Below are 112567 nucleotides of genomic sequence, written 5' to 3' on the forward strand. Positions count from 1 at the left end.
TGGCCAGCACCAGCATGTCGTAGGCCAGCGTCTCGCCATCCCCGAGTACCACCTGTTTGGCCTCGCGGTCGATGCCGCCGACCCGCGTGCTCAGCCGCAGATCGATATCGAGGCGCTCGGTCTCATCCGCTTCAAAGACATGGGCGTCGCTCAGCCGGGTCCGCCCCAGCAGCAGGTCCTTGGACAGGGGCGGGCGTTCATAAGGCGGATGCGCCTCTTCGCCCAGCATCACGATGGGGCCGCCAAAGCCATGCCGCCGCGCGGCGCGGGCCGTTTCGGCCCCGGCCTGCCCGGCACCGACAATCACCATGCGGCGGAAATCCTTCGGTGCGGTCGACACCCCGGCCCTTTGCGGGGTGGCATCGATGACCGGCGCGCGGGCCTCGGTGTCGATCCAGACGATGCCGTCCTCGACCTTGACCGCATAGGTGGGAATGTCGCGGGCCACCGGCGGCCCCATGGCCTTGCCGGAGCGGATGTCGAACAGCCCCTGGTGCAGCGGGCATTCGATGCAGCCGTCAACCACATGCCCGTCGGTCAGGATCGCAAAGGCATGCGTGCAGATATTGCCGTTGCAGAAGATCTCTCCGTCGAGCGCATAGAGCCCGAGCCGGAGACCGTCCACCTCGACGCCGACAGCGCCCTTGGCATGTACCTCTTCGGCCGGAATGGAGGCGTGCCAGCTCATGCCGTTGCCTCCGCGCTCTCGGCCAGTTGCGGCAGGCCAAGCAGCGCCGCGGCGTTGTCGTGGCACAGCTTGCGGCGCGTGGCCGCGTCGACCGGCGCGGTCTCGATGAATGCGACCGCCGTGTCGGAATCCTCGTAGGGGTAGTCGACCGAGAACATCACCCCGTCCTCGCCCATCTCGCCCAGTGGCCCCGGCAAGCGCGGCATGCGAGCAGACCCCCGAGGTGGTCATCACGATGTTGCGGGTGAAATAGGCCGACGGGGCCAGCTCCAGCTGCGTTCCCATCGGATAGGCCCCGAAGCGCAGAATCGTAGCGCCAGCGCAGAAAGGGCAGCGCCTCGCCCATGTGGCCCAGCACGATCTTCACCTTGGGGAACCGGTCGAACACGCCCGAGAACAGCAGGCGCAGCGCATGGCTGCCGGTCTCGACGCCCCAGCCCCAGACCGCGCCGTGCAGGACCGGTTGGCCCTCCAGCACATAGGGTGTGGCATAGGCGTTGGTCGGATGCAGGTAGAAGGGCACGTTCAGACGCTGAAGCTCGGCCCAGAAGGCATCGTATTTCGGGTCATCGTAATAGACGCCCTGAGTATGGCCGTTCACCGGGCAGCCCAGAAAGCCCAGATCGGCAACCGCGCGGTGCAGCTCTTCTGCCGCAATCTCCGGGTCGTGCATCGGCAGCGCCGCAAGGCCCGACAGGCGGTCGGGGCGCTGCGCGACCTTTTCGGCCAGAAAGTCGTTGGCCCGCTGTGCGGCCTCGGTCGCGGTGGCGGGCGCTTCGCCCTGCGCGCCCGGTCCGGTCAGCGACAGCACGCTGCGCACGATATTGCCGCGATCCATGGTCTCGATCCGTTCGCCGTCGAAGTCGCCCAACCTGCGGGTCAGGATCTCGGCCTGGTCGCGCGGGATCAGCTTCAGGAAGGCTTCCGAATGCCGCTCGAACCCGGGCGCCATGAAATGCTCTTCGAAAGTGATCTTGGGGGTCATGTTTCTCCTCCTGTCGCGGGTGCGATCCGTTATTTATGCAGTATGCTGTACATTTGTTTAAGGCAAGCCCGATCTGCGCTTTTTCCTAGAGCAGAAGGTCGGGAATGAGCGTCGAGAGCCCCGGCACATAGGTGATCAGCAGAAGCACCACGAGGTTGACGACCAGGAAGGGCCAGACGCCCGCGATGATCTCGGTCACCGGTTTCTGCAAGGTCGACGAGGCCACGAAAAGATCCAGCCCGAAGGGCGGCGTGACCATGCCAAGCGCGATGTTGACCGCCACGATCATCCCGAAATGCACCGGGTCGAGACCCAGATGCATGGCCACCGGATAAAGCGCCGGGACCAGCATCAGCTGGATCGAGTTCGGGTCGATGAACATCCCGGCGATGATGAAGGCGACGTTCACGATCATCAGGAAGACCACCGGCCCGACCTGCATCTCTTCGAGAAAGCCGATGAGGGTGGCGGGGATCTGGGCCAGCGTGATGAAGTAGGACAGGGCCGTGCCGATGGCCAGCAACAGGAAGATCACCGCATTCTGGACAATCGCCTGTTCGGCCACCCTCGCCAGCGTCTTCAGGTCAAGGCTGCGATAGATGAGCATCTCGACGAAGATCGCGTAGACCACGCTCATGACCGCCGCCTCGGTGGGCGTGAACAGGCCGCTGTAGATTCCGCCGAGGATCAGCACCGGCATCCCCAGCGCCCAGCCCGCACGCCGAATGGTCGAGGCGATCTCGGCCAGCCCGGCGCGGGGATCGCCGCGAACGCCCGAGCGCCGCGCCTCGATCATGGTCAGCACGGCGCAGGCCAGCCCAAGGATGACGCCTACGCCCACCCCCGCGGCAAACAGCGCGGCAATCGAGGTGCCGGTGATCCAGCCATAGACAATCAGGGTAATCGACGGCGGTATCAGCAAGGCGGTTTCCGCCGAGGACACGATCAGCCCCAGCGCGAAGCGGTCGCGGAATCCGACCCGCCTGAGCTCGGGGTAGAGGATCTTGCCCATGGCGGCGACGGTGGCAGGGGCCGAGCCCGAGACAGAGCCGAACCCCATGGCCCCGCCGATGGTGGTATAGCCGATCCCGCCCCGCAGATGCCCGACAAGCGCCCGGACCACGTCGGTCAGGCGGGTCGCGATCTGCCCCTGCCCCATCAGCTGGGCCGCGAACAGGAAGAAGGGGATCGCCAGCAGCAGTGTCTGGTTGATGCCCGCGGTCATGCGCTGCGGCAGGATCAGGCCGGGCAGGTTGGCGAAGAAGCCCGCCTTGACGGCCAGCGCGGGAATGCCCAGCACCATGAACATCTCGAACCCGGCGATCAGCAGGACGGCGGCCAGAACGCCGATGGCGGCGACAAGGATCATTCGCCCGCCTCCCCGGTTCCGTCGAAGCGCTGGATCGCCCCCACGAGGCTCGCGCCATAGCGCAGCGCCAGCAGCCCGAAGCCCGCACAGGGCGCGACATAAAGCCAGCCCGTCGAGATCCCCAGCGTTGCGCTGACCTGTCCCGAGCCGAAGACAAAGGCTGCCATCCCTCCGCTGATCCAGGCCATGTAGAGACAGAAGACGATGCCAACCGCGTCCAGGATGCGCCGCAGGGGAAGCCCGCTGCGGCGCGCGATCCGGTCGCGCCATGTATCGACGGCGACCTGCTTGCCACGCTCCAGCGCCAGCCCTGCCGCAAGGAACACCAGGAAGATGTTCAGGCTGCGCACCACCTCGTCGATCCAGCCGAACGAGGCCGCCAGCGGGCCGCCGACCTGGCGGATCAGGACGCTGAAGGCAAACAGCACCGTCATTGTCAGAAGGAGCGTCACGACGCTGATCCTTTCGATCAGCCGGACCCCTGAAAGCAATCGTTGCATCGCGGCTTTCCCCTTTGGATACGGGTCCCGGCCCGGCGTCAGTTCATGACCTTGTCATAGGCCGCCCGGTAGACTTCGAAGATCGCCCGGCCCTTGTCGCCGGCGCGCTCGAGGTAGGCATCGCGACCGGCCGGGAACATCACCGCCCGGAACTGCGCCAGCTCGTCCTCGGACAGCTCGTGCACCGTCAGCCCGGCCTCGCGGATCTTCCGCAGCGAGGCCTCTCCCGCGGCGGCCTTGTGGGCGATCATTTCGGGGATGGTCTCGTCCAGGGCGGCGGTGATGGCGGCCCGGTGGTTGTCCTCGAGCCCCGACCAGACCGCGGGGTTGAACAGGATCACGTTCTCGATGGCCCCGTGCCAGGACAGGGTCAGATGCTCCTGCACCTCGAAGAACTTCATGTTGTAAATCGTGTCGAGGGGGTTTTCCTCGCCGTCGACGATGCCGGTCTGAAGCGCGGTGTAGAGCTCGCCGAAGGGGATCGGCACGGCGGTGACGCCGAGCGACCGGAAGGCCTCGACCAGCACCATGGATTCCATCACCCGGAAAGTCTGTCCCGAAAACTCTTCCGGTCGGGCGATCGGCGCGTTCGAGGTGAACTGCTTGGTCCCGTTGGGATAAAGGCCGATGCAGGTCACGCCCAGCTCGTTGAAGCTCTCGCAGAAGGCATCGGCGAAACCGGCGTCGCGGATCGCCTGCGCCTTCTCCGCATCCGCCGGATAGAGGAAGGGAATATCCATGATCGAGGCCACCGGGTTGAACCCGCCCATGAAGGCGACCGGTCCGGCGGTGGCATCCAGCGCACCGAACTGCACCGCTTCGGTCATCTCGCGCTGGCCGCCAAGCTGGCTCTGCGGAAAGATCTGCAGCGCCAGCGTGCCATCGGTCCCGGCCGCCACCGCCTCTGCCATGGCCTCCAGCATGACATGGGTGGTGGACTGCGGGGTCTCTACATGGCCGATGCGCAGGGTCACTTCCTGCGCCTGGGCGATGCCGGTGCCGAGCAGGCACAGCGCCGCTCCGGTCACGATCCTGTCAAGAAATGCCATCGGTCTCCTCCGTTCCATCTGGCGGGCGGCCCCCTCCCGGGGGCCGGGGGATCACGCCAGGCTTTCAAGCCGGGCGAGGATGTCGTCTGCGTCCGTGACGTCGCCGTATTTCTGGTCGATGTCATAGAGGGCGGCGTCGTGTGGGGGGCGGGCTCGGTCGGCGCAGCAATCCGCCGGGACCAGCACGGTGAAGCCCGATTGCACCGCATCCACCGCGGTGGCGCGCACGCAGCCCGAGGTGGTGGCGCCGGTGACCACCACCGTGTCCACCCCGGCGCCGGTCAACAGGCCCGCAAGATTGGTGCCGTGAAAGGCCGAGGCGCCGTGCTTGACGATCACCGGGTCGTCCGGGCGGATGCCCGTGGCGGCGTCGATCTCGACCAGCCGCGACCCGACCGTCAGGGCGGCCATGCCCGTGGCCTTCTTCAGCCAGGGCAGCGTCGCAAGCTCCAGTGGCTGGAAGGCGATGACCGTATAGATCACCGGGAAACCCGCGGCGCGGGCGGCCTCGGTCAACCGGCGGGTCGCCGCGATCTGGGCCGACATGTCGGCGGCGGTCGGGTATTGGGTGTCGGTGAATCCGTAGGAGAAATCCACCACCACGATGGCCGGGCGGCTGCCGCGCGGCACCGGCACGTACCGAAACCGGCCTCGGCATAGACCTGTTGCTGGGACATGTCCTGTCCTCCGTAAATGGGGCGCCCGCCCCGCCGGACCCCGGGCCCGGACAGAGGCGGCGCTGGCTTTGGGGGGGCCGCGCTCAGCGGCGCGCGATCTGCATCTCCTTGACGACAAGATCGCCGTCGATGACGATCGGCTCGTCATCGAGGAACAGCGAGCAGCCGCGCATCGGGATATCGAGGTGGCAGGCGGTGTCGTTGGGCCCGCCCAGCTCGTTGTTGGGGCCGGTCGAGAACATCACGTTGCCGTAGAAGCTGCGCGGCTCCATGCCCATGCCGCCGGGGAATTCGCCCGGGGTCATGCCATGCCAATGCGCGTCGCGGTTCATGCCCCAGCCGACGTGGCTCATGCCCAGGCCGCGCGGATCGTTGAAGCCCTCCATGTAGGATTTGACCAGTTCCGCATCCAGCCCGCCGCGGATGTCGGTGATCCAGCCCTTCTCGATCGTGTAGGTGATCGGGTCGCGCACATACATGTTCTGCGGCAGCAGCACGTCGCCCGGCGCCACCACGATCTGCCCGTCCACCCCGTCGTCGTCGCCGCCGGTGAAGACGAAGCCCGAGGGCCAGTGGTCCCAGCGCCCGGGCTCGTCGGTGCAGGCGTATTCGGCCACGGTGGGATAGGTGTTCAGCTTGTAGGTCACATCGGTGCCATGCGGCGAGGTGATGCGCATGACCTTGGCCCGTGCCAGGTAGTCGGCCCCGATCTCGACCTTCTCGCGCAGCTCCTGGCTGGGCAGCATCCGCGCCAGCAGCTCCGGCGGCTCGACCGCGGTCAGGATGCGCGTCCCGGCGGCCTGGATGGCGAACTGTTCGGGGCTGAACAGCAGGAACACGCAGTCGATCAGCATGTCGCAGTTCTTCAGCGCCTCGACCGCCTCGGGCATCGCCGCGAGGCCGGTCTGACCCACCGCCCAGGACCCGACGACGGGCGGCGCGGGCAGCCGCATGTGGTACATGTTGGCGCCCAGAATGCGGCCCGCCGCCATGAAGGCATCGGCATAGTCCAGCCGGTCATTGCCCTGGGTCAGAACGATCAGGCGCTCGTCCTTGCGCACCCCGGACATCTTCAGCTGGTGCAGGCAGATGTCGGTAAAGCTTGCATGATCCATGACGGATCCTCCCTATTCCCGGTTTATTGAAGGTCGAAGTCCATGACCGCCCCGAGGAAGCCCTCGAGGTTGTCCCAGGGGATCATGTGGCCGGCACCGGCCACGATGCGCTGTTCGATGGCCGGGTTCAGCTGCGCGACCTCGGCCTGGTCTACCGCGTCGACCACCGTGGCGCCCCCCGCGATGACCAGCCGCGCGGGCTTGGCGATCCCGGGGATGTCCTGATGGATGTCGTCGGTGTGGAACCCGTCGAAGGCGATGCGGATCGCGCCCCAGTGGCAGGTATGCAGCCATTCCGCGCGCAGGGCGACCTGTTCGTCGCTCCAGGTCGGACAGAAGGCCCGCATCTCCTCGGTCGAACAGCCGCGCGCCGCCATCACGATGCTGTCGCCGTACCAGGGCCATTGCGACGGATAGGCGCGGCGGCCCGGCCCGGACATCGGCGGGTCGACCAGCAGGAAACCGGCAAAGGGTTCGGGGTCGCGGGCATTGGCGCGAATGGCGATCCGGGCGCCCATGGAATGGCCCATCACCACGGGACGGTCCATGGTCCCGGCGATGGCGATGGCGTCATCGGCCAGCGCATCCAGCGTGTAATCCAGGTCGCCCGTCTCCGACAGGCCGCGCCCGCGCACGTCCAGCACATGCACCTCGAAGCGCTCGGCCAGCCGTTCGGCGACGAAGCCCCAGGTGATCGCGGGCGAGGTGATCCCCGGGATCAGCAGCAGTTGCGGCGCGCCCTCCGGCCCGTCCCAGCGGATCAGGTGCTGGCGGATGCCATTGGCGTGGATATTGTACCCGAAGCTCATGCCACCCTCCTCAGTAGGCGCCCGAGAGCAGCGTGCCGCCGCCCGGAACCCGCGTGTCGAGATCCAGCGCCCGGAGCATCTGCCAGGTCGTGGCGATGGCGGCGGTCAGCACCGGCTTGCCGACCTGCGCCTCCACCGTCGAAACCGCAGGCAGCGAGGGCATCTGCACGCAGGCCGAGAGCACCACCGCATCGACCTCCGAGGTGTCCATCTCCGCGACGATGCCGGGCAGGTTCATCGGGTCATGCGCCGCCACCGCCAGGTTGTCCTGGATCTCCAGCGCGCGCCAGGTCACCACCTCGATGCCCTCGTTGCGGATGTAGTCCACCACCATCTCGGTCAGCGGCTTCATGTAGGGCGCCACCACCGCGACCTTCCTTGCACCGATCGCCTTGATGCCCTCGACCAGAGCCCCGGCGGAGGTCACAACCGGCGCCTCCGCGTCATTGTCGCGGGTCACGCCCTGCAGCCGCTCCTGCGAGGTGCAGTGATAGCCATGCCCCATCGACATGATCGCAACCAGGCAGGCATAGCCCATCACGTCCACCCCGGCGTCCGACAGCTCCAGCGCGCAGCGGTCGCTGTCCGCATCCATCTTCGCCAGCTCTTCCCGCGTCACATGCTTCATCCGCATCCGCGACGAATGAAACGTGAAACGCTCCGGCGCTACCGCCTCTCGCGCACGCAAAAGCGCCGGAATCTCCGTCTCCATCGTGATGTTGGAAGACGGCACAATCTGGCCGATCCGATACTTGGTCATGTCTTTCTCCTTTGTGCCGCCGTGACGGGCACTGCCCGATCGGACGCGTATTTGTGCAGTATACTTCTTTTTTATCCGGACAGGGTCCTGCCCCTCCCGGCCTGGTCTGGCCCGCCCGGCGTCCCGGGCGGGCCGCGAGGCTCAGTCGAAGGGGCTGGCCGATCCGTAATCCGCGCCGCCCACGCTGATCTCGACACTGGCCGGATCGACATCGTCGAAATGCGCGGCTTTGTAGTGCGTCACCATCTGCGGAAACATCAGCACCAGGATCACCATGGCCAGCTGGATACAGATGAAGGGGATCGAGCCGCGATAGATTTGCCCGGTGGTCACCCCGGCGACACTCTGGCCGGTCACCTTGTCGGCATAATCCCGGGATGGCGCCACCGAGCGCAGGTAGAACAGCGCAAGGCCGAAGGGCGGATGCATGAACGAGGTCTGCATGTTCACCGCGATCAGGACGCCGAACCAGACCATGTCGATCCCGAAGGTCTCGGCAACCGGGCCGATCAGCGGAATGACGATGAACGCCAGCTCGAAGAAATCGAGGAAGAAGGCCGCGATGAAAACGAAGACCGACACGAAGATCAGAAATCCCAGCTCTCCCCCCGGCAGGTTCAGCAGCAGGTGTTCGACCCAGAGGTCGCCATTCACCGCCCGGAAGGTGAGCGCGAAGACAGTGGAACCCACCAGGATGAAGATCGCGAAGCTGGTCAGGCGCATCGTCGCCTCCATCGCCTGGTAGAACCGCGCGAGGCTGAGCCGCTTCTTGGCCAGCGCAAGCACCAGCGCGCCCAAGGCGCCCATTGCGCCGCCTTCGGTCGGGGTGGCGACGCCGATGAAGATCGTGCCGAGCACGAGGAAGATCAGGGTCAGCGGCGGAACCATGGCAAAGATCGTGCGCTGCGCGATCTGCGACAGCAAGTTCAACGACAGAAGCCGGTCGATACAGGCAATGGCAAAGACCACGAGGCTCCAGCCGGACAGGGCCAGCACGGTCCGCGCGCCGCGCGTTGCTTCCGGGTCGACCAGCAGGGACATGCCGAGCCAGGTTGCCACGCCACCGACGGCGAAGGCGACCAACAGCGACAGTGCGCCCGAGCGCCCCTTCTCCGTGCGCCCGGCCATCACCTCGGCGGGCAGCGAGGGCGTCTTGCGGGGCCGGAACAGCGCAATGTAGGCCACATAAAGCATGTAGGCGCCGGTCAGCACGAGGCCCGGGATGATCGCGCCCTGATACATGTCCCCGACCGGACGGCCCAGCTGGTCGGCCAGGATGATCAGGGTGAGCGAGGGCGGAATGATCTGCGAAAGCGTGCCCGAGGCCGCGATCACGCCGGTGGCGACGCTGCGGTCATAGCCGTAGCGCAACATGATCGGCAGCGAGATCAGCCCCATCGAGATCACCGAGGCCGACACCACGCCGGTGGTGGCGGCCAGCAGCGCGCCGACCGCGATCACCGCGAAAGCCAGCCCGCCGCGGACCGGCCCGAAAAGCTGGCCGACCGTCTCCAGCAGATCCTCGGCCATGCCGGAGCGTTCCAGCAGAAGCCCCATGAAGGTGAAGAATGGCAGCGCCAGCAGCACGTCGTTCATCATGATGCCGAAGACGCGCTGCGGCAGGACCTGAAGCAGTGAGGACGACAGAAGCCCCAGCTCGATGCCGACGAAGGCGAAGATGATGCCGCAGGCGGCCAGCGAGAAGGCCACCGGGAAGCCCAGGAGCATCAGCACGATCAGGCTGAAGAACATGATCGGCGCGATGTTTTCGATCAGAAAAGCGGTCATTTGTCGCCCCGTCCCTCGTCGTCGGCCTTGTCCAGCTCGGCCTTCAGTTCCTGCATCAATTCCTCTTCCTCGCTCGGACCGGCAGGCTGCATCGGATCCGGGCACCGGCCCATCAGGAACCCGAGGCATTTGATCAGGTGAGACAGCCCCGCCAACAGCAGAAATCCGAAGCCGAGCGGCACCAGAAGCTTGGCCGGCCAGCGGATAAGCCCCCCGGCATTGGGCGATGTTTCACCGCTTTCGAAAGACGCCAGAAAATTGGGAATGCCGTACCAGACGATCAGCAGAACCGCCGGAAACATCAGGAACACGACCCCAAGGATCTCGATCCAAAGCTGAACGCGCCGCGGAAGTTTCGAGGCCAGGATATCGACCCTGACATGGCCGTTTTTCAAAAGCGTGTATCCGGTACAGCAGCAGAAAGATCACGCCGAAGAGATAAAGCTGGGCTTCCAGCCAGGCGTTCGAGCTGACCTGAAAAAACTTGCGGCTCAGCGCGTTGCCCGCGCTGACCAGGACGGCGATGATGACGGCCCAGGGCAGGATACGCCCCAGAACCAGGCTCATGCCGTCAATGGCGCGCGAGAAATGGAGTAATGCGGTCATTGGCTTCCTTTCGGACACGGGGCAGCGCCCCGGCGCCGCGGGCGGCGGCGCCGGATCATCGTGTCGAAACTGGCTGGAGTTACTGGTTGCGGGTCACGGCGCCGGTGGTGAAGCCGTCCAGGGCGTTCTCGGCGATACGGAACCAGGCCGCCTCGTCCTGCTGGAATTTCTTCCACTGCGGATAGATCTCGGCGAAGCGCGGGCTTTCGTCGGAAAGTTCCTGCCAGACCTCCTGCGCCGCCGCATAGGCCGCTTCCATGACCTCGCGCGGGAAATAGGCCACTTTCGCGCCTTCCGCGATCAGCTTGCGGATGGCGATCGGGTTCAGCGCGTCATACCGCGCCAGCATGTCGCGCGACTGCTCGGCACAGGCGGTCGCGAAGACTGCCTGAAGATCGGCAGGCAGGTTGGCCCAGGCCTCTTGCCCGACAAGACAAGTAATCGCGGCACTGCCTTCCCACCAGCCCGGCGAATAGTAGTAGGGCGCGACCCGGTGCAGACCGAGGCGGTAATCGTCATGCGGGCCGATCCATTCGGCGGCGTCGATCGCGCCCTTCTCCAGCGACGGATAGATGTCGCCGGGGGCGATCTGCTGCGGCACGGCGCCCAGTTTCGACAGCACCTTGCCGCCAATACCGCCGATCCGCATGGTCAGGCCCTTGACGTCTTCGAGCGAGTTGATCTCCTTGCGGAACCAGCCGCCCATCTGCACGCCGGTGTTGCCGACGTTGAAGTTCACCACATTGAAGTCGCTGTAGAGCTTGCGCAGCAGTTCCTGACCGCCGCCCTGCACCAGCCAGGCCAGCTGCTGGCGGGCATTGAGACCGAAGGCCATACCGGCATCGAAGGCAAACGCCGGCTCGCGGTCGACGTGGAACGAGGCCAGCGTGTGGCAGCACTCGACAGAGCCCTGCCCGACCGCCTCGAGGTTCTGCGGAGCGGGCACGATCTCGCCGCCCGGGAAGACCCGGATCTCGAACCGGTACCGCCGGACAGTTCCTTGACCCGTTCGCACAGAAGTTCGGCAGAGCCGTACATCACGTCCGGGGTGTTCGGCCAGCTGGTCGACATGCGCCAGCGGACGACATCCTGGGCGCGGGAAACAGAGGGGGCGGCCATCAGGCCGGCCCCGGTTGCCGCCGCCGTGGCTGTCAGGAAATTGCGTCTTTTCATTCGGTATCCTCCCTTTGGCCGCAGGCTCCTCAACCTGCGATACAATGTATGCTGTACAAATAACATGCAGTACACTGAACGATGTGTCAAGAATACATGTTCAGGAATAAATCGTTTATTTTCAACTTATTGAATGCTCGACAGGAAAAGGAACCGGCCAGAATGTCGCACCGGCAATGCGGCAAACCGCATCGTCATCACGCTGAACCGGCAGAGCCGGAATCGGTGGGGCCGGGCAACATGGCGACCGATTCCGGCGGGCCTTCCGCGCGGTCTAGATCCGCTGGCTCATCGGCGCGCGGGAGGCATCGTTATTCGCGTCGATCATCTTGCGCAAAGCGCGCATGAAGACCTTGTACTCCTCGGGAGTCAGCGGCGACACCATCCGGTCCTGGGCATCTTCCATCAGCGGCTGCACCTCGCGTACCATTCGGCGGCCCGCCTCGGTGATATGCACGATCAGCGCCCGCCGATCCTGCTTGGACCGCTCCCGCGAGGCAAGACCGCGATTGACCAGCCGCTTAATGACATCAGCGCCGCTGGTCCGGTCGATGCCGACGATCTTGGAGATCGACAGCTGATCCATCTCGGCATCCGAGCACAGCACCGAAAGCACCGCAAACTGCACGGCGGTCAGGTCCAGCCCCTCGCAGGCCTGGGTGAACAGGCCGATGTGAATCTGATGCAGACGCCGCACGAGATAACCGGGCCGGTCCCAAAGATCCGCGTATTTCTCGGCGTTCTTGTTCTCGATGGCGGCCTGCTCGTTCACCACGTTGTTCTTCATCACGGTTTAACCTTCTCTACTGGGCCAGGCGCGTCACGCCGGATGGCTGGCGCACTGCCCTTGTAACAATTTCATTGCCTGACGCAAATTAAGGGGTATACTGATCATTGTTGTCAAGGTACTAGACCCACACCTTCCACAACTATCACACGTCGGTCTAGCGCAGCAGGGAATGGAGGCGAGATTGGGCACAGGCATCGGAGCGCGCGTGGCGCGCAAAGAGGACAGTCGGCATCTGAAGGGCAAGGCAGAGTTCGTCGGCGACATCAAGCTTCCGGGCCTGTGGGAGGCGGCCTTCGTCCGCAGCCCGCTGGCCCATGCGACGCTTGGCCGGATCACCAAGCCTGCGGGCGCGGAAGGCCGCGTGTTCACCGCCGAGGACATGAGCGACCTGGCGCCTATTCGCACTGTCTCGACCCTGCCCGGCTACAAGCTTTCGGATTACCCGGCGCTGGCCCGCGACAAGGTGCGCTACGTGGGCGAATGCATTGCCATCTGCATCGCCCCCACCCGCGCCGAGGCCGAAGACCTCGCCGAAGCCGTCGAGGTCGACCTGACGCCCCTGCGTCCGGTGACCGACGTGGTGACCGCGCTTAAGGACGACGCGCCGCTGCTGCACGAGGACTGGGGCGACAATCTTTTCCTGACCACCGCATATGACAGCGACCTGAGCGAGGCCAAGGCCAAGGCGACCGTCGTACTGGAACGCGAGTTCAAAACCGCCCGCCAGGCGATGAACCCGATGGAGGGCAAGGGCGTGCTGGCGCATTGGGACCACAAGGCCGACCAGCTTCAGGTCCATACCTCGACCCAGGTGCCGCATGTGATCCGCACCGGCATCGCCGAATGCCTCGGGCTGGATCAGGCCAATGTTCGGGTGATCGCGCCCGACGTGGGCGGCGGCTTCGGCTACAAATGCGTCCTTCAACCCGAAGAGCTCTCGGTCTCCTGGGTTGCCCGCAAGACCGACCGCCCGATCCGCTGGACCGAGGACCGGCGCGAACACCTGACTGCCGGGGCCAACACCCGCGAACACAGCTACAAGGTCACCGCCTATGCCGACGACAGCGGGCGGCTTCTGGGGCTGGATGCGGATATCTGGGTAGACGTCGGCGCCTATTCGGTCTGGCCCTTCACGGCCTGCCTCGAAGCGGCACAGGCCGGTGGCAACCTGCCCGGCCCCTACGACCTTCCGGCCTATGCCTGCCGGACCTACTCTGTGGCCACCAACAAGCCCGCCTTCACGCCCTACCGCGGGGTGGCGCGCCCCGGGGTCTGCTTCGTGATCGAGCTGATCATGGATGCCATCGCCCGCGCGGTCGACCGCGACCCGCTGGACGTGCGCTGTCTCAACCTCGTGCAGGGCAGCGCGATGCCCTATACCAACATCACCGGCAAGTTCTACGACTCCGGCGATTATCCCGCCGCCGCCCGCGAGGCCGCGCGGATGATCGACGCGGACCAGTTCCGCGAGCGCCAGCGCGCCGCCGCGGCCGAGGGCCGGTTCATCGGCCTTGGCTTTGCCAGCTTCACCGAGCAATCCGCCCATGGGGCCAAGGTTTTCGGGTCATGGGGGCTGTCGGTGGTGCCGGGATACGAACAGGCCACCGTCAAGCTGAACCCCTCGGGCGCGGTCGAGGTGCTGTCGGGCAACCACTCCTTCGGCCAGGGGCTGGAGACCACGATCGCGCAGGTTGCCTGCGAATGGCTGAACGTCGACATCTCGCGCGTGCGCGTGCTGATGGGCGACACCGGGCGGACGCCGAACTCTTTCGGGGCCTTCGCCTCGCGCGGGATGGTGATGGCCGGCGGCGCCGTGTCCAAGGCCGCCGAGGAACTGGCGCGCCGCATTCGGCTGCATGCCGCACATCTGCTGCAATGCCAGCCCGAGGGGGTGGTCCTGCGCGACGGCGCCGCCTGGAACGATCAGGCCTCGGTCAGCTTTGCCGAGATCGCCCGCACCTGGTATCTGCGCCCTGACCTGCTGCCCGAGACCGTCGAAACCACCGGGCTGGAAGTCACCGAGGGCTACAAGCCCGATATCGACACCGGCGTGTTCACCTATGCCACCCATGCGGCCATCGTCGAGGTCGACCCGGACACCGAGCCGCACCGAGATCCTCGATTACGTCATTTTCGAGGATTGCGGGCGCCGGGTGAACCCGCTGATCCTGGACGGGCAATCCTATGGCGGCGCGGCGCAGGGGATCGGCACCGCGCTGTTCGAGGAAACCCTTTACGACGGCGCAGGCCAGCCGGTGACCTCGACCCCGGCCGACTACATCATGCCGGGGCCTGCCGAGCTGCCGCATTTCCGGCTGGGGCACAGCGAAACCCTGTCCCCCTATTCGAGACACGGGATCAAGGGCGTCGGGGAAGGCGCGGCCATTGCGCCCGCGGGCGCCATTGTCAACGCGATCAACAATGCCCTGGCCCCGCTCGGGGTCGAGCTGAACCAGGTGCCCGCAACCCCGCACCGCGTCCTTTCGGCGATCTTCGCCGCGCAATCCAGGAAAGAGGCCGCACAATGAAACCCGTCGCATTCTCGCATCTGCGCGCCGACACCGCCGAGGCCGCAGCCAAGGCACTGGGCCAGGGCGCCAAGATCCTCGCCGGAGGCCAGTCGCTTGGCCCCATGCTGAACCTCAGGCTGGCCCGCCCCGAGGCGCTTGTCGGCGTCTCGCGCCTGCCCGGACTGTCCGAGATCCGCGAGGCCGGGGACCGTATCGTCATCGGGGCGGGCGTCACCCATGCCCGGATCGAGGATGGCGCCGCCGCCATCGCGCTGCCGCCGATGATGCGCCACGTGGCACGCGGCATCGCCTATCGCGCGGTGCGCAACAAGGGCACCATCGGCGGGTCGCTGGCCCATGCGGACCCCGCCGCCGACTGGCTGAGCTGCCTGACCGCGCTGGATGCGGGGCTGGTCCTTCAGGACGCGACCGGCAAGGACCGGCGGGTGCCGATCGCGGGCTTCATGCTGGGGGCCTATCGCACCGTTCTGGCCCCCGAGGACATCCTGACCGGCATCGAAATCCACCCCCGGATGCGCGACGCGCTCTGGGGCTACGACAAGGTCTGCCGCAAGGTGGGTGAATTTGCCGATGCCATCGGCGCCCTCGTGGTCCATCCCGACAGCGGCTTCATCCGGCTTGTCGCCGGGGCCACCGGCGGCCCGCCGCTGATCCTGACCGAGCTTGGCGCGGAGATCGCCGCCAGTGCCACGCATCCCGGTCGCGACACGGTGCGCGCCGCGCTTTCCGCCCGACTGACCGATGCCGATGACGTGAAGCTGCATCTGCTGACCACGGCCCTGTGCCGCGCGATCGAAAAGGTACTGCCCGCATGACCATGCACACCACCGACCTCGCCACGCAACAAACCGTGCCCGAACCGCTGGACATCCGCCTGACCGTGAACGGCAGCGACAGCGCCGTGCGGGTCGCCCCGCGCACCCAACTGGCCGAGATCCTGCGCGACGAACTGAACCTGACCGCCACGCATCTGGCCTGTGAACAGGGGGTCTGCGGCGCCTGCACGGTGATGGTGGACGGTCGCCCGGTCCGCGCCTGCCTGACCTTCGCCCGCGATTGCGACGGCAGCCGGGTCGATACCCTGGAAGGCTGGCAGGGCGACCAGTTGATGGACCGGCTGCGCGATGCCTTCCAGCGCAACCACGCGCTGCAATGCGGCTTCTGCACGCCGGGCATGATGACCACCGCCCGCGACCTCGTAGAGCGGCTGGACAATGCCGATGAGACTCGCATCCGCAACGAGCTGTCCGGCAACCTGTGCCGCTGCACCGGCTATGTCGGCATTGTGGGCGCGATCCGCGAGGTGATCGAGGAACGCGACGCCGCAGGCATTCCCGCCCGCCCGACGGCGCCGATGGCACCACGCCAGGCACCCGGTTTCGCCCCCTTCACCGCCCGCCCGGACACGACCGCCGAGGTCACCCCGGCGATGTCCGGCGAAAGCCGGGTCGAGGACGGCTGGACCGTCGTGCGCCGCAAGGTGGTGCTGGACCATCCCCCCGAAGCGGTCTGGGCGCATTTCCGCGATCTGCCCGCAGTGGCGCGATGCCTGCCCGGCGCAGACCTGTCTGAAACCGACGGCGAACGGTTCTCCGGTCATGTCGGCGTGCGCTTCGGCCCGATCTCGGCCCGCTTCGAGGGCGAGGGCCGCTTTGCCGCCGACGATGCCACCCGCGAAGGCAAGGTCAGCGAGCCGCGGCAAGGATCGCGGCGGCCAGTCGGGTGTCGAGGGCGAACTGAGCTTCACGGTCAATCAAGGCGAGATGGCCACGAAATCGACAGTCGACGTGGCCTTTCGCTTTCGCATCGAGGGCGTTCTCGGCCAGTTCAACCGCCCCGAACTGGTCAATGGCCTCGTGGACTACATCCTTGGGGAATTCGTGGCCAACTGCAACGCGGTCCTGTCCGGCGGCGCGGTGCGCGAGAGCCGGGGCGTCAGCTTCATGGCCGTGGCCCTGTCGGTCCTCAAGGGGCTGTTCCGGCGCCGCGGCTAATGGGTCCACCGGCCTTCGGGCCGGTCACGCGAAAGCGCGGGGGCCTGAAGCCCCCCTGTTCGGTCCCGGGGCGTGGGCGACACGCCGGTCGCCCTGCCCCTCTCCGCCAGTTTCCCCACCGGGTTGGAGCCTCCGCGCCACCGCTGAGGGGCCCGCCGCGCGTGCGGATCACCGGCCAACTCCGGCCCGGCGCAGCGGCCAAAGCCGGGATCGCCCCGGGATCGGACAGCGCCAGCACAGATCGGGCCCGGGCCGCGCATCGGCACAGCCCTCGACCGCAATAAACGCCTCGGGCGCCGCAAGCCCCGGCTCCGGGCGCCCCGGCTTCGCCTGACGCGCGATCAGACCGCCGCCGGGTCAGGCCGACGCGCCGACAGCCTCTCTGCCCGGTCAGACCGCGCGGCAAGGACGAGCCGCGTTCGGCCTTGCGCCCGACCGTCCCGCCGATCCGATCCCGGACATGCGGCGATGCGGTTCGCGACCCCCGGGACCGGGCAGCCTGACAAGGACCCCCCGACGCCATTCCGACTGGACTATGGGTGCAGGGAATGTACTGATGCCGACGCTTGGGCCGGGAAGTCTGGCCGAGGCACAAGATCACTACCTCGTGGGAGTAAACATGGACCGTCGTACATTCATTCGCCGTGGCGCCCTGGCGGGCGCCGGCGCCGCCGCTCTGGCCAGCCCTGCCGTTGCCCAGGAGCGCATCACCTGGCGCATGGTCACCACCTGGCCCAAGAATTTCCCCGGTCTGGGTGTGGGCGCGCAACGCCTGGCCGACCGGATCACCACCGCCTCGGGCGGCCGACTGACCGTGCAGGTCTATGCCGCCGGCGAAATGGTGCCGCCGCTGCAATCGCTGGATGCCGTGATCGACGGCACCGCCGAGATGAGCCACGGGGCCGCATACTACTGGCAGAACAAGTCCACCGCGCTGAACTTCTTCACCGGCGTGCCCTACGGCATGACCTCGCAGGAGCTGGCGGCCTGGGTCGTGCACATGGGCGGCCAGGAGCTGTGGGACGAGGTCTATGACCAGTTCGGCGTTCAGGGCTTCCTGTCGGGCAACACCGGCGTGCAGGCGGGCGGCTGGTTCCGCGACGAACTGACCGGCCTCGACAGCCTGAAGGGCCTGCGCTTCCGCACCCCCGGCCTCGGCGGTCGCGTGTGGGAGAAGATGGGCGCCACCGTGACCAACCTGGCCGCGGGCGAGATCTTCCAGGCGCTGCAATCGGGCGCGCTGGACGCTGCCGAGTTTGTCGGCCCCTACAACGACCTCGCGCTTGGCTTCTACCAGGTGGCGAAGAACTACTACACGCCCTCCTTTACCGAGCCGGGCCTGGCGACCGAACTGGTGGTCGACAAGGCGAAGTTCCAGGAACTGCCCGCCGACCTGCAGGAAATCGTGCGCGCGGTCTGCCAGTCCGAGTACGACACCGTCACCGCAGACTTCATGGCCAACGACCCGCGCGCGCTGCAGACCCTGGTCAACGACCACGGCGTTCAGGTCCGCGCCTTCCCCGAAGAGATCGTCGAGGCCGGCGCCAAGGCGGCGATGGAAGTGATCGCCGAGCTGCGCGATGGCGGCGACGAAATGACCAAGAAGGTCACCGAGCATTTCATCAGCGCGCTGAACCTGATGCGCACCCGCTCGGAAGGCAACGAACGGGGCTACCTGCAGGCGCGGAGCCAGTACTTCACGCTCTGATTTTTCCGTCATCAGAGATGCGAAAGGCCCGGACAGTCGTCCGGGCCTTTTTCGTTTCCGCCGGGCTTCCGGGCCGCCCGGGCCTCTGGCAGGAGGCTTTCAGGCCAGCGGATGAACAGGGCCCCGCACCCCTTGGCAAGACATCTCACCGGGGGAACCCGCCGCAGGCGGGCGGGGGCAGCGCCCCGCTTTTTCCGCCAACCCTCCCCGTCAGCCCGCGATCACCGAGGGCAGCCAGGTGACGACGCCCGGGAAGGCGAAAAGCAGCGCGATGGCCAGGATCTGCAGCACCACGAAGGGCAGGATGCCCCGATAGATGGCCGAGGTCGGCACGCTGTCGGGGGCCACGCCGCGCAGGTAGAACAGCGCGAAGCCGAAGGGCGGCGTCAGGAAGGAGGTCTGCAGGTTCACCCCCACCATGACCCCCAGCCAGACCGGGCTGATGTCCATGGCCAGCAGGACCGGCGCGGTGATCGGGATGACGATGAAGATGATCTCGAAGGTATCGAGGATGAAGCCCAGCACGAACATGATCGCCATGACCACCGCGACCGCCATCAGCGGGCCGCCGGGCAGGCCGGTCAGGAACTCATGCACCAGATTGTCGCCGCCCATCATCCGGAACACCACCGAGAAGACCGCGGCGCCGAAGAGGATGATGAAGACCATGCTGGTGATGGTGGCGGTCTGCACCGCCGTCTCGTGCAGGATCCTGCCCGACAGCTTCCAGCGGAAGGCGGCCAGCAGCGTGGCACCCACGGCACCGACCGAGGCCGCCTCGGTGGGCGTGGCGATGCCACCCAGGATCGAGCCCAGAACCGCCAGGATCAGCAGCAGCGGCGGCAGCAGCGCGGTGAAGACCTCGCGCTTCAGATGAGCCTTTTCCTCGGGCGGGACGGGGGTGGCGGGGCAGCTTTCGGGGTCGGTGATCGCCTTGAAGATCACCCAGCCGATGTAAAGCAGCACCAGCATCACGCCCGGCAGCATTGCGCCCGCGAAGAGGTCGCCCACGGACACCGGGGTGGGGGCGAAATTGCCCTTGGCCATCTGCACCTGAGCGTTGATGCCCGACAGCATGTCGCCCATGAAGATCAGCACCGTCGAGGGCGGAATGATCTGGCCCAGCGTGCCCGAGGCGCAGATCACACCGGTCGCCAGCGTCGGCTTGTAGCCCGCCCGCATCATCGCGGGCAGCGAGATCAGCCCCATGGTGACCACCGTGGCGCCCACGACGCCGGTCGAGGCGGCCAGCATGGCGCCCACGATGACGACCGAGATCGCCAGGCCGCCGCGCATGTTGCCAAACAGCTTACCCATGGTCAGCAGCAGCTGCTCGGCGATCTGCGAGCGCTCCAGCATCACCCCCATGAAGACGAAAAGCGGCACCGCCACCAGCACCTCGTTGGTCATGTAGCCTATGTAGCGGTTCGGCAGAGAGCCGAAGTTCGAGGGGTCGAAGACGCCGTAGTACATGCCCACCGCACCGAAGAGCAGCGAGGTGCCCGCGAGGGTGAAGGCCACCGGGAAGCCCAGCAGCAGGAAGGCGATGATGCCGAAGAACATCAGGCCGGCGAGGATTTCTCCGATGAGGACGGGATCCATCAGACGGCCTCCGTGGGGTGGGTGGGATCTTCGGCGCGGGAATAGCGCAGCCGTTCGGGGACCAGGTCTTCGCGGCCCGCCAGCATCAGGACCGAGCGCAGCACCATGGCCAGCCCCTGCAGGGCGATCAGCAGGGCGAAGGCCAGGATGAAGGTCTTCAGCACGTAAAGGCCGGGCATGCCGCCGACATTGGCCGAGCCCTCGCCGTAGCGCCAGGACCGCTGCACGAAGGGCAGCGCATAGATCCAGACCACATACATCGACGGCATCAGGAAAAGCAGCACGCCCATCAGGTCGATCACCGCCTTTTTCCGCAGCGAGGCCGGGCGGTAGAAGATGTCGACGCGGACATGGTTGTCACGCAGCAGAGCAAAACCCGCGACGCCGGTGAACATGGCCCCGTTGAGCCAGATGTAGAGATCCTGCATCCAGACGTGGCTGACGGCAAAGAAATAGCGCTGCACCACCACGGTGAAGCAGACAAGCACGATGCCGACCGAGAGCCAGGACAGGATTGTCCCGAGCACGGTGTTGATCGTGCAGATGACGGCGGCGAGCCGCCCGAGGATCTTCATGGTGCTTCCTCCCTCTGCGGGCCACGCCCGGCCTTGCGGTTGCGTGTTCTATGCCTTCAGAGCGCAGGGAGTCCAAGTGGCTTTGTCACGTTGCCCGGCCCCGAGCGCCGCGCCCCGCATCGCCGGTTACGGGCGATCTGAACGGCGGCCTGGGCGGTCGCAAGGCCAAACGCCTTCGCCCTTTCAGGCCGGTCCGATCGGGCAGAGCGGCCCTGGCGCGCCGCGCGGACCATGCGCACGGTCCGATCCTGCGCCGAGAGAAACCGGGGGAACCGGACCCGCAGAGCCGCCCTGCCCGCCTCAGGCGGACCTGTTCTGACAGGACCGGTCGGACGGACCCCGGACAGAAGCGCTCGTACCGCAGTATCATGTCCGCAGCCTTTTCGGCGATCATGACCACCGGAGAAGCGGTGTTGCCGGAAACGATCCTGGGCATGATCGACGCGTCGATCACGCGCAGACCCTCCAGTCCGCGCACGCGCAGCGCCGGGTCGACAACCGCATCAGGATCGTTGCCCATCCGGCAAGTTCCGACGGGATGGAAAATCGTCGTGGCAATGTCACCCACCACGCGAAGCAGGTCCTGCTCGTCCGAGCAGGGGGCACCGGGCAGCAGTTCCTCGGGCTGGTAGGGCGCCAGGGCACGCGCCGACATGATCTTTCGGGCCTGGCGGATGGACTGGACCGCGATGCGGCGGTCGCTCTCGGCGGACAGGTAGTTCAGCCGGATCTCGGACTGCCTGTCGACGTCCGGCGAAGCGATATGAGTCGCACCGACGCTGTCGGGTCGCAGGTTGCAGACCGACAGGGTGATCGCCGGAAAGGGGTGCAGCGGATCGCCCAGCCGGTCCGTCGACAGCGGCTGCACATGGTATTCGAGGTCCGGGGTGATCCGGGAAGGATCCGACCGCGTGAACATGCCGAACTGGCTGGGGGCCATCGACATCGGACCCGACCGCGCCAGCCCGTATTGCAGCGCGATCCGGGCCTTCCCGGCAAGGCTGTTTGCCATCGTGTTCAGCGTCTGCGCGTTGCGAACCTTGAACACCGTGCGGATTTGCAGATGATCCTGCAGGTTTTCGCCCACGCCCGGCATCTCGTGCAGCACGTCGATGCCATGGGCCGACAGCACATCGGGCCGTCCGATCCCCGACAGCTCCAGCACCACGGGCGAATTGATCGCCCCTGCCGCCAGCAGGACCTCGGCGCGGGCGCGCGCCTCGAAGACCCGCCCCTTGCAGCGATACCGGACGCCCTGCACCCGGCGGCCCTCCATGATCAGCCGGTCGCTGCACGCGCCGGTCAGCACCCGCAGGTTCGGTCGTTTCATGGCCGGGCGCAGGAACCCCTTCGCCGTGTTCCAGCGCACACCGTTCTTCTGGTTGACCTCGAAGAAGCCGGACCCCTCGTTGTTGCCATCGTTGAAATCGGCGCGCGGCATGATGCCGAATTCCTTGGCACCCTCCTGCACCGCTTCGAGAATGTCCCAACTCAGCCGCTGTTTCGAAACCTTCCAGGGCCCGCCGCTGCGATGCAGGGCGCTGTCGCCGCCGTGATGATCCTCGGATTTCAGGAAATAGGGCAGGACGTCGTCCCAACCCCAGCCGGTATTGCCTAGCTGACGCCAGTGATCGTAATCCGCCGCCTGCCCGCGCATGTAGATCATGCCGTTGACCGACGAGCAGCCGCCCAGCACCTTGCCGCGCGGATAGACAAGGCTGCGCCCGTTCAGCCCCGGCTCGGGCGCCGTCTTCATCATCCAGTCGGTGCGCGGATTTCCGATGCAATAGAGATAGCCGACCGGGATATGCACCCAGTGGTAATTGTCGCTGCCGCCCGCTTCGAGCAGCAGGACGCGCGTCTTCGGATCGGCGCTCAGACGGTTGGCCAGCACGCATCCCGCGGTGCCGCCGCCGACGATGATGTAATCGTATTCCCCGTCAGGACGGGCCGGGTCGGTCATGATCGTTCCCTTTCGCGGTCAATGTCGGGCACTGGCCCGTGCCGCATGCTGCCTCTGCCAGAAAGAGCGCATCGCCTCGGCAAGCGCCTGGTAGGCCCGGTATCGCTCGGCGTAATGCGCTGTCATTTCGATGCGCGGCTCGTAGCCCTGGCGGATCCGCGTCATCCGCGCCACGCCTTCTTCGTAGCTGCCCACCCTGCCGGTCGCCAGGGCCGCGCCGATCGCCGCACCAAGCGCGCCGGTCTCGCGCGCTTCGGCGACCGAGATCGGCACGCCCAGCACGTCCGCGAAGATCTGCGGCCAATGCGGACTGCGCGACCCGCCGCCCGACAGGACCGCATTGCCGAACGCGACCCCGGCTGCACGCAAGACTTCGATGTGGCGCAGATGCTCGAAGGTGACACCCTCGAAAAGCGCCCGAAGCAGATGGCCTTCGCCGTGCCAGCCCGCCAGCCCGAAGAAACCGGCCCGGTAATCCGCCCCCTGCCCCGATCCGTAGAGGAAGGGGTGAAAGAAGGGATCGTCCCGCGCGGGCGTCACCGAGCCCAGCCGATCGTTGCAGAGCCCGAAGGGGTCGTCGTGATGCCCGCCCCGCTCCACCAGTTCGCGCACATACCATTCCGAGGTTGGCCGCCGAGGTGGCGCTGGATTCGATATTGACGAAGCGGCCCGGCCCGAACCCGGCAACCATGAAGACGCTGTCGTCCACCACCGGGGTTTCGGAAAAGACCTGGTTGATGCTCCAGGTTCCGGCGATGATCGAGGCCTCGCCCGGCGCCACCACGCCCGAGCCCATCGCGCTGGACACCACGTCGAAATAGCCGCCGATGACCGGCGTGCCCGCGGCCAGCCCGGTGACGGCGGCGGCCTCGGGCGTGATCCGCCCGGCAATCTCGGCCGGGTCGATCAGCCGGGGCAGCAGCGGGCGCGCGTCCTCCAACCCGTAGAGCGCCAGAAGCGCGTCGTCATAGGCGCAGTCCGGCATCCGCGTCAGCCCGCAGCCCGACATGTCCGAATACTCGCTGACCCGTTCTCCGGTCAGCTTGTAGGTCAGGACATCCTTGCACAGCAAAAGGGTCTTGGCGCGGTCATAGATATCGGGGCGATGCCGCTTGATCCAGGCCAGCAGAACCGGCGTCTGCGACGGCCAGGGTTTCTGAAGGCACAAAGCGTGCAGCGCATCGCCCGAGGTGGCGGCCAGTTCCGCAGCCAGATCCGCCGCCCGGCTGTCGAGCGACTGGATGCCCACCAGCGGCGCGCCCCCGGCGTCCAGAAGATAAAGCCCGTTGCCATGGCCCGCGCAGCCGACGGCGACAATCTGGCCCGGGTCGATCCCCGCGCGCGCGATACAGGTCGAGATCGCGGTGCCCGCGTTGCGCCACAGCTCGTCGAGGTCGCGTTCCACATGCCCCGGCGCGGGGGTGGCGGATTGCCCGTCGAGCGCGTGCATCGCCACCTGGCGGCCTTCGAGGTCGAAGAGCACTGCCTTGATGATCGTATTGCCCGCGTCCAACCCCAAAAGGTATTCGCCCGCCTCAGCCGCCATTGTAGATCTCCCAGGCTTCTTCGCCGCTGGCGCCTTGGTGGATCTGCGCCATCAGCGCGGCAACCACGGCCCCGGGGTTGTCGTGCTGATAGATGTTGCGGCCATAGACCATCCCCTTGGCCCCCTGGGCCATCAGCGCCGCGGATTTCTCCAGCACCGCCTTCAGATCGGCCTTGCCCCCGCCGCGCACCAGCACCGGCACGCGGGCGGCCTCGACGACACGGTGGAAGTCTTCCGCGTCGTCGGTCGGGTCTGCCTTGATGATATCGGCGCCCATTTCCGAGGCCAGTCGCGTCAGCGTCACGATCTTCTCGGCGTCGCCGTCGACCTGGTAGCCGCCGCGCACGTCGTTGGGCAGCATGACAAGCGGTTCGATCATCAGCGGCATCCCGTACTTGCTGCAGGCTGCGCGCACGCGCGAGATGTTCTCGACGCATTGGCGGAACAGCTCCGGCTCGTCGGGCAGCATGAACAGGTTCACGACGACGCAGGCCGCATCCATTTCCAGCGCGCCGATGATGGGTTCGTCGGCGTTCTGCAGCATCGACCACATCACGCGGTGGCGCTGATCGTTGTAGGGGTTGCCCATGTCGATGCGCATCACCAGCGCGGGCTTGTCCTTTTCGGGACGCGATTGCAGCAGGTCCGCCTGACCGTAGGCGCATTGGATGGCATCCGGGCGCGCCGCGATCAGCGCGTCCATCACCCTGGGCATGTCCTCCAGCCCGTTGAGGAAACTGGGTTCGTTGCAGACACCGTGATCGATGGCCACATCGAGGCAGCCGCCATTGGTAAACATCCGGTTCATTCTGGCTTTGGGGCTCAGGCGCATTTGTCTCTCCGTTCGTGATTGCGGTGTTTCAGGACTTCCGGCGTGACGCCGTGATAGTCGGACAGGGTTTCGATAAGTGCGGCGGTCTGCCGGGCGATCTGCTCCGCCGTCAGGCCGCGGGCCTTCGCCAGCCTTTCGGCAATATGCGCGATGATATCGGCACTGATCCTGCCGGTGATCGCCAGCGAGGTGCGGCGCAGGACGATATCGGACAGGGTTTCCACGAATTCGTTGGCGATCAGCCAGTCGACCTCGGCGGTGCTGTGCGGCAAATCGCGGGCCAGCGGCGCATCGTCGCCCTGCGCGGCACAGAAGGCCATCACATCGAAGGCCTGGCAGCCGTAGTGGTCGGCAAGGTGGGCCGCGCGGGGCGCGTCTATTGCGAACCGCTTTGTCAGCTGGTTCGCGACGTCGACCGCCGTGGCGGGGAACTCTACGCCGCCGCCGATCTTGCACCCGGCGGTGTCGCACAGTCTCGGGCGGCCAAGCTCGGCCAGCACCGCATCGGCGGTCTGCTCTGCAAAGGCGCGGAAGGTCGTCCACTTGCCGCCCACCATGCAGAATTGCGGCGACGTCCCCGGCAGCCGCCGGACGAAATGCCCCCGCGAGATCCGCCCGGTAAAATCGTGATCGCTTTTCGGCAGCGGGCGGATGCCGCTGTAGCTGAAGACCACCTCTTCGGCGGTGACGGCAATCTCGGGAAAGACCAGCCGCAGCGAGGCCAGGATATAGTCGCGCTCGGCATCTTCGCAGCGGACCTTCGTGGTTTCAGCGACCCGGATGTCGGTGGAACCCGCCAAGACCTGCCCCAGGTAGGGAAAGACGATGCAGATGCGCCCGTCGGCGTTCTCAAAATAGACGAGATGACCGTCCAGCGCGGCATGGAGCGCCGCGTTGTCGAGGATCAGATGCGACCCCTTGGTGCCCGAGACCATCCGTTCGCCCGCAGGCTTGCCGAGGCTTTCGGCGGTGGCGTCAAGCCAGGCGCCGGTGGCATTGACGATGGCGCGGGCCTGCACCGGGCGGCGGGCACCGGTTCGGGTGCACCTGAGCTCGAAGCCGCTGCCCGTGCTGGCGATTTCGGCATAGTTCAGCGCCACCGCCTGCGAATGATCCCGCGCCACATCCCTCAGCATCTCGACGCAGAGCCGTTCGGGATGGCTGATCCAGGCGTCGTAATAGACAGCCGAGAAGCGCGCCTCGGGTGTCAGGTCCGGCCAGCGCTGGCGCGTTCCGCGCCCGGAGTTGAACCTGTGGCGCGGCATGATGCGCCGCTTGCGCGTCACCCAGTCGTACAGGGAAAGCCCCAGCTTGATCGGCAGGGCACCGCGGTTCGCCGGTTTTCCAGACCGGCCCAGAAAGCTTGCCGCGCCGTTGAGCAACCCGGAAAAGACCGAGGAAATGGGGATCAGCGTCGGCAGTGGGCGCACCATGTGCGGAGCGTTGGCCAACAGCAGATCGCGCTCGCGCAACGACTCGCGCACCAGGTCGAACTCGCCGTTCTCCAGGTAGCGCAAGCCGCCGTGGATCATCCGCGAAGGCGCCGCGCTGCACCCCGAGGCGAAATCCTCGCGCTCGACCAGAAGCACGCGCAGCCCCTGCATCGCCAGATCGCGGTACACGCCGATGCCGTTGACGCCACCGCCGACGACCAGCACGTCGAACGCGCTGTCGCTTTCCACCCCGGACCATTGCTCGGACCGCCTTGCGGACATGGCTTCCCCTTTCGCCGGCGGCAGGGCCGGCGTTCACGCGTTTCGGATGTGGCTGAGGTCAGCCGTCTAGGTTGGTCAGGTGGGTGTCCACCGCGCCGCTGATGCAGGCCAGTTCGTCCTGCGACAGCCGGATTCGGCCCGCCGCAGCGTTCTCCGCTGCCTGCCTTTCGTCACGCGCCCCGCAGAGCGAGAAGGTGATCCCCGGCTGGTGCAGGGTCCAGGCGATGACGATCTGGGCCCGCGTCGCGCCATGCGTTTCGGCGACGGGGTCGATCTGGGCCATCAGGCGCGCAACCTTTTCGCGGTTCACCTGCGAGAAGCGCGGGTTGTTCCTGCGCAGGTCGTCGCCCTCGAAGACGCGGTCCGGCCCCATCTTGCCGCTGAGCAGCCCGAGCGCGAGCGAGGAATAGCTGAGCACCGATACCCCGTGGTCGCGGCACAGCGGCAGGTGGCTTTGCTCGATGTCGCGCTTTACCATCGAGTATTCCTCCTGCACCGCATCCAGCTGACCCGCGGCGACATAGGCGCGAATGTCCTCGGGCGCGGTATTGCTGGCCCCGATGGAGCGGATCTTGCCAGCCGCCCTGAGGCTCTCCAGCGCCTCCATGGTTTCGTCGATCGGCGTTGTCGGATCCTGCCAATGCGTGATGTAGTGGTCGATGACATCGGTGCCGAGGCGTTTCAGGCTTTGTTCCACCTCGTAGATGATCGCATCCCTGCCAAGGTAGCGATGCACCGGCGTGTCGCCAGTATCGAAGAAATGGTTGCCCTTCCGCGTGTGCCAGACAAGCCCGCATTTGGTGGCCAGAACGACCTTGTCGCGCCGCCCCTTGAGCGCCTTGCCGACGATTTCCTCGGCAACGCCCGAGCCATACATCGGCGCGGTGTCGATCAGCGTGATGCCGGCATCGATCGAGGCCTGCACGGCGCGGATCGAACGGGACTCATCGGTGCCGCCCCACATCCAGCCGCCGATGGCCCAGGTTCCCAGCCCGACAGCCGAGGCCCGGATGCCCGATTTTCCGATCTCGCGGGTGATCTGGTCTACATTGGTTTCAAGCAATTTTCTGAACCTCCTGGTCAAGGATCGCGGCGGCGGTGTCTTCGTCCGTCACGAGGTAATTGAGATATCCGCCATTCAGCGCCGCGGTGACCGGCTCGACCTTGTCGGGGCCGGTGGCGGTGCCGATGCGGACGGGGATCTTGGCAAGCTCGTCGGGCGGCAGGGCCACCAGGCGCGAATTCAGCGCATTGTCCGAAAGCTGGCCCGCGCGGTCGATCAGGTGACCCAGAAGCTCGCCGCGCACGCCCTGGTCGTACAACCTCGCCCGTTCGTCCGGGCTGACGGGGTGGGCGTCGTAATAGGTCGAATCCGTGCCGATTACGGCGCCCAGCCCGAATACCGCCACATCGGCGACGCGCACGATTTCCATCACGTCGCGCACCGATCTCATCGCCATGATCAGCGCGCGCTCCTCTGGCGTTTCGGCGTGCAGCGGCGCGTGGATCAGCGTGGCATGGCCAGACAGGCGGTTGGCAAGCTCGGTGGCGATGTGGTTGACGTCGGTATAGTGGTGGCCCTGCACGCAGCCGGTCATCGGCACCACCTCGACATCGAAGTCATGATCGCCGGTGAGGTTCTGGATCAGCGCGCTCAGCGTTTTGCCGCCGGATATGGCGATCGTGTCGCTGTCGCGCAGCGTGTCGGTCAGCAGCCGCGCCACCGCCGCCCCCACCTGGTCGAGCGTCATGCCCGGGTTGCCGTCCACGGTCGGGACCACGATGGCCTTCTTCAGGCTCCATTTCTCGCACAGGGCGCGTTCCAGTTCGATCTGGTGCAGGAACGGGCTTTCGATGGTGATCTTGATCATGCCAAGCGCGCGGCCGCGCTTGATCAGACGGTTCACCTTGGCCGAGGACAGGCCCAGCTGATTTGCGATTTCGGATTGCGGCAGATCGTCCTTGTAATGCAGCGTCAAGACCTGGGCGATCAGCCGGTACAGCTCGGGATCGGCGTTGGGAACGGTCATGCCATGCCCTCCTTGCGGCTGATAAGGTGATTGGATGCCGCCGCCGCCAAGAGCGCGGCGCCGATCACCAGCGTCTGGTAATAGGCCGGCACCAGGGTCAGCATTCCGACGGTCAAGGCCATGATGATAAGCGCCCCCACGAAAGACCGCAGCACGCGCCCCTCCCCGCCGCTGAAGGCGGTTCCGCCGATCAGCACCACAAGGATGGCGCTCAGTTCCATCCCGTCGCCGGAAAGCGGATCGCCAAGCGACATGAAGCTGGACCGGGCGATACCGGCAAGGGCTGCGGTACTGCACCGACCAGCATGTAAAGGCCAAAGACCACGCGGCTGGTGTTGATCCCCGATAGCCTGGCCGCCACCGGGTTGCCGCCGGTCGCCGCGGCATACTTGCCCAGAAGCGTCCTGTTCTGCGCGAAGATCAGCGCCAGCGTCACGCCGACCGCCACCCAGAAGGCCATCGGCAGGCCAAGCAGCACCGCATCGCGGCTCGTAGTCGTTGAACCAGCCGGGCATGCGCTGCTCTCCGATCGACTTGATCGCGGAGACCCCGTCCTGCACCAGCAGCAGCGCGATACCCTTGAACAGGCTCAGCGTGATCAGCGTGGCGATCACCGGCGTTATCTTCAGCCGCACGACGAGGAAACCGTTCACCGCGCCCAGCCCGATGCCGGCAAGCACTGTCAGGCCGAAACACGCCAGGAAGGGCACACCGTTGATCGCCAGAAGCGCATAGACCACCGCGCTCAGGCTCATGGTGCTGCCGACCGACAGGTCGATATAGCCCGAGACCATCAGCAGCGTGAAGGCCCCGGCAAGCATCAGCAGCGGCGCCGAAACGCGCAGGATGTTGAAGATATTGCGCTTGTTGAGGAAGTTGCCCCGTTCGAACAGCGCGAACTGATCGAGATTGGCAAGGCTCAGCACTGCGACCACGGCCACCAGAACGAAGTAGATGTAATAGGTGCGCAGGAACCCGGAAAACCCTGCGCGTAGCGGGCGCGACGAAGGCGGATGGTTGGAAAGATCTGTCATCTGCTTCACTTGTTCCTGCGGGCCAGGGCCCATGACTGCGCGACGATGGCCAGAAAGACCGCCAGCGCCTTGAGAATGAACTGCCAGTCCGGCGACAGCACCAGCCCGGTCGCGGCAGAGGTGACGATGGCCAGGATGATGGCCCCGAAGAACATGCCGATCACCGATCCGAACCCGCCAGCGATGGCGACCCCGCCCAGAAGGGCGATAACCAGCGCGTCGAACTCCATCAGCAGGCCGCGGTTGGAAAAGCCCGACTTGAATTCCGAGGCGAGCAGGATGCCCACGATCCCCGCGACACCGGCGCTGAGCAGGTAAAGCAGGGTCACGTGCCGTGCCCGGTCGATCCCCGACAGGCGCGCGGCCACGGGATTGGCTCCGGTCCAGAAGGTCAGCCGGCCGAAGACCGTGCGCCGCTCGATGAAGATCGCCACCAGAAGCAGGACCGCCATGACCACCACCGGAAGCTTGACCGAGTTTCCGATCACCGAAAGATTGCCCAGAAACCCGAAATCCGCCGGCAGGTTGGTATTGCGCTGAGAGCCCTGGGTGATGACCTGGGCGATCCCCCGCGCCAGCATCATCGTGCCCAGCGTGACGATGATGGAGGGGATGCGCAGGCGCACCACGAAAAGCGCGTTCAGCGCGCCGATCGACAGGGCGCCCAACAGCGCGCAGCCCATCGCCAGCCAGGTCGGCATCCCCCACCCGGACGAAAGCGCATTGCCGCCCTCGGTACCGATTGCGCGAACCAGACCGCCAGTACACCGGACAGCGCCACGATGCCGCCGACCGACAGGTCGAAGTTGCCCGACACCAGCAGGAAGGTGACGCCGATGCCCGGGGAAATCACCGGCCAGTTGTTGGTGACAAGGTTGAGCACGTTGAGCGGCTGGTGGAAATTCGGCACCAGCAGCGCGGCCAGCACGAAGAGCACCGCGGCGGCGCAGGCCACCATGGAGGTAATCAGGGCCTCGTCGCTCAGCGGCCTTCGCGCACGGGGCTGCGTCCCGCCGTCGCCACCTGTCGAGATCTTTGCCATTGTCATTGCACCGCTCCTTCCTGCCCGCCGGTCACGACATTGAGAATATGCGCGACATCGACCTCTGGCCCGTTGACGATTTCGTCCTGCACGGCGCCGTCGAACAACAGGAAGACCCGGTCGCAAAGCCCCAGCACCTCTTCGAGTTCCGAGGAGAAGACCGCCACCGCATTGCCCGCGTCGGCGAGGTCGCGGATGATGTCATAGATCTCGGATTTGGCGCCGACATCGACGCCGCGCGTCGGTTCGTCCAGCAGCAGAAGCTCGGCATCGGCGAAAAGGCACTTGGCAAAGACCACCTTCTGCTGGTTGCCGCCCGAGAGTTTCTCGACATGCTTCTCGATGGAATGCGTCGCGATCCTGAGCCGGTCGACGTATTCCTCGGCTGCCGCGCGTTCGACCTGCGGCTGGAACACGCCGCCTTTCGACAGCTTGCCCAGGTTCATCACCGAGACGTTTTCGCGGATCGTCAGCGCAGTGAACAAGCCCTGGGTGCGCCGCTCTTCGGGCACCAGGGCGACCCCCGCCGCAATCGCCTTTTTCGGTGACCCGCCGATCTCGCGGCCCTTGAAGCAGACCCGGCCACTGAACTTGTCAGCCCCGAAGAGTGCGCGCGCGATCTCGGTCTTTCCGGCACCCACAAGACCGTAGAACCCGACGATCTCGCCTTTCTTCACGTCGAAAGAGACGTTCTTGAGCAACCTGTTGTTCAGCCCCTCGGCGACAAGGATCGGCTCCTGCCCGACCGTGTCCCGGGGATGGTAGTCGTGCAGCACCGAGCGTCCGATCATCAGCTCGATCAGATGCGCGCGCCCGTCAATCTCGGACAGAGGGCAGGTGCGGATATGCCTTCCGTCGCGCAGGACGGTGACGTGATCGCCAAGCGCGAAGATTTCCTCCAGCTTGTGCGAGATGTAGATCACCGTCACCCCCTCGCGCAACCGACGGATGACGCCGAATAGGCGCTCTACCTCGCGTTCGGACAGCGCCGCGGTGGGTTCGTCCATGATGATGATATCGGCCCCGGACGAGGCCGCCCGCGCTATTTCCACGATCTGCTTCTGCGCCACGCTGAGCGAAGACACCCGCGCCGCGGGGTCGATGGCAGGCTCGATCACCGAAAGGGTCTGCATCGCCTGGGCCTCGACCCCGGAGTTCATCAGGATGCCGAAGCGGCTGCGCTCCATACCCAGGGTGAGGTTTTCCAGAACGGTCAGCTCGTCGACGACGTTCAGTTCCTGGAACAGCGTGGCAATGCCGTTATCGCGCGCCTCCTGCGTGTTTTTCGGGCAGTGGCTGCGCCCCGCGACCGACATCTCTCCCCGGGTCGGCATCAAGGCGCCGGTGATCATCTTGACGAGGGTGGATTTACCGGCGCCGTTTTCGCCCATCAGGCAATGCACGGCCCCTTTTTCGATCGCGAAGGTCACGTCATCCACGGCCCGGACACCGGGATAGTCCTTGGTCAGCCCGGTGACTGACAGGGCGGATGGGTGCGGTTGAACAGACAAATGTCGTCTCCCTGGTCGAGCGGTACAAGATGCCGGGGATGTCATCCCCGACGATGCGGCGGCGGCCGCCCGGGGGATGTGTCGCCCCCGAACGGCCGCCCCCGGCAGCCTTAGTTGCCGAACTGCGTGTCCAGCCAGCTCTGCGCCTCTTCCTCGGGCATCGTCCAGTAAGAGATCGTATACGCCTTGTAGAAGAATTCCTCAGCCGGGTCGGATGTCATGGCAACGTCTTCGTTCAGGACATCCATCACCAGGTCGACACGTCCGCGCGCGGTTTCCACCGGCGGCAGGCCCATCGAGACCTTGAGGCTGGAATTCGGGTCGTAGACCTGGTCGAACTCGACGCTGTCGAAATCGACGCTGGCCACGATCTCGGTAAGGGGCTTGCCGTCCTCGAACTTGCCGCGACCCAGCTGCGCCAGCCCCGCCATGGTTCCGACCGTCAGGTTCGACGCCTCGGAATAGATCAGGTTGACTTCGGGACGCTGGGTCAGCAGGTCGACGACGATCTGCTTCGCGGCCTCCTGGCCCTGGCTGGCATCAAGCGCGCCCAGGTTGGTGGCATCCGGTGCGACGGACAGCACGCCCTCGACAAAGGGCTCGGTCCGGCCCGAGTTGACCTCGGTGTGGTTCGGCCAGCCGAGCTGCACCATGACGACGGGCTTGTCGGGATGCGCCTCCTGCCAGGCCTTGGCCATCTGCGCGCCCATCTCGAAGGACACCTCGGCTTCGTTGCTGCGCGCGGTGGGAATGCCCGTGTCGCCGATGGGGTTGAAAAACGAGGTCATGACAACCTTCTCGGCCAGCGCGTCCTCGATGCCCGGGGTCGCCGCTTCGGCGTCCCAGATGTGAAGCGTCGCCCCGTCGAACCCGCCGGCCAGCACCTGGTCAATATTCTGGGTCATCACGGCACTGTCGGCCTGCCCGTCGAACACCACCACTTCGGCGCCGTATTTCTCCTTGCCGTAGCGCTGCGCCTCGACAGCCTGCGACTGGTGGAACACGTTTGACAGGTCCGAAACGAAGAAAGCAATCCGCTTGCCGTCCTGGGCCCATCCCGCGGTCGCGGTCAACGTCACAGCCAGAAATGTTGTCGCCAGAAATTGTCTTTTGGTTGGCATAGTCTTCTCCTCCCTTGTTGGATCATTGGGGCCATGCGGCCCGCTCCTCCCGACCGCAGAGATTGTCGGATTTGACGAATCTGACGAATCTTGCAGTTGGTGAAATTTCTCTCACTTTACTGATCGATCTGTCAAGGACTGATTCAAGAAGGGGCATGAGCCAGCCTCGACCGGGGGCCCTGCCAGCCTCGGGAAGGCCGATGTGGATTGCGCCAATGCCGCGCCGCGCGCGCCGGCCAGAAAGAGCGGCGGCACGGCGAAAGCAGCCGGTCCACATTGCATCCGGGCACCCGTCCTGTTAGAAAAACCGTCCGTTCGCATGCATCCGGTTCCGACTTCGAGCCCGACGAACGAGGGCGCGCGATCCGCGCGTCTAAGACCCCTAAACAATCCAATTAGAGGTTAACGATGCATATCGTGCATACCGCTTGCGACCCCGGAAGACACGCATCGCCTGATGGGGTGGATCGACATTGCCACCGGGCGCTGCCGAACGATAGCGACACTGCCACGAAATCAAAAAGCACGCTCGGGTTGTCCGGCGGCAAGACCACCCCTGACGCTCGGATCGACCAGCCTTTCATTCGACGCCTTTTGGCCAACTGCGATGAATTGGCCAACTCGGACCCCATTGAAAGCCCGTTTGCCGATCGCGACCGGCGCGGCAAGAACATCGGCGGACACTTGATCAACTGCACCGGGGAAATCTCCCGATCCAATGCCGTGCAAAAGACCTTCGGAAACTCAACCGCCGACAGTGCCCCCGCATCCCATGGCGAAAATGGGTTTGCGGCTACCGGCGTGACCGGAGCCCCCAGTCGCAGAGCATCCCTACTCTCTCATGCCGAGAAAGCGCTCAACCCTCTGGCACGGAATATAAAACAGATGCGATTCCGCCAAGGGAAGGCAGCGATCCTGCGCTGTGCAAACGGCCCATTTGAATCGCGATGTGGAGAATGCTGACATGAATACCGAAACCCTCTTCGAAGACGGAACCCCGACCCGGACCGAACTCGAACGTCTCGCCCAAGAGGCCAAGGGCGTTGTTTTCAGGAACTGCAACTTCGAAGGCCTCGACATGAGCCAGCTTGATATCGTCAACTGGCGGTTCGAGAAATGCAACCTGTCCAAATCGAGTCTGACGGGCGCCCGACTGGAAGATGTAACGTTCGTCAATTGCCGGGCCCCCGCCGCCAGTTTCGCAGGGTCTACATTGTCAGATACCGCCGTGGATGGCGGAGATTTCGGAAATACCAATTTCTTGGGCGCCAGATTGTCCACAGTTCAATTCACCAAATGCAAGATGACCGGGATCAACCTCAGCGAAGTGCGCGCCCTGGATGTGACATTCGCGGACACTCTCCTGGTCCTGGGCCTGCTGCCAAAATTCTCGTTTCGCAAGGCACAGCTGCTCGGGATTGATTTCAGCGATGCGGATCTACGGCAATGCGACTTCCGGGAAGCGGTTTTCGTTGACTGCTCGCTGAGGGAGGCAAATATTGCCGATTGTCGATTTCAGGGGGCGGACCTTCGGGGCGCCGATCTGGGAGGGGTCAGGCTGACAGACGCGCGCCGCTTCAAAGGCGCCATCATTTCCAAACGGCAGGCGGGTGACCTTCTGGGGCAACTTGGTCTCAACGTCGTGTGAACGGCGGCTAAGGGCCGGTGGCGTCGAAGACGCCAGCCGCTGGCGCTGATTTTGCCGCGCTCGGCTCGTCGGCGGCGTCTTGTCGTTCGGACCATCGCCCGTCCCCTCTGTCCGCCTGACGGTGGCATGTCAGCTTCCCGCGTCCGGCCCCGTCGGGTCAGCCTGTATTCCGGTCGCCGGGCGACGGGGGTGCGGGAAGCGGCGGTCAGCTTCCCGCGCCCCTCGCCACCACGATGTTACCGATCGGTATCTTTTCAAGGGGTTCACATCTCCTTCGTAAAAATGTTCCCGACCGGGAACATATAGCCTTGCATCGGGTCCACAGCACCCTATGTTACCGATCAGGAACATCACCCCCTGTCCAATCCGTCGAGGTGTTGCCATGCGCAACGACGATCAACCGTCCGCCATATCGCACCCGGATCTGCCCGGTGCCGAAGATGCGCGCCGTTTCGGACGGATGGTCCGCGCCAGGCGCAAGGCACAGGGGCTGCGCCAGGAGGATGTGGCCAGCGCGACCGGCGTGGGCCGGCGCTACATCGTGGACATGGAAAACGGGAAACCGACGTTGAGGATCGGCCCGGCCCTGATGATTGCGCGCTTCCTCGGCATCGTGCCGATGGTCGAGCACGCGTCGAACACGCCGCAAGACAGTGATCCGCCCGACATGATCCCCGAGGATCTGCCCGACGATTTGCCGCCACTGGAGGACTGAGGTGAAGGTCTTCTACGAAAGCCGCGAAGTGGCCGAAATCGCGCCCGGCGAGGACGGTGCGGCAACGCTGACCTACAACGCCGACTGGCAGAGGACCCGGGGCGCCTTCCCGGTGTCGACAAGGATGCCTCTGGCGGTTGCGCGCCATGGCGCGGGCGAGGTGCTGCCCTGGGTGGCAAACCTTCTGCCGGAAAGCCAGCAGCTCGAAATGGTGGCTCGCGCCACCGGCGCCTCGCAGGCCGACCCCCTCGCGCTGCTGGCCAGCATCGGGCGGGATACCTCCGGAGCAATGTCCTTTGCCGAGCGCGGCTTCGCGCGAATGACCACTCGGGCGGTGCCCGACGAGGCGGCGCTTGAGCGGATCATCCAGGAACTGCCGAAGAAACCCTTCCTCGTCGGCGAAGACGGTGTCTCCATGTCACTGGCCGGCGTCCAGTCCAAGATCGGCGTGCATGTCGATGCTGACGGGGCGATCTCGATCCCGGTCGAGGGCGCGCCGTCGACCTGGATCCTGAAGCCGGATGCCGCGCCCCTGCACTGGCGGGGTCTATAACGAGGCGCTGTGCCTGCGCCTGGCGGCGCTCATCGGCCTCTCCGCACCGGAGGTGCGCGTGGGGCGCGCCGGCGCGCGCCGCTATCTTCTGGTGAAGCGCTACGACCGCCGTCAGCAGGGCGACAGTTGGCGCCGCCTGCACCAGGAAGACATGTGCCAGGCCCTGGGCCGCCTGCCGAGCGCGAAATATGAACGCAACGAGGCCGGGCAGCGGGGCCCCATGGTCCGCGATATTGTCGGCGTGATGCGCAGGCTCGATCCGCTCCGCGGGGTGCTTTCGATCTTCGACTACGTGATTTTCAACGCCATCACCTGCAATACCGACGCCCATGCGAAGAACTATTCGGTCATGGTCACGGCCACCGGCGCCGGGCTGGCGCCGATCTATGACGTGATGTGCGCCAAGCTCTGGCCCGGCATCACCAGCAAGCAGGCGATGTCGCTCGCGACGAAGTGGGAAGGCGATTACTTCAAGGGACGCCACTGGCAGCGCGAGGCCGCACTCTGCGGCCTGAACCCCACAGCCGCGCTGCGGCGCGTCGACGTGCTTTGCAAGGCGACCCTGACGCATTTGCCACAGGCGGTGGAGGAGATCATCGCGATGGACCCCAACGCCGAGCATTGGGTGCGCGAAGTGCAAAGCTACATAGCCGAGCGCGCGACCTTCCTGGTCAACGGCCTTGCAGAGCAGGACCCCGAGCCGACCGCCTGGCGCGCGCGCGCCTTGATGCGGCGGGCTGACGCTCTGCGTGGTGGCCTGCGGGCTGCTGCGTTCAGGTTGCACTGGCTCAGGGGACCCGGCGGGCCGTGGATGACGTCAGGCCAGGGCAGCGCTGGCCGCCCTGCGCGAGCCGGCCAGCCCATGACATGGACGGGCTACGCGCCGCGACATGCATTGGACATGCGCTGCCGCCCTTGCCCTGCCCTCGAACCCTTGGCCGGTGACAGGGCTTTCGGCGGCAGCCAGCGATGCGCCCCCTCCCCGACCATGGCGAAACCGAGGAAACGCATGGGATCGTCCGCGCCCCTTCCTAAACCGCTGGGCGCGGAGACATCCCGGGCGCCGTCTGCCCGCCCGCGCCAAGGGCGCGCTCCTTCAGCTTGCGAAACTTGCCCGACATCTGTTCAAGCCGAGCGTCCCATTCGGGGTTGGGCTGCTGGCCTTCTATGGTGCGGAAGAAGACCTGCATCATGCAGGCAATTGCGAAAGGTTCGAGCAGCGCGGCCTTGACCGCCCAGGCGAAGAGCAACGCAAACACCACGCCCCCGGCAGCCCAGGCCCCGGGCATCAGGTAGACCACAAGCGCCGCCGGTGCGAGCATGAGCAGGAACACCAGAAAGCCCAGCCCATAGACGATAATCGCCAGCCAGGCCGCGTTCTTCAGCATCACCTTCCAGTTCTGCCCGTACAGCACCAGCGCCTCGCGCGCCGACCCCCAGGCATTGTCCGACCGCGTGCGGATCGCGTGGGCGAGGATCACCTCGTCCACGAACCCGACCGCGACGCGCAGGAAGGCCGACAGGATCGCCGCCAGTTGCTGCGCGCCCGGCACCGGCAGCACGGTCAGCAGGCCGCGTGCCAGCCCCGAAATCGCACGGATCACCCCCTTGACCAGCTGATCCATCAGGAACAACAGGCTGGCCTGCGGAAACCGCGCCTTGACCACCGCGGTGGCATGGCCGATCTGGCCGCGCCCCTCGGGCAATGGCTGGCCGTCGATCATCTCGACCAGAACCGCGATATGACCCGCCTTGACGATATAGAGGATGTATTCGCGCGCCCAGTACATGAGTGCCCCGAAGACGCCGAAACCGGCGAACCCGCCCCACATCGTCGTCGTGGCGCGGAATTCCTCGTCCCCGAAACCGCCGACGCCCCAACCGATGCCGGCCCCCGTTCCGGTCAGAAGGATATACCCCAGCGCGATGCCGAAATAGACGGCGATGCGCATAAGGATGAATGGAAGCGTGCGCCCCATCATCCCCAGCGCACCGCCTATGCTAAAATCCCACATTGAAAAGTCCTTTTAAAATTTCATGACCCGATCGATGCCGGGCGTAATCTCTTGCATTTGCCGGTGCAGACCGTCGCGGCACAGGCCGCTTTTGCGGCGCCCAACCGTCCCGGAATGTGCATCCTGCCCCCGATCCCCTGCATTCGACGGAAAACTACAGGGGCGGTTCCAGCGGCGCCCCGTTCGTTTGCACGGGGCGGCACGATTATTTGTTCAATATTACTTTTGCTGATTAACTACGCGCTGCGAAACGGACTTTGGAAGCCGGAGATCTACATGCGAAGCCGGATAGCGATCTGCCTTGCGACAAGCCTGCTTGCGGCTGGCGATGCCCCGCCAACCCTGCGCATCACCGGGGCCATTGCCGGGGGCACCGTGGGGTTCGATCTGGAAGCGCTGCGCAGCCTGCCGCAGGCCGGGCTGGAAACCTCGACGGTGGTGACAGACGGAACGCATCTTTTTACCGGCTTTCTGATGCGCGACCTGCTGGAAAAGGTCGAGGCGCGGGGTGAAACCGTGACGGCCACGGCGCTCAACGAATACATCGTCGACATTCCCATCTCGGATTTCCACAACTACGACGTGGTCGTCGCCTATGAGATGGACGGCAAACCGCTCGAACGGGCCGACAAGGGTCCGCTCTGGATCGTCTACCCCCGCGACGATCACAGCGAATTGCAGGATATCCGCTTCGACTACCGCTGGGTCTGGCAGCTTTCCGGGCTCGAGGTCCGATGACGCGCCCGGGTGGCTCTGCTCCTTGGCTGGCACTGCCGCTCGTTACCGTGATCGTATTCGCGCTGCTGTTGACCGTCTCGCTGCAACGGATGGTCCGGATCGAGTCCGACATGCGCGTCGACGCCGAACAGAACATGCTTTGGGTCATGCACGAAAGCGAGGCGGCGGCCCGGCGCCTGAAGGAAACCGCCCTGCTGGCCGAGCTGGGCAGGGCGCAGGAGGCCGACATCGCCCTGCATCTTGATATCCTGCGCAGTCGGGTCGCGCTTTTGAACGACGGCCCACAGCGCCGCTTCGTCGAACACATCGGCCTTGGCGAGGAACTGAACCAGTTGACCGCGCAACTCGACACACTCGCACCGCTGCAGATGACCCCGGCCAGCCTGCAAGCGGCGCTGGCTCCTTTTCCGGCCTTTTTCTCGAAAGCCGCCAACAAGACCATGATTGCGGAATGGGACGAACTCGGCGGGCGGCTGGAAAGCTATCGCGGACAGTTGCGGAAAACCATCCTCGCGCTGATCGGGGTCATGGCCGCAGGTGCGGTACTGACAGCGGCCCTTGTGCTTGCCCTGCGCAAATCGCGCCAACACAACCGGATGCTGCGGCGCGAACGCGATTTCTCGGGGCTGCTGATCGCGTCAAGCGGCGAGGGCATCGCCGCAATCGATGCCTCCGGGCGCTGCACATTGTGGAACGAAGCGATGGCCCATCTGGTGGGACAGTCGGCGCAGCAGGCCGTCGGGCGCGCGCTGTCCGAGGTGGCGGGCTTCTTCGCCGCGGCCACTGTCCGCGAAAGGCTGGCCGAAGCGCTGGCCGGAACGCCGGGACACCTGCAGCTGCGCCCCCTGTTCCGCAATGACGCAGAGGCGCCGATCCACGTCGATCTGCGGGCCTTCCCGATGCGCGACGAGACCGGCATCGTCGGCGCGATTGTGTTCATGCAGGACGCCAGCGACCGCCATGCGGTACCGAGCGCCGGGACGCCGAATCGCGCGAGCGGCTGGAACAGCTGGTCGTCGAGCGCACGCGCGAGCTGGATGACGCGCTCAGCCGCGAACGATCTGCCGCCGATCTCTATCGGAACTTCGCCGCAATGATCTCGCATCAGTTCCGCACGCCGCTGGCGATTGCCGATTCCGCCCTGCAACGGCTGATCCGGCGCGGCAATCGTGCGGATGCGCAGGAGATAACCGACCGCGCCACCCGCGCGCGCGGCGCCATTTCAGGACTGACGCGGCTGGTCGAAAGCACGCTCGACGCCGCGCGGATCGAAGCCGGAGAGGTCGGCACCCGGCGCGAACGCTGCGATCTCGCGCCGATCCTCGCCGAGGTCTGCGACGAACAGCGCGAGGCCACCCCCGACGCACGCATCCGCGTGATCGTGCGCAACCACGCTCAGGCGCTCTGTGACCCGGCTTACGTCGAACAGGTGCTGAAGAACCTGGTCTCGAATGCCGTGACCTATGCGCCCGGCGGCTCTGAGATATCGGTCACGCTGGACCTGCAGTGCCAGAGCCTGCACTGCGAGGTCGCGAATGGCGGCCCGCCCATCCCGCCGTCGGACCGCGCCCGTCTTTTCGAGCGCAACTTCCGTGGCGCCAACAGCACCGGCGCGCCCGGCACCGGCGTGGGGCTGTTCATCGCCCGCACGCTGGCACGGATGCAGGGCGGCGACCTCGTGCTGCTGCCGGGCGGCGGCCAGACGGTCTTCCGCCTGACGCTGCCGCAGGCCGAAGGTGCCACGCCATGACCGCCCCCGCCCTAGTTCTTGTGGTCGAGGACGAGGCCGCGTTGCGTGCCGATATCGTCGAGGAGCTGCAAGAGGCCGGTTACCGCACCCTTGCCGCCGCCGACGGCGCGGCGGCGCTGGCACTGCTTGCGGATGCGGCCCCCGATCTGGTGCTCTGCGACATCACCATGCCGGAACTCGACGGTTACGGGCTGCTATCGGCGCTGCGCGCGGACCGGCCAGAGCTTGCCGCAACGCCCTTCGTCTTTCTGACCGCGCTGTCCGAGCCGCGCGACATGGTCGAGGGCAAGCTCATGGGCGCTGACGATTACCTCGTGAAACCGGTCGACTACGACCTCATGCTGGCCACGGTCGCCGCCCGGCTGCGCCAGGTCGCGCGCATCCGCGAAAGCGACGGCGGTGAGATCGCCCGCCTGCGCCAGACGCTGTCCGCCCTGTCGCAGGACGGCGCCGAACGCGCGCTGGACCTGATCGCGCTGGGGGTCGTGCTGTTGGACGGCGGCGGGCGCGTGCTTCATGCCAATTGCGCGGCGCGCAGCATGATCGACGCGGCCGAGTTCGTGACCCTGCAGCAGGGGGCCGTCGGCGCGACCGATACCCCCGGCGACCGCGCGCTGCGCGACGCGATAACCGAGGCGCTGGCTGCGGCCCGCGCCGGCACTGGGAAAGCTGACCGGGGTGATGCTTGAGCGCGCCGAAGACGCCCTGACCGCCTCGGCGCTGGTCTGCCCCCTGCCCAAGACCTTCGGAACCCCGGAGACCCAGCCCCATGTCGCCGTGTTCCTGTCGCCCCCGGCCCGGCAGCGGCGGATCTCGGCGCCGCTGCTGGCCGATCTCTTCGGGCTGACGCCCACCGAAACCCGGGTCGCCGCCGCCCTTGCCTCCGGTGCACGCCCGGCGGATGCCGCGGTCGAGCTGGGCGTCTCCCAGACCACCATCGCCTTTCACATGCGCAACCTTTTCCAGAAGACGGGCACGAACCGGCAGACCGATCTCGTCGCCCTGATCCTCGCCGGCCCAATGATGATCGAGGCAGTCTAGACCCAGCCTCCACCCTTGCTGCAAATCCGTCCGGCAGGCGTTGTTCGCAGCGCCTGCTCCAACGTCGACGTCAGCCCCCTTCCCGGCGCTGAACCCCGCTGGAATTGCCCGTGCAAGTCCTGAGTGGAACGACACCGCGACCGGCTGGCGCCGGTCCTTCGGCGAGAAAGCCGACCCTGAAGCGGTGCTTTCCCCTTGGCCCGGTCAATGTCGCTGCCAACCGTGGCGGGCTTACGCTTTCAACTGCTGTTCCAGAAAGTCGAAAACCGCCCGATACCGTGCATTCTCCCTGATTTCGGGAACCGCCGTCAGCCAGATCTCCTTGCGCAGCCGCGCCTCCGGCAGACAGGGAACCAGCCTGTCATCGGAGTTTCCGATCCGGTTGACCACCGGGCCAATGCCCATGCCGGCGTGAATGGTCTGCTGCACTGCAAGCAGGCTGTTGGACAAGAAGACATGCCGGTCCGCCGAGAACAGCTTGTCGGTCAAGACCGCCGTGGGGGTGATCCCCAGCAGCCCGACCGCGCGATGGCGCCGGGCCTCTTCTGCGGTGCGCGGCAGCCCATAGCGATCGGCATAGCCCCGCGCGGCGAACAGGGAGATATCCAGGTGACCCACCTGTTTGGTGATCAAGTCCGGCTGGACCGGCACGCAGCAGCCGAATGGCGATATGGGCTTCGCGGCTGAGCAGGTTGATCATCGCGTTGTCGATGACCAGTTCAACGCGAATATTCGGATAGGCTTCGTAGAATTCACCCATCAACGGGGCCAGCCACTGGATACCCAGTGTTTCGGTCACCGTGATCCGCACCGCCCCTTTCAGCGCCACGTCGCTGTGGTGCAACTTCCGCTCCATCTGTTCGAGATGTTCCCGAACCTTTTGCAGCGTCTCCAGCATCTGCTCGCCTGCGGGCGTGGGCGAAAGCCCGGCGGGCGTCCGGGCCATGAGCTGCACGCCCAACTCCGCCTCCAGCTGGCTTAGGCGCCGGCTTAGCGTGGGCTGAGTCTGCCCAAGGCGGCGCGCGGCTGCGGTGATGCTGCCAGCCTCGGCGATGGTGAGGAAATCAAGGTAGCCGTTCCATTTTGCCATGCAATAGATCTATGCCCCTCATGCCAAATCAGTCAGTACCATACGCGAATGCACCGTCATAGGTTTTTCATGACGGGGGAGCTCGTCGCTAGAGGAGGAATAAAATGATCAAGAGAACCATGCTCTTGGGCGGCGCGCTTGCCGCACTGGCAGGCCCGTCTCTGTCCGAGGGGCTGCCGGCCCAGATGAAATGGATGGCCTACCCCACCGACAGTTCGGGCTATGCCCAGGCCATCGCGGTGGGAAACATGCTCAAAGAGAAAACCGGGACGCGGGTTGCTGTTCTGCCGGGTCAGAACGACGTGGCCCGCCTGACCCCCCTGAAGATGGGCGCGGCGGGCTACTGCATGTGCGGGGTTGCGGCCTATTTCAGCACCGAAGGCGTCACTGAATTTGCCGGCGAAGACTGGGGGCCGCAACCGCTTCGCATGATCCTGGCCAAGATCGACGGATCGGGCGTCGGTTTCGCCACACGCGGCGATGCAGGCATCGAGACCGCCGCCGACCTGCGCGGCAAACGGGTGCCCTCCGTGCGCGCCGCGGCCTCTCTCAATGTGCCGCTGAACTCTGTGCTGGCCTTTGGCGACCTCACCCGCGACGATGTGGAAACGGTTGAATACTCCGGCTTTTCGGCAAGTTGGGAAGGCGTCATCAACGGTCAGTCCGATGTCGCCTTTGCCACGACCCTCACACCCAATTCTGCGCAGCTTGCCTCTAGCAATCACGGGATCCACTGGATCCCCCTGCCCCATGACGACAGCGAAGGCTGGGCGCGGCTGAAGGCCACGGCCCCCTATATCGCGAAACGGGTCGTGACACAGGCCTCCGGTCTGGCCGAGGGCGACAGCTTTGAAGGGGCAGGCTATCCCTACCCCTTCCTCGTGACCACGGCTGCACAGGATGAAGACGAAGCCTATGCGCTGACGAAGGCCATGATCGAGAACCTCGACAGCTACAAGGACGCGGCACCGGGGGCCGACGGCTGGGCGCTTGAGGTACAGGACCTGCAATGGGTGATCCCCTACCACGCCGGTGCGATCCGCTATTTCAAGGAGGCGAACGTTTGGACGGATGAGGTCGAGGCGCACAACAATGCCTTGATCGACCGACAGAAGGTGCTGGCCGAAGCCTGGGAGGCGCTCGACCGTGGGGCCATCGACGGGGACTTCAGCGCGGCCTGGATGCAGGCCCGGGCCGAAGCGCTGAAGGCCGCCGGTGAACCGGTTGTCTTCGACTGACCGATAAACCGCCCGCGCCCGTGCCTGTCCGCACGGGCGCGCCCTGTCGCCAAACCGGGAAATTCCGCATGACCTCTGTCACCTTCCTGCTGCGCGTCGCGGCGGCGCTGATGCTGGTGGGCTCTGCCTATCAGACGTTCAATCTGGGCAATCTGACGGGCTTTGTGCCACTGACGAACCAGTTCATCTACGGCGCCATCGCGGTTCTTTTGCCCTTTGCCTTTCTGCTGTGGCCGCGCTGGCGCCTGCTGGACCTGCCGCTGGCGGCACTGGCCTTTGCCGCGGGCTGCTATTTCGCTTTCGTCTCGGAACGGATCGTCATGGAGGGCTGGGAGTATGGCGCGCCGGGGCTGGCGCAGACCATGGCGCTGCTGCTTTGGGCGCTGACCCTGGAGGCGGGGCGGCGGATCGGGGGGACGGCCATGATCCTGGTGGTCGCGCCGCTTTCTCTTTACCCGCTGGTCGCGGATCGGCTTCCGGCGATCTTCAACGGGTTTTCCATGCCTCTGCGCGATACGGTACCGTGTTCTATGCAATGAGCAGCGAAGGCATTCTCGGGGTGCCGATGCGCGCCTTCATCAACCTCGTGCTGGGCTTTCTGGTGTTTGGCGTGGCGCTGCAAAAGACCGGCGGCGGAAAGTTCTTCCTCGACCTCGCCTTCGCGGCCCTCGGCCATGTGCGCGGCGGCCCCGCGAAGGTTGCGATCCTGTCGTCGGGGTTGATGGGGTCCATGTCGGGCAGCGTCATCACCAATGTCCTGACCACCGGAACCTTGACCATCCCGACGATGAAACGCACCGGGATTCGCCCGGCGGCGGCGGGCGGGATCGAGGCCTGTGCCTCGACCGGTGGGGTGCTGGCCCCGCCGGTGATGGGGGCGACGGCCTTTGTCATGGCGACCTTTTTGAACGTCCCCTACCAGGACATCGCCTTGGCCGCGATCCTGCCGACATTGCTTTACTTCCTGGGCCTGTTTTTCCAGATCGACGCGCTGGCGGCGCGGCAGGGGCTGTCTGGCCTGCCCGAAGCCGAACTGCCCAAGCTGCGCGCCGTGATGCGCGATGGCTGGTGGTATCTTGCTGTCTTCATCCTGCTGATCTGGATGCTTCTGGTGCTCAACCGTGAATCCTGGGCCCCCTGGTTTGCCACCGGCCTGCTGCTGGCGATCAATCAGATCTTGCCGGCCCATCGCTGGGGCTGGGCGGACTTCGGCGCCTTTCTCGAAGACGTTGGCCGTCTTTTTGCCGAGATGGCGGGGCTGCTCGCGGCTGTCGGCCTGATCGTCGGTGCGCTGGTTGTGACCGGCAAGATCGGCAATATCGCAAGCGACCTGCTGGGTTTTGCGGGCGGCAACCTCTATCTGCTTTTGCTCATGGGGGCGGCGACGGCCTTTGTCCTCGGCATCGGCATGACCGTTACCGCAGCCTATATCTTCCTGGCCGTGGCACTGGCCCCTGCGCTGATCGAGGCAGGGCTAGAGCCACTCGCCGTGCATCTCTTCATCCTGTATTGGAGCATGCTCAGCTACATCACCCCGCCGGTAGCCATCGGCGCCTTTGCCGCCGCGACAATCGCCAAGGCCAACCCGATGCAAACCGGGATCGAAGCGATGCGCATGGGCGGCGTGATCTATCTGCTGCCGTTTTTCTTCGTCGTGGCCCCCGCCTTGTTGATGCGCGGCCCGGCGGCGGAGGTCGCGCTGACCTTCGGCTCGGCCCTGCTCGGCGTCTACCTGATCTCCTGCGCGGCGCAGGGCTGGCTGATCGGGCTGGGCGGCTATCCCCGCGGGGTCCTGGGCGTCCTATTGCGCCTGTCCACCCTTTGCTCGGGGCTGGCCTTTGCCCTGCCGGGCGGCGCGCTGACCGGCCTTCCGCCGCTCTATCTGTTCAGCGCCGCGCTGGCCTGTCTCACACCCATAATGCTCTGGCATCTGATGAATAAGGAACGCCCCGCATGACCGATCCCATCTATGAAACCGACAGCGCCGTTCTTTCAGAGACCTCCGACGGGATAGCCTGGCTGACCATGAACCGCCCGCGTTACGGCAACGCGCAGAATTCGCAGATGACCTATGCGCTTGATGCGGCCATCGCCAAGGCGAACGCGGACCCGGCGATCAAGGTGATCGTCCTGCGCGGGGCGGGCAAGCATTTCTCGGCCGGGCATGACATCGGCAGCCCGGGCCGCGATGCGCATGTCAGTTTCGAGCGCAAGAGCAATTGGCACGATCACGTCGGCCAGCCGGGGGCCGAGATGCAATATGTCCGCGAGATGGAAGTCTACCTCGGCATGTGCCGCCGCTGGCGCGAAGGACCGAAACCGATGGTCGCGATGGTCCAGGGCGCCTGTATCGCGGGCGGGCTCATGCTGGCCTGGGTCTGTGACCTGATCATCGCGTCGGAGGATGCGCGCTTTGGTGACCCGGTTCTGCATATGGGCTTTCCCGGGGTTGAATACTTTGCCCATGCCTTCGAGCTTCCCCCGCGTGGCCCGCGAGATGGTTCTCCTGGGCGAGCCGATCGGCGCCGAGCGGGCCCATTCGCTGGGCATGGTGAACAAGGTCGTCGCCCGCGATGCCCTTCAGGCCGAAACGACGCGCGTCGCTGCGCGGATTGCCTCGATGCCCGGCTTTGGACTGACATTGACCCGCCAGGCGTTCAACAACACCGAAGACCTTCAGGGCAAGCGCGCGGCCATGGACATGGCCTTTGGGTTGCACCACCTTGCCCATGCCCACAACAGCCTGACCAAAGGGGACAATATCGCCGGGCTGAGCGAGCCGCGACATGGCGCGGCTGAACCGGAGCGACAAGGCATGAAGGCGCTCGATGCCCAGACCCGCGAAGGCATGATCCTGGCCGGAGAGCGGCAGATCTCGCAAACTGAGATGACGCGGCGCGCGGCGCGCGCGGCCACGGCGATGAAATCGATCGGCATTGGCGAAGGCGACAGCGTTGCGGTGATCATGCGCAACGACGTCGCTTTTCTGGAGGTCATGCTGGGGGCCGCGCTGATCGGCGCCTATGTCGCGCCGGTCAACTGGCACGCGACCGCCGAGGAGGCCGCGCATATCCTGAAGGACAGCGGGGCGCGGCTGATTGTCATCCATGCCGATCTTGTTTCGCGGTTCGCCCCCGGGTTCTCGGCAGATGTGGCGGTGCGACAGGTCTCGACGCCTCCCGAAATCGCCGAGGCCTACGGCTTCGCCCCGGTTGCCGCAAACCCGGATCAGGACTGGGACAGATGGTGCGCGGATGCCGCGCCTTACGACGGCCCCGCCGCCGCGCCGCGGTCGAATATCGTTTATACCTCCGGCACCACCGGCAACCCCAAGGGCGTGGTGCGCGAACCGGCCCGGGGCGCGATGGCCGCCCGCGTGCGCGAGGTTGTCGCGCTGGCTTACGGTATCGCCCCCGGTCGGGTGATCCGCACCGTGATCACCGGCCCGATGTACCATTCCGTCCCCAACGTCTATGCGCTGCATGCGGTACGCACCCCCGGGGCCCTGGTCACGCTGCAGCCGCGTTTCGACGCCGAAGCGCTGTTGCAGCTGATCGAGCGCCACGCCATCACCCATCTGCATCTGGTTCCGACAATGATGGTCAGGCTGCTGCGGCTTCCGAAAGCGGTGCGCGAGGCCTATGACATTTCATCGCTGCGGCATGTCGTGCATGGGGCGGCCCCCTGCCCGCCAGAGGTGCGCCAGGCGATGATCGACTGGTTCGGCCCGGTCATTGGCGAATATTACGGCGCATCGGAAACCGGCCCCGGGGTCGTGCTCACCCCCGAAGAAGCGCCCGATCACCCCGGCAGCGTGGGCCGCCCCACGCCCTGGACCCGGCTTGAGATCATCGACCGCGACGGCACGCCCTGTGACACCGGCTATGTTGGCGAGATCTATCTGAAGATCGACAATTACCCAGCCTTTGAATACCGCAACCGCCCCGGAGAAGCGGACAGGATGCGCCGGGGCGATATGGTCAGCGCCGGCGACATCGGCTTTCTGGACGCCGAGGGCTATCTGCACCTGCGCGACCGCAAGACGGATATGATCATCAGCGGCGGCGTCAATGTGTACCCCAATGACATCGAAGCCGCGCTTGTCGACATTCCGGGCGTGCGCGATGCTGCGGTCTTTGGCCTGCCCGATGCCGAGTTCGGGGAAGTGATCGCCGCCTGTGTCGAGACCGATCTGGACGAGACCACCCTGCGCGCCGGGCTGGAGCACCGTGTCGCACGGTTCAAGATCCCCCGCGTCTTTCATTTGTTCGACCAGCTTCCCCGCGAGGACAGCGGCAAAATTCGCAAGAAGAACCTGCGCGCCGACCTGATCGCGGCCCGCGCGGGCTGACGAAAGGACTAGACAAAATGGACCTCACCTATCGTCCCGAAGACCAGGCCTTCCGCGCCGAGGTGCGCGACTGGATGAACGCCAATGTGCCGACCGACCCGCTGCCGTCCTTTGACGCCTCCCGCGAAGGGTTTGAAGCCCACCGCGCCTGGGAAACCACGCTGAACCACGGTACCGTTGGGGCATGGTGACCTGGCCCGAAGCCTATGGCGGCCAGGGGCTGAGCCTGATCCAATGGCTTATTTTCGAGGAAGAATACTTCCGCGCCGGCGCGCCGGGCCGGGTGAATCAGAACGGTATCTTCCTGCTGGGGCCGACGTTGATGGACTACGGCACGCCAGAGCAAAAGGCGCGCTTTCTGCCGCCCATGGCATCGGGCGAGGAAATCTGGGCGCAGGCCTGGTCCGAGCCACAGGCCGGCTCTGACCTGGCCGCGGTCAAGGCCACCGCGCAGCGTGACGGCGACGACTATGTCCTGAAAGGGCACAAGATCTGGTCGTCCCGGGCGGTTTTTGCCGACTGGGGCTTTGGTCTTTTCCGCAGCGATCCCGGGTCAAGCCGGCACCATGGGCTGTCCTTGATTTTCTTCCCGCTGGATGCGCCCGGTGTCACGGTCCAGCCGATTGCGCAAATTGACGGGCGCACCGGATTTGCCGAGATCATGCTGGATGCGGTGCGCGTGCCCGCCTTCAACCGGCTTGGCGCCGAGGGCGAGGGCTGGAAGATCTGCATGACCACCGCGGGTTTCGAACGCGGGCTCATGCTGCGCAGCCCGGCGCGCTACCAGACCGCCGCCGCACGATTGGCCGCACTGTGCAAGCAACAGGGGCCGACTGTGACCGGCGGCCTGCGCGAGGCGGTCCAGCGCGCCACGATGGATGCAGATGCCTATGCCCTGTCGATTTACCATACGGCATCGCTGCTGGACGCGGGCGCCACGATCGGCGCGGAAGCCTCGATCAACAAGATTTTCTGGTCAGAGCTGGATATTGCGCTGCACCGCACGGCGCTGGATCTGCTGGGACCGCGCGCGGCCCTGACCGGGGCCGCCCCCGCGGCAGACGCCTCCGGCGCCTGGCTCGACGGGTTTTTCTTTGCGCTGGCCGGGCCGATCTACGCCGGCTCCAACGAGATCCAGAAAAACATCATCGCCGAGCGCGTGCTCGGCCTGCCCCGCAACTAGGATCACCGCGATGGACTTTCGATTTACCGAAGAGCAGGACATGATCGCCGAGACCGTGCAGGACGCCCTGCGGGATCTTTGTTCTACCGCCCAGCTGCGGGCGATGCACAAGGCGGGCCAGACCTATGACGCCGACCGATGGGCCGCGCTTGCGGATCTGGGGCTGAATGGCATTCTCTTGCCCGAGGCCCAGGGCGGTCTGGCGCTGGACGAGGTGACAATGTGCCGGGTGGCACAGGCCTGCGGCGCGGCCCTGCTGCCCGAACCATTGGTGGACCATGCCGGCGTCGCGTTGCCCCTCCTGGCCGAACTGGCCCGGTCCTGCGCCGCGCCGGACCTGCTTCAACCGGTCTCGGATATGGCGCAGGGGGATGGGCATACGGTGTTGTTTTCCCCCGTGCAGCCCTTTGCGGTGGCTGCGGATACCGCCCGAATTGTCATTCATGCACCGACCCAAGGACAGATCTCGATCGGCCCGGCAGAGACCTTTGATCTGACGGCCCAGCCCACTGACCGATCCGCTGACCCTGCTGCATTCCTGCCAGGTGACCGGCGGTGGCAGACGGCTCGCCGCCTCGCCCCGGACCGAGGCGGCGCTTGCCCGTGCCAATGCGCGGGGCGCGCTTTTCGCCGCCGCCCAATTGCTCGGCGTGGCGCAGGCGGCGCTTGATCTGGCTGTTGACTATGCCGGGGACCGCCAGCAGTTCGGCCGCCCCATCGGCAGCAACCAGGCGGTGAAACACATGCTGGCGGAGGTCCAGGTGCAGGTCGCCTTTCTCAAACCTGTTGTCTATGCCGCAGCCGCGCTGATCTCTCGCGAGGACGATTTCTCCCGCGGGCAGATCTCACACGCCTGGCTGCGCGCCATCGATGTTGCAGACAGGGCTACGCGTGTGGCGGTGCAGGTTCATGGCGCAATGGGCTATTCCTGGGAAACCGATGTCCATCTCTACCTCAAACGGGCCTTGGTGCTGAGCGGCCAGTGGGGCACCCGCTTTTGCCACGGGCAACAGTTCGACAAGCGTATCGCCACGGGGGGATTCATTGCGCCCCTTCAATGACCCCCCTCGGTCGTTGCCACCCAAGCGGGGGCGGTCTGCGCAGCCAAGCTACGCCCCGGCATTCGAACACCGGCAAAGGCCAGGATTTGCAGTCCGCTGATTTTCGACGAAATGGGGATCGGAGATGTCGCGGCGGCGGCAGCGCGCGGCACAGATGACAAGGGTCATCAGGCCGCGACGCGCCGGGGCATGGCCTCGATCAGGCGGTGGTCAGGTCAGGCCTGAACCAACCGGCGCTTGCGCAGCGCCTTCAACAGCGGTGCGCAGACGAGCACCAGCAACATGACGGCAAAGAGCGCCAGCGCGATGGGACGTTCGAGCATGTAGCCCAGCGGGTTCCCGCGCGAGATCTGCATGGTGCGCACCAGCTCGCCTTCCATCATCCGGCCCAGCAACAGGCCGATCACGGTCGCCGCCACCGGGTAGTCGTGGCGCCGCATCAGCCAGCCAAGTGCCGCGAAGCCCGCCACGGTCAGCGGCCCCGCGATGGTGCCGGTGATACCGTAGCCGCCCCAGGCGCACATGGCGAGGACCGAGGGCACCAGGTAGGACAGCGGCACCCGCACCACCAGCCCCAGCAGGCGCAGGCTCAGCAGGCCCAGCACCGCCAGCAGCAGAACCTGCCCGAGGTTGCCGAGGATGATCGAATAGACGATGTCGGTCTGGTTGCGGATGAAGCTGGGTCCGCCGATGATATTGTGGAACGAGAAGGCTGCCAGCAGCACCGCCGTTGCCGCGCCGCCGGGGATACCAAGCGCCAGCAGCGCCGTCATCGAGCCCCCTCGGACGAGGAGTTGGCGCTTTCGGCGGCGACCACACCCTCGGGCGCGCCATTGCCGAAACGCTCGGGGGTCTTCGAGGTGCGCTTGGCCTCGCCGTAGGATACCAGGTTCGCCACCGACGAGCCGACGCCGGGGATCGCCCCGATCACCGCGCCCAGAAGGCTGCCGCGGATCAGAACGCCGGGATACTTGAAGGTCTCGCCCGCGCCCTTGAGGATACGCCCGAAAGAGATGTCACGCTGCGCATCGTCGCGCACCAGATAGGTCTCGCCGCGCAGACGCAGCAGTTCCGAGGCGGCGAAAATGCCGATCATCGCGGGCACCACCGGCAGGCCGTCGATGAGGTAGGGCATGCCCACCTGCGTCCGCATAACGCCGGTGGTCGACATGCCGATCTGGCTCAGCATCAGTCCGAAGAACCCGGCCAGCAGCCCCTTGGACATCTTGCTGTCATTCAGCGTCGCGATCAGCGTCAGCCCCCAGAGCACGACCACCACCATCTCGAGCGGGCCGATCTTGAGCACGAAGGCCGCCAGCGGCTGGATCAGCAGCATCAGCAGGATATAGCCCACGAAGGCCCCCACGACCGAGGCCGCAAGCCCGATGCCAAGCGCCTCGTTGTGCTTGCCCTGCCGGGCCATGGGGTAGCCGTCGAAGGCGGTGGCGATCGAGGAGGACGAGCCGGGGATGTTCATCAGGATCGCCGTCACCCCGCCGCCATAGGCGCCGCCGGTGAAGATCGCGGTGAGGAACAGCATGGCCTGAAGGAAGTCCATGCCGAAGGTCACCGGCAGGAACACCGCCATGGCCATGGAGATCTGAAGGCCGGGGATAGAGCCGAAGACAAGGCCGATGAGCAGGCCGGGGATGACCCAGAGCCACGGCGTGAAGCCGGAAAACAGCAGGTCGAAGGCCTGCGAGAGGGCGAATTGATCGATCATCTCAAAGCACCAGCGTCAGCATGGGATAGGGGAAGAGGCTGCCAAACCCGTAGACCAGCAGCGCGGTGAAGATCGCGGCGAAGACCGGCGGCTGCCACCAGCCCCGGCCCCCGCTCATCACCACGCCGCCCCAGACGAAGAGGAAGGTGGCAAGATCGAAGCCGATATGGGTCAGCGCGTAGCAGAACGCCGCGAAGCCGGCGAGCAGAAGGATGTCGCCCCAGATGGCGGTGTCGGGCGCAGGCTTGGCCTTTGCCTCGGGATCGCGCGCCTTCAGCAGCGGGGCGACGATCAGCACGATGCAGATCAGCGCGATCAGCGCCGCCACCGGGGCGACTACGATCAGGTTGTCCATGCTGGCCCGCGCGCGGACCGCGCTTTGGGTGATATAGGCGGAGACGGCGAGGATGATGCCGATCAGCGCGGCGTGGGTGGCACGGAATTTGCCTGTCACGAGGGTCTCCTGCGGTCTTGGCTGCCGTTCTTGGGATGTGGGGCGCGGGCGGGGAAGCGGGCGGCGCGCGTCCGATCCCAGTGCCCTCGGGCAAGGGCGGGACGCGCCGCCTGCGAAGACGGGGCGCCGCGGCGCCCCTCCGGTCAGTTCGAAAGGATCACTTGTCCGCGAAGCGCTTGAGGATCTCGAAGTTGGACAGGATGATCTCGGTGGTGCGCTCGGGTCCAAGCCATTCCGCGCCCATGTCCTGGGCCTTCAGGCTGGCGACGAACTCTTCGTCCTGCATCACGGTCTGATAGGCATCGACCATCTTCTGGAAGGCCTCGGGGTGGTTTTCCTTGAAGGTGGCATGCGCCGCGAGGCCACGCATGGAGCCGGCAAGGGTGGTCACCGGATCGTGGCCCGAAGCTTGCAGCGCCTCGTCGAGGGTCGGTGCATCCCAGTCGTCCGAACGCTCGTCCGCGGCATAGGCCAGCGGGCGGACGTATTCGGCAATGGACAGCGTGCCGTCGGCGGCAAGCACGGTCATGTCGACCTGCCCGCCCGCAACGGCGGTCCGCGCCGCGCCGCCGGATTCGTAGGTCACCACGTTGACGTCGTCCTCCGTCAGGCCGAAGGCCTCGAGCGCGAGGCTGAGGTTGATCGCACCGGAGGAGTTCGGCACCACCGACACGCTGAGGCTGCCGGGGTTTTCCTTGGCCGCCGCCATGAAATCGGCCAGCGATTCATAGGGGGTCTCGGCGTTGACCGCGAAGATGTCGAAATCGTTCCACTGGCCGTTGATGAAAGCGAAATCCTCGAGGCTGTAGGTCGCGTCGAAGTTCAGGACCGCGTTCGACACATAGGGGTGGATCGAGGTCGCAAGGAAGTAGCTGCCGTCATCGGGCATGTTCATGAAATAGGTGTGCCCGACGTGGCCGCCGCCACCTTCCTGGTTGATGACGGTGATCGGGGTCTCAAGCTCGTCCGACAGGCGCTGCGCGAGGGCGCGTGCGGTGCGGTCGGCAGAGCCGCCCGGCCCGAGCGCCACGACGAAGGTGATCTGGCGCGGCGGCCAGCTCTCTGCCGCCGACACCGCAAGCGGCGAAACGGCGGTGGTCAGCAGTGCAGCCAGCGTGGCGGCGGAAAAGGCGCGTTTGGTGAGCTTCATCGAGTCCTCCCCTAATGTCTCATGTTCTGGCGTCATTGTACTACAATAAGGCCGATGGCAAGACTTACGCCCAGCCAATCCCGACTGTCAAGATGGTAAGAATTCTTGACAATCAGACGGGATTGCCGCCTATTTAGCCGCAATATCAGCGTTTAAGGCGAGTCATTGCTAACAATTCATGGCAGCGACTGGGCAGAGGGGGCCTTATTTTGTCAACAAAACAGGATGAGGCACGAGGCATCGCCGCAGAGCGGATCGCCCGTGCACTGCAAGAGGAAATCCTGTCCGGCGCGCTTCTTCCGGGCACCCGTCTGGGCGAGGTCGCCATCGCCGAACGCTTCGACGTCAGCCGTGGCCCGGTCCGCACGGCGCTTGGCCATCTGGCCGAATCCGGCACCGTGTCCATCGTACCCAACAGCGGCGCGCGGGTGCGCGAGCTGAGCCGCGACGACGCCCGCGCGCTTTACGAGGTGCGCGCCGCACTGGAATCAGAAGCGGCGCGGCTGGCCGCGAACCATGCCGAGGCCGGGACAAGAGAGGCGCTCGACCGCCTGCTGGGGCACCATGCGGGCGAGATCTCGGCCCATCCGCAGGGTGCCTACCTGCAACCCCCCGGCGACCGCGATTTCCACATGGTCATCGCCCGCATGGCCGGGAACCCGATCATCCTGCGCTACCTTACCCGCGAACTGTACCCCCAGCTGTCGCTGCTGCGCGTCAAGCATCGCAACGTCACCGGGCGCGGTCAGGCGGCGCTGTCGGAACATCACCGCATCGCCGAGGCCATCGCCGCCGGTGACGGCGAGGTCGCCGCGCTGCTGATGCGCCGCCACATCCTTGCCAGCTGGAACGCCACTGGAGGCGCAGCTGACCACGACCCCGGAGGAGCCCGCCCCGTGACCCAACTCGCCATCCCCGCCGTCTTCATGCGCGGCGGCACCTCGAAGGCACTTGTGCTGCATCGCCGCGACCTGCCTGCGGACGAAACCCGCTGGCCCGCGCTGTTCGCGGCCATGCTCGGCTCGCCCGATCCCAACCTGCGCCAGCTCGACGGCATGGGCGGCGGCATCTCGTCGCTGTCCAAGATCTGCATCATCGGCCCCGCGACGCGGCCCGACGCCGACATCGACTACACCTTCGCGCAGGTGGGCGTGGTCGATGACAGCGTGGATTTCTCCGGCAATTGCGGCAACATGAGCTCGGCCATGGGGCCCTTTGCCTATGACGAGGGGCTGGTCGGCGGCCCCCGCGACGGCGAGACGGTCGTGCGCATCCACAACACCAATTCCGGCAAGGTCATCGCCGCGCGCTTCGCGGTATCGGGCGGGCGCGCCGAGGTCAGCGGCGATCTGCACATCCCCGGCGTCCATGGCAGCGGCGCGCCGGTGGCGCTGGATTTCCTCGACCCCACGGACACCAACGGCAGGGGCGCCCTGCCCAGTGGGCAGCGGGTCGACCGGCTGACGCTGGCGGATGGCACCGAGGTCGCGGTGACGATGATCGACGCCGCCGTCCCCTCGGTCTTCGTGGCGGCCCCGGATGTCTCGGGCGACACCGGCGCCCACCCCGCCGCCATCGACGCCGACAGGGCGCTGATGGCGCGGCTGGAAGAGATCCGCCAGCAGGCCTCCGTCGCCATGGGCCTGACCGACAGCCTCGATGCCGCGAAGGCGCGCATCGCCACGCCCAAGGTCGCCATGGTCGCGCCGCCCGCCGCCTATGACGATCTGTCGGGCAACCGCCATGCGCCCGAAGGCCACGACCTGCAGATCCGCATGATCTCTGCCGGGCAGGCCCACCGCGCGGTGCCCGTCACCGGCGCGCTTGCGCTGGCCTGCGCCGCCGCCGTCGACGGTTCGGTCGTGCAGCGCCAGATCGCGCCGGGCGGCGATCCGCAGACCCTGCGCATCGGCACGCCGTCGGGTATCGTCTCGGTCGGTGCCACCCGCGATCCGCAGACCGGCACGATCACCGCCGCGCGCATTCTGCGCACCCAGCGGCGGCTGATGGATGGCCGCGTCTACGTACCCCTTTCCAAGACAACAGAATAAGCGAGCAACCCCATGCTGAATCACGAAGTGAACAAACGGTTCAAGGATCGCATTGCCTCGGGCGGTGCCCTGATGCTGCCCGGCGCGGCCAATGCGCTTGCGGCGCGGGTGATCGAGGATCTGGGTTTCGAGGCGGTGTACCTCTCGGGTGCGGGCCTGACCAATACCTTCCTCGGGATGCCTGACCTTGCCTTCGTCTCGCTTCCCGAGATCGCGCAACACACCGCCGCCATCCGCGACGCGACCGAGCTGCCCATCGTGGTGGATGCGGACAACGGTTTCGGCAACGGGCTGAACGTGCGCCACACCGTGCGCACGCTGGAACGGGCAGGCGCCTCGGCGATCCAGCTCGAGGACCAGAAGACCCCCAAGCGCTGCGGACATTTCTCGGGCAAGGACGTGGTGCCGCTGGCCGAGGCGCGCGCGCGCATCAAGGCGGCGGTGGATTCCCGGCAGGACGAGAACACGCTGATCGTGGCTCGCACCGACGCGGCGGCCACCGATGGCATGACCGAGGCGCTCGACCGCGCGGCGGCCTTCATCGAGGACGGTGCCGACATCACCTTCGTCGAGGCACCCCAGACCGTGGACGACCTGCGCGCCATCCCCAAGGCGCTGCCGGGCACGCCGCAGCTGGTGAACTTGGTGGTCGGGGGCAAGACGCCGATCCTGTCGGTGGACGAATTCACCGAGATGGGCTTTTCGCTGGTCCTTTATGCCAATGTCGCGCTGCAGTCGGCGCTTTACGGCATGCAGACCGCGCTGACCCAGCTGCGCGACCAGGGCCGGATGGACGAAGACGGCCCTCTTGCGGGTTTCCTCGAACGCCAGCGGGTGGTGCGCAAGGATCTCTTCGACGATCTCGACAAGCGCTACGCCTACTGAGACCCCGCCCACCCGCCGGTCAACGACGGGTGGGGCCCCATTCAAGGCGCTGCGCAGGCCCTGCTGCATGCGCCACAGACATCCCGCAAGCGGGCCTTCCCATCCGTTCCGCGGATCGGGGCGGCCCCGCGTCCGGCGTCAATCGCGGGATTGCCGCTGGCAGAGCCCCCTGCGGCGACAGGGGACCGGCGAAGTGACCCCGGCCTGTGCGACAGGGCCAAGTCCGTCCGGGACAGGTCATTGCGGAGCGCGGGAAACCGCTTTCTGCGCGCGTTTCGGGTGCAGAAGCCAGGGCCCCAGCCGCCAGGTCACGATGGCAAAGGCCGCGGTCCAGGCACCGGCTGCAAGATCGATACCATCCAGGGCGCCGATCGCGACCCGCCCCGCCACGACCCTCAGCACCATGGCGATCAGCACAAGCGCAAATGCGACGACCAGAGCGCGTCCGGCGATCAGGGCGCGGCCCGTGTGCCCCATGGTCGCCCGCATCATCACGGCCACGGTCATCGCCGTCACGGCCCCGATGCCCAGCACATGCGCCCCTACATTCGGCGCGATCAGCCCCAGCGCCGCTGCCGACACCGCCGCCAATCCCAAGGGCACCATCAGGTAGGCAAGATGCAGCATCAACAGCAGCGGCGAGGGCCAGGTTGCATGGCCGCGCCAGCGCAATAGCCGGACCATATGCAGGATGGCGGCCAGGCCTGCCGAGACCGCCACGGTCATGCCCGAAGGGGCCGCAACCCAGCTGACCAAGGCGACGGCGCCGACAACAAGGCCAAGCGCATCGAACCGGTTGAACGCGGTTGGCAGGGATTTGGCACCGCGCTGCACCAGCCAGTTTCTGCTGAAGCTCGGCACGATACGCCCGCCGATCAGCATGATCAGGAAGATCAAGAGCGCCATGCCGAAACGCCGCCCATGGACGGCGTCACCCGACAGCATCGCTTCGACGTGGAAAACGACATTGGCAAGCCAAAGCAGAGAAACAGGCACCAGCACCTTGAGATTGCGCCAGTTCCTGCCAGCCACAACCTCGCGCGCGATCATCGCGGCCACGGCCAGCAGAAAGACCTGATCCACAAGCAGGACCGCCACTGGCCCGAGGCCCATTCCCCCGGCCACCGACAATCGGCCCGCCAGCCAGAGCGCCAGAAGGACGGCCAGCGGCCAGCCTTGCGTGGGCAGACGGTACCGGTCCAGTTCGGGACCGCCGTGAAGAGAAACCCCGCGACCACGGCTGCGCCATAGCCGAAAATCATCTCGTGGGCATGCCAGTCGGTCGGCGCGAATGGCCCGCCCAGCACGACGCCGCCGCGCCAGACCGACCACCACAGCGGCAGTACCAGCAACGCAAACAGGGTTGCGGCCAGGAAGAAGGGTCTGAAGCCGTAGGACAGCAGGGCCGGTCCGTCAAAAGCTGCACGCGAAGACATGGGTCAACTCCTTCAGGAAAGTTCGGGCGACCCTCGCGTGTCGCCCGAACAGGTCGTTTGACGCGGGACGATGCGTCATTCGACCTGTGTCAGAAGCTCCGCCATGCGGGCTTTGGCCTTTCCCTTCTGCTTGACCTCTGCCGCACGATCGAGGTTCACCGCGTCGCCGACCTGGATCACCGCGACCATGCCCATGGCGTAATGCGGTGTGCACTTGATGCCATAGACACCCTGCGCATCCACGGTCAGCTCGAACGCGTCATTGAACTTGGTCTTGAAGCCCTCGACGCCGTCGGGAAGCATGCCGTCGATGCTTTCGACGTTGTGGCCCTTGTCGGTGGGCAGGAAGTGGATCACGTCGCCCGGCGCGGCCTTCACGAAAGCCGGCTCGAAGACCATCACACCCGCCTCGCCCCTGTTCAGCATCTTGACCTCGAAGGTCTCGGCACTGGCCGCGGTGGCGATCACGGCAAAGGCGGCAGTCATCATCAGGGATTTGAACATCGGAACATCCTTTCTGCGTTTCCGTCTGTTTCGCTTGCCCGTGATTTGCCGTAGAAGGTCGATCCGAACGTTGCCCTTGCACAAACTCCGGAAACAAAACCGTGCCGAAGCTCGACGAAAGCCTGTTGACCGGCCTGCCGCCCTTTTGCCTGCTGCAGCGGGCGCAGATCCGCGAGATCCTCGATCAGGCGGTGTCACGCCGCTTCGATGAAGGCACGGCGATCTTCCGCGAAGGGCATGACGCCGAGCGCTTCTACCTTCTGCTCGACGGCTACCTGCGGGTGGTCCGCTCGACCCCGGGGGGCGATCAGATCATCGTGCTGCACATTTCCCCGGGGCAGTTGTTCGGCATCGCCCCTGCCCTGCAGCGCGACACCTATCCCGCGACGGCCATCGCCGCTGCCGAGGCGATTACACTGTCATGGCCCGTGCGGCTTTGGGACGACTTCACCACGCGCTATCCCGGGTTCGCCACCGAAAGCTACAAGACGCTTGGTCAGCGCCTTGGCCAGATTCACGACACGCTGACGGAAATGGCGACGCAGGCGGTGGAGAAACGCGTCGCCTCTGCACTGCTGCGGATGGTTCACCAAAGCGGGCGCAAGTCCGACAAGGGGGTCGAAATCGCCTTTCCGGTCACGCGGCAGAATATCTCGGACATGACGGGGACGACATTGCACACCGTCAGCCGGCTGCTGTCGGCCTGGCAAAAGGCGGGCATCGTCGAGATCGACCCGCAAGCATATCGTGGTCACCGACCCCCATGCCCTGGTGCTGCTGAGCGAGGCCTGACCCCTAGGACTTCAGCCGGGCCTGCACTTCCGCGCGAAACGCGTCTTCGTCCAGATCGTATTCCAGGCAAGCATCCGTAATGGCGTGAAACGGCGCGATCAGGCAGCCGGGGCACAGCATGCGCCTGTCCATGAAAGCGCCTGCCATCTCCGGCCAGGCGGCGAACAGTTCGGCCAGCGGCAGGTCCGGGTCGTCGAAGTCAGGCTGTGGCATGGGCGGTCCTTTCAAAGGCACATGGTGCCCGCCCCTTTCGTCGGCTTCTTTGCGTTTGCACAACAAGCGGCCCGGCGAGCCCGGCTAGACAGCGGTTGTCCAAAACAATTCGACAGGACCGCGACATGTCTGAATTCCTAACAAAATCGCGGGCGAGGAACGTGTTTTACGGGGGATCCATATTCTTCGTCGTCGTGTTCGTCGCCCTGACGGCGCAAAGCCACCGGCACATCGTCGACACCGCGACCGCCGGGATGCCCCTGACCGAAGAGGTCGTGCTCGGCAAACATGTGTGGGAGCGCAACTCCTGCATCAATTGCCACACGCTGCACGGCGAAGGCGCCTATTTCGCCCCCGAGGTCGGCAACGTGATGACCCGATGGGGCGTCGCCGACGACCCCGAAGGCGCCTACGAGATGCTGGACGGCTGGATGGCCGCGCAGCCCTCCGGGATCGAGGGCCGCCGCCAGATGCCCCATTTCGAGATCACCGAAGAGGAGATGCGCGGACTCGCTGAATTCCTCCGCTGGGCCGATCAGACCGACACCCAGAACTGGCCGCCGAACGACGCGGGCTGAGGGAGACAGAACCATGAAATACCAATCTCAGAAAGTGGCTTACGCCTACTTCCTCGCGGCGATGGCGCTGTTCGGCATTCAGGTGCTGGGCGGGTTGCTGCTGGGCTGGATCTATGTCTCGCCCAACACGCTGTCCGAGGTTCTGCCCTTCAACATCGTGCGCATGATCCACACCAACGCGCTGATCGTCTGGCTGCTGCTGGGCTTCTTCGGGGCGGCCTACTACCTTGTCCCCGAGGAAAGCGAGCGCGAGATCTTCTCGGTCAGGCTTGCCTATATCCAGCTCGCCATCCTCGTGGTCGGCACGCTGGGCGCGGTGGGCTCTTACCTTGTCGGCATCCATGGCGGGCGCGAATTCCTCGAACAGCCGTTGTGGGTCAAGGTCGGTATCCTCGTCGCGGCGGTCATCTTCCTTGTGAACGTCTCGCTGACTTTCCTTGCCGGGCGCAAGACGGCGATCACCAACATATTGCTCATGGGACTGTGGCTCTTGTGCCTGCTGTGGGTCTTCGCCTTCATCAACCCCGACAACCTGAGCCTCGACAAGATGTACTGGTGGATGGTCGTGCACCTCTGGGTCGAAGCGACCTGGGAACTGGTCATGGCCGCAATTCTCGGCTTCCTGATGCTGAAGCTGACCGGCGTGGACCGCGAGGTCATCGAGAAGTGGCTCTATGTCATCGTAGCCACCGCGCTGTTTTCCGGCATCCTCGGCACCGGGCACCATTTCTACTGGATCGGCGCGCCGGGCTACTGGCAGTGGATCGGCTCGATCTTCTCGACCTTCGAGGTGATCCCCTTCTTTGCCATGATGTCCTTTGCCTTCGTCATGGTCTGGAAGGGCCGCAAGAACCACCCCAACAAGGCCGCGCTGCTGTGGTCTCTGGGGTCCTCCACCGTCGCCTTCTTCGGGGCCGGCGTCTGGGGCTTCCTGCATACGCTGCACGGGGTGAACTTCTACACCCACGGCACGCAGATCACCGCCGCGCACGGGCACCTTGCCTTCTACGGCGCCTATGTGGCTCTGAACCTTGCGATGTTCACCTATGCGATGCCGATGCTGCGGGGCCGCGATCCCTATAACCAGGTGCTGAACATGGCGAGCTTCTGGCTGATGACCGGCGGCATGGCCTTCATGACCTTCACCCTGACCTTCGCCGGCACGATCCAGACGCACATGCAGCGCATCGTGGGCGATTACTACATGGACGTGCAAGACCAGCTGGGCCTGTTCTACCTGATGCGCTTCGGGTCCGGCGTCGCCGTGGTGCTGGGTGCCCTGCTGTTCATCTACTCGATGCTCGTGGTGCGCCGCGAGGTGGTGAAACCCGGCCCCGTGGCCGTCCCGGGAGAGTGAACCGTGAAAGACCTGACCAACCCCGACCTGCCGTTCTACCATGAACAATCCGATGAATGCGCGGTGTTCCAGACGGCCCACGAAAACTGCCTGCCCCTTCTGCTGAAGGGGCCGACAGGCTGCGGCAAGACCCGCTTCGTCGAACACATGGCCGCGCGGCTGGACCTGCCGCTTCACACCGTCGCCTGTCACGACGACCTGTCGGCGGCGGACCTGATCGAGCCGCTACCTGCTGAAAGGGGGAAACCGTCTGGGTCGACGGCCCGCTGACACGGGCGGTGCGCGAGGGCGGCATCTGCTATCTCGACGAGGTGGTCGAGGCGCGCAAGGATGTCACCGTCGTCCTGCATCCGCTGACCGATGACCGCCGCAGGCTGGTCATCGACCGCACCGGCGAAGAGTTGCAGGCGCCCGGACCCTTCATGCTGGTTGCCAGCTACAACCCCGGCTACCAGAACGTTCTGAAGAAGCTCAAACCCTCGACACGGCAGCGGTTTGTCTCCATCGGCTTCGACTTCCCGACCCCGGAGGCCGAGACCCCGGTGGTCATTCGGGAAAGCGGGCTGGATGAGGGGCGTGCCGCTGCGCTGGTGCGGCTGGCGGGCAAGATCCGGGCGCTGTCGGGCATGGATCTCGAGGAAGGCGTCTCGACCCGCCTGCTGATCTATGCCGCCACGATGATCGCGGGCGGCATGGCCGTGGAGCGCGTCATCGAGGCCGCCATCATCGAACCGCTCTCGGACGAGCCGGACGTACAGCAGGCGCTGCGCGATCTGGCCGCCGTGGTCTACGGGTGAGCCCATGATCCACCTTCTCGACCTGATGGAGCCCGAAGAGACGGTCGGCAATCTTTGGCACGATATGGCATCGCGCTGGGGCGCCACGGAGACGGACGCAGAGCGCGCGGTGCGCTTCGATACCATGCGCCCTTCCCTGCTGGCGCTGTTCCGGGCGCTTGGCGGCGCGGCGGGGGTGGAGATCACCCCGGCCCCGCTGGCCACCTCGGACCACCGCCCCGACCGGCTGCGCCGCATCGGCACCCCGCGCGACCGGCTGCACGTGGCGGATTTCGACGGCGACCGCCTGCGCCTGCCGCCGGTGATCGACGCCTTTCCGACGCGCGCGCTGAATCGTGCCTGCTACCTCTGGCTGACCGCCCTGGCCGCGTTTGTCGCGCTGCCCGGGGCGCAGGCCGACCCGCTGGTCGCCGACCGGGCCGAGATCGCCGCGCTGGCGCGGGCCTCGGACCGCGCCTATGCCGCCTGCCCCGGTCTGCGTGACGCGCTGGCGCAGTTCTGCACCCACATCCTGCTGCACCGCCACCGCAGGGGTCTGCCGCGTTGCGAGGCGGGGATCGAGCGGATGCTGCTGGATCAGCTCTGCGGGCAGGCCTCGCAGCGCGAGTGCCTGAGCTGCCCTGCCCCGCGCGGCTACCGGACCTTTGCCCCCCTGCCGATCTGGCCGCGCCTGCGGAAGCGGATCCGCAGCGATCAGGCGGCAAGCGCAAGCGACGAGGCCACCGCCCCGGCCATGGCCCTGCCGACCCGCAAGGAAGCCCGCCGCGAGGATCGCGATCAGGCCAACCGCAACGACAGCTTCATCGTGCACCGGTTCGAGTCGATCATGTCCTGGGCCGAAAGCCTGAACATCAACCGCATGGTCGATGACGACGATCAGGACAATGCCGCCAAGGCCGCCGAGGATCAGGACCACCTGACCCTGTCGCAAAACGTCAAACGCGCCGCCACGCGCCTGCGCCTGTCGCTGGACCTGTCGCCGCAGGATGCCGATCACGAACGGCTGGCGGGCCGGTTCACCTATCCCGAATGGAACCGCCGCACCGGCACCTACATGCCGGATCACACCCGCGTGCTGGAGGCCGAGGCCACCCCGCGTGCCGACTATGCGCCCGATCCGCGCCTTGTCGCCCGCGTGCGGCGCCAGTTCGCGCCCCTGCATCCCCGCCGCGTCATCCTGCCCCGGCAGCTGGACGGCGATGACCTGGACCTTGACGCGCTGGTGACCTCGCAGGCCGATATGGCCTGCGGGCAGCAGGGCAGCGACCGGGTCTGGCAATCCGGCCGCCCGATGGCGCGCGACCTCTCCGTCGCGATCCTGATGGATTGTTCGCGCTCTACGGAGGCGGCCCTTGGCGAGGCCTCGGTGATCGATACCGCGCGCGAGGCGCTGGCCGCGCTGTCCTGTGGCATCGATACGGCAGGTGACCGGCTGGGCATCTGGGGGTTCTCGTCGCTGAAACGCGACCGGGTCTTCCTGCACCGGGCCAAGACCTTTGCCGAGCCGATGTCGCAGGCGGTCACCACCCGCATCGGCGGCTTCCGCCCCGGCCACTACACGCGGCTGGGGGCCGCAATCCGCCATGTCTCGGCGCAGCTGGCCGACGAGGGCGCGACCCGGCGCCTGCTGCTGGTGCTGACCGATGGCAAGCCCAACGACCTCGACCACTACGAGGGCCCGCACGGGATCGAGGACAGCCGCATGGCCGTGCGCGAGGCCCGTGCCCTTGGGCAAGCCGTGCATGGCGTGATCGTCGATCAGGACGGTCAGGACTGGTTCGCGCGCATTTTCGAGCCGTGCCGGGTTCACCCTGCTGCCCGATCCCGGGCGCCTGCCCCGCGCCCTGCCCGACATCTACCAGACATTGACCATGGAGAGCTGACATGAAACGCCTGTGCGCCCTTGCCGCCCTGATCCCTGCCCCGGCCCTTGCCGCCTTCGAGCGACCCATCCCGCAACCGCAAACCCACGTCGCCGAATTCTGGTTCTTCGTCGGCTCCGTCGCCTTGATTGCGGCGCTGGTCGCCGTGCAGGTTCTGGTGAGCCGCCGATGAGACCCTCGCGGAAACTGCTGGCGGGGCTCTATCCCTTCGGCGCGGGCGCGATGGGGGTGAACCTTTACTTTGCCTCGCTGATCGGGTCCTGGCTGGGCTGGCCTGTGCTGACGCCCTGGCAGTCTGCCGCCGGCGGGCTGGTGATCGGCGTCCCGGCGACCTATGCCTTCGCCTGCCACATCGCGCGATTGATGAAGGAGGCCGACGAGGCATGACCGGATGGACCGAATACGCGGCTGCGCTGGCGCTCTTCGCAGCCAGCCATTTCATCCCCCGCCTCGGCGGCCTGCGCGACAGGCTGATCGGGGCGGTCGGGCGGCCCGTGTATTTCTCTGTCTATGGTATCCTGTCCCTTGGGCTGCTGGTCTGGCTGATCTCTGCCGCCGGGCGCGCACCCCATGTCGAGCTTTGGCCGCAGCTGCCATGGACGCGATGGGTGCCGAACCTCGCGATGCCTGTCGCGGTTCTGCTGATCACCTGCGGGGCCGGGATGGCGCAGCCCTTCACGCTGGGCGGGCGCAAGGGCGCATTCGATCCGGCAAACCCCGGTTTCGCCGCCGTTTCGCGCCATCCCCTGTTCCTTGCCCCGGCGGTGTGGGCCGGGGCGCATCTGCTGCCGAATGGCGATCTTGCACATGTCATCCTGTTCGGCAGCTTCACCGCCATGGCGCTGCTGGCCATCCCGGCCTTCGATGCAAAGGCACGGCGGATCGCAGGCCCCGGCGTCCTCGCGCAAACCCCGCTGTTTTCGCTCAGGCCGCTGGCCGACCGGGATTGGCGGGCCGCCAACCTGCGCCCACTGCTTGTCCGCGGCGCCATCGGCCTGATGCTCTGGCAGGGCAGCCTGCATCTGCATCGCCTTGTGATCGGCGTCTCACCCTTTCCGGCCTGACGGTTGATCCTGCGCAAAGTCGCCATCGGCGAAAAGGCGCATATCGCAGGCATGAAACACATCGACCGCCTCAGACTCCTTGGCCTGTTCGACCAACGGGTGCCCCGCTACACGTCTTATCCCACCGCGCCGGTCTTTTCGCCGAATGTGGGCGCCGCCGAGCAAACCCGCGCGCTGGCCGCGCTGGACCCTGACCAGCCGGTCTCGGTCTATCTGCATATCCCCTTCTGCGAACGCCTGTGCTGGTTCTGCGCCTGCCGGACCCGTGGCACACAGACCCTGTCGCCGGTGGAAAGCTACCTTGGCACGCTGGAGCAGGAGCTGGCGCTGCTGAAGCAGATCCTGCCCAAGGGGCTGCGCATGGGGCGGATGCACTGGGGCGGCGGCACCCCGACGATCCTGCCGCCCGAGATGATCCACCGTCTGGCGCAGGCGGTGCGCGCGGTGATCCCGCCAACCGAGACCTGCGAATTCTCGGTCGAGATCGACCCGACCATGGTCGACCGCGCCAAGATCGCAGCGCTGGCCGCCGAGGGCATGAACCGCGCCAGCATCGGTATTCAGGACTTCGACCCCTTGGTCCAGGCCGCCATCGGGCGCCTGCAACCCTTCGACATCACGCGGGCCTGCGTCGACGACCTGCGCGCGGCGGGCATCCGGTCGCTGAACGCCGACCTCGTCTATGGCCTGCCGCACCAGACGGTACCGTGCGACTGGAGGATACCCTGTCCAAGGTGCTGGAGCTTGACCCCGACCGCGTCGCGCTGTTCGGCTATGCCCATGTGCCCTGGGTGTCCAAGCGGCAAAAACTGATCCCCGAAGACGCCCTGCCCGCCGAAGAGGCCCGGCACGCGCTGGCGAACCTTGCCGCGACACGGTTCACAGAGGCGGGATTGACGGCCATCGGGATCGACCATTTCGCCCGGCCCGGCGACGGGCTGGCCCGCGCCGCGGCCACCGGACACCTGCGGCGCAACTTTCAGGGCTATGTCGACGATACCTGCCCCACCCTGATCGGGCTGGGGGCCTCGTCGATCTCGCGCCTGCCGGACGGCTACGTCCAGAATGCGCCCGCCACCGCCGCCTATGTCCAGCGGATCGAGGCCGGGCAGCTGGCCGGGGCGCGGGGGCACATGATGACCCGCGACGACCTGCTGCGCGCCCGCGCGATTGAAATGCTGATGTGCGCCTTCCGGCTTGATCGCGCCGCGCTGCGCGATGCCTTTGGCGCGCAGGCGGCGACGCTCGATGCGCAGATCGCACTGGTGGCGGAGCGCTTTGGCGATCTTGTCACGGTGACCGACGAGGCCCTGACCATCGCGCCCGAGGGCCGCGCGCTGACGCGGATCATCGCCAGCGCCTTCGACGCGCATGTGCCCGAGGGCATCCGGTACAGCCAGGCATCCTAGGCGGTTGGTGCGGGCGGTCGCTCTGCCCGCACCAACCGAAATCCCAGGTGATCCGGCGGCAGCCCCACGGCACAGCCGCCGACACTGGCATCGCGGACAAAGTCGATCACCGCCGCCCGATGCACGCCCCCCGTGATCCGCACGCTGCAATAGGGGTCGGTTTCGGCCACGGTGCCGTCCGGCGCAAGCTGGCCGTTCTGCATGCAGCCGTCTGTCCACTCCCAGACATTGCCCGCCACATCCGCCAGCCCCTTGGAGTTCAGCCCGAACGCGCCCGCAGGGTAAAGGCCTGGGTCCGCTTTGGTTCGCAGGGAGATCCCCTTGGCATAGCTGGCCAGCATCTGCGCGCCGGGGTCCGCCGCCTCATACTCGGCGCCACTGTCGCCATAGCGCTCGGCGGCGGCCAATTGCCACTCGGCCTCGGTCGGAAGCCGCCAGTGGCTCTTCGGTCCGGTCGGCGTACCAGGCGGCAAAGGCGCTGGCGTCGTTCCAGTTCACGCCGGTCTGCGGGGCCTCCGGCGGGACCGCGCGGGCCGGTTCGCAGGCCCCGTCGGCCACGCAGGCCACGTATTGTCCGCCCGTCACCTGAAACTTCATGATCTCGAAGCCGGGCACGGTCAGTGACGAGCGCCGTGGATTGCGCGCCTTGCCGTTCTGCGAAAAGCTCCCGAAGGGGCGGAAGGCAATCTGCCCGGCAGCGACGCGCACCATGTCGGGCTGGTCGAATGGCGGCGCGGCAAGCCGCGGTTCCGGTAGGGTCATCGCGCCGGCCACCGCCAGCACCGGCAAGAGCAAAAGGGTCTTCATCGCACTCTCCTCGAAAAGGCAAAGGGCGCCCGCATGCTGCGACCGCCCCTGCCCTTTCTTCCCGTGTCATTGTCAGAAGGCGGCCAGATCGACCGGTGCAAGGACCTGTTCCATGAGGTCGTTGTCCCAGTCGCCTTCGACCTTCACATGTGCCGTCGCCCCAAGGTTCACCGCCTCGATGAGGTTGTGGTTCACGTAGGCATAGACCCCCGGTTGCAGGAAGGTGTAGAGCGCCGCCCCTGCCGAGCCGCCACGGATGAACCATGTTTCCAGGTCGCGGTCGGGCAGGTTGTTGAACTTGCCGTGCTCCCACACCAGGTCGCCATGCCCGCCGATCAGGTGCGGGCGCGTATCGCGATTGGCCTGGCTGTGTACGAACAGCACCCGTTCTCCGACCCCGGCGGTCATCGCCTTGTCACCGGTCAGCGCACCGACACTGCCGTTGAACACCACATGTGTCGGGATCAGCCGGTTCATGACTTCGAGCGTGTCGGGATAGCTTTCGCCCGGGTCGGCGTAGCGCTTGTAATTGCCGTCTTCGTCCTTCGGAATGTAGTATTCGTTCTCGCCGATGTAATAGACGCGATCATAGCGGACCGGCTTGCCTTCGTGGTCCTTCAACCCCTCGCGCGGCAGAACCATGATCGTGCCCGCCATGCCCGCGGCCACGTGCCAGGGGATCATCGGGCCGCCCGGGGCGCAGTGATAGACAAATGTGCCCGGGCGGGTCGCCTTGAACCGCAGGATCGTCTTTTCGCCGGGGTTCACATGGGTCAGCGCACCGCCGCCCAAGGCCCCTGTCGCGGCGTGGAAATCGATGTTGTGCTGCAGCAGGTTGTCTGCGGGGTTGATCAGGGTCAGCTCGACATAGTCGCCCTCGTGCACCACCATCATCGGCCCGGGGATCGACCCGTCGAAGGTCATGCCCTGCAGATAGGCGCCGTCATCGACCTCGATTTCCTTTTCGACGATCGTCATCTCGAATTCGACGATGCGCGGCGCGCCGGGCGCGACCTGTTCATGGTCATGCACGAAGGGCGGCGCGACGAGGTCGCGCTTGATGCGGGTGAGGCTCGACAGGTCCGCCGGAACCGCGAGTGGCGTGGCCGCCGTCTCGGCATGGGCGGTCCCGGCCAGGATCGGAAGCGACGCAACTCCGGCTGCACCCACCAGTGCGGCTCTTCTCGTAAGCATGTTCTCATTCCTTCTCGGTATGTCTGCGCGTCGCGCAAAGGTTACCCGGAAGCCCGGTACGGAACGTTGCTGAACTGCAAACTTCGGCCAACTTGTCGTGTATTTGGCGCGTCTCAGCAGCGACCTGCCGGCTTGGTGCCGGACAAAACGCAACGCCCATGGGATGCGCGGGCGCAACAGCCCGGGGCGTCAGGGGTGTCAGACGCGCAGGAGGTGGACCCCGTCCCGGCGAAGCCGGTCATCGGGCAGGACAAGGGCAGCCGTCGACACCGCATCCGGCACGGCGGCGCTGTCGTGCCGGGCAGCAGGCCCGGACGCCGGGATTGCGGCCCGCGAAGGAGCGGCCCCCATCAAGAGCCGCGCTGCCGGTCGTGACCAGACCAATCGGTCGATGCAGTCATTGCGGCGGTACGGTCTGCCGGCCAATCCTGCGCCCTTCCCGTCGAGCCCCGCATGATCGGACCAATGCTTGCCGCGCCCGGCCTCGGGCCATACCGGCCAACGCCTGCAGACGTCTTTCGCCTTCCGTCCGGCTGCCCCCGGGGCGAGATCGTCCAAGGCCCGGACGGAAGCGCCGTTCTTGCAGGCCGGCGCAGCCGAAGCCGCACGCAGGCCTCCCCCTACCCGGCGTAGCCAAAGACCCCGGGCAGCCACAGGACGATCCCCGGAAACAGGATCATCAGCACAAGCGCCACGATGAGAGCGAACAGGAACAGCCAGATCTCCCGGATGATCTCTGCCAGCGGAATCCGCGTCACCGCGTTGATGACGAACAGCAGCACCCCGTAGGGCGGCGTGATCAGCCCCACCATGCAGTTCACCACGGCAACGACGCCGAAATGCACAAGGTCGATGCCAAGTTCGCGGCAGGTCGGCAGGAACAGCGGGATGATCACCAGGATGATCGTGGTCGCATCGAGCACGCAGCCAAGCAGCAGCAGCAGGATGTTGACCCCGATCAGGAAGACCAGCGGATGCACGTCCAGGCCGACGAGTTTCTGGGCCAGCAGGGTCGGGATGTTCTCGGAAGCCACCACGTAGTTCAGGATCAGCGCCCCGCCGATCACCGTGCCCACGGCTGCCGAGGATCGCGCGCTCTCGACGAGGATGCCGCTCAGCGCCCGCAGGCTCAGGGCCCGGTAGAAGGCCGCGGCCAGCACAAGCGCGTAGAAGGCGGCAATGGCGGCAGCCTCGGTCGGCGTGGTGACACCGCCGTAGATGCCATAAAGCAGGATCGCCGGCATCAGAAGCGCGGGAAAGGCCGTCATGGCCCGCTTGGGAAGTTCGGCCAGCGGGACCGGTTCTTCCAGGGTGAAGCCGCGCCGATGCGAGATCACGGTGTTCATCGCCATCAGCACCACCCCCATGAACACCCCGGGCACGATGCCGCCGAGGAACAGGTAGCCGATCGAGGTGTTCGAGACGAGGGCGTAGAGCACCATCGGGATCGAGGGCGGGATGATCGGGCCGATGGTAGCAGAGGCCGCGGTGATGGCCGCGGCATAGCCCCGGGTGTAGTGGCCCGACTTGGTCATCATCTCGATGATGATCTTGCCGATCCCCGCCGCATCGGCCACCGCCGACCCCGACATTCCCGAGAAAATAAGCGAGGCAACCACGTTGACATGCCCCAGGCCGCCGCGGAACCGGCCCACCATGGCGACGCAGAAGCCCAGCAGCCGGTCGCTGATCGTGCCCGCGTTCATGATGTTCGCGGCCACGATGAAAAGCGGCACCGCGAGCAGGATGAAGCTGTTGTAAAGCCCGTCCATCAGCACCTTGCCCGCAAGCCCGATGTCCTGCCCGATGGCCGCCATGTAGACGATCGCGCCAAGCAGGATCGCCGTGGCGATGGGCCGCCCGATCCCGGCGATCACGAAGATCGTGCCGAGGCAAAGAAGGAAGGCGCCGCTCATGCTTCGGGCCCCGCCATGCCGTCACCGGGCGCGGGAACCTCGGCCGCGGATCGCGCGCCAGACCTCCCATGCAGAGCGCAGCGTGACCACCACGAGAAATAGCATGTAGACAGAGTAGATATCGCGCATCCGGATCCAGTCGCCGAACAGTCCTGAAAGCGTGGCGGTCTTCTTCAGGCGCAGGATGTAGAACTTGTCCCAGGTCGGCAGTATCGAGGCCGCAAGGCCGATGGCGATGGCCAGCCCGCCGAGGATGATGAACCAGCGGCGGAGTCCCGGGCGCACATGGCCCGAGATCATGTCAAAGGTCACGTGATCCTCATCGCGGACCACGAAGGCGCAGCCGACGAAGATGATCCAGATCCAGAGCAGAAGGCAGAATTCCAGCGTCCAGCCGTAGCGGCTGGGATCGAGAAGCGGCACCGCCTCGGCAATCCACGACAGCCGCGCCGTGTAGCGGATGGTGATTTGCAGGATGAAGGTCAGGAACATGCAGGCCATGAGGGCACCGACGAAAATTTCGGCGCCGCGCCTGATGAGGTGAACGGTGTGCATCATCGCTGGGATCCCGGGTGGCCGGGCGGCCCGTGGGCCGCCCGGCAGTCGATCAGTTGCCGAGCGCGTTGATCTGGTCCAGCACGCCCTCGGGCCAGGCACCGCGAATTCGGTGCCCTGGTACTGCGCCTGAACATGCGTGCGGAAGGCCGCGAGGTCGGGCTCATAGATCTCCAGCCCGTTCTCGCGCAGGAAGGACACCAGCTCTTCCTCTTTCGCAAGCTGGTTCTGGCGCCCGGATTCGGCGGCCGCATCTGCCGCCTCCTGCACCGCCGCCTGCTGATCGGCACGCAGCCCGTCCCAGAGTTCCTTGGAGAAGGCCACGTAGTTCAGATCGACCAGATGCGAGGTCAGCGCGATCTGGCAGGTCACCTCGTAGAACTTGGAATCCACCACGGTGGGCAGCGGATTGTCCTGCCCGTCGACCGAGCCGGTCTGCAGCGCGGTATAGACTTCGGTGAAGGACATCGGCGTCGGGTTCGCACCAAGCGCCTTGCCCAGGAACTGCCATGCATCGGTGCCCGGCATCCGCAGGTTGATCCCGCTCAGGTCCTCCGGGGTCTGCACGTCCACCTCGTCGCGGCACTGCCGCAGATTGACGTGCCGACGCCCCAGATACATCACCGTCAGAAGCTTCACGCCAAGCTCGTCCTCGACCTTCTGCTTGAACGGGTCCATCAGCGGATCGTTGAAGACGGCAACCTGATGCGCCGCATCCTGGTGCACGTAGCCGGTGGCGAAGATCGAGAACTCGGGAAAGAACTGCGCCAGCTCCTGCGCCGATGCGATCGACATTTCCAGGTCGCCCGAGGCGATGGCCTCGAGCTCCGAGCCCTGCGCGATGAGCGAGCCGTTGTAATGCGGCTGGTAGGTGATGAACTCCGAGACAGCCGGGGCGAAGACCTCGGCCAGCGCAACCGAACGCTGGTCGGTTTCCGATGCCGGGGTCGACATCCGCACCGTCACCGTGTCCTGCGCCACGACCGGCGTCGCGAAAACTGCCGCCGTCGCCAGCGCCATCGCGCCTGTTCTGAAAATCTGTGTCATGTTTCCTCCTCCGGTATTGGCAGGGCCTGCGCCCTTGCTGTTATTCGAACTCCAGCGCCCTACTCCTCGCGCTGTTGATATGGGCCTGGACGCACCGCGATGGTCGCCGCCTCGTCCCGGGCAATCAGAGCATCGACGATGGGCATATGTTCGTCCATGACCGAAACCACCAGTTCGGGCAGCATCCGGGTGTTCTCGTTGCGGATCAAGCGGATCTTGATCGAGTTTACCCGGTAGATGTCCGAAACGATGCGGTTCTGCATGTGATCGACCACATGGTCGTGAAAGGCCCAGTCCATGCGCTGCGCCCGGTCCAGCACATCCGGCGTCACCCCGCCTGCGGCCTCCTCCCGGATTTCCGCGTGCTCGCGGGCGATACGCGCCAGATCGTCCGGCTGCGCGGTCCGGCAGAAGCCGGCGAAGGCTTCTGCCTCGATGATGCGGCGCAGCTGAAACGCGTTGCGGATCAGGTCGAGGTCGATCGACAGGATCTGCAGTCCGCGTTTCGGCGAGGTGCGGATCAGCCCGTCGGCCTCTAGCCGCGGGATCATCTCGCGGATGGCGCCCAGCGGCATGCCCGTCAGCTCGACCAGCTCACGCTGCGACACGAACTGACCCGGCTGGATATCCCGCGACAGAAGCTTGTCCGTGAAGCTTGAATAGGCGTGATCGCGCTGCCGGGCCACCGGTTCGCCCATCTCAGGCCTCGGTCTTCTCTTGCATCGGCAGCGTCGCGCGCTCGGCCTCGCCGAGCGATGTAAGCGGCGGGCGCATCCGTTCCCGTGCGGGCTCTGCGCTGCGCGCGGCCAGCACCGCCTTCAGTGCCGGGATCACCGGCTTCGCCACGATCCGCGAAACCTCGGCGCTCAGCTCCGGGTCTTCGGTGGCGGTCTCCACGATGCGGACCATCCGCTCGGGGTACAGGTTCGCCATCCCGCAGATCGCGCCCCCGGCACCGCGCGCCACGGCACGGTGCAGAAGCCGTTCGTCTCCGACAAGCACCGTGGTCTTTCCCAGGTCGATCAGCGCCGCGGCGGTTTCCCAGTCGCCGGAGCTGTCTTTGATCGCCCGCACCCGGTCGGGCGCATGATCGATCAGCCGCTCCACCAGATCGACCGACAGACCCACCCCCGACACCTGCGGGATATGGTAGAGGATGAACCGGGCCCCGGGATCGGCCCGCGCGAAGAGCTCTGCATGCCAGTGCAAACAGACCGTCGTCGCTGCATCCCTTGAAGTAGAACGGCGGCAGCAGCAGGAACGACTGGATGCCACGGCGGGTGCCCTGCGCCACCTGCTCCAGGGCATCGGCAAGCGCGGTCGCACAGACGCCAAGCGTGATCGCCCCCGCCGGGCAGCCGTGCTGCAGCAGCGCGTCGATCCCCGCCGCGCGTTCCGACAGCCCTACCGAGGCCCCTTCTCCGGTGGTGCCAAAGAGCGTGACGCCCCGGACGCCACGATCCAGAAGGCTTCGCGCGTGCGTCCCCAGCCGCGCGGTGTCGAGTTCGCCGCGCGCCGTGAAGGGCGTCAGCAAGGCAACCGAGATACCGAAGTGTTCCAACTGAGATTCTCCTCGTCTTCGGAGGAAACCTAGCAGGGCAATTCTGATTGCACAACTGACATGTCAGTTATTGATGTTCGGTCGCTTCCTGTACCCGCCTTTCACCAAGACGGTCTCTCGGATGGCACGCCGGTGCGTCAGTGTCAGTTCACGGTCTGCGGTAAGCCCGAACACCCCGGACATGCACGTTCCACGGCGCCGAATGGATCTGCCGCCGGGGACGACAAGAGCGGCCCGCCCCGCCATTGTCCCCCGCTCTGGCAGCCCTGCCCTCGCCGCCGCTTCGCAGAATAGGCTGAAGCCCCCGGTGCCGCTGCTTGCCGTCAGTTTCCCTGTCACCCGCCTGTAAGAGAACACCCTGCGACCTGATCCGGGACGACAGCCCCCACCGGGCACAAGAGGCCCGGTGGGCGGTCCCGCGCCGGGTCAGCCGCGCGCCAGATCCATCGCGTTCAGTTTCTCGACCCGGCGCCGGCAATCGGGGTCGGTCGAGAACTCGGCGGTCAGGAAAGAGCGCACCAGATCCGCCGCCAGCCAGTGGCCCGATGATCTGGGCGCCGATGCACATCACGTTGACGTCGTCATGTTCGACGCATTGATGCGCGGAATGGGCGTCGTGGCAGACAGAGGCACGGATGCCCGGCACCTTGTTCGCGGCGATCACCGCGCCGACGCCGGTGCCGCAGACCAGCAACCCGCGCTCGGCCTCGCCCTTCAGGATCTTGTCGCAGAGCGCCCGCGCGACATCGGGAAAGTCCACCGGCTCCGGGTTGAAGGACCCCACGTCCGTGACCTCGTGCCCCTCGGCGCGGATGGTCTCGATCACCCCTGCCTTCATCGGGAAGCCCGCGTGATCCGATCCGATAACGATTTTCATGTCAGTCTCCGTGTTGAGAAGTCACCGCAACATGCGCGGCAGCCAGAGGACGAGGTCCTCGGCGAAGGTGATGATGCCGAGGCACAGAAGCAGCGGCACATAGAAGGGCAAGAGCGCCACCAGCAGTTGCCGCAGGCTGACCTTGGCGATCGACGACACAAGGAACAGCGACAGGCCCATGGGCGGCGTCAGCAGCCCCAGCATCAGGTTGAAGATCACGATGATGCCCAGATGCACCGGGTCGATGCCGGCGGCCACCAGCGGCGGCGCGATGATCGGCACCACCAGAAGCGTCGCGGTCGTCGAGTCGAGAAACATGCCTGCGACGAAGAAGATCAGGTTGGCGATCAGCAGCAGGACAATGGGGCTGGAGGCGAATTGCAGGATGAACTTGGCGAAGTCCTGCGGGATCTGTTCCACCGCGAGGATCCAGCCGAACATGGATGCCGCCGCGACGATGATCAGGATCGCGCTGGTCGACAGCGCCGTGTTGACCGTCGCGGTCCACAGATGCGCCCATGTCAGTTCGCGGTAGAAGAAGAGCGCGATGAGGATGACATAGACCGCCGTGACGCTGGCCGCCTCTGTGGGCGTGAACCATCCCAGCATCATGCCCGCGATCATCAGCACCGGCGCCAGCATGGCGGGCAGCGCGGGCCAGAGCGCGGTGAAGACCTCGCCCACCCCGGGCCAGCGCTCGGCGCGCGGCATGTCCTGCACCAGCGCGATGACGAAGGCGGTCAGCATCAGAAGCCCGATGCAGATCAGCGCCGGGACAATGCCCGCGATCAGAAGCTGGATGATCGAGACGCTGGTGACGGACCCGTAGACGATCAGCGGGATCGAGGGCGGAAAGATCGGCCCCACCACCGCCGAGGCCGCCGTGACCGCCCCCGCGAAGGGGCCGGAGAAGCCGCGCTTTTTCATGGCGTCGATCTCGATCCGGCCAAGGCCGCCGATATCGGCCAGCGCCGCGCCGGACATGCCGGAAAAGATCAGGCTGGAGAAGATGTTGACCTGCGCCAGCCCGCCCGGCACCCGGCCCACCAGCGTATCGGCGAACTTGAAGATGCGGTCGGTCACGCCCGAGAGGTTCATCAGGTTGCCGACGAAGATGAAGACCGGCACCGCCACCAGCGGAAAGCTGTCGAGCGCATAGGTCACCCGCTGCGCCAGCATGCCCGGCGGCAGGCCCTCCATGAAGACATAGAGGATCGAGGGCAGCAGGATCGCATAGACCACCCGCACGCCCAGCATGAAGAGGATCAGGAAGAGGAAGATCAGCACGAGACCCATGTCACAGCTCCCCCGTCTTCAGCTGGATCACGAAGCGGCGCGCGTGGTAGACGGCGGCCCCCGCGAAGCCCAGACCGGCCGCGCCGAGGAACAGCCAGAAGGGAATGCCCAGCGTCGGCGTCGCGTTGCGCATGTTGCCGGAAATGTTCTGCACGGTGATCACCGCCATGGTCACGGAAATGCCCAGCCCGATCAGCGTGTTGATCAGCGCCAGCAGGCGCGGGGCGGGGCTTGGCAGGGCGTCGCGGATTTCCGTCATGCCGATGTTCTCGCGCGCCGCCACCACCAGCGGGTAGGACACGAAGACCGAGGCGATCAGCAGAACGCGGGTCAGCTCCTCGGCGCCGATCATGGCACGGCCAAAGACGCCGCGCATGATGACCTGCGCAAAGGGCGTCACCACGAGGGCCGCCACCAGAAGCACGCAGAGGATTTGCAGGGGTCGGGTCATATCGCCTCCGGTCAGATGCGGGCCGGGGCGCGATGCCCGGCCCGCACATGGGGTCATTCGACGGCAGAGATCTGCGCGATGAAGCTTTCGTACTCGGGGAAATCAGCGGTGATCTGCGGCAGCACCTTGTCGCGGAAGGCCGCGAGGTCGAGACCGTTGTCCTCGGTGGTGAAGACCATGCCCTTGCCCTCGAGCTCGGTGATCAGGTCGGCCTCGGAGGCCTGCGCCCATTCCAGCGACTGCTGCGCCTTGTCGTCGAGCACCTTGGTGATCGCCGCGCGCTGGTCCTCGGTCAGGCCCTGCCACGCGTTCTCGTTCACGAAGACCGCCAGCACCGACTGCATGTGGCCGGTCATCGCGACGTGGCTCTGCACCTCGTGCAGCGCATTGGCCGAGATCATGGTCAGCGGGTTTTCCTGACCCACCACGAGGCCGGTCATCAGCGCGGTCGGCAGTTCGCTGACCTCGACCGGCGTCGGCGTGGCGCCCATGCCCTTGATCATCGAGATCCACAGGTCCAGCGGCACGGCGCGGAAGGGTTTGCCGGTCATGTCGTCGGGCGACTTGATCTCGAAGTTCGACGAGATGTGGCGCGCGCCGCGATAGATGCGGTCGATCACGCGGACGCCGCCCTCTTCGACCAGCCGCTCGTTCAGCGCGATCAGCGCCTCGGAGGTGGCCGGGTCGGTCGCGGCCAGCGCATGGGCGCCGTCACGGTAGATGAAGGGCGCGTTGAAGACCGCGATCTCGGGCACGATGCGGGCCAGCGAGGCAAAGTCGTGGTGCCCCATGTGGATCGAGCCCAGCTTCACCCCGTCGACCATCTCGGCCACGTTGCCAAGCTGGCTGGCCGGGAAGACGTTGATGGTCACTTCGCCGTTGGTGGCGGCATTGACCTCTTCCGCCGCCTCGGCGGCGAAACGGGTCTGGAAATCGCCCTCGGCGCCGACATGGGCATAGCGCAGATCGGCGGCGGTCGCCTGGGTGCCAAGCAAGCCGATAGCGGCGGCGGCCATCAGCCGCCGGGTGGATGCGTGAAACATTCTCTCCTCCGGTGTTTGTCTTCAGGTCGTGTGCGGTGCCCGAAAGTCCTTGCGTTCGTACTCGGAAATCAGGCTCTGGCGACGCAACTCGTCGCCGATGGCGAAATGCTCCCGCAGCCGCTGGTCGGCCTTGTCGGGATCCTTCCCCACGATTGACAGAAACACATCGCGATGCGCCTCCACCAAATCCTGCATGATCGGGCCGCTGCGATAGGTGCGGCGGCGCTCGACATGGCTTTGTTTCAACAGGTCCGCCAGCGCGCCGTGCAGCACGATCAGCGAGCGTGAATGGCTGGCGGCGACAACCGCCTGATGGAACATGAAATCCGCGTGGCCGCCCTTCTCGGGATCGTCGAGCGTATGCAGCAATACGTTCAGCCACTGGCTGATGCGGGCGAGGTCGCGTTCGTTGGCGCGCAAACAGGCCAGCCGGATCGCCTGGCATTCGATGGCGATGCGGGCCTGCAGCACGTCGTCCAGAACGTCCTGCTCCTGCGACAGGCAGAAGGTGAAGAAATCCGACATCAGCCCGATATCGACCTTGCCCACATAGGCGCCGGAACCGTGGCGGATATCCAGCACCCCCAGCATCGAGAGCGAACGCATGACTTCGCGCAACAGCGGACGCCCGACGCCCAGTTCGCGCGACAGCTCGCGCTCGGACGGCAAGCGGTCGCCCAGTTTCAGCGCGCCCTGCCGCAACCGGGTCATGAAATAGGCCACGACGCGATCGGCGCCCTTCCCGGTTCCTGATTCCCTGCCTTCAACGCGGTCCATGCCGGTCCTCCCTGCCCCGCAGAATGGTCCAACACTGTGGGCCACGACAATCCAAGACAGGAATGGCACCCAAGGATTTCAGCCGCTTTCGGGCAAAGTCTTTTATTAAACCTCTGTAATCATGAATACTTTATGAAAAATCACGACCGAAATCCCGAGCGAAAGTGGTCCGACCACTTTGGTTCAGCCGCGTCCGTGCCTCTGGTCAACCAGAGCCCCGCCCAAGGGCGCCCTGCCGCATGTCGGTCGTCTTCGGAGGGCCCGCGGCCTCTTTGCTCTGCCCTGCGCGGTGCGTGGCTGTCACCCTTACCGGAGATGACCGGGCTTGCCGGTCTGGCGGCAGGCCCCCTCCCCTGCCCCGTCATGCCGCCTGGGCTTTCAGCCTGCCGTAGAAGCTGCGCTGAAGATGCAGCTCCCCTGCCCCCGCCTTTGCAACCATGCCGCGGAGATAGCCGCTGGGAGAGGCAACTTCACCCGCACAGTGCTTTTCGAAGACAAGCGCCAGGGCCGCCGTTGCCAGCTGTCCGCCCAATCGGACCTGTGCCAGGGTCCAGGCCTGTTCCGAGACCCCGATCATCGGTCTGAGCTGCCCGGCAATGCGGTGCAGATCGCCCCAATCTCTCAGGAAGCCGCCCATATTGCGCGCCCAAGAGGCAAATTCGGGACAGGCCTGCATGACCGTGGACAGATCCACCGGCGCGGGGGTCTTTGGTGCGTCGCTTGCCCTTTCTCTGGGGGTCGCTTCGATCTGATCCCGCGTGCGGGGGCTCGGCGGAACGGTCGGGAGCTCGGCATTTTCCGTGTCATTACGGGTTACTTGATCAAGTTGATTGGTAATTTGTATGTGGGGTTCGGAATTGGCCTCCCCGGGGTCCGTTTCCATGGTGTTTTGCGTGCTTTGTCCCCAGGTTTTCTCTGCGTTTTCCACAGCTTGCGGCTGATCTGTCGCTTGCAGATAGGCTGCCTCGACGCGCTCCAGAAGCTGGGTGAACCAGGCCAGCAATCTTGCGAGCTGTTCCGGGGTCTGGTGGCGGCGCGGAAGGCGTCCCAGAAGCTCTTCAAAGAGATGGGTGAGCTGCGTCCAGGGGCCGCGCAGGGTCGCGCTGACGGCGGCTTCGATCCGTGCGCGGATCGTCCGGCGCGCGACGGTGATCTGGCGTTTCAGGCGTTGGCAGAGCGCGCGTTCGGCCTGCAAATCGGCGTACAGGGCCTCGAATTCGGCTGCACGGGCCGAGAGCGGCGACAGGTCGAAGCCATAGGCCTCGACGATGCGGCCCCCGGCGTCCCGGTGGCCCCAGCGCTTGCCATTGGGGCTGTCCCGGAAAGAGACGACACCCGCCTCGGCAAGCCGCCGCGCGTGGCGCTTGAGCGCAGACAGGGAAAAGCCGGTCTGCGCCATCAGGTAGGCGTTCGACGCCCAGACGATCGGGCGCTGTCCCTCGTCCCAGTCCTGGGGCTGGCTGAAGGCCCCCAGCGTGTCCAGCAGCATCATGTCGCCGGCCTTGAGGCCAATGGCGGCCCCTACCCGCTTCACGGCCACGAAAGCCCGCGATTTGGGTACTGCGACCCGTTCGCCGGCGGCTGCATGGCGCTCTGCGGCGGCAAGGCCGACGGTGGCCTTGCGCCAACCCGACGTGCTCTTGCTGTTGGGCACAGCTCCGCCGGTCTGAGGCATGATAACCCCAGCTGCCCCGTTGGGGGCATCGATGAATTGTTCCATCCTGTATCAGCAGACAAAGAAATCCCGTTCGCTCAGGAGCGATTCTTCTTGTATGGCGATTCTGTTGGCTGCTAAGTTCCAGGTGTCTAATCTAAGAATTGCGCTTTGCGCAGCAGCCCTCGAAGCTTCGGTTTCGGGGGTTTTCTTTGTTTACCTTTCCTCCTTTCTGCTCGTCCTCAGGTGTCATCCTTCGAATTTACATCTGTAAACTCGGCGTAGGATTTCTTTATGATTTCCTCGAGATTGCTCTCGAGCCAGGTCGCGAAATCGGCGTTTACACCGGATTTCTTGACCGACATGGACAGGCTGCCTCGCCCTGCCTTGATGACCACGCCCTCCATGGGGGTGATTTCTCGGGGACCATGGCTCCCTTTGGTTCCACGCTTGAGCGCTTCCCTGACAAGCGCATCCAGGCGTTCGTCAGAGGTCAACGCAGGGCTCATCCTCGCCAGGGCGCCAAGCGCGACCGCTTCGGTCAGCTTGCGATCAAGGAACAGCTGGGCCAGTTCCGTCCATCTGGGCCGAGCCGGATTTTGGCGCCGGGCCAATCGAATCGCCAACCGCCGACGGGACGTTCTGCGTCACCTTGGTCAGGTGGGAATGCCCCGATGCGGACAGGTTCAGAACCTGCCGCACGGTCGCGCCTTCATGGCCGGCGGCCTCGGATGGCCTCGGCGAAACGGGCCTTTTCGTAGAACGACAGGTTGCGCCGCGCCGCGTTCTCCAGCCCCTTGGCCAGCAAGGCCGTGGCGTCATCAAGATCCTGAACATTGGCCCGGACCTTGATGCCGAGTTCGCGGCAGGCCTTCAGGCGGCGGCGGCCATAGATGGCTTCAAAGCGCCCCTCTGCCGTCTTGGAGCGCCGCACGAGGATCGGCACCTGCTGACCGCCATCGCGGATGCTGGTCTTGAGGGCCTCGAAGCCATCGTCGCTTTCTTCGGTGTTTACAGCTGTAAACTCATCCAGCCGGTCCTTGGGGCCCCAGTCATCGATCAGCCCGGGATCGATCTCGCGGATCGAGGCCAGAGACCCCTGCAAGGCCCCCGGGGCGGGTGCGCTTGTCTTCGGCGCGCGCTCTTTCGAGGCATTGCCTGACCGCGCAATGGTACTGGCAATGCCGGACATGTCGCGAAGGGTTTTCCGTGCCATTACTGACGTCCCCATGATTGCTGGATCATCGTCTCGACCTCGTGCCCGACCGCATCCACCGACCCCTTTGCACGGTCGTAGGTCGCGCGGGTCATCTCGGACCGCACGACCTCGTAGATCGACTGTTTCAGCATGGTTGCGTCGCTGATCGCGGTGCTCTTCAGGGCGGTCGCGGACATGACCCGATCCTGAAACAGGGCGCGCATGAAAGAGGTCAGCTGCTGCGACGGGACGTCCGTCGGTTCGTCCCGGGTGATCAGGAATTTGAAATGATCGTACTGAAGCGTCGCCCCGGCGTCCTCGATCACGCCCATGTAGGCGCCCGCCAGTTCGAGGAACTGCGCGGTCGACGAGACGTCCAGCATCGAGGGGGTCAGCGGCACGATCAGAGAGCTTGCAGCCGCCATCCCGGCGATGGTCAGGAAGCCCAGCTGCGGCGGGCTATCCATGAGGACCAGGTCGAAATCGTCCTCGACCTGCGACAGGGCGTTTCGGATGCGGGTGAAGAACGGCTGGTCGGGGTTCGAATGCACCGCGGATTCGGTTTCGAACTCGGACAGCATCAGCCGCGACGGCGCAATTGACAGGCCCGGGAAATAGGTGGGGACCACGACATCCGCCATGCTGACGGGTTCGTCATAGCGGATCGCGTCATAGACCGTCAGCCCGTCGAAATCGATCTCGGGGCTGATGCCGCACATGGAGGTCAGCGACCCTTGCGGGTCGAGGTCGACCACCAGAACGCGGTAGCCGCGAAGGGCGAAATAGTGGGCAAGGTGGATGGTTGTCGTGCTCTTGCTGGAGCCGCCCTTGAAGTTCATCAACTGCCAGACCTGCAGCTTCTCGTCCCCGGACCGACGCGGCAGGTAGCGGCCTTTCTTGCGGGACGACTTTTCCAGGATCTCGCGCGCGTTCCAGATCTCTTGCGCCGTGTAATAGCGCCGCCCGCCACGAACGTCTTCAGGTTCGGGGATCGTACCTTCGGCATGCACCTTGCGCATGAACTGGCCAGAGACCCCAAGCAGCTCTGCCGCTTCCGGCGCCGAAAAAGAGCGTAGCGATTTTGTGCTGTCTGGGGCAAAAGCAGAGAGGAGATGTTCCCGGATTGCGGCATTCAACCGTTCGGAAATATCCGTCGCGAGCGCCGACGGCTTCTCGCTTGCCAGTGGTGTCACAGGAATCATCTAGTTGCCCCAAATTCGAAAATGTGGCCTTTTCCACGCCACTTTGGGGTAAGAGCATTGATTCAAGAGGCTAAGTCAAGAATTTTCCTCGATATAGTGCCCATTTAAACCGCGCGTGCCTAGGGCTGTCGCCGGGCTTCATTCTGCGTTTACAGCTGTAAACTCGCGGGCAGAGGCCAGACCTTCGACAACGCGCTGCGAGGTTTCGGCATGGCGGGGCCATGCGGGGTCTCGAAATCGCTACCTGCTATTCATGTCGGGATAGGGGGGCGCTGGCAAGGCCCCTCGGCAAACGGGCAGGGCAAGGCCTGAAAAATGTCCGCCAATCCGCAGTACCGGTGCGATCATCGGCGGAGATACCTTTGAAAGCGGCCATAGCCGCAAGAGGCGCCTTAAGGCGGAGGATCTGTGCCGGGCAGGGGGGCATGGGGCCGGGGCAAAGGGCGCGCCGGACCGACCGGCTGGTCCGGCGTGGGACGGGGCCATATGATCCAAGATCGGCCGGGCAATATCCCCGGTCTGTCCGACCGCGCGGAAGGGCCGGGCGCTCAGGCGATCGCATACTCTGAACCGGGCGCTGTCTTGGCTTCTGGCAGAAGGCGAGGCGCCGAAAAGCTGCCTCAGGCCGGAAAAATGCCGTTGAAATCGCCCCTGTTGCATCGCGAAGGGGCCGGATTGGGTAATTTCACGCGATTTCAGTCGGTTATCTTCATCAGTGAGTGTGTTGCCTTCAATGTGGCCCTTGTCCCGGGAGATTCAGAGGTGACAGCCCTCCGGCGGTGAGCCGGGGTTCGGGACGGGTTGCGGCAGGGCCACGTTTATCCGGCAACCCCGCCGCGCCTGTCGGTCGCCGTCCCGAGCAGGGCAGGGGGCAAGGCGCCGCTCCGCGAAACCCCGGGGTCCGGCAGCACAAGGGCCGCTACCAAAGTCCTCCCTTGGGTGAGCCGCGCTTGGATGTACAGTCTTGGGCGGGAGGACGGTCATATGGTCGAGCGGCATCACGTCGAGGAAATTGCCGAGGTTCTGGGCGGGCGCGCGTCCGGGCGGGACAGCTACGTTGATGCCTCGTGGCGGCGCTGCGTCGAGCTCTACGGTATGGATCCGACGCGCAGCGATCCGGCCCATATCGTCACCGAAACCGAGTTCCGCCTTCACCGCGATCAGGCCGACTGGATGATCGGCGCCGCGCGATCCAGCCTGCAGGGTCTGTTCCGGCAGGTGACGGGCCAGAACTACGTGCTGCTCCTGACCGATGCCAAGGGCGTCTGCGTCGACTTCTACGGCGACGATCTGCTGGTGGACGAGTTGCGCAAGGCGGGGCTCTACCTTGGCTCCAACTGGTCCGAGGACCTTGCGGGGACCTGCGGTGTCGGCGCCTGCATCGTCACCGGCGAGCCGGTGACCGTGCATCAGGACGATCACTTCGGGAACGCGCACACCGGGCTGTCCTGCACCGCGGCGCCGATCTACGACAGCCTCGGGCAGCTGGCGGCGGTTCTGGACATCTCGCTTTTGCGCTCTCCGGCGCCGAAGAGCAGCCAGAACCTCGCCATGTCGCTGGTGACGGCGGCGGCGCGGCGGGTCGAGATGGCGAACCTGATGGCGGCCAGCCGCCGCGAATGGGTGCTGCGGTTCTCGACCAGCCCGGAATTCCTCGACGTCGACCCCGAGGCGGCGGTCTCGCTGGACGGGGCGGGCCGCGTGATCGGCGCCACGCGCGCGGCAACGCGGATGCTGTCGGGCGGCAAGAGCCTGATCGGCGCGCGGATTGACAGCCTACTGGGGTTGAGCGTCGACGACCTGCCCGACCTGATGCGCGACCGCCCGACCGAGGACCGGGTGGTGGCGCTTGGCGATGGCGGCGCCGTCTTCGGCCACGCCATTGCGCCGCAGGCGCCCCGCCGGGCACCGGGTCAGCCGAGCGCGCCGGCCCTGCGGGCGCGCGGCGGTGTTCTGGCCACCCTCGCCGGGGGCGACCCGGCCATGACCCGGCTGCTGTCGCAGGCCGAGCGGCTGGCGCCGACGCCGGTGCCCCTGATGCTGTGCGGCGAAAGCGGCACCGGCAAGACCAAGCTGGCGCGGGCGGTGCACATGGCCTCGCGGCGCGGCGGTTTCCTCGGCTCTCGACTGTGCCGGGGCCGATGCCGAGACGCTGCGCGCGGCGCTCTCTGGTCAGACGGGCCCCGGCACGCTGCTGCTGCGCCGGGTCGAGGATCTGGCGCCCGAGGCCGCGCGTGTCCTTGCGGGTCTTCTGGATGCGCATCCCGACATGCGCCCAATCGCGACAACAGGGCAGGCCGCGTCCGAACTGTTGGCGCAGGGGAGATTGCCCGCGATGCTGTATCACAGGCTGGCCGGGGCGGTGCTGGCGCTGCCGCCCCTGCGCGAAAGGCAGGATCTTGGCTGGCTGATCGACCGCCTGCTTCGGCGCCGCGACGGCGGCGAGATGCGGCTGACCCCCTCGGCGCGGGCAGAGCTGATGGCGCGCGACTGGCCGGGCAACCTGCGGGCGCTTGGCAATACGCTGGACGTGGCCTGCGCCTTGGCGGAAACCAAGGTGATCGACCTGCCGGACCTGCCCGCCGCGCCCCGGTCCCCGGCGCCAGAGCAGGATCTGGAGGCGGTTCTGGACGCCTGCAACTGGAACATGGCCCGGGCCGCGCGCCGCCTTGGGGTCAACCGCTCGACCGTCCTGCGCCGCATCCGCAGGGAGGGGTTGCGCGCGCCCGACTGAGGTGTTGCGCGGCGTTGCATGTGCAACATGCTGCTTCGCAGCACCGTGTTTCCCGGGCAAACCTGCCAGATTTTCGTAGAGTCAACGGGGGCCGTTTCGCCACTCTCCGGGTATCACATTGCCGATGAGGAGGAAACGCAATGCTCGACTCGACAGTCACCGATCAGGTGCAAGAGACGCTGGATAGCTTGAACGCCGCGCTGGAGGCAGGCGATGCCGTGGCCGCAAGCGCCCTTTTTGCCACGGACAGTTACTGGCGCGACCTGATCGCCGTCTCCTGGAACCTGAAGACGGTGGAGGGGCCGTCCGGCGTTCAGGACATGTTGACCGCGCAACTGAATCACACCCAGCCGCGTGGCTTCGCCATTCAGCAGGGCGAGGTGCCGGGCGAAGAGGGCGGGGTCATCACCGCCTGGATCACCTTCGAGACCGCCGTCGGGCGCGGCTGGGGGCTGATGCGCCTGAAGGACGGGCGGATCTGGACGCTGCTGACCGCGCTTCAGGAACTGAAGGGCCATGAGGAAAACCGGGGCCGCCGCCGCCCGATGGGGGCGGAACACGGCGCTGCCAAGAACCGCAAGTCCTGGAAGGAAAAGCGCGAGGCCGAGGCCGCCGAGCTGGGCTATACCGAACAGCCCTATACCGTGATCGTCGGCGGCGGGCAGGGCGGAATCGCCCTTGGTGCGCGGCTGCGGCAGCTTGGCGTGCCGACCATCGTTCTGGACAAGCACGACCGGCCCGGCGACCAGTGGCGGTCGCGTTACAAGTCGCTCTGCCTGCATGACCCGATCTGGTACGACCATCTGCCCTACATCAAGTTCCCGGACAACTGGCCGGTCTTCACACCCAAGGACAAGGTGGGAGACTGGCTGGAGATGTACACCAAGGTGATGGAGATCAACTACTGGTCCCGCTCCGAGGTGCGAAGCGCGCAATATGACGAGGCCAGCGGCACATGGACCGTCAAGGTCAACCGCGACGGCGAAGAGGTCACGCTGCGCCCGACGCAGCTGGTGCTGGCCACGGGTATGTCGGGCAAGCCCAACCTGCCGCAGTTCCCGGGGATGGAGGATTTCGGGGGCACGATTCAGCACAGTTCGCAGCACGACGGCCCGGATGACTGGACCGGCAAGAAGGTGGTTGTCGTGGGGTCGAACAACTCGGCCCATGACATCTGCGCCGCGCTTTGGGAGGCGGACGCCGACGTGACCATGGTTCAGCGCTCCTCGACCCATATCGTGCGCTCGGACACGCTGATGGATATCGGCCTCGGCGCGCTCTATTCCGAAGAGGCGGTGGCCAATGGCGTGACGACGGAAAAGGCCGACATGATCTTCGCCTCGCTGCCCTACCGGATCATGCACGAGTTCCAGATTCCGCTCTACGAGCAGATGAAGGAACGCGACGCGGATTTCTATGCGGGGCTGGAAAAGGCGGGCTTCGATCTCGACTGGGGCGACGACGGGTCCGGCCTCTTCATGAAGTACCTGCGGCGCGGGTCGGGCTATTACATCGACGTCGGTGCCAGCCAGCTGATCATCGACGGCGCGGTGAGGCTGGTGAAGGGGCAGGTGGACCACTTCGACGAGACCGGCGTGGTGCTGTCGGACGGCACACATCTGGACGCCGATCTGGTGGTCATGGCGACCGGCTATGGCAGCATGAACGGCTGGGCCGCCGATCTCATCAGCCCCGAGGTCGCGGACAAGGTCGGCAAGGTCTGGGGTCTGGGTTCGGACACCACCAAGGACCCCGGCCCCTGGGAGGGCGAGCAGCGCAACATGTGGAAACCCACCCAGCAGGAGCACCTCTGGTTCCACGGTGGCAACCTGCATCAGTCGCGGCACTATTCGCTGTATCTTGCGCTGCAGCTGAAGGCCCGGATGGAGGGCATCGAGACCCCCGTCTACGGGTTGCAAGAGGTGCATCACCTGTCGTGATGCGCCGATGGGGGCGCGCCGGGTCGGGCGCGCCCTCGTGCCCGGCATTCCGCTTTGCCGGGATCGGGGGCAGGATCGCCGGGCGGGGATGGCCCACAGGATCGTCCCCTTCGGCTCTGCCACGCGGTTCCGAAGTGGACGACAAAGGCAGGGGCAGGGCTCTGGCTCGCCTGCTTCAGCATGATCCCGGCCCGACCGGCTGGCGCGGAAATCGCGCCAGCCGGGGGCCCGGCTCAGTACCAGGTCAGCGCCGGGACGTAGGAGATCAGCAAGAGGACCAGCAGGGACACCATGTAGAATGGCAGCAGGGCCTTCACCGTCGCCCCGATCCCCACCCGCGCAATGGCCGACGAGATGAATAGCGTCGTCCCGACCGGCGGCGTGTAAAGCCCGATCGACAGGTTGACGACCATCATCAGGCCCAGTTGCACCGGGTCCAGCCCGATGGCCTGACCGATGCCGACGAAGATCGGCCCCAGCAGCAACACGGCGGCGGGAAGGTCGAGCACGGTGCCGATCAGCAGCATCACCACGTTCAGCGCCATGATGACCATCCAGGGCTCCGAGAAGGTCAGGCTGACCCATTCCGCCAGATGCTGCGGCACCCGTTCAAGCGTCAGCACCCACTGCATGGTGGAGGAGGCCATGATGATGATCATCACCGCGCCCGTCATCATCACCGTGGCGACCGAGGCCTCCCACAGGACGCGCCACGACAGGTCGCGGTAGAGGATCCCGCTGACGGCCATCGCGTAGGCCACGGCCATCACGCTGACCTCGGTGGGCGTGGCGATGCCGAAGCGCAGGGTGCCGATCACGAAGACCGGCATGAACATGGCGGGCAGGGCGATGAACAGCTGGCCCTTGAAGGCGGCGAAACCCCCTTCGAGCGGCGCGCGCGGCAGGTTGCGCCGCTTGCCGACCAGCGCCACCGCACCCATCATGCCGACCGCCAGCAGCACCCCCGGCAGGATGCCCGCGACGAAGAGGTTGACGATAGAGACGTTGGCGATCAGCCCATACAGGATCAGCGGGATCGACGGCGGGATCAGCACCGAAACGGTCGAGGAGGAGGCATTGACCGCCGCCGCAAAGGCGGGCGGATAGCCGCTGTCCTTCTGCACCGGGATCAGCGCGTTGCCAAGCGCCGTGGCATCGGCGACCGCCGAGCCCGAAACACCGCCGAACATCACCGAGCCAAGCACGGAAACCTGACCCATGCCGCCCTTGAAGCGGCCCACCAGAAGGCGCGCGATATTGACGAGGTAGGTGCCGAACCGTACCGGACATCATCAGGTTGCCGGCAAGGATGAAGAAGGGGATCGCGAGCATGGGGAAGCTCTGCGTGGGTGAATAGAGCCGCTGCGCCAGCACGGCCATGGACTTGCCGTCCAGCCAGAGTGCGCCGGCGACGCCGCCGAGGATGGCAAAACCCACCGGGACGGCGCCAAGCAGCAGCAGTACGAAGATCCAGATCATTGTCGCGGACATGGTCGGGGCTTTCCTGTCAGGGTCCGATCAGCTCAGACTCGTGGGCGTGACGAGGCTCTCTTCGAGGGTCTCGTCGCGCAGGATGAGGCGCAGCAGGTCGCAGGTCGCGATCACGCTGATGCAGGCGAAGGAATAGGGCAGGCTTGCATAGCCCCAGACCTGCTTGATCCCCAGCGTCGACAGCGACTGGAAGGTCGAGGCGCGCAGGATCGGCTGGCCGCTCCAGACGATCGAGACGGCGATCACCAGCACGATGCCCTGCACCGCGATCAGGATGAGCCGCCGCAGGGCGGGGGGCATCATGTCGGGCAGCAGCGTCACGGCGATATTGCGGTTGCGGGCCGAGGCGACCACCAGCCCGCCGGCAACCAGCCAGGGCAGCAGCACCGCGTGGATCTCGTAGGCCATGGGGATGCCGGTCGTGAAGATGTAGCGCAGCACGACGTTCATCAGCAGCAGGGTGAACATCACGGCCATGGCCGTGACCGCGATCACCCGCGCGCTGTAGTCCAGCCCGAGGGTCAGACCGCGGCACAGCGTCAGGAGCCCGTGGACAAGGGGGCGTTGCCGCCCCCCTGCCGCGTCCGAAGAAGACCGGGTCATTGCCCTTGCGCTGCCTCGCGCAGGGCCGCGACCAGGTCGGGATAGGTTTCCGCATACTTGTCGTAGACCGAAGCCGTCGCCTCGACGAAGGCCTCGCGGTTGGCGGTCGCGAAAATTGCGCCTTCCTCTTCCATCGTCGCCTGCAGCTTGTCGTTGCCTTCCTTGTTCAGCTGACGCTGAAGGGCACCGGCCTCGCGGGTGGCGTCGGTCACGCAGGTCTGGGTCGCCTCATCCAGACCTTCCCACCATGCAAGGCCCACGACGACGGGCGAGGCCTCGTACATGTGGCCGGTCAGGGTGATGTAGGGCGTGATCTCGTGCAGCTTGGCGAAGTAGATGTTGGTCAGCGGGTTTTCCTGACCCTCGAAGACACCGGACTGAAGCGCCGAGGGCACCTCGGACCAGGCCAGCGGGGCAGGGGAGGCACCAAGCGCCTCGAAGATGTCGACCGTCATCTCTGCCGGGGGTGCGGATGCGCATGCCCGACAGATCCGCGGGTTCCAGCATGTGCTTGGACAGGTGGGTGATGTGGCGGATGCCGTTGTCCCAGTAGCCCACGACCTTCAGGCCGGACGCATGCGCGCGCTCGTCGATCAGGGCGCCGACTTCGCCGTCCACGGTCGCCCGTGCGGTTTCGAGGTCGGGGAACAGGAAGGGCAGACCCAAGAGACCGATTTCCGGCACGATCTGGCTGAAGGAGCCCTGCGAGTTGGCGGTGATCTGGATGATGCCCGCGCCGACCGAGGTCAGCATCTCCACGTCATCGCCCATGGTCGCCGAAGGCGCCACGTTGACCGAGGACCCGGTGCATTCGGTGTAAAGCTCGGCCCATTTCTCCGCCGCGATGTAACGCGGGTTTCCGGGGTTCTCGCCGTGGGCGAAGATCACGTCTTCGGCCTGTGCGGCCCCTGCCAGCAGCAGGCTGCCCGCCAGGATCGCAGTCATCTTGGTCTTCATGTCTCACTCCTCCGTTATGTTTGACACTCACCATGCAAGGTCTTCAGGATCTCCCGGACGAGATGCCGGTGGTCCTGACAGGTCTTGCGGGCCTTCTCGCAGTCGCCTGCGATGATCGCCGCGACGATCAGACGGTGCTCCCTCACCGAATTGGCCCTGTCGACATGGACCGGGCTGATGAAGGACAGCACCGACCGCATCTGGTTTCTCGCCGAATTGTAGCCATTGGCGAGCAGCGGGTTCTCCGCCATTTCGAAAATCGTCCGGTGGAACCGGTCATCCAGTTCCGCCCATGTCCGCACCTGTTCGCGGGACAGGTTGCGGTCCATCTCGTCGACCAGCGGGGTCAGAAGGGCGTCGATATCCGCGCCCGCGACCACGCCCGCCTTCACCTTCTCGGCCAGCAGGTAACCGGCCATGCCGTCCAGCCCCTCGACCAGTTCGTAGCCCTTGATCAGGTCCTCGATGGTGTAGTGCCGCACGAAGGTGCCCGAGCGCGGAAGCACCTCGACCAGCCCGTCGGCCTCGAGCTTCTTGATGGCGTCCCGGACGGGCGTGATGCTCATCTCCATCTCCGCCGCGATGCGGTGGACATCGAGGGCGCGCCAGCCCTGAGCGAGCCATTTATGATCTGATCCTGAAGAATCTCGTATGCCTTCTTTGAATAGTTCTGAGCCATACGCCCCCCTGTGAAATGCTGTCTGGGTCACATGAGGTCGGTGTATACGCCCGCGATGTCCCTGTCCGAAAGCGGGACGTAATTGTTCACCAGCAGGCGCTGCTGGGTTTCGATGACCTTGGCGGCATAGGGTTCGACGTCTCCCTCGGCCATGCCGTAGTCGCGCAGGCGCTTGGTCGGAACGACCTGCGCCAGAAGCGCGTCCAGTGCGTCGAAGGGGTTGGTGCCGTCCTGCGGCAGGTCGAGCACCTCGGTGATCACCCGGGCGATCTCGGCGATCTTCCCCTCGGGCGCCTTGCGGTAATAGACCTTGAAGACCGGCGGCAGGAAAAGCCGCGTCGCCTCGCCGTGCGGGACGTGATGGGCGCTGCCGAAGTGCATGGCGATGGCGTGCACGCCGCCCGCAAGCACGTTGGCCAGCGCGATCCCGGCCATGTTGCTGGCGATCAGGTAGGCCCGCGCGTCCTGCGCGATGACCGCGCGGCCCTGTTCGACGATGCGCCTGTAGCCCTGAAGGATCGCCTTGATCGCGGCCATGCAGAACATGTCGGTGTAGGGGCTGGCCTTGGGCGCGAGGTAGATTTCCATCGCGTGGACCAGCGCGTCTGCCGAGGAGGTCGCGAAGACCGGGTAGGGGATCCCGGACAGGAATTCGTCCACCAGCACCGCGTGGTCCGCGAAACCGGCGTCGAAGGCCTTGCCGATCTTGCTGCCGATGGCCGGGAAGTCGAAGACCGAGACGCAGGTCACCTCGCAGCCGGTGCCGCAGGTGGTGGGCGCAAGGATCAGCCCGACCTTGCGGCCCGGCTGCACACCCGCCTCGAACAGCCCCGCCACATCGGCGTCCGAGTCGAGCGCCAGAACCTTGGCGCTGTCGAGGATCGATCCGCCGCCGATTGCCACAAGCCGGTCGAAATCCAGCTTGCGGATCGCCCACAGCATTGCGTCGACGGCAACATCGGTCGGCTCTCCGTCGCAGAAGTCGTCGTAGAACAGCACCTGTGCCGCGCTGTCCTGCATGAAGGTCTCGTGCAGGATGCGCTGGGTGAAGATCAGGTCGCGCGCGCCAAGGGCATGGGCCTCGGCAAAGGCGGCAAAGGTGTCATGGCCGTGAAGCTGCGGGCGCAGGGCGAAATGCATGGGCTCAGGCCTCCGCGCCGAGGCGCAGGGCGGCGATCCGGTCCAGAAGCGCGCCGTAGATCGCCTGATCGTCGGGCACCGGACGGTCCAGCGGCTCTGCGATGCGGGTGGTGTTGTAGTAATGCTTCTGCGTCACGTTCTCCGAGACGGAGTTGCCGCCCCAGCTGCCGCAGCCCAGCGAGAAGGTCTTGGCCAGCCCGTTCGCCCAGCTGCCAGAGTTCGCCACGCCGTGCGGCTGGCGCACGATGACCCGCGAGGTCCGTGTTTCAAGGCCCAGGCGCAGGATGCGGTCGGGGTCGTTGGAATGGATCCCGCAGGAGTGGCCAGAGCCAGAGTAGTCGGTGATGGCGTTCACCAGACCGACGGCCTCGTCGAAGCTGTCGTACCGGTAGCAGGTCAGCACAAGGCTCAGCTTTTCGCCGGAAAAGGGGTGGTCCGCGCCGGTGCCGGTCTCTTCGACCACGAAGAAACGCGTGCCCGGCTTGACCGTGATCCCGGCGATGGCCGCGATTTCCTGAACCGGACGGGCCACGACCCGGCGCGAGACATGGCCGTTTTCCCAGATCACCGCGCGCAGCCTGGCCTTTTCCTCGTCAGAGGCGATATGCGCGCCCTCGGCTTCCAAAGCCTTGAGGAAGCCGCCGTAGATCCCGGCCTGCACGACGATCGAGTTCTCCGCCGAGCAGCCCGAGGCATTGTCGCCGGTCTTGCCGATGCGGATCTTCTCTGCCGTCTCGGCAAGGTCCACGGTTTCGTCGATGATGACGGCGGCGTTGCCGACCCCCACGCCATAGGCGGGCTTGCCCGCCGAATAGGCGGCGTGGACCATGTCGCCCGAACCGGTCGCCATGCTGACGTCGCATTGCGCCATCAGTTCGGCGGCCAGCGCCTTGGACGGGGTTTCGATGCACAGCACGAGGTCCTCGGGCGCATCCATGGCGCGCAGCACCTGCCGGATCACGTCGACCACGTAAAGGGTGGTCTTCTTGCTGGCCGGGTGCGGGGCGCAGATCACCGCGTTGCGGGCGCGGATGCCCAGAACGGCCTTGAAGATCGGCGTCGCCTCGCAGTTGGTGCTGGGCACCAGGGCCGCGATCACGCCATAGGGCTTGGCGATGGTGGTGATGCCGTTGGCCGTATCGCGGTCGATGACGCCGACGGTGGGTTCCTTGCGGATGTCGTGGAAGATCGCGGGCATCTTCTGCACCAGCTTGGCGCGCTTGCTGTCGACAAGGCCCATGCCGGTCTCTTCATAGGCCATCTCGGCGATGCGCAAGGCCATTGCGGGCTGCGACAGGTGATAGACGATGGCGCCCGCGATCAGGTCCACCTGCTCTTGGGTGTAGCCGTTCAGCACGGCCTGCGCCTTGCGTGCACGCGCCACGAGTTCCGCGATCTGCTTCGCCGGTTCGGTCATAGATCCTCCACGCGCATCACGGCCCTCTCCAAGACGTGTGATGCATCAGTAAACACATCAGATTCGATTTCAGGGGTCAAGCTGCATGCTCTGCGCATCCATGTCAACTGATACATCAGATGATATATCTGTTGATGAGGCGCAATCGGGATTGGTATGATCCGCCGACGGAAATCGGAGGACACCGCCATGACTGCACAGCCGGAACAGGTTCAGATCAACGAGGTCGTGCTGCGCGACGGCCTTCAGAACGAGGCGGCATTCGTCGCCACCGAGGACAAGATCCGGCTGGGCGACCGGCTGTCCCGCACCGGCATCCGGCGTCTGGAGGTGACCTCTTTCGTGTCGCCCAAGGCGATCCCCAATCTGCGCGACGCGGCAGAGGTTCTGGCCGGGTTACAGCGGGTTCCGGGCGTGCGTTACACGGCGCTGGTGCCGAATGTGCGCGGGGCGGAACGCGCCCTGCACAGCAAGGTCGACGAGGTCAATCTGGTGATGTCCATCGGAGAGCAGCACAACCTTGCGAACATGCGCATGACCTGCGCGCAGTCTCTCGGCCAGTTCGCCGAGATCATGCGGGTGATGGAGGGGTCCGGCGTCTTCGTGAACGGCACGCTGGCGACCACCTTCGGTTGCCCCTTCGAGGGACGGCAATCCATGGACCGCATCCTCTGGGGCGTCGAGGCCTATCTTGCGTTGGGGATCGAGGGCATCACCATTGCCGACACCATCGGCGTGGCCAATCCGCGCCAGGTCGAAAAGGTTGTGTCCACGATCCTGGACAGGCACCCGGGCCTTCCCCTCACGCTGCACCTGCACAACACGCGCGACATGGGGCTGGTCAATGCGCTGGCCGCCTATGATGCCGGGATCCGCAGCTTCGATTCCGCGCTTGGCGGCATTGGCGGCTGCCCCTACGCGCCGGGGGCAACGGGCAACGTCTGCACCGAAGACCTTGTGCACATGTTCCATCAGTGCGGCATTCCGACCGGCACCGACCTGGGGTCGCTGATCGAGATTTCGCAGGCGCTGCCGGATGTGCTGAACCATGCGGTCCCGGGGTTCGTCATGAAGGCGGGGACGTCGGATCGGCTTTACCCCTTCCCGGGAAAACAGGCGTAGCGCGGCGCTGGCGGGGCGAAGCCCTTTGGCGGACGGGTTCGGTGCGCGTCAAGTGACGCCAGCCGTCGGCGGGAAGACCATCCGCCCCGCGCCGGACAGAAGGCAGTGCGTGCGGCCCGCCCGTCCGGCGTCGGGTGGAAGCGCTGGCCATGGCCGGTTTGAACGGCAGCGGGGCATGGCTTTCGCCGACATACCTGCAAAGGCTGGAGGCGGCGGTTCTGCCCGCCGCCTCGATGCCCTTCGCCCCATAGTCCCGTGAGAGGGCGCCCTTGCCGGGGCGCCTCCCGGGGTCATGGCCGCCGGTGATCCGTCAGGCCGCCTGTTGCCGGTCCATGCGCGGGAAGGGATCGGGCAGGTCGGTCCAGTCCGCCGGGGTGAAATCCGTCACGTCCAGCAGGGCGGCGTTCAGCGTGGCGCAGATGGCGTCGCGGTCGAGCCCCACGCCGATGAAGACGATTTCCTGACGCCGGTCGCCCCATGGCTCGGCCCAGAGCCGCGCGATTTCGGCCTGCGCCTCGGGATGCGTGGGCAGACGCTCCTTCGGAACCGAGGCCCACCACCAGCCCAGCGGCTTGACCGAGGACATGGCGCCCGCCAGCGAGAACTCCATCGCCCAGTTGGGCTGCGAGGCGATCCAGAAATGCCCCTTGGCGCGGATCGTGCCGGGCAGGGGGCCGTTCAGCGCCCTGTGCAGCCGCTCCGGGTGGAAGGGCGCGCGGGCGTTGTAGACGAAAGAGGTGATGCCATATTCCTCGTCCTCGGGCACGTGGTTGGCGAAGCCATAGAGCTCTTTGGCCCACATCGGGTGCTCATGCGCGCTGTCGAAATCGAAAAGCCCGGTGTCGAGGATCGCCTCGGGCGCCACCTCGGAATGATCGGTCTCGATGATCTTCGCGTCGGCATTCAGGGCGCGGATGATCTTGCGCGCCTTGTCGGTCTTGTCGGGGCCCGCGTCGGTGACCTTGTTCAGGATCACCACATCGGCGAATTCGATCTGTTCCGTCAGCAGGCTGACAAGGCTGCGGTCGTCCTGATCGCCAAGGCTTTCGCCCCGGTCGGTCAGGAAGTCGTGGCTGGAATAGTCGTTCAGCAGGTTTACCGCGTCCACCACCGTGACCATGGTGTCCAGACGCGCCACGTCCGACAGGCTTTCGCCCTGTTCGTCGCGGAAATCGAAGGTCGCGGCGACGGGCAGCGGTTCCGAGATGCCGGTGGACTCGATCAGCAGGTAGTCGAAGCGGCCCTCCTGCGACAGCGCGCGCACCTCTTTCAGCAGGTCGTCGCGCAGGGTGCAGCAGATGCAGCCGTTGGACATCTCGACCAGCTTCTCCTCGGAGCGCGACAGTTCGGTGCCCTCGCGCACCAGATCGGCGTCGATGTTCACCTCGGACATGTCGTTGACGATGACGGCGACGCGGCGGCCCTCGCGGTTGTTCAGCACGCGGTTCAGAAGCGTGGTCTTTCCGGCGCCGAGGAAGCCGGAAAGGACGGTGACGGGCAAGCGGGTGTCGGTGGCGGACATGGCTGTCTCCTGTGTCGTGGTCGGAAAGGGGCGGGGTCAGAGCGGCGTGTCGGCCGTTTCCGCCGCCTTGCGGGGCTGCATGTGAAGCGTGTCGAGACTGGCCCTCAGGTCGGCCTCGGTCATGTCGCGGGCGATGACGACGATGCGGCTGACCCTGTCGGGACCGCGCCAGCCCTTCAGCTGCACGGGCGCGTCGAAGATGTGCTGCACGCCGTGAAAGACAAAGGGATCGTCAATGCCCTGCAGGTGCACGATGCCCTTGATGCGCAGGATATGCGGACCCCGGAGCGCGATCAGGGTGTCGAGCCAGAGGTCGAAGACCTCGCAGGCGATCGGCTCTGCCATCTCATACGAGACAGAGACGATCCGGTCGTCATGGGGCGCCTTCGCCGAGGCCGGGGTGGGCAAGGGGGCCGCCCCGGCGGCGGGTGTCGCAAAGCCCGAGAGGTTCGCCAGCGGATCCTCCGGCATGGCGGTCGGTCCAAGCCATTGCGCCATGTCCTGCGTGGTCGCGTCCTGATGCAGGGCGGTCAGCCCGAACAGGCTGCGCGCCGCGAGGCGGCCCCGTTCCGCATGGATGCGCCGGGCCGTATCGTTGAGACGCTCCAGCCGGGCGTTGAACTCTGTCAGGCTGCGGGCATCGACAAGGTCGGCCTTGGACACCACGATCAGGTCGGCCATCGCCACCTGCTGCACGGCCTCGTATTGCCGGTCCAGCGTCTGCGGACCCAGTGCCGCGTCGGCCAGCGTCACGACCCCGTCCATGTGGAAATACGGGGCGACGACAGGGTCGACGATCAGGCTGTGCAGGATCGGCCCGGGATCGGCGATGCCGGTGGTCTCGATCACCACGCGGTCGAAGGCCAGATCGCCCCGGTTGCGCCGCGCCATGAGGCTGCCGAGCGTCTTCAGAAGGTCGCCGCGAATGGTGCAGCACAGGCAGCCGGACTGCAATAGGACCGTTTCTTCGGTCGCGGCTTCGATCAGGTCGTGATCCAGACCGATATCGCCGAACTCGTTCATGACGACGGCGATCCGCCCGGCATCCGGATCGTGCAACAGGTGATTGAGCAGCGTCGTCTTGCCCGCGCCAAGGAAGCCCGTCAGCAGGGTGATCGGAATCCGGTTGTCTCTGCTTCCCAGTGTCATGCCGTCGCTCCCTTGCCGTGCTGCGCTGCCTGCTCCATACAGTTATAGTATAACATCACGCAAGGGACGCAAGCACGCCCGCTCAGGTTTTTGGCGGAACCCTGCGCAAGGCCCGGTGCGCGCCGCGTGGCGGCAGGACTGGCGGGCAGGGCTGTCAGGACGGGGCGGGGGCGCGTCAGGAGGGCAGACCTGCCCCTTTCATGGCCGAGAAGATCGTCTGAAGATGCCTGCGCATGGCGTCCGAGGCCTCTATCGCCGCGCCCCGGCGGATGCAGGTCACCACCTCTTCGTGCTGCTGGCTGTGGCGCTCGGTGAAGGCGTCGACGCCGAGCGTCCGGTAGGTGATGTCCCATTCGCGTTGCCATGCCGCGTGGCGGCGCACCCCGGCCAGATAATCCAGAAGGCCCAGCAGGATGGGATTGCCCGTCACCTCGGCGATGCCGCGGTGAAAGGCGGTGTCCAGCCGTTCGCAATCGGACCGCGTCCCGGCGCGGCGGCCCTGATCGACCAGCCCGGACAGGTAGGCGATGCTGGCGGGTGTCGCCAACATCGCGGCCTCGGCGGCGACCGAGGGTTCGAGAGTGAGGCGGGCCTGCATCAGCTGCAAGGGCGAGGCGCCCTGTACCAGAATGGCCTCGCGCACCGGATGCCCTAGGGGTCGGGAGCCAAGGAAGGTGCCTTGCCCGACATGCCGCCACAGGTCGCCCGCGCGCTCCAGCTCGGCCAGTGCCTTGCGCAGCGTCTCGCGGCTGCACCCCAGCCGCCGCGCCAGATCCCGTTCCGGCGGCAGTTGCCCGCCCGGACCGATGGCCTCTGCCGCGCAATAGTCGCGCAGGGCCTCGACGATCTCTTGCGTCCGTTTCGTTGCCATGCATGCCTCCTGTCCAGACCAATTTGCAGACCAATCACGCGCCGTGCAACAGCGGCGCGGCCTTTAGGAGAACAACCATGCTGACAATCTTCGTGCTCGCGCTGGCCGGTCTGGGCGCCGGTGCGCTCAACGCCATCGCGGGCGGCGGCACCTTTCTGACCTTTCCGGCGCTGGTCTGGGCGGGCGTGCCGCCGATCATGGCCAATGCGACCGCAACCTTCGCCGCCCTGCCGGGCTATGTCGGCAGCGCCTGGGCCTATCGGGGCGATATCGAGCGCGGGGGCAAGCCGCCGCTCGCCCATCTTGTCGGCGCCGCAGTGGTCGGGGGCCTCGCGGGCGCGGGCCTGCTGCTGGTGACACCGGAAGAGCTGTTCTCGGGCGTGGTCCCCTGGCTCTTGCTGATCGCGACCGCCGCCTTTGCGCTTGGTCCGGCCTTCGTCCGGCGCCTTGCCGAGTCCGGGCGGACGATGTCCGACCCCGCCGCCCTTGGCCTGGTTTTCGCGGTCTCGGTCTATGGCGGCTATTTCAACGGCGGCCTCGGCATCATGCTGCTGGCAGCCTTCGGCATCATCGGCATGACCAACCTGCACCGGATGAACGGGTTGAAGAACCTGATGTCCGTGGTCCTGTCCGTCGTTTCGGTCGCGACCTACACCGTGGCGGGGCTGATCGACTGGGGCAACCTGCTGGTTGTCGGCCTGTCCTGCGCCCTTGGCGGATACCTCGGCGCGGTACTGGCTCGGCGGGTGCAGAACACGGCCCTGCTGCGGCTGCTGATCATCGCGATCGGCCTGATCATGACGGCGCTTTTCTTCCTGCGCGCCGCCGGTTGAGGTCCTTGCGGTCCGGTCAGGCCGTTCGAAAGACCCCTCTGCCGGTGCGCCGCGCTGAACCCTCCGACGTCACCGGCCCGGGTGGCTGCAAGGCGCGGGTTCCGTCTTGCCGGTCGGCTGCACCCCCTGCCTATGCCTATGCCTATGCGGATGCGGGGCAGGGGGCAGGATCGCGGCACAGCGCTGGCCCGGCCCGCCGCCGAAGTCCGCGCCGCGGGCAGGCGGTTCCGCCAGAGAAACCACGCCCCAAGCAATGAGGGGCGGCCCCGGCTGACTAGCGTGCAAGGGCGGACAGACTGTCGGCCTCGCTTTCGACGGAAAGCGGCGCCCCTGCGTCGATCGAGCCCAGATAGGCCTCCAGCGCATCCAGAGACGACGCCGGGGCATAGCCATCCGACGCGACCTCGGCGATCACCGCGAAGCGGAGCGCCCAGCTGTCTTCGCCGTGGCAGGCGACCGCAACATGCGCCCGCGCGCTTTCATCGAACTCGAATTCCCGGCACAGCTTGCCCTCGGCGTCGTGAAAAGAGGCAATCGGGCGCACGACGCCGCCTGCCACCTGACGCTCTTCGCCGGAGGGCAGGTCGTTCAGGGCCTCCTTGACCGCCGCGGTCGAGAGCACGGCGAAATCCGTCGCGGGGGCCTGCGGTGTCGAGGTCCGGCCAAGCATAAGGCCGCCCCCCAGTCCGACGGCCAGCGTGATGCTTGCCGCAAGGGCCATCGGCTGCCATTCGACCCTGCGGCGCCGGGGCAGGGGGACAACCACATCCGCCACCGGCTCTGCCGTTGTATCCGAAGCGGTCTTCGCCTGCGCGAAGGCCTTGTCGATCTTCGCCATCAGCGCGTCGGGCAGGGGGGCTCGGGGCGGGCCTGTGCGGCCTGTTTCAGCACGCGCGCGGTGTCGCCGAACAGGGCCACCCGTTCGGCCACCTCGGGGTCCGTCTCGATGGCGGCCTCGACGGCGCGCGCCGTCGAGGCGTCCAGCTCGCCATCGGCGTAGGCCATCAGGATTTCATCGGTCAGCTTGGGCTCTGCCATGTCGCTCTTGCTCCTCGTCCCTCTGTCCACGTGCCGGGCCGGATTATATTCCCAGTTTTTTTGCCAAAGCCATGCGGCCCCGTGCCAGACGGCTCATCACCGTGCCGCGCGGGATGTCCAGAACCGAGGCGGCCTCGGCATAGGACAGCTCTTCGTAACACACGAGCAGGATCACCTCACGCTGCTCGTCGGGCAGCTCGTCCAGCGCCTTTTCCGTCGCGTTCAGCATCAGCCGCGCATCGGTGATCTGCCGGCCGTCGACCGCCATGACATCGGGCGAGTCGATCACATCGACCTCGGTGCCCCGCGTTTTGCGTCGCCGCATCACGTCCAGCCAGGCATTGCGCAGGATGCGGAACAGCCAGGGCTCCAGGCGCTGCGTGCAATCATAGCGATCGCGCGCGGCAATCGCGCGTTCAACGGTCGTCTGCACCAGATCGTCCGCCAGATCCGGGCTGCGGCACAGCGACAGCGCGAAACGGCGCAGGGGCACGAGTTGGGCGATGATGTCATGTTCGAAACGGTACCGTTCATACCCGCGTACCCGCTATCCAAAGTGTTTGCCGCACGGATTGGATGGAATTAGGTCTGACCGCAACCGTAGTCATCGTGACCCGATTTGCAATTCAACAAAGAGACCCGCCCCGATGATCAGAAAAATCTTGCTTGTACAACTGCTTGCCTCTGTCGCCCTCTTCTCTCCGGCCGAGGCCCCATGGCCGGGCCTTGCGACCTCTGCATGGGCCGACGATGACGACGACGATGATGATGGCGGGGATGACGGCGGCGGTGACGATGACGACGATGATGATGACGACGACGATGATGATGACGACGACGACGATGACGACGACGATGACCGCAGCCCGTCGCGCAGCGGCGGCGGGACCGGGGACGGCGGCGGGCTGCTTCGGCTGCTCCGGGGCGAACCCGTAGCGCCGCGGCAGCAGCAGCGCGCGCCCCAGCAGCAACGGGCACCGCAACAGCAAGCGCGCCGCGCGGCGCCCCTCCGCCGCCGCCGCCCGAGCAGGCCGGGGCGGAGATCATCGCCAACGGTCTTTCCGCCGAGGATCTGGCCACGCTGGAAAGCGAAGGGTACCGCTCGCTGGAGCAGCGCCAGCTGGCGGCGCTGGGGGTTCAGATCCACCGTCTTTCGGTGCCCTCCGGCGTGACGCTAGAGACCGCGCGGACGCGGCTGCGGGCGCTGCCCTCGGCGCCCGACGCGGATTTCAATCACTACTACCGGACCGAGCAGGGTTTTGCCCCGGACTGCGAGGGCGGCGACTGCCCGGCGCGCTTCAGCATCGGCTGGCCGCTGCCGCCCGCGCGCGGCGGATGTGGCAGCAGTGTCGCCATCGGCATGATCGACACCGGCATCAATGACGCGCATCAGACCTTTGCCGGGGCCGATCTGGAACTGCATCGCCTCTCGGACGAAGACCTGCCGCCGTCCAAGCGCCTGCACGGCACCGCCATCGCCGCGCTGCTGGTCGGCGATCCGGACACCCGGTCGCCCGGGCTTGTGCCCGGCGCCTCGCTGGTCGCGGTCGATTCCTTCCACCGCGCGGGCAATGACGAACGCGCGGATGCCTTCACCCTCGCATCGGCGCTGTCCTTCCTGGCGGATCGGGACGTGCGGGTGATCAACCTCAGCCTTGCCGGGCCCGAAAACGCGGTTCTGGAAGAGATCACGGCACAGCTTGTTGCCGAGAACGATATCCTGATCCTTGCGGCGGCGGGGAACGACGGGCCGCGTGCCGGGCCGCGCTACCCGGCGGCCTACGACCATGTGATGGCCGTGACGGCGGTGGATCGCGACAAGCAGGTTTACCGGCGTGCGGTGCAGGGGCCGCATATCGATCTGGCCGCCCCGGGGGTGAACGTCTGGACCGCGGCCTCTGTCAGCGGGGCACGCTGGAAGACCGGCACCTCTTTCGCCGTGCCCTTCGCCACGGCGGCGGCGGCCATCCTGCGCGAGGCCCAGCCCGACCGAAGCGCCGCCGAGATCGCCGAGGCGTTACGCGCGGGGGCCACCGATCTGGGGGATCCCGGACCGGACATGGTTTACGGTCACGGGCTGGTTCCGGTCACGGACGCTTGCGTCAAGCCCATGAAAACAGAGCAGAAAACAATCCCCTGAAAAACTTTCGCGCCCGGCGGGAATAGGGCGGCGGGTCGGGCGTAATCCTTGCAGATGCCAACGCAAGGAGCCCGCAATGCCCTGTTCCCCCGCTTCGATCCTTCCGCCCCGCCAGATCTCCAGGCTTGTCTGCACCAGCCCCGCCGGGCGGCTTTCTGCCCGGGTCGTCCTGCCGAGCCGGCCCAGCGGCGCGGCGCCGCTTCTGGTGCTGCACGGCATTTCCCGCAACGCCCGCGAGCTGACAGAGCTCTTCCGCCCCGAGGCGGAGCGCACGGGCCGGACCGTCATCGTTCCCCACTTCGGTGACCGGGCACGGCCGGTGTTCCAGCGTCCCTCGCGCAAGGCGCGGCCGGATCAGGCGCTGCTTGCGCTGCTCGCGGCCTTCGAGGCCGCCTTTCCCGATCAGGCCGGCCCGGTCAGCCTGTTCGGCCATTCCGGCGGCGCGCAACTGGCGCACCGCTTCGCCATGCTGTTTCCCCAGCGCGTTGCGGATCTGCATATCGCGGCGGCGGGCTGGTACTGCCTGCCGAACCGGCAGATGGCCTATCCCTACGGGCTGGCCGACAGCGCCGCGCCGCGCGATCTGTTCTGGGCGCGCCGCCATGGCGTCGGGCTGCGCCGTTTTCTCGACCGTCCCATCCATGTCTATGTGGGCAGCCGCGACACCACGCGCGACGAGGCACTGCGCCAGACACCGGAGCTGGACCGCCTGCAGGGCGAGACCCGTCTGGCCCGCGCCCGCACCTATGTTCAGGCGCTGCGCGGTGCCGCCGCCGCAGAGGGCTGTTCGCCCCGCATTGCCCTGCATGAGCTTCCGGGCTGCGCGCATGACGTTGCCTGGGCCGTCCGGCACGCCGGGCTGGCCCGGATGGTGACCGCGCCCGCGCAGACCGGCCTGTCCAGCGCCGCCTGACCCTTTCCCCGATTCCCAACCTCATCTCCGCTCTTGAAAGGAGCCCTCTCATGACCACCGCCCTGACATCCCCGACCGCCGCCCTGACAACCCAGCTCGACAGCGCGAAATGGAGCTTTTCGACCCGCCGTGTGGACCGCACGCAGATCTGCGGTCTCGACACCCGCTTTGCCGAGGCCCGCCCCGGCGATCTGATCCTCGCGCAGGTTGCGCAGATCGGCCAGCACCGGCGCATCCAGCTGCCCTCGGGGCGACCGTCGGATCTGTTTCCCGGCGATCTCGTCGTGCTGGCCTGCGGCGCACGCTATGCGCCCGACCAGTTCGAGGGTGTCGCCGAAATCGCGGCGGACGGTGCCGACATGCTGGCGGGCGGCGGCTGCATCGGTCGCATGACCGCCCGCAACGAGCGTATCAAGCCCGCCACGCGGCTGCTGCCCAAGGGGCGCCTGCTGGGGCAGGACGGCAAGCCGGTCAACCTGGAACACTTCGCGCTGCCCGATCCTGCCCAGCCCTCCCGGATCCCGGTGATCGCGGTTCTGGGCACGGCGATGAATTCCGGCAAGACGCTGGCCACCGCACAGCTTGCGCTGGGGCTGCGCCGGGCGGGATGGAAGACCGCCGCGATCAAGGCCACCGGCACCGGCGCTTTCGGCGATTACAACGAATACAGCGATACCGGCGCGCAATATGTCGGCGATTTCACCGATGCGGGCATGGTGACCACCTACCTTGAAGAGCTGCCGCGCATCCGGGGCGGTATCGAGCGGCTGCTGGGCGAGGCGCAGCAGCAGGGCTGCGAGATTGCCGTGATGGAGGTGGCCGACGGGCTGTTCCAGCGCGAAACCGCGCAGCTCATCGCCGATCCGTGGTTCCAGAGCCGGATCTCGGGCCACGGTCTTTGCCTGTGGCGATGCGGTGGCCGCCGCCGGTGGCGTGGCCGAGCTGGCGCGACTGGGGCTGGCCCCCGACCTGCTGACCGGCATGCTGAGCTGTTCGCCGATGGCCAGCCGCGAGGCCGAGGCCGCCACCGGCATCCCGGTGCTGCGCAAGTCGGATCTGTCGGACCCCGCCGAGGCCAACGGGTTTGCGCTGCGGGCGAATGCGGACTGGTCGCACGCTGCATGACCCCGATGCCCCGCCTTCTTGCCCCCGGGCGGCGCGCGCCGCTGGCCCGGGTGACGCTGCTGACGCTGATGCAGGGGCTGGCCGCCGGTGCCGCGGCCTTTGCCACCCGCGCGCTGTTCGAGGCGCTGCACGCGGGCGGACCCGACCTGCCGCTGGTGCCGGTGGTGGTGCTCAGCCTGTCGGGTCTGGTCATCGCCTCGGCCCGGATCGCGGCGCAGGTGCAGGGCGAGCGTCTGGCGCAGAGCTATGCACTGGACCTGCGCGCCGCGCTTTTCGAACATGCGGCGGGTATGGCCGCCAGCGATGTGGCGGCGCGGCGCAGCGGATATTCCAGCCTGCGTTTCGTCGGCGACATGACCGCCTTTCGCAACTGGGCGGGGCGCGGGGTGCCGCGCCTCATAGCGGGGGCGATCCTGATTCCGGCGACGCTGGCGGTGCTGGGCCTTCTGTCGCCCGCGCTTCTGCTTGCGGTGCTGCCGCCGCTTGGCGTCGCGCTGCTGCTGATCTTCGTCGGGGGCGGCGTCTTGCGCCGCTGCACCGGCGCCTGCGCGCCCGTCGGGGGCGCATCGCCGCCGAGATGACCGAACGCATGGCGCTGGCCCCCGATCTCGACCGGCTGGGCCGCCGGAACAAGGAACTGCACCGGCTGCGCCGGCGGTCGGGGCAGATGATCGAGGCCGCGCTTGACCGGCTGCGCCTTGCCGAGGCGCTGACCGCCGTGCCCGAGCTGATGGCCGGGCTGACGGCGGCGCTGATCCTGCTGATCGGTGCCCGCGAGGGGCTTGGCACCGGGACCATTGCCGCGGCGCTTTCGGCGCTGGGGCTGTTGCTTGCGCCGATGCGCAACCTTGCCACGGTCTGGAACCTGCACGCCGGGTGGCGCGCGGCGCGAGAGAAATGCGCCGCCGCGCTGACCCGCCGCCAGCGCGGCCCCTATGGCACGCGCGGGCTGCCCAAGGGCCCGGTGGCGCTGCGGATCGAGGCGCTGGAGCTGCCGGGCGCGCCCGCATTTTCCTTCCGGCTGGCTGCTGGCAAGGCAGGCCGCATCGCGCTTGGCGAACGCGCCGAAACCGCGCTCTTCGACATCCTTCTGGGGCGCGACCCGAAACCCGCCGGGCAGGTCCGGATGTCGGGCATCCCGCTGGACGCGCTGAGCCGTGGCGCCTTGCGGCGCAATCTCTGCCGGATCGGTGCCGATGTGCCGATCCTGCAAGGCTCGCTGCGCCGCGCGCTGACCTTCGGGACCGGGGTCTCGATCGAGGATGCGGCCCTGCGCGACAGGCTCGGGCAACTGCGGCTGAAGGCGGTGCTGTGCCCCGACGGCGATCTCGACCGCAGGATCACGGAAGGCGGGCGGACATTGTCGCTGTCCGAGCGCACGGTACGTCAGTCTGGTGCGCGCCTCCCTGTGCAAACCGCGCCTTGTGCTTGTCGGTCAGGACTTCGCGGTCGCGCGGCTCGGAGGTCGCGGAGGCCGTGCGGCGCTGGATCGATGCGACCCCCGCGACGGTTCTCTGGGGTGGTGCCGAAGGGGCCGAAAACCCCGCGCCACAGCCATGCTGCCTGCATGATTGTGAGTGACCGCGCCGCGATTCCCAACCGCTGGCCGTCACAAGGGTGGGGGGCTTTCAGAAGCCCCCTGTCGGCGCTTTGCCCGGGAACCAAGGGGCAAAGCCTTTACCGGTCGCGGGGCCGCTTTTCCCTCGCCCCGGGCGGCATGGCTTGGATTTTCCGGATAACGGATTGGGATGATTGCATTTCTCTTGCGCCTGCGCTGCGCGACCGGCGCCCTTTCCGTTGAAGCGCAAAAGCCCGAGGCGTAGCCTCGCTGCCAAATCTGTTGCTTTATACAACCGTTGAGTGAGTATTCCTGACAGGGCAGGCCAATGTTGCGGACCTGCCAGGGGGCGTCCCGCAAATCGCGGCAGAAGTTTGCGCTGCCGCAACATCTCTGTCGGGGCTGCGTCGTATCGTTGTGCTGCCCGGCCTGTGCGAACCGCCTGTCCGGGTCAGGCCAGCTACGGAAGGTCAGACGGATGAACGAGGCTCTCAGGAACGCGGCGCGCCGGGCGGATCTGATCGGGATGTGCCCGAAAGAGGCAGCGGACATATTGCTCGATCAGGGCAGCGTCCGCATGTTCGAACGCGGCGCGACGGTCTTCTCGGCGGGGGCGCCGGCACAGCATGTCTTCGTGATCATGGCGGGCTGGGTCAAGCTGTACAGCGTGAGCGCGCGCGGGCAAGAGGCGGTCATCAATGTGCTTGGCCCGGGCCAGACCATCGGGGACGCCGCCGTTCTTGGCGCCCCTGCCCATATGGTCCACGCCGAAGCCACCACCCGGGTGCAGGCCCTGCAACTGCCCGTCAGCCTTGTCCTGTCACTGATGGACCGGTCGCCAGAGACGCGCGGCGCCATTCTGGCCGGGGCGCGGGCGCATCTGAACGCCCTCGTGCGCGAGATCGAAATGCTGAAGCTGCGGGACGGGGCGCAGCGCGCGGCCCGCTTCCTGCTGTCGCTTCTGCCGCCGGGACAGGGCGGCGCCTGCGATGTGCGTCTGCCCTACGACAAGGTCGTCATCGCCGGGCGGATCGGCATGTCGCCGGAAAGCCTGTCGCGGGCCTTTGCCCGGCTGCGCAACAGGGGGGTGACGGTCGAGGGCAACACCGCGCGGATCGCCGACACCCATGACCTGTCGCGCTTCTGCGACCTGTGCGAAACCGAGTAACCGGTTTGTCGGGACCTGGCTGTCCTGACCGCAGGCGACCCGCTTGCGCGACCTGAACAGAAGAAGGGGGCTGTTGTGCTCGGATACATCCTTTCCGAAACGCGGGGAGAGGCGGATCGCCTGCTGGCCTCGCTTGCCGAAAGACTGAGGGCAGAGGGCCATGTGGTTGCCGGTATCGTGCAATCCCGCGCGCCGACAGAGGGCGCGCATCCCTGCGACATGGAGCTTGCCGTTCTGCCGCGCGGCCCGGCGCTGGAAATCTCGCAGAAGCTGGGGGGCGGATCCCGGGGCTGCCGTCTGGATCCGGGGTCTTTGGAAGCGGCGGCGGAGGCGGTGACACTCCGGCTGCGCGAGGGGGCCGATGTGCTGATCCTGAACAAGTTCGGCGCGCAGGAATGCGCCGGGCGCGGCTTTGCTCCGGTGCTCGCCCTTGCGCTGGAGCAGGGCATTCCGGTTCTGACGGCGGTCAATGCCCGCAATCTCGACGGGTTCCTGAGTTTCGCCGGCGGGCTTGGCTCGCAGGTCGAGGCCGGGGGCGCGGCCCTCGACGACTGGCTGCGCGGGGCGCTGGCCGGTTAGGCCCCCGGGCCGCGCCTCAGATCCTGGCGCCCTTGTGGCGGATGGCGCATCCGGCCAGACCGGCCAGCAGCCCGACCAGAACCGAGACCGTGTATTCCATCGGTGTGATCGCCACATGGGTCGAATGCGATCCGCCAAGGATCATCGGCGCCAGCAATCCGATCAGCCCGCCCAGCCCGGCGGCCAGCGCCCATTTCCGTGTCGCCATGCCAAGCGCGACGCCGATGATGCCGGGCAGGCCCAGCACGCTTGCGCCGATGGTGCCGAGAAGATCGAGAAAACTGAGCATCTGTGTCACTCCGTCATGCGGCGGTTGTCGGAAGGGCGGATGGGGGCGCGCGCGGTCATTCGCCCGCGTCCTTCAGCCAAGTCCGGATGGCAGCCATGTCGGTGCCCGCGGCCGGTGCCGCGCCGGACCGGGCCAGCGTTTCGACCACGTGATCGTATTCTTCCTGGTAGCCCGGCGGCAGGTCGTGGGCGATGCCCTGATGGCAATCGATACAGGTCATGTTCTCGTCGATGGCGCGCTGGTGGTTGTCGGCGGCGCGGGTCTCCTGAAGGGTGAAGTCCATGTATTCGAAGGCATGGCAGTTGCGGCATTCGCGCGAGTCGCTGGCCTTCATCTTCTTCCAGACCGCTGCTGCCATTTCCAACCGGCGCGCTTCGTACTTCTCTTTGGTCGAGATGGTGCCCAGCACCTCGTGATAGACGTCCTTCACGGCCATGATCTTGGCCTTCATCTTGTATTGCCACTCGTGCGGGACGTGGCAGTCGGAACAGATCGCCCGCACGCCCGAGTGGTTGTTGTAGTGGATCGTCTCGCGGTACTCGCCGAGGTTCGTTTCCATCGTGTGGCAGGAGGTGCAGAACTCCTCGGTGTTGGTCAGTTCAAGCGACCAGTGAAAGCCGCCCCAGAACAGGATGCCGCCGATGAAGCCGGCGATCAGCAGGAAGCCCGTGCTGAGCACGCCCGTCGGGCTCCAGAAGGCGTCCCAGAGGCGCAGCAGGAAATTCCGCCGACCGGGCTTGGTGTCGTTCTCGGCCATGTCTTGTCCTTCCGTGCCTAGCCTCAGCGCGATGCGCTGGGTTCAAACGTGTTGTCGACCAGGGCCGGGGCGTCCGCCTGCGGCACGTGGCACTGGTTGCAGAACCAGCGGGTGCCCGCGACGGTATCCAGCTGGGTGCCGTCGCGGTCGAGGTAGTGGGTCATCGACAGCGTCGGGGCGCCGCGATCGCCCGCATTGGTCCAGTCGTGGCAGCTGAGGCATTGGTTGGTGCGCAGGTCGATCTGGTACTGTTCCATCGAATGCGGGATCAGCGGCGGCTGCTGGCGATAGTTGCGTACCTCGCGCCCTTGCTGCTGCTGGAAGAGGTCGGGGGCGGGCAGGGTGGTGTCCAGATCCGATCCCCGCAGCGATTGCACATGGCTGTTGGTTTGCGCCAGGACCAGCCCGGACAGCAGCAGGGTTGAGGCGAATGCGGCGAGGCCCGCTTTGACCGGCAGTTTCATGTCAGCTCTCCGTTGGCGCCGTCAGGCGGCTTGGTCGGCGGCCGTGCGGGGCCGCGGGGGTGAGGGGTCTTCGACATGGGTGTCGAAGCGATGGGTGAAGGCGAAGACATCGACGGAACAGACGTCGATGCAGCGCCCGCAATTGGTGCAGTCCGGCGACAGGATCAGCGGTGTGTCGCCGTCCTTGCCGCGCAGGGCCGGGGCGATGACCCGGTTTTCCGGGCAGACGGCGAAGCAATCCATGCAGTCGTCGCAGGCCGCGCGCCGGGCGGCGCTGACCCGCAGCAGGCTGCGCTGGCCGAGCAGCCCGTAGAAGGCGCCGACCGGGCAGAGATGCCCGCACCAGCCACGGCGCGCCACCAGCAGGTCGAAGACAAAGACCAGCCCCACCAGCGCCCAGGCGAACCCCATGCCGAAGACCAGCCCGCGGTGCAGCATAGTGATCGGGTTGACGGTTTCCCAGGCAATGGTGCCGGTCAGGGCCGAGACGGCCAGCACCGCGCCCAGCAGCCAGAGCCGGGTTTGGCGCTTGGGCTGCCAGCCCTTGTGCAGCCCCAGCCGGTCGTGCAGCCAATGCGCGGCGTCCGTCACCGGGTTGATCGGGCAGACCCAGGAACAATAGACCCGCCCGCCGATCAGCGCGTAGGTCACCAGAACGATGCCCGCGCCGATCAGCGCCGTCGCGGCGGGCCAGTGCCCCGCAACAAGGCTTTGCAACGCCACCAGGGGATCGGTCAGCGGCAGCACCCCGAAACTGCGCGACCCGGCCAGCGTGCCGGTGACCCACCACAGGCCGAACCAGGGCCCCAGCAGGAACAGCGCCAGGAAGACCGCCTGCGACAGGCGGCGCAGGATCAGGAAGCGATGCGCGCGCAGCCACCCCTTGGCCTGGATGGCCTCCTGCCCGACGGGCGCGGCGGTCGAGGCCTTCATTGTCCCGCCTCCGGCAGGGTGAAGGCCGGATCGAAGCCGCCGGGCGCGGCCAGGTTGTCGGTGCCCGGTCCCGGCAGGCGGTCGGGCAGGTCGATCAACCCGTCGACCAACGGTGCGCCGTTGCTGTCCTGCTCTTCCCAGCCCCTGCGGTAATGCTCTGCCGAGGCGCCGCGGGCCAGCCGCAGGGGCAGCACCTTGATCGCGGCTTCCGGCAGGACGCAGCTTTTCTCGCAGATGCCGCAGCCGGTGCAGTGGTCCGCATGGACTGTCGGCGCAAAGATCGCGTGATGGCCCGAGCGGTCGTTGTGTGACAGCTCCAGCGTGATCGCCTCGTCGATGACCGGGCAGACCCGGTAGCAGACGTCGCAGCGCAGGCCGAGGAAATTCAGGCAGTTCTCCTGATCGACCAGAACCGCGGTGCCCATCCGCGCCTCGTCGATATCGGTCAGGCTCTGGTCCAGCGCGCCGGTCGGGCAGGCGGCGACACAGGGGATGTCCTCGCACATCTCGCAGGGGACCGCGCGGGCGGTGAAATAGGGCGTGCCAGTGGCGGGGCCGTCGGCGCCCAGTTCGGCCAGCGACAGCGTGTCATAGGGGCAGTCGCGCACGCAAAGCCCGCAGCGGATGCAGGCGGCGAGGAACTCGGCCTCGGGCAGGGCGCCGGGCGGGCGCAGCGCCTCTGCCGGAAGCGCCCGCGCCTCGCGCGCCAGCCGAGGCCAATCCGCTTGCCGCGACAAGGCAGCCGCCGGCCATGCGCGCCGTATCGGTCAGGAACCGGCGGCGCTGGGGGGACAGGACTGGCGTGGCGGCGGGCATTCCCGGCCTCCTTGGCGGGTAGGGGATCCGCAGGGGCGTGGCCCCCTGCGGCACTGGGCAACGATCAGGCCCGTTCGACCTTGCAGGCGCATTTCTTGAAGTCGGTTTCCTTGGACAGCGGGCAGGTCGCGTCCAGCGTCAGCTTGTTGATCAGCTGCCCCTCGTCGAACCATGGCACAAAGACCAGGCCGCGCGGCACCTTGTTGCGGCTCGCGTGTCTCGACCCGGCTGAGCATCTCGCCGCGGCGGGTCGAGATCATGATCTCCTGCCCGCGCCGCAGCCCGCGATCCTTGGCGTCCTCGGGGTGCATGAAGACCACCGCCGAGGGGAAGGCGCGGTGCAGCTCGGGCACCCGCCGGGTCATCGAGCCGGAATGCCAGTGTTCCAGCACACGGCCCGTGGACAGCCACAGGTCGTATTCCTCGTCCGGGGCTTCGGCGGCGGGTTCGTAGGGGGCGAAGATGATCTTCGCCTTGCCGTCCTCGTAGCCGTAGAACTGGACATCGCGGCCCTCGGCGACATAGGGATCATAGCCTTCGCGGAAGCGGTACAGCGTTTCCTGCCCGTCAACCACCGGCCAGCGCAGCCCGCGCGCCTGATGATAGGTGTCGAAGGGCGCAAGGTCATGCCCGTGGCCGCGTCCGAAGGTGGCGTATTCCTCGAACAGCCCCTTCTGCACGTAGTAGCCGAAGTGCTGTGCCTCGACGTTGTCGAAGCCCTCGGCGGTGTCTTCCAGCGGGAAGCGGTTCACCTGACCGTTTTCGTAGAGCACGTCGTACAGCGTCTTTCCCGCCAGCTCGGGCGCCTTGGCGACGAGGTCGGCGCCCCATGCCTCTTCGACGGTGAAGCGCTTGGCGAATTCCATCAGCTGCCAGAGGTCGGACTTTGCCTCGCCGGGCCGCCATGACCTGCTGGCGCCAGAACTGGGTGCGGCGTTCGGCGTTGCCATAGGCGCCTTCCTTCTCGACCCACATGGCGGTGGGCAGGATCAGGTCGGCGGACATGGCGGTGACGGTGGGGTAGGGGTCCGAGACGGTGATGAAGTTGTCCGGGTTGCGATAGCCGGGCAGGCCCTCGACATTCAGATTGGCCGCCGCCTGCATGTTGTTGTTGCACTGCACCCAGTAGGCGTTCAGCGTGCCGTCCTTCAGGGCGCGGTTCTGCGCCACCGCGTGCAGGCCGGGCTTTTCGGGGATGGTGCCTTCGGGCAGGCGCCAGATCTCTTCCGCATGGGCGCGGTGCTCGGGGTTCGTCACCACGAGGTCCGCCGGCAGACGGTGCGAAAAGGTGCCCACCTCGCGGGCGGTGCCGCAGGCCGAGGGCTGGCCGGTCAGCGAGAAGGGCGAATTGCCGGGCTCGGAAATCTTCCCGGTCAGCAGGTGGATGTTGTAGACCGACCCGTTGGCCCAGCTGCCGCGCGTGTGCTGGTTGAAGCCCATGGTCCAGAGCGACATCACCTTGCGGTCCGGGTCGGCATATTGCTGGGCCAGTTTCTCCAGCTGGTGCACCGGCACACCGGAGAGTTCCGAGACATACTCGGCTGTATAGGGGGCCACGG

The 112567-nt window shown here is 66.2% G+C and carries 103 protein-coding genes and 20 pseudogenes (2 of these 123 running past the window's edge); 46 read left to right on the plus strand and 77 right to left on the minus strand.

Annotated elements, in window-relative coordinates; genetic code table 11:
• The 15 genes and pseudogenes from ABFB10_RS22530 to ABFB10_RS22600 all read right to left on the minus strand — a co-directional run.
• Window positions 1–688 carry the 5' portion of an FAD-dependent oxidoreductase gene (locus tag ABFB10_RS22530; protein WP_347168447.1) on the minus strand. 2132 nt of this gene lie to the left of the window's left edge, so 688 of the gene's 2820 nt are visible here — the first part of the coding sequence; its start codon is at window positions 686–688; its stop codon lies beyond the left edge, outside the window.
• Entirely contained in the window at window positions 685–846 is a 162-nt protein-coding gene (locus ABFB10_RS22535) for a hypothetical protein (protein WP_347168448.1), read from the minus strand. The genes ABFB10_RS22530 and ABFB10_RS22535 overlap by 4 nt, the downstream gene beginning before the upstream one ends.
• On the minus strand, window positions 846–1673 hold the full coding sequence (locus tag ABFB10_RS22540) for an amidohydrolase family protein (RefSeq protein WP_347168449.1): 828 nt from the start codon (window positions 1671–1673) through the stop codon (window positions 846–848). The genes ABFB10_RS22535 and ABFB10_RS22540 overlap by 1 nt, the downstream gene beginning before the upstream one ends.
• A gap of 85 nt (window positions 1674–1758) precedes the next feature.
• A complete protein-coding gene (locus ABFB10_RS22545; protein ID WP_347168450.1) occupies window positions 1759–3042 on the minus strand; it encodes a TRAP transporter large permease in 1284 nt (427 codons plus the stop codon).
• A complete protein-coding gene (locus tag ABFB10_RS22550) occupies window positions 3039–3494 on the minus strand; it encodes a TRAP transporter small permease (RefSeq protein ID WP_347168451.1) in 456 nt (151 codons plus the stop codon). The genes ABFB10_RS22545 and ABFB10_RS22550 overlap by 4 nt, the downstream gene beginning before the upstream one ends.
• 86 nt (window positions 3495–3580) lie before the next feature.
• Window positions 3581–4591, minus strand: coding sequence for a TRAP transporter substrate-binding protein (locus ABFB10_RS22555; RefSeq protein ID WP_347168452.1), 1011 nt, complete (start codon window positions 4589–4591; stop codon window positions 3581–3583).
• A gap of 51 nt (window positions 4592–4642) precedes the next feature.
• A pseudogene (locus ABFB10_RS22560) lies at window positions 4643–5268 on the minus strand (isochorismatase family protein).
• Between the two features lie 83 nt (window positions 5269–5351).
• Window positions 5352–6383 (minus strand): 2,5-dihydroxypyridine 5,6-dioxygenase NicX family protein, encoded by a 1032-nt coding sequence (locus ABFB10_RS22565; protein ID WP_347164919.1) that lies wholly within the window; start codon window positions 6381–6383, stop codon window positions 5352–5354.
• A gap of 23 nt (window positions 6384–6406) precedes the next feature.
• Window positions 6407–7192, minus strand: a complete 786-nt coding sequence (locus ABFB10_RS22570; RefSeq protein ID WP_347168453.1) for an alpha/beta fold hydrolase — start codon at window positions 7190–7192, stop codon at window positions 6407–6409.
• Between the two features lie 10 nt (window positions 7193–7202).
• On the minus strand, window positions 7203–7952 hold the full coding sequence (gene ndpH, locus ABFB10_RS22575) for a maleate isomerase (RefSeq protein ID WP_488175604.1): 750 nt from the start codon (window positions 7950–7952) through the stop codon (window positions 7203–7205).
• A 141-nt stretch (window positions 7953–8093) separates the two neighbouring features.
• Window positions 8094–9740, minus strand: a complete 1647-nt coding sequence (locus tag ABFB10_RS22580) for a TRAP transporter large permease (RefSeq protein WP_347168454.1) — start codon at window positions 9738–9740, stop codon at window positions 8094–8096.
• Complete coding sequence (locus tag ABFB10_RS22585) at window positions 9737–9922, minus strand: hypothetical protein (RefSeq protein ID WP_347168455.1); 186 nt, start codon at window positions 9920–9922, stop codon at window positions 9737–9739. The genes ABFB10_RS22580 and ABFB10_RS22585 overlap by 4 nt, the downstream gene beginning before the upstream one ends.
• A 3-nt stretch (window positions 9923–9925) precedes the next feature.
• Window positions 9926–10135 (minus strand): annotated as a pseudogene (locus tag ABFB10_RS24425) (TRAP transporter small permease subunit); the annotation flags it as partial.
• Between the two features lie 290 nt (window positions 10136–10425).
• Window positions 10426–11361, minus strand: coding sequence for a TRAP transporter substrate-binding protein (locus tag ABFB10_RS22595; RefSeq protein ID WP_347168457.1), 936 nt, complete (start codon window positions 11359–11361; stop codon window positions 10426–10428).
• Window positions 11362–11793: 432 nt separating this feature from the next.
• Window positions 11794–12306, minus strand: a complete 513-nt coding sequence (locus ABFB10_RS22600; protein WP_347168458.1) for a MarR family winged helix-turn-helix transcriptional regulator — start codon at window positions 12304–12306, stop codon at window positions 11794–11796.
• A 172-nt stretch (window positions 12307–12478) separates the two neighbouring features.
• Between ABFB10_RS22600 and ABFB10_RS22605 the strand changes: the two are divergent.
• The 5 genes and pseudogenes from ABFB10_RS22605 to ABFB10_RS22625 all read left to right on the plus strand — a co-directional run.
• Window positions 12479–14356: pseudogene (locus tag ABFB10_RS22605) on the plus strand (xanthine dehydrogenase family protein molybdopterin-binding subunit); the annotation flags it as partial.
• 22 nt (window positions 14357–14378) lie between these two features.
• The gene (locus ABFB10_RS22610; protein WP_347168622.1) at window positions 14379–14837 is read left to right on the plus strand and encodes a molybdopterin cofactor-binding domain-containing protein; all 459 of its coding nucleotides are present in this window, start codon (window positions 14379–14381) and stop codon (window positions 14835–14837) included.
• Window positions 14838–14860: 23 nt separating this feature from the next.
• Window positions 14861–15655: pseudogene (locus tag ABFB10_RS22615) on the plus strand (FAD binding domain-containing protein); the annotation flags it as partial.
• Window positions 15652–17118, plus strand: coding sequence for a 2Fe-2S iron-sulfur cluster-binding protein (locus tag ABFB10_RS22620; protein ID WP_347168459.1), 1467 nt, complete (start codon window positions 15652–15654; stop codon window positions 17116–17118). The pseudogene ABFB10_RS22615 and the gene ABFB10_RS22620, both read left to right, overlap by 4 nt.
• Window positions 17119–17453: 335 nt before the next feature.
• Entirely contained in the window at window positions 17454–18542 is a 1089-nt protein-coding gene (locus ABFB10_RS22625; RefSeq protein ID WP_347168460.1) for a TRAP transporter substrate-binding protein, read from the plus strand.
• 210 nt (window positions 18543–18752) lie between these two features.
• Here ABFB10_RS22625 and ABFB10_RS22630 read toward each other — a convergent pair whose 3' ends face one another.
• From ABFB10_RS22630 to ABFB10_RS22695, 14 genes and pseudogenes are all read right to left on the minus strand, one after another.
• Window positions 18753–20144 (minus strand): TRAP transporter large permease, encoded by a 1392-nt coding sequence (locus ABFB10_RS22630; protein WP_347168461.1) that lies wholly within the window; start codon window positions 20142–20144, stop codon window positions 18753–18755.
• Window positions 20144–20719 (minus strand): TRAP transporter small permease subunit, encoded by a 576-nt coding sequence (locus ABFB10_RS22635; RefSeq protein WP_347168462.1) that lies wholly within the window; start codon window positions 20717–20719, stop codon window positions 20144–20146. Before ABFB10_RS22635 ends, ABFB10_RS22630 begins: the two co-directional genes overlap by 1 nt.
• 361 nt (window positions 20720–21080) lie before the next feature.
• Window positions 21081–22682: pseudogene (locus ABFB10_RS22640) on the minus strand (GMC family oxidoreductase); the annotation flags it as partial.
• Between the two features lie 18 nt (window positions 22683–22700).
• Complete coding sequence (locus ABFB10_RS22645; protein WP_347168623.1) at window positions 22701–23294, minus strand: FGGY-family carbohydrate kinase; 594 nt, start codon at window positions 23292–23294, stop codon at window positions 22701–22703.
• 238 nt (window positions 23295–23532) lie between these two features.
• Window positions 23533–24228 (minus strand): annotated as a pseudogene (locus tag ABFB10_RS22650) (FGGY family carbohydrate kinase); the annotation flags it as partial.
• On the minus strand, window positions 24218–25036 hold the full coding sequence (locus ABFB10_RS22655; protein ID WP_347168463.1) for a class I fructose-bisphosphate aldolase: 819 nt from the start codon (window positions 25034–25036) through the stop codon (window positions 24218–24220). The gene ABFB10_RS22655 and the pseudogene ABFB10_RS22650, both read right to left, overlap by 11 nt.
• A gap of 14 nt (window positions 25037–25050) precedes the next feature.
• Window positions 25051–26775: a glycerol-3-phosphate dehydrogenase/oxidase gene (locus ABFB10_RS22660; RefSeq protein WP_347168464.1), complete on the minus strand. Its 1725-nt coding sequence runs from the start codon at window positions 26773–26775 to the stop codon at window positions 25051–25053.
• Window positions 26776–26833: 58 nt separating this feature from the next.
• Window positions 26834–27838 carry an aldo/keto reductase gene (locus ABFB10_RS22665; protein ID WP_347168465.1) on the minus strand — a complete coding sequence of 335 codons (1005 nt, stop codon included), beginning with the start codon at window positions 27836–27838 and terminating at the stop codon, window positions 26834–26836.
• Window positions 27831–28805: a sugar-binding transcriptional regulator gene (locus tag ABFB10_RS22670; protein ID WP_347168466.1), complete on the minus strand. Its 975-nt coding sequence runs from the start codon at window positions 28803–28805 to the stop codon at window positions 27831–27833. Before ABFB10_RS22670 ends, ABFB10_RS22665 begins: the two co-directional genes overlap by 8 nt.
• Window positions 28802–29839: an ABC transporter permease gene (locus ABFB10_RS22675; protein WP_347168467.1), complete on the minus strand. Its 1038-nt coding sequence runs from the start codon at window positions 29837–29839 to the stop codon at window positions 28802–28804. Before ABFB10_RS22675 ends, ABFB10_RS22670 begins: the two co-directional genes overlap by 4 nt.
• A gap of 5 nt (window positions 29840–29844) precedes the next feature.
• A complete protein-coding gene (locus ABFB10_RS22680; RefSeq protein ID WP_347168468.1) occupies window positions 29845–30540 on the minus strand; it encodes an ABC transporter permease in 696 nt (231 codons plus the stop codon).
• Window positions 30480–30887 carry a hypothetical protein gene (locus tag ABFB10_RS22685; RefSeq protein WP_347168469.1) on the minus strand — a complete coding sequence of 136 codons (408 nt, stop codon included), beginning with the start codon at window positions 30885–30887 and terminating at the stop codon, window positions 30480–30482. The genes ABFB10_RS22680 and ABFB10_RS22685 overlap by 61 nt, the downstream gene beginning before the upstream one ends.
• Window positions 30884–32392, minus strand: a complete 1509-nt coding sequence (locus tag ABFB10_RS22690; protein ID WP_347168470.1) for a sugar ABC transporter ATP-binding protein — start codon at window positions 32390–32392, stop codon at window positions 30884–30886. Before ABFB10_RS22690 ends, ABFB10_RS22685 begins: the two co-directional genes overlap by 4 nt.
• A gap of 110 nt (window positions 32393–32502) precedes the next feature.
• A complete protein-coding gene (locus tag ABFB10_RS22695; protein ID WP_347168471.1) occupies window positions 32503–33513 on the minus strand; it encodes a sugar ABC transporter substrate-binding protein in 1011 nt (336 codons plus the stop codon).
• A gap of 408 nt (window positions 33514–33921) precedes the next feature.
• Between ABFB10_RS22695 and ABFB10_RS22700 the strand changes: the two genes are divergently transcribed.
• The 5 genes and pseudogenes from ABFB10_RS22700 to ABFB10_RS22720 all read left to right on the plus strand — a co-directional run.
• Complete coding sequence (locus ABFB10_RS22700; RefSeq protein WP_347168472.1) at window positions 33922–34476, plus strand: hypothetical protein; 555 nt, start codon at window positions 33922–33924, stop codon at window positions 34474–34476.
• A 1-nt stretch (window position 34477) separates the two neighbouring features.
• A complete protein-coding gene (locus tag ABFB10_RS22705; RefSeq protein ID WP_347168473.1) occupies window positions 34478–35161 on the plus strand; it encodes a pentapeptide repeat-containing protein in 684 nt (227 codons plus the stop codon).
• Window positions 35162–35543: 382 nt separating this feature from the next.
• Window positions 35544–35876, plus strand: a complete 333-nt coding sequence (locus ABFB10_RS22710) for a helix-turn-helix transcriptional regulator (protein ID WP_347168474.1) — start codon at window positions 35544–35546, stop codon at window positions 35874–35876.
• A gap of 1 nt (window position 35877) precedes the next feature.
• Window positions 35878–36429 carry a HipA N-terminal domain-containing protein gene (locus tag ABFB10_RS22715; RefSeq protein WP_347168475.1) on the plus strand — a complete coding sequence of 184 codons (552 nt, stop codon included), beginning with the start codon at window positions 35878–35880 and terminating at the stop codon, window positions 36427–36429.
• A pseudogene (locus tag ABFB10_RS22720) lies at window positions 36398–36931 on the plus strand (HipA domain-containing protein); the annotation flags it as partial. The gene ABFB10_RS22715 and the pseudogene ABFB10_RS22720, both read left to right, overlap by 32 nt.
• Window positions 36932–37460: 529 nt before the next feature.
• On the opposite strand, the gene ABFB10_RS22725 reads toward ABFB10_RS22720, so the two are convergent.
• Window positions 37461–38444 (minus strand): hypothetical protein, encoded by a 984-nt coding sequence (locus ABFB10_RS22725; RefSeq protein WP_347168476.1) that lies wholly within the window; start codon window positions 38442–38444, stop codon window positions 37461–37463.
• A gap of 276 nt (window positions 38445–38720) precedes the next feature.
• Between ABFB10_RS22725 and ABFB10_RS22730 the strand changes: the two genes are divergently transcribed.
• Genes ABFB10_RS22730 through ABFB10_RS22750 form a run of 5 tightly spaced genes read left to right on the plus strand, consistent with a single transcriptional unit; the run spans window position 38721 to window position 41973 of the window.
• Window positions 38721–39182 (plus strand): putative pterin-binding protein, encoded by a 462-nt coding sequence (locus ABFB10_RS22730; RefSeq protein WP_347168477.1) that lies wholly within the window; start codon window positions 38721–38723, stop codon window positions 39180–39182.
• Entirely contained in the window at window positions 39179–40279 is a 1101-nt protein-coding gene (locus ABFB10_RS22735; RefSeq protein WP_347168478.1) for a PAS domain-containing protein, read from the plus strand. The genes ABFB10_RS22730 and ABFB10_RS22735 overlap by 4 nt, the downstream gene beginning before the upstream one ends.
• Window positions 40276–40932 carry a sensor histidine kinase gene (locus ABFB10_RS22740; protein ID WP_347168479.1) on the plus strand — a complete coding sequence of 219 codons (657 nt, stop codon included), beginning with the start codon at window positions 40276–40278 and terminating at the stop codon, window positions 40930–40932. Before ABFB10_RS22735 ends, ABFB10_RS22740 begins: the two co-directional genes overlap by 4 nt.
• Complete coding sequence (locus tag ABFB10_RS22745) at window positions 40929–41621, plus strand: response regulator transcription factor (RefSeq protein WP_347168480.1); 693 nt, start codon at window positions 40929–40931, stop codon at window positions 41619–41621. The genes ABFB10_RS22740 and ABFB10_RS22745 overlap by 4 nt, the downstream gene beginning before the upstream one ends.
• On the plus strand, window positions 41614–41973 hold the full coding sequence (locus tag ABFB10_RS22750; protein ID WP_347168481.1) for a helix-turn-helix transcriptional regulator: 360 nt from the start codon (window positions 41614–41616) through the stop codon (window positions 41971–41973). The genes ABFB10_RS22745 and ABFB10_RS22750 overlap by 8 nt, the downstream gene beginning before the upstream one ends.
• A 231-nt stretch (window positions 41974–42204) precedes the next feature.
• Here ABFB10_RS22750 and ABFB10_RS22755 read toward each other — a convergent pair whose 3' ends face one another.
• Both ABFB10_RS22755 and ABFB10_RS24430 read right to left on the minus strand, forming a co-directional pair.
• The gene (locus ABFB10_RS22755) at window positions 42205–42606 is read right to left on the minus strand and encodes a type 2 periplasmic-binding domain-containing protein (RefSeq protein WP_347168482.1); all 402 of its coding nucleotides are present in this window, start codon (window positions 42604–42606) and stop codon (window positions 42205–42207) included.
• A 49-nt stretch (window positions 42607–42655) separates the two neighbouring features.
• Window positions 42656–43063 (minus strand): annotated as a pseudogene (locus tag ABFB10_RS24430) (LysR family transcriptional regulator); the annotation flags it as partial.
• Between the two features lie 104 nt (window positions 43064–43167).
• Here ABFB10_RS24430 and ABFB10_RS22765 point away from each other — a divergent pair.
• From ABFB10_RS22765 to ABFB10_RS22805, 9 genes and pseudogenes are all read left to right on the plus strand, one after another.
• Window positions 43168–44301: a TAXI family TRAP transporter solute-binding subunit gene (locus tag ABFB10_RS22765; protein WP_347168484.1), complete on the plus strand. Its 1134-nt coding sequence runs from the start codon at window positions 43168–43170 to the stop codon at window positions 44299–44301.
• Window positions 44302–44369: 68 nt separating this feature from the next.
• The gene (locus ABFB10_RS22770) at window positions 44370–44840 is read left to right on the plus strand and encodes a hypothetical protein (protein WP_347168485.1); all 471 of its coding nucleotides are present in this window, start codon (window positions 44370–44372) and stop codon (window positions 44838–44840) included.
• Window positions 44825–46258 (plus strand): TRAP transporter permease, encoded by a 1434-nt coding sequence (locus ABFB10_RS22775; RefSeq protein WP_347168486.1) that lies wholly within the window; start codon window positions 44825–44827, stop codon window positions 46256–46258. The genes ABFB10_RS22770 and ABFB10_RS22775 overlap by 16 nt, the downstream gene beginning before the upstream one ends.
• 68 nt (window positions 46259–46326) lie before the next feature.
• Window positions 46327–46683, plus strand: a pseudogene (locus tag ABFB10_RS22780) (enoyl-CoA hydratase-related protein); the annotation flags it as partial.
• Window positions 46684–46765: 82 nt separating this feature from the next.
• Window positions 46766–48652, plus strand: a complete 1887-nt coding sequence (locus tag ABFB10_RS22785; protein WP_347168487.1) for an AMP-binding protein — start codon at window positions 46766–46768, stop codon at window positions 48650–48652.
• A gap of 17 nt (window positions 48653–48669) precedes the next feature.
• Window positions 48670–48843: a hypothetical protein gene (locus tag ABFB10_RS22790; protein WP_347168488.1), complete on the plus strand. Its 174-nt coding sequence runs from the start codon at window positions 48670–48672 to the stop codon at window positions 48841–48843.
• A complete protein-coding gene (locus tag ABFB10_RS22795; protein WP_347168489.1) occupies window positions 48837–49835 on the plus strand; it encodes an acyl-CoA dehydrogenase family protein in 999 nt (332 codons plus the stop codon). Before ABFB10_RS22790 ends, ABFB10_RS22795 begins: the two co-directional genes overlap by 7 nt.
• A 10-nt stretch (window positions 49836–49845) precedes the next feature.
• Entirely contained in the window at window positions 49846–50505 is a 660-nt protein-coding gene (locus ABFB10_RS22800) for an acyl-CoA dehydrogenase family protein (RefSeq protein ID WP_347168490.1), read from the plus strand.
• Window positions 50486–50896, plus strand: a complete 411-nt coding sequence (locus tag ABFB10_RS22805) for an acyl-CoA dehydrogenase family protein (RefSeq protein WP_347168624.1) — start codon at window positions 50486–50488, stop codon at window positions 50894–50896. Before ABFB10_RS22800 ends, ABFB10_RS22805 begins: the two co-directional genes overlap by 20 nt.
• 215 nt (window positions 50897–51111) lie before the next feature.
• On the opposite strand, the pseudogene ABFB10_RS24435 reads toward ABFB10_RS22805, so the two are convergent.
• From ABFB10_RS24435 to ABFB10_RS22825, 3 genes and pseudogenes are all read right to left on the minus strand, one after another.
• Window positions 51112–52619, minus strand: a pseudogene (locus ABFB10_RS24435) (tripartite tricarboxylate transporter permease).
• A gap of 1 nt (window position 52620) precedes the next feature.
• Window positions 52621–53073, minus strand: a complete 453-nt coding sequence (locus tag ABFB10_RS22820; RefSeq protein ID WP_347168493.1) for a tripartite tricarboxylate transporter TctB family protein — start codon at window positions 53071–53073, stop codon at window positions 52621–52623.
• 157 nt (window positions 53074–53230) lie between these two features.
• On the minus strand, window positions 53231–54223 hold the full coding sequence (locus ABFB10_RS22825) for a tripartite tricarboxylate transporter substrate binding protein (protein WP_347168494.1): 993 nt from the start codon (window positions 54221–54223) through the stop codon (window positions 53231–53233).
• Window positions 54224–54432: 209 nt separating this feature from the next.
• Between ABFB10_RS22825 and ABFB10_RS22830 the strand changes: the two genes are divergently transcribed.
• Entirely contained in the window at window positions 54433–56274 is a 1842-nt protein-coding gene (locus tag ABFB10_RS22830) for a PrpF domain-containing protein (RefSeq protein ID WP_347168495.1), read from the plus strand.
• A 12-nt stretch (window positions 56275–56286) separates the two neighbouring features.
• A complete protein-coding gene (locus ABFB10_RS22835) occupies window positions 56287–57159 on the plus strand; it encodes an isocitrate lyase/PEP mutase family protein (protein ID WP_347168496.1) in 873 nt (290 codons plus the stop codon).
• A gap of 237 nt (window positions 57160–57396) precedes the next feature.
• Here ABFB10_RS22835 and ABFB10_RS22840 read toward each other — a convergent pair whose 3' ends face one another.
• From ABFB10_RS22840 to ABFB10_RS22850, 3 genes are all read right to left on the minus strand, one after another.
• Window positions 57397–58284, minus strand: coding sequence for an NnrS family protein (locus ABFB10_RS22840; RefSeq protein WP_430523067.1), 888 nt, complete (start codon window positions 58282–58284; stop codon window positions 57397–57399).
• Entirely contained in the window at window positions 58206–58595 is a 390-nt protein-coding gene (locus tag ABFB10_RS22845) for an NnrS family protein (protein WP_347168498.1), read from the minus strand. The genes ABFB10_RS22840 and ABFB10_RS22845 overlap by 79 nt, the downstream gene beginning before the upstream one ends.
• A 75-nt stretch (window positions 58596–58670) precedes the next feature.
• Window positions 58671–59099: a pseudoazurin gene (locus ABFB10_RS22850; RefSeq protein WP_347168499.1), complete on the minus strand. Its 429-nt coding sequence runs from the start codon at window positions 59097–59099 to the stop codon at window positions 58671–58673.
• 101 nt (window positions 59100–59200) lie between these two features.
• On the opposite strand from ABFB10_RS22850, the pseudogene ABFB10_RS22855 reads away from it, so the two are divergent.
• Window positions 59201–59891 (plus strand): annotated as a pseudogene (locus ABFB10_RS22855) (Crp/Fnr family transcriptional regulator).
• Between the two features lie 3 nt (window positions 59892–59894).
• On the opposite strand, the gene ABFB10_RS22860 reads toward ABFB10_RS22855, so the two are convergent.
• Entirely contained in the window at window positions 59895–60104 is a 210-nt protein-coding gene (locus tag ABFB10_RS22860) for a DUF1858 domain-containing protein (protein ID WP_347168500.1), read from the minus strand.
• A 125-nt stretch (window positions 60105–60229) separates the two neighbouring features.
• On the opposite strand from ABFB10_RS22860, the gene ABFB10_RS22865 reads away from it, so the two are divergent.
• The 8 genes and pseudogenes from ABFB10_RS22865 (at window position 60230) to hemN (ending at window position 67192) form a co-directional block, all read left to right on the plus strand.
• Window positions 60230–60682, plus strand: coding sequence for a c-type cytochrome (locus ABFB10_RS22865; RefSeq protein WP_347168501.1), 453 nt, complete (start codon window positions 60230–60232; stop codon window positions 60680–60682).
• Window positions 60683–60695: 13 nt separating this feature from the next.
• Window positions 60696–62039: a cbb3-type cytochrome c oxidase subunit I gene (locus ABFB10_RS22870; protein WP_206565741.1), complete on the plus strand. Its 1344-nt coding sequence runs from the start codon at window positions 60696–60698 to the stop codon at window positions 62037–62039.
• 3 nt (window positions 62040–62042) lie between these two features.
• Window positions 62043–62836 (plus strand): annotated as a pseudogene (locus ABFB10_RS22875) (AAA family ATPase).
• 4 nt (window positions 62837–62840) lie between these two features.
• Window positions 62841–64719: pseudogene (locus ABFB10_RS22880) on the plus strand (nitric oxide reductase activation protein NorD).
• 1 nt (window position 64720) lies between these two features.
• Window positions 64721–64891, plus strand: a complete 171-nt coding sequence (locus ABFB10_RS22885) for a hypothetical protein (RefSeq protein WP_206565744.1) — start codon at window positions 64721–64723, stop codon at window positions 64889–64891.
• A complete protein-coding gene (locus tag ABFB10_RS22890; protein ID WP_206565745.1) occupies window positions 64888–65106 on the plus strand; it encodes a hypothetical protein in 219 nt (72 codons plus the stop codon). Before ABFB10_RS22885 ends, ABFB10_RS22890 begins: the two co-directional genes overlap by 4 nt.
• Entirely contained in the window at window positions 65103–65783 is a 681-nt protein-coding gene (locus ABFB10_RS22895) for an NnrU family protein (RefSeq protein WP_347168502.1), read from the plus strand. Before ABFB10_RS22890 ends, ABFB10_RS22895 begins: the two co-directional genes overlap by 4 nt.
• Before the next feature lie 51 nt (window positions 65784–65834).
• Window positions 65835–67192, plus strand: a pseudogene (gene hemN, locus ABFB10_RS22900) (oxygen-independent coproporphyrinogen III oxidase).
• Here the strand turns inward: hemN and ABFB10_RS22905 are convergent.
• The 18 genes and pseudogenes from ABFB10_RS22905 to repA all read right to left on the minus strand — a co-directional run bounded on the left by ABFB10_RS22905 (window position 67189) and on the right by repA (window position 82770).
• Entirely contained in the window at window positions 67189–67599 is a 411-nt protein-coding gene (locus tag ABFB10_RS22905; RefSeq protein ID WP_347168503.1) for an SUMF1/EgtB/PvdO family nonheme iron enzyme, read from the minus strand. The pseudogene hemN and the gene ABFB10_RS22905 overlap by 4 nt on opposite strands.
• Window positions 67556–67999, minus strand: coding sequence for an SUMF1/EgtB/PvdO family nonheme iron enzyme (locus tag ABFB10_RS22910; RefSeq protein WP_347168504.1), 444 nt, complete (start codon window positions 67997–67999; stop codon window positions 67556–67558). The genes ABFB10_RS22905 and ABFB10_RS22910 overlap by 44 nt, the downstream gene beginning before the upstream one ends.
• A 72-nt stretch (window positions 68000–68071) precedes the next feature.
• Window positions 68072–69193 carry a copper-containing nitrite reductase gene (nirK, locus tag ABFB10_RS22915; RefSeq protein WP_347168505.1) on the minus strand — a complete coding sequence of 374 codons (1122 nt, stop codon included), beginning with the start codon at window positions 69191–69193 and terminating at the stop codon, window positions 68072–68074.
• Between the two features lie 620 nt (window positions 69194–69813).
• The gene (locus ABFB10_RS22920; RefSeq protein WP_347168506.1) at window positions 69814–71109 is read right to left on the minus strand and encodes a TRAP transporter large permease; all 1296 of its coding nucleotides are present in this window, start codon (window positions 71107–71109) and stop codon (window positions 69814–69816) included.
• Between the two features lie 21 nt (window positions 71110–71130).
• On the minus strand, window positions 71131–71667 hold the full coding sequence (locus ABFB10_RS22925) for a TRAP transporter small permease (RefSeq protein ID WP_347168507.1): 537 nt from the start codon (window positions 71665–71667) through the stop codon (window positions 71131–71133).
• A 49-nt stretch (window positions 71668–71716) separates the two neighbouring features.
• Window positions 71717–72684: pseudogene (gene dctP, locus ABFB10_RS22930) on the minus strand (TRAP transporter substrate-binding protein DctP).
• Window positions 72685–72770: 86 nt separating this feature from the next.
• The gene (locus tag ABFB10_RS22935; protein ID WP_347168508.1) at window positions 72771–73409 is read right to left on the minus strand and encodes a GntR family transcriptional regulator; all 639 of its coding nucleotides are present in this window, start codon (window positions 73407–73409) and stop codon (window positions 72771–72773) included.
• Between the two features lies 1 nt (window position 73410).
• Window positions 73411–73920: a dihydrodipicolinate synthase family protein gene (locus ABFB10_RS22940; RefSeq protein WP_347168509.1), complete on the minus strand. Its 510-nt coding sequence runs from the start codon at window positions 73918–73920 to the stop codon at window positions 73411–73413.
• Window positions 73921–73951: 31 nt separating this feature from the next.
• Window positions 73952–74272, minus strand: a pseudogene (locus ABFB10_RS24440) (dihydrodipicolinate synthase family protein); the annotation flags it as partial.
• A gap of 148 nt (window positions 74273–74420) precedes the next feature.
• The gene (locus ABFB10_RS22945; protein WP_347168510.1) at window positions 74421–75149 is read right to left on the minus strand and encodes an RpiB/LacA/LacB family sugar-phosphate isomerase; all 729 of its coding nucleotides are present in this window, start codon (window positions 75147–75149) and stop codon (window positions 74421–74423) included.
• Between the two features lie 21 nt (window positions 75150–75170).
• Window positions 75171–76445: a TRAP transporter large permease gene (locus tag ABFB10_RS22950; protein ID WP_347168511.1), complete on the minus strand. Its 1275-nt coding sequence runs from the start codon at window positions 76443–76445 to the stop codon at window positions 75171–75173.
• A 1-nt stretch (window position 76446) separates the two neighbouring features.
• Window positions 76447–76896 (minus strand): TRAP transporter small permease, encoded by a 450-nt coding sequence (locus ABFB10_RS22955; protein WP_347168512.1) that lies wholly within the window; start codon window positions 76894–76896, stop codon window positions 76447–76449.
• A 53-nt stretch (window positions 76897–76949) separates the two neighbouring features.
• Window positions 76950–77939: a TRAP transporter substrate-binding protein gene (locus ABFB10_RS22960; RefSeq protein ID WP_347168513.1), complete on the minus strand. Its 990-nt coding sequence runs from the start codon at window positions 77937–77939 to the stop codon at window positions 76950–76952.
• 21 nt (window positions 77940–77960) lie between these two features.
• Window positions 77961–78716, minus strand: coding sequence for a FadR/GntR family transcriptional regulator (locus tag ABFB10_RS22965; protein ID WP_347168514.1), 756 nt, complete (start codon window positions 78714–78716; stop codon window positions 77961–77963).
• A 361-nt stretch (window positions 78717–79077) separates the two neighbouring features.
• Entirely contained in the window at window positions 79078–80391 is a 1314-nt protein-coding gene (gene repC, locus ABFB10_RS22970) for a plasmid replication protein RepC (RefSeq protein WP_347168625.1), read from the minus strand.
• A 221-nt stretch (window positions 80392–80612) separates the two neighbouring features.
• Window positions 80613–80984: a hypothetical protein gene (locus ABFB10_RS22975; RefSeq protein ID WP_347168515.1), complete on the minus strand. Its 372-nt coding sequence runs from the start codon at window positions 80982–80984 to the stop codon at window positions 80613–80615.
• A gap of 98 nt (window positions 80985–81082) precedes the next feature.
• Complete coding sequence (locus ABFB10_RS22980) at window positions 81083–81586, minus strand: ParB/RepB/Spo0J family partition protein (protein ID WP_347168516.1); 504 nt, start codon at window positions 81584–81586, stop codon at window positions 81083–81085.
• A complete protein-coding gene (gene repA, locus ABFB10_RS22985) occupies window positions 81586–82770 on the minus strand; it encodes a plasmid partitioning protein RepA (protein WP_347168517.1) in 1185 nt (394 codons plus the stop codon). The genes ABFB10_RS22980 and repA overlap by 1 nt, the downstream gene beginning before the upstream one ends.
• Window positions 82771–83865: 1095 nt before the next feature.
• Here repA and ABFB10_RS22990 point away from each other — a divergent pair.
• The 3 genes and pseudogenes from ABFB10_RS22990 to ABFB10_RS23000 all read left to right on the plus strand — a co-directional run.
• Window positions 83866–84816: pseudogene (locus tag ABFB10_RS22990) on the plus strand (sigma-54-dependent Fis family transcriptional regulator); the annotation flags it as partial.
• Window positions 84817–85216: 400 nt separating this feature from the next.
• Complete coding sequence (locus ABFB10_RS24495) at window positions 85217–85504, plus strand: AAA-type ATPase lid domain-containing protein (protein ID WP_488175607.1); 288 nt, start codon at window positions 85217–85219, stop codon at window positions 85502–85504.
• Window positions 85505–85644: 140 nt separating this feature from the next.
• On the plus strand, window positions 85645–87444 hold the full coding sequence (locus tag ABFB10_RS23000; RefSeq protein ID WP_347168518.1) for an NAD(P)/FAD-dependent oxidoreductase: 1800 nt from the start codon (window positions 85645–85647) through the stop codon (window positions 87442–87444).
• A 233-nt stretch (window positions 87445–87677) separates the two neighbouring features.
• Here the strand turns inward: ABFB10_RS23000 and ABFB10_RS23005 are convergent, their stop codons facing one another.
• From ABFB10_RS23005 to ABFB10_RS23040, 7 genes and pseudogenes are all read right to left on the minus strand, one after another.
• Entirely contained in the window at window positions 87678–88664 is a 987-nt protein-coding gene (locus ABFB10_RS23005) for a TRAP transporter large permease (protein WP_347168519.1), read from the minus strand.
• A gap of 115 nt (window positions 88665–88779) precedes the next feature.
• A pseudogene (locus tag ABFB10_RS23010) lies at window positions 88780–88935 on the minus strand (hypothetical protein); the annotation flags it as partial.
• Window positions 88936–88962: 27 nt separating this feature from the next.
• Window positions 88963–89538 carry a TRAP transporter small permease gene (locus tag ABFB10_RS23015; protein WP_347168520.1) on the minus strand — a complete coding sequence of 192 codons (576 nt, stop codon included), beginning with the start codon at window positions 89536–89538 and terminating at the stop codon, window positions 88963–88965.
• A pseudogene (locus tag ABFB10_RS24445) lies at window positions 89535–90495 on the minus strand (TRAP transporter substrate-binding protein). Before ABFB10_RS24445 ends, ABFB10_RS23015 begins: the two are co-directional and overlap by 4 nt.
• Before the next feature lie 14 nt (window positions 90496–90509).
• A complete protein-coding gene (locus ABFB10_RS23030) occupies window positions 90510–91205 on the minus strand; it encodes a GntR family transcriptional regulator (RefSeq protein ID WP_347168522.1) in 696 nt (231 codons plus the stop codon).
• Window positions 91202–92314, minus strand: a complete 1113-nt coding sequence (locus ABFB10_RS23035) for an iron-containing alcohol dehydrogenase (RefSeq protein ID WP_347168523.1) — start codon at window positions 92312–92314, stop codon at window positions 91202–91204. The genes ABFB10_RS23030 and ABFB10_RS23035 overlap by 4 nt, the downstream gene beginning before the upstream one ends.
• 4 nt (window positions 92315–92318) lie before the next feature.
• Complete coding sequence (locus ABFB10_RS23040) at window positions 92319–93731, minus strand: aldehyde dehydrogenase family protein (protein WP_347168524.1); 1413 nt, start codon at window positions 93729–93731, stop codon at window positions 92319–92321.
• Between the two features lie 189 nt (window positions 93732–93920).
• On the opposite strand from ABFB10_RS23040, the gene ABFB10_RS23045 reads away from it, so the two are divergent.
• Window positions 93921–94853 carry a hydroxymethylglutaryl-CoA lyase gene (locus ABFB10_RS23045; RefSeq protein WP_347168525.1) on the plus strand — a complete coding sequence of 311 codons (933 nt, stop codon included), beginning with the start codon at window positions 93921–93923 and terminating at the stop codon, window positions 94851–94853.
• Between the two features lie 310 nt (window positions 94854–95163).
• Here ABFB10_RS23045 and ABFB10_RS23050 read toward each other — a convergent pair whose 3' ends face one another.
• From ABFB10_RS23050 to ABFB10_RS23060, 3 genes are all read right to left on the minus strand, one after another.
• On the minus strand, window positions 95164–96375 hold the full coding sequence (locus ABFB10_RS23050) for a GTP-binding protein (RefSeq protein WP_347168526.1): 1212 nt from the start codon (window positions 96373–96375) through the stop codon (window positions 95164–95166).
• A 36-nt stretch (window positions 96376–96411) separates the two neighbouring features.
• The gene (locus tag ABFB10_RS23055; RefSeq protein ID WP_347168527.1) at window positions 96412–97524 is read right to left on the minus strand and encodes a CobW family GTP-binding protein; all 1113 of its coding nucleotides are present in this window, start codon (window positions 97522–97524) and stop codon (window positions 96412–96414) included.
• A 175-nt stretch (window positions 97525–97699) separates the two neighbouring features.
• Window positions 97700–98395 carry a FadR/GntR family transcriptional regulator gene (locus ABFB10_RS23060; protein ID WP_347168528.1) on the minus strand — a complete coding sequence of 232 codons (696 nt, stop codon included), beginning with the start codon at window positions 98393–98395 and terminating at the stop codon, window positions 97700–97702.
• A gap of 77 nt (window positions 98396–98472) precedes the next feature.
• Here ABFB10_RS23060 and ABFB10_RS23065 point away from each other — a divergent pair, with 77 nt between their 5' ends.
• Window positions 98473–99228, plus strand: coding sequence for a sulfite exporter TauE/SafE family protein (locus tag ABFB10_RS23065; protein ID WP_347168529.1), 756 nt, complete (start codon window positions 98473–98475; stop codon window positions 99226–99228).
• Between the two features lie 274 nt (window positions 99229–99502).
• Here the strand turns inward: ABFB10_RS23065 and ABFB10_RS23070 are convergent, their stop codons facing one another.
• The 4 genes from ABFB10_RS23070 to ABFB10_RS23085 form a co-directional block, all read right to left on the minus strand.
• Window positions 99503–100066, minus strand: a complete 564-nt coding sequence (locus tag ABFB10_RS23070) for a hypothetical protein (protein ID WP_347168530.1) — start codon at window positions 100064–100066, stop codon at window positions 99503–99505.
• Window positions 100066–100266: an anti-sigma factor family protein gene (locus ABFB10_RS23075; protein WP_347168531.1), complete on the minus strand. Its 201-nt coding sequence runs from the start codon at window positions 100264–100266 to the stop codon at window positions 100066–100068. The genes ABFB10_RS23070 and ABFB10_RS23075 overlap by 1 nt, the downstream gene beginning before the upstream one ends.
• Window positions 100267–100309: 43 nt before the next feature.
• Complete coding sequence (locus tag ABFB10_RS23080) at window positions 100310–100759, minus strand: RNA polymerase sigma factor (protein ID WP_347168532.1); 450 nt, start codon at window positions 100757–100759, stop codon at window positions 100310–100312.
• 133 nt (window positions 100760–100892) lie between these two features.
• Window positions 100893–101237, minus strand: a complete 345-nt coding sequence (locus ABFB10_RS23085) for a hypothetical protein (protein ID WP_347168533.1) — start codon at window positions 101235–101237, stop codon at window positions 100893–100895.
• A 197-nt stretch (window positions 101238–101434) separates the two neighbouring features.
• Here ABFB10_RS23085 and ABFB10_RS23090 point away from each other — a divergent pair, with 197 nt between their 5' ends.
• The 6 genes from ABFB10_RS23090 (at window position 101435) to ABFB10_RS23115 (ending at window position 107749) form a co-directional block, all read left to right on the plus strand.
• Window positions 101435–102406 (plus strand): S8 family serine peptidase, encoded by a 972-nt coding sequence (locus tag ABFB10_RS23090; RefSeq protein WP_347168534.1) that lies wholly within the window; start codon window positions 101435–101437, stop codon window positions 102404–102406.
• Window positions 102407–102482: 76 nt separating this feature from the next.
• Window positions 102483–103319: an alpha/beta fold hydrolase gene (locus ABFB10_RS23095; protein WP_347168535.1), complete on the plus strand. Its 837-nt coding sequence runs from the start codon at window positions 102483–102485 to the stop codon at window positions 103317–103319.
• A gap of 50 nt (window positions 103320–103369) precedes the next feature.
• A complete protein-coding gene (locus ABFB10_RS23100; protein WP_347168536.1) occupies window positions 103370–105025 on the plus strand; it encodes an ABC transporter ATP-binding protein in 1656 nt (551 codons plus the stop codon).
• Window positions 105022–106245: an ABC transporter ATP-binding protein gene (locus ABFB10_RS23105; protein WP_347168537.1), complete on the plus strand. Its 1224-nt coding sequence runs from the start codon at window positions 105022–105024 to the stop codon at window positions 106243–106245. Before ABFB10_RS23100 ends, ABFB10_RS23105 begins: the two co-directional genes overlap by 4 nt.
• 235 nt (window positions 106246–106480) lie before the next feature.
• The gene (locus ABFB10_RS23110; protein ID WP_347168538.1) at window positions 106481–107170 is read left to right on the plus strand and encodes a Crp/Fnr family transcriptional regulator; all 690 of its coding nucleotides are present in this window, start codon (window positions 106481–106483) and stop codon (window positions 107168–107170) included.
• Between the two features lie 75 nt (window positions 107171–107245).
• Window positions 107246–107749, plus strand: coding sequence for a DUF2478 domain-containing protein (locus tag ABFB10_RS23115; RefSeq protein ID WP_347168539.1), 504 nt, complete (start codon window positions 107246–107248; stop codon window positions 107747–107749).
• A gap of 16 nt (window positions 107750–107765) precedes the next feature.
• On the opposite strand, the gene ABFB10_RS23120 is transcribed toward ABFB10_RS23115, so the two are convergent.
• From ABFB10_RS23120 to napA, 6 genes and pseudogenes are all read right to left on the minus strand, one after another.
• Window positions 107766–108038, minus strand: a complete 273-nt coding sequence (locus tag ABFB10_RS23120) for a hypothetical protein (protein WP_347168540.1) — start codon at window positions 108036–108038, stop codon at window positions 107766–107768.
• A 55-nt stretch (window positions 108039–108093) separates the two neighbouring features.
• A complete protein-coding gene (locus ABFB10_RS23125) occupies window positions 108094–108795 on the minus strand; it encodes a NapC/NirT family cytochrome c (RefSeq protein ID WP_347168541.1) in 702 nt (233 codons plus the stop codon).
• A 23-nt stretch (window positions 108796–108818) separates the two neighbouring features.
• Window positions 108819–109259 (minus strand): nitrate reductase cytochrome c-type subunit, encoded by a 441-nt coding sequence (locus tag ABFB10_RS23130; RefSeq protein ID WP_347168542.1) that lies wholly within the window; start codon window positions 109257–109259, stop codon window positions 108819–108821.
• A gap of 21 nt (window positions 109260–109280) precedes the next feature.
• On the minus strand, window positions 109281–110192 hold the full coding sequence (gene napH, locus ABFB10_RS23135) for a quinol dehydrogenase ferredoxin subunit NapH (protein WP_347168543.1): 912 nt from the start codon (window positions 110190–110192) through the stop codon (window positions 109281–109283).
• Entirely contained in the window at window positions 110189–110929 is a 741-nt protein-coding gene (gene napG / locus ABFB10_RS23140) for a ferredoxin-type protein NapG (protein ID WP_347168544.1), read from the minus strand. Before napG ends, napH begins: the two co-directional genes overlap by 4 nt.
• A gap of 143 nt (window positions 110930–111072) precedes the next feature.
• Window positions 111073–112567, minus strand: a pseudogene (gene napA, locus ABFB10_RS23145) (nitrate reductase catalytic subunit NapA); it runs 1003 nt beyond the window's last position.

This window comes from Ponticoccus litoralis (assembly GCF_039769985.1).
GTDB lineage: Bacteria > Pseudomonadota > Alphaproteobacteria > Rhodobacterales > Rhodobacteraceae > Ponticoccus > Ponticoccus litoralis.

Bases quoted from the DNA above. Each gene is read 5' to 3' on its own strand.
- ABFB10_RS22535 (WP_347168448.1), bottom strand. From the start codon at position 846: ATGTTCTCGGTCGACTACCCCTACGAGGATTCCGACACGGCGGTCGCA.
- ABFB10_RS22540 (WP_347168449.1), bottom strand. From the start codon at position 1,673: ATGACCCCCAAGATCACTTTCGAAGAGCATTTCATGGCGCCCGGGTTC.
- ABFB10_RS22545 (WP_347168450.1), bottom strand. From the start codon at position 3,042: ATGATCCTTGTCGCCGCCATCGGCGTTCTGGCCGCCGTCCTGCTGATC.
- ABFB10_RS22555 (WP_347168452.1), bottom strand. From the start codon at position 4,591: ATGGCATTTCTTGACAGGATCGTGACCGGAGCGGCGCTGTGCCTGCTC.
- ABFB10_RS22565 (WP_347164919.1), bottom strand. From the start codon at position 6,383: ATGGATCATGCAAGCTTTACCGACATCTGCCTGCACCAGCTGAAGATG.
- ABFB10_RS22570 (WP_347168453.1), bottom strand. From the start codon at position 7,192: ATGAGCTTCGGGTACAATATCCACGCCAATGGCATCCGCCAGCACCTG.
- ndpH (WP_488175604.1), bottom strand. From the start codon at position 7,952: ATGACCAAGTATCGGATCGGCCAGATTGTGCCGTCTTCCAACATCACG.
- ABFB10_RS22580 (WP_347168454.1), bottom strand. From the start codon at position 9,740: ATGACCGCTTTTCTGATCGAAAACATCGCGCCGATCATGTTCTTCAGC.
- ABFB10_RS22600 (WP_347168458.1), bottom strand. From the start codon at position 12,306: ATGAAGAACAACGTGGTGAACGAGCAGGCCGCCATCGAGAACAAGAAC.
- ABFB10_RS22610 (WP_347168622.1), top strand. From the start codon at position 14,379: ATGCGGCCATCGTCGAGGTCGACCCGGACACCGAGCCGCACCGAGATC.
- ABFB10_RS22620 (WP_347168459.1), top strand. From the start codon at position 15,652: ATGACCATGCACACCACCGACCTCGCCACGCAACAAACCGTGCCCGAA.
- ABFB10_RS22625 (WP_347168460.1), top strand. From the start codon at position 17,454: ATGGACCGTCGTACATTCATTCGCCGTGGCGCCCTGGCGGGCGCCGGC.
- ABFB10_RS22630 (WP_347168461.1), bottom strand. From the start codon at position 20,144: ATGGATCCCGTCCTCATCGGAGAAATCCTCGCCGGCCTGATGTTCTTC.
- ABFB10_RS22635 (WP_347168462.1), bottom strand. From the start codon at position 20,719: ATGAAGATCCTCGGGCGGCTCGCCGCCGTCATCTGCACGATCAACACC.
- ABFB10_RS22655 (WP_347168463.1), bottom strand. From the start codon at position 25,036: ATGAACCGGATGTTTACCAATGGCGGCTGCCTCGATGTGGCCATCGAT.
- ABFB10_RS22660 (WP_347168464.1), bottom strand. From the start codon at position 26,775: ATGTCCGCAAGGCGGTCCGAGCAATGGTCCGGGGTGGAAAGCGACAGC.
- ABFB10_RS22670 (WP_347168466.1), bottom strand. From the start codon at position 28,805: ATGACCGTTCCCAACGCCGATCCCGAGCTGTACCGGCTGATCGCCCAG.
- ABFB10_RS22675 (WP_347168467.1), bottom strand. From the start codon at position 29,839: ATGACAGATCTTTCCAACCATCCGCCTTCGTCGCGCCCGCTACGCGCA.
- ABFB10_RS22680 (WP_347168468.1), bottom strand. From the start codon at position 30,540: ATGCCGACCTGGCTGGCGATGGGCTGCGCGCTGTTGGGCGCCCTGTCG.
- ABFB10_RS22685 (WP_347168469.1), bottom strand. From the start codon at position 30,887: ATGACAATGGCAAAGATCTCGACAGGTGGCGACGGCGGGACGCAGCCC.
- ABFB10_RS22695 (WP_347168471.1), bottom strand. From the start codon at position 33,513: ATGCCAACCAAAAGACAATTTCTGGCGACAACATTTCTGGCTGTGACG.
- ABFB10_RS22700 (WP_347168472.1), top strand. From the start codon at position 33,922: ATGCATATCGTGCATACCGCTTGCGACCCCGGAAGACACGCATCGCCT.
- ABFB10_RS22705 (WP_347168473.1), top strand. From the start codon at position 34,478: ATGAATACCGAAACCCTCTTCGAAGACGGAACCCCGACCCGGACCGAA.
- ABFB10_RS22710 (WP_347168474.1), top strand. From the start codon at position 35,544: ATGCGCAACGACGATCAACCGTCCGCCATATCGCACCCGGATCTGCCC.
- ABFB10_RS22725 (WP_347168476.1), bottom strand. From the start codon at position 38,444: ATGTGGGATTTTAGCATAGGCGGTGCGCTGGGGATGATGGGGCGCACG.
- ABFB10_RS22730 (WP_347168477.1), top strand. From the start codon at position 38,721: ATGCGAAGCCGGATAGCGATCTGCCTTGCGACAAGCCTGCTTGCGGCT.
- ABFB10_RS22735 (WP_347168478.1), top strand. From the start codon at position 39,179: ATGACGCGCCCGGGTGGCTCTGCTCCTTGGCTGGCACTGCCGCTCGTT.
- ABFB10_RS22740 (WP_347168479.1), top strand. From the start codon at position 40,276: ATGATCTCGCATCAGTTCCGCACGCCGCTGGCGATTGCCGATTCCGCC.
- ABFB10_RS22745 (WP_347168480.1), top strand. From the start codon at position 40,929: ATGACCGCCCCCGCCCTAGTTCTTGTGGTCGAGGACGAGGCCGCGTTG.
- ABFB10_RS22750 (WP_347168481.1), top strand. From the start codon at position 41,614: ATGCTTGAGCGCGCCGAAGACGCCCTGACCGCCTCGGCGCTGGTCTGC.
- ABFB10_RS22765 (WP_347168484.1), top strand. From the start codon at position 43,168: ATGATCAAGAGAACCATGCTCTTGGGCGGCGCGCTTGCCGCACTGGCA.
- ABFB10_RS22770 (WP_347168485.1), top strand. From the start codon at position 44,370: ATGACCTCTGTCACCTTCCTGCTGCGCGTCGCGGCGGCGCTGATGCTG.
- ABFB10_RS22785 (WP_347168487.1), top strand. From the start codon at position 46,766: ATGCCTTCGAGCTTCCCCCGCGTGGCCCGCGAGATGGTTCTCCTGGGC.
- ABFB10_RS22790 (WP_347168488.1), top strand. From the start codon at position 48,670: ATGGACCTCACCTATCGTCCCGAAGACCAGGCCTTCCGCGCCGAGGTG.
- ABFB10_RS22795 (WP_347168489.1), top strand. From the start codon at position 48,837: ATGGTGACCTGGCCCGAAGCCTATGGCGGCCAGGGGCTGAGCCTGATC.
- ABFB10_RS22800 (WP_347168490.1), top strand. From the start codon at position 49,846: ATGGACTTTCGATTTACCGAAGAGCAGGACATGATCGCCGAGACCGTG.
- ABFB10_RS22825 (WP_347168494.1), bottom strand. From the start codon at position 54,223: ATGAAGCTCACCAAACGCGCCTTTTCCGCCGCCACGCTGGCTGCACTG.
- ABFB10_RS22835 (WP_347168496.1), top strand. From the start codon at position 56,287: ATGCTGAATCACGAAGTGAACAAACGGTTCAAGGATCGCATTGCCTCG.
- ABFB10_RS22845 (WP_347168498.1), bottom strand. From the start codon at position 58,595: ATGTCTTCGCGTGCAGCTTTTGACGGACCGGCCCTGCTGTCCTACGGC.
- ABFB10_RS22850 (WP_347168499.1), bottom strand. From the start codon at position 59,099: ATGTTCAAATCCCTGATGATGACTGCCGCCTTTGCCGTGATCGCCACC.
- ABFB10_RS22860 (WP_347168500.1), bottom strand. From the start codon at position 60,104: ATGCCACAGCCTGACTTCGACGACCCGGACCTGCCGCTGGCCGAACTG.
- ABFB10_RS22865 (WP_347168501.1), top strand. From the start codon at position 60,230: ATGTCTGAATTCCTAACAAAATCGCGGGCGAGGAACGTGTTTTACGGG.
- ABFB10_RS22870 (WP_206565741.1), top strand. From the start codon at position 60,696: ATGAAATACCAATCTCAGAAAGTGGCTTACGCCTACTTCCTCGCGGCG.
- ABFB10_RS22885 (WP_206565744.1), top strand. From the start codon at position 64,721: ATGAAACGCCTGTGCGCCCTTGCCGCCCTGATCCCTGCCCCGGCCCTT.
- ABFB10_RS22890 (WP_206565745.1), top strand. From the start codon at position 64,888: ATGAGACCCTCGCGGAAACTGCTGGCGGGGCTCTATCCCTTCGGCGCG.
- ABFB10_RS22895 (WP_347168502.1), top strand. From the start codon at position 65,103: ATGACCGGATGGACCGAATACGCGGCTGCGCTGGCGCTCTTCGCAGCC.
- ABFB10_RS22910 (WP_347168504.1), bottom strand. From the start codon at position 67,999: ATGAAGACCCTTTTGCTCTTGCCGGTGCTGGCGGTGGCCGGCGCGATG.
- nirK (WP_347168505.1), bottom strand. From the start codon at position 69,193: ATGCTTACGAGAAGAGCCGCACTGGTGGGTGCAGCCGGAGTTGCGTCG.
- ABFB10_RS22920 (WP_347168506.1), bottom strand. From the start codon at position 71,109: ATGAGCGGCGCCTTCCTTCTTTGCCTCGGCACGATCTTCGTGATCGCC.
- ABFB10_RS22925 (WP_347168507.1), bottom strand. From the start codon at position 71,667: ATGATGCACACCGTTCACCTCATCAGGCGCGGCGCCGAAATTTTCGTC.
- ABFB10_RS22935 (WP_347168508.1), bottom strand. From the start codon at position 73,409: ATGGGCGAACCGGTGGCCCGGCAGCGCGATCACGCCTATTCAAGCTTC.
- ABFB10_RS22945 (WP_347168510.1), bottom strand. From the start codon at position 75,149: ATGAAAATCGTTATCGGATCGGATCACGCGGGCTTCCCGATGAAGGCA.
- ABFB10_RS22950 (WP_347168511.1), bottom strand. From the start codon at position 76,445: ATGGGTCTCGTGCTGATCTTCCTCTTCCTGATCCTCTTCATGCTGGGC.
- ABFB10_RS22955 (WP_347168512.1), bottom strand. From the start codon at position 76,896: ATGACCCGACCCCTGCAAATCCTCTGCGTGCTTCTGGTGGCGGCCCTC.
- ABFB10_RS22960 (WP_347168513.1), bottom strand. From the start codon at position 77,939: ATGTTTCACGCATCCACCCGGCGGCTGATGGCCGCCGCCGCTATCGGC.
- ABFB10_RS22965 (WP_347168514.1), bottom strand. From the start codon at position 78,716: ATGGACCGCGTTGAAGGCAGGGAATCAGGAACCGGGAAGGGCGCCGAT.
- repC (WP_347168625.1), bottom strand. From the start codon at position 80,391: ATGCCTCAGACCGGCGGAGCTGTGCCCAACAGCAAGAGCACGTCGGGT.
- ABFB10_RS22980 (WP_347168516.1), bottom strand. From the start codon at position 81,586: ATGGCACGGAAAACCCTTCGCGACATGTCCGGCATTGCCAGTACCATT.
- repA (WP_347168517.1), bottom strand. From the start codon at position 82,770: ATGATTCCTGTGACACCACTGGCAAGCGAGAAGCCGTCGGCGCTCGCG.
- ABFB10_RS24495 (WP_488175607.1), top strand. From the start codon at position 85,217: ATGCGGCTGACCCCCTCGGCGCGGGCAGAGCTGATGGCGCGCGACTGG.
- ABFB10_RS23000 (WP_347168518.1), top strand. From the start codon at position 85,645: ATGCTCGACTCGACAGTCACCGATCAGGTGCAAGAGACGCTGGATAGC.
- ABFB10_RS23005 (WP_347168519.1), bottom strand. From the start codon at position 88,664: ATGGGTCAGGTTTCCGTGCTTGGCTCGGTGATGTTCGGCGGTGTTTCG.
- ABFB10_RS23015 (WP_347168520.1), bottom strand. From the start codon at position 89,538: ATGACCCGGTCTTCTTCGGACGCGGCAGGGGGGCGGCAACGCCCCCTT.
- ABFB10_RS23035 (WP_347168523.1), bottom strand. From the start codon at position 92,314: ATGCATTTCGCCCTGCGCCCGCAGCTTCACGGCCATGACACCTTTGCC.
- ABFB10_RS23040 (WP_347168524.1), bottom strand. From the start codon at position 93,731: ATGACCGAACCGGCGAAGCAGATCGCGGAACTCGTGGCGCGTGCACGC.
- ABFB10_RS23045 (WP_347168525.1), top strand. From the start codon at position 93,921: ATGACTGCACAGCCGGAACAGGTTCAGATCAACGAGGTCGTGCTGCGC.
- ABFB10_RS23050 (WP_347168526.1), bottom strand. From the start codon at position 96,375: ATGTCCGCCACCGACACCCGCTTGCCCGTCACCGTCCTTTCCGGCTTC.
- ABFB10_RS23055 (WP_347168527.1), bottom strand. From the start codon at position 97,524: ATGACACTGGGAAGCAGAGACAACCGGATTCCGATCACCCTGCTGACG.
- ABFB10_RS23060 (WP_347168528.1), bottom strand. From the start codon at position 98,395: ATGGCAACGAAACGGACGCAAGAGATCGTCGAGGCCCTGCGCGACTAT.
- ABFB10_RS23065 (WP_347168529.1), top strand. From the start codon at position 98,473: ATGCTGACAATCTTCGTGCTCGCGCTGGCCGGTCTGGGCGCCGGTGCG.
- ABFB10_RS23070 (WP_347168530.1), bottom strand. From the start codon at position 100,066: ATGGCGAAGATCGACAAGGCCTTCGCGCAGGCGAAGACCGCTTCGGAT.
- ABFB10_RS23075 (WP_347168531.1), bottom strand. From the start codon at position 100,266: ATGGCAGAGCCCAAGCTGACCGATGAAATCCTGATGGCCTACGCCGAT.
- ABFB10_RS23095 (WP_347168535.1), top strand. From the start codon at position 102,483: ATGCCCTGTTCCCCCGCTTCGATCCTTCCGCCCCGCCAGATCTCCAGG.
- ABFB10_RS23100 (WP_347168536.1), top strand. From the start codon at position 103,370: ATGACCACCGCCCTGACATCCCCGACCGCCGCCCTGACAACCCAGCTC.
- ABFB10_RS23105 (WP_347168537.1), top strand. From the start codon at position 105,022: ATGACCGAACGCATGGCGCTGGCCCCCGATCTCGACCGGCTGGGCCGC.
- ABFB10_RS23110 (WP_347168538.1), top strand. From the start codon at position 106,481: ATGAACGAGGCTCTCAGGAACGCGGCGCGCCGGGCGGATCTGATCGGG.
- ABFB10_RS23120 (WP_347168540.1), bottom strand. From the start codon at position 108,038: ATGCTCAGTTTTCTCGATCTTCTCGGCACCATCGGCGCAAGCGTGCTG.
- ABFB10_RS23125 (WP_347168541.1), bottom strand. From the start codon at position 108,795: ATGGCCGAGAACGACACCAAGCCCGGTCGGCGGAATTTCCTGCTGCGC.
- ABFB10_RS23130 (WP_347168542.1), bottom strand. From the start codon at position 109,259: ATGAAACTGCCGGTCAAAGCGGGCCTCGCCGCATTCGCCTCAACCCTG.
- napH (WP_347168543.1), bottom strand. From the start codon at position 110,192: ATGAAGGCCTCGACCGCCGCGCCCGTCGGGCAGGAGGCCATCCAGGCC.